The 115,343-nt window shown below is 74.0% G+C and carries 96 protein-coding genes, 2 tRNA genes and 1 pseudogene (1 of these 99 running past the window's edge); 57 read left to right on the forward strand and 42 right to left on the reverse strand.

All coding sequences use genetic code 11. The features are described from left to right. From MY520_RS00005 to MY520_RS00020, 4 genes are all read left to right on the forward strand, one after another. The coding region (locus tag MY520_RS00005) for a hypothetical protein (RefSeq protein ID WP_436688800.1) at positions 1-270 on the forward strand (270 nt) is incomplete at its 5' end. Positions 271-305: 35 nt separating this feature from the next. Then, a complete protein-coding gene (locus MY520_RS00010; RefSeq protein ID WP_436688802.1) occupies positions 306-1,196 on the forward strand; it encodes a 1,4-dihydroxy-2-naphthoyl-CoA synthase in 891 nt (296 codons plus the stop codon). A gap of 42 nt (positions 1,197-1,238) precedes the next feature. Beyond that, a complete protein-coding gene (locus tag MY520_RS00015; protein WP_436688804.1) occupies positions 1,239-1,571 on the forward strand; it encodes a hypothetical protein in 333 nt (110 codons plus the stop codon). Between the two features lie 167 nt (positions 1,572-1,738). Continuing rightward, complete coding sequence (locus tag MY520_RS00020) at positions 1,739-2,308, forward strand: TetR-like C-terminal domain-containing protein (protein WP_436688806.1); 570 nt, start codon at positions 1,739-1,741, stop codon at positions 2,306-2,308. Positions 2,309-2,317: 9 nt separating this feature from the next. Here the strand turns inward: MY520_RS00020 and MY520_RS00025 are convergent, their stop codons facing one another. From MY520_RS00025 to MY520_RS00050, 6 genes are all read right to left on the reverse strand, one after another. Next, positions 2,318-3,031: a TetR/AcrR family transcriptional regulator gene (locus MY520_RS00025; protein WP_436688808.1), complete on the reverse strand. Its 714-nt coding sequence runs from the start codon at positions 3,029-3,031 to the stop codon at positions 2,318-2,320. Positions 3,032-3,077: 46 nt separating this feature from the next. Then, positions 3,078-3,551: a DUF5946 family protein gene (locus tag MY520_RS00030; RefSeq protein WP_436688810.1), complete on the reverse strand. Its 474-nt coding sequence runs from the start codon at positions 3,549-3,551 to the stop codon at positions 3,078-3,080. Between the two features lie 67 nt (positions 3,552-3,618). Then, positions 3,619-4,608 (reverse strand): glucosyl-3-phosphoglycerate synthase, encoded by a 990-nt coding sequence (locus MY520_RS00035; protein WP_436688812.1) that lies wholly within the window; start codon positions 4,606-4,608, stop codon positions 3,619-3,621. An 85-nt stretch (positions 4,609-4,693) separates the two neighbouring features. Then, positions 4,694-6,847: a phage holin family protein gene (locus MY520_RS00040; RefSeq protein WP_436688814.1), complete on the reverse strand. Its 2,154-nt coding sequence runs from the start codon at positions 6,845-6,847 to the stop codon at positions 4,694-4,696. Next, positions 6,844-7,482: a DedA family protein gene (locus tag MY520_RS00045; RefSeq protein WP_436688816.1), complete on the reverse strand. Its 639-nt coding sequence runs from the start codon at positions 7,480-7,482 to the stop codon at positions 6,844-6,846. Before MY520_RS00045 ends, MY520_RS00040 begins: the two co-directional genes overlap by 4 nt. Further along, positions 7,479-8,288, reverse strand: a complete 810-nt coding sequence (locus MY520_RS00050; RefSeq protein ID WP_436688818.1) for an MBL fold metallo-hydrolase — start codon at positions 8,286-8,288, stop codon at positions 7,479-7,481. The genes MY520_RS00045 and MY520_RS00050 overlap by 4 nt, the downstream gene beginning before the upstream one ends. A 309-nt stretch (positions 8,289-8,597) precedes the next feature. On the opposite strand from MY520_RS00050, the gene MY520_RS00055 reads away from it, so the two are divergent. The 8 genes and pseudogenes from MY520_RS00055 to MY520_RS00090 all read left to right on the forward strand — a co-directional run bounded on the left by MY520_RS00055 (position 8,598) and on the right by MY520_RS00090 (position 22,750). After that, positions 8,598-9,467 carry a type IV toxin-antitoxin system AbiEi family antitoxin gene (locus tag MY520_RS00055; RefSeq protein WP_436688820.1) on the forward strand — a complete coding sequence of 290 codons (870 nt, stop codon included), beginning with the start codon at positions 8,598-8,600 and terminating at the stop codon, positions 9,465-9,467. Between the two features lie 178 nt (positions 9,468-9,645). Further along, a pseudogene (gene fdh / locus MY520_RS00060) lies at positions 9,646-12,936 on the forward strand (formate dehydrogenase). 10 nt (positions 12,937-12,946) lie between these two features. Beyond that, complete coding sequence (locus MY520_RS00065) at positions 12,947-14,014, forward strand: 4Fe-4S dicluster domain-containing protein (protein WP_436688822.1); 1,068 nt, start codon at positions 12,947-12,949, stop codon at positions 14,012-14,014. A gap of 40 nt (positions 14,015-14,054) precedes the next feature. Next, on the forward strand, positions 14,055-15,089 hold the full coding sequence (gene nrfD / locus MY520_RS00070; protein ID WP_436688824.1) for an NrfD/PsrC family molybdoenzyme membrane anchor subunit: 1,035 nt from the start codon (positions 14,055-14,057) through the stop codon (positions 15,087-15,089). Between the two features lie 40 nt (positions 15,090-15,129). Continuing rightward, positions 15,130-15,321: a hypothetical protein gene (locus tag MY520_RS00075; RefSeq protein ID WP_436688825.1), complete on the forward strand. Its 192-nt coding sequence runs from the start codon at positions 15,130-15,132 to the stop codon at positions 15,319-15,321. A 308-nt stretch (positions 15,322-15,629) separates the two neighbouring features. Further along, on the forward strand, positions 15,630-20,924 hold the full coding sequence (locus tag MY520_RS00080; protein WP_436688827.1) for a carboxypeptidase regulatory-like domain-containing protein: 5,295 nt from the start codon (positions 15,630-15,632) through the stop codon (positions 20,922-20,924). A 10-nt stretch (positions 20,925-20,934) separates the two neighbouring features. Further along, a complete protein-coding gene (locus MY520_RS00085) occupies positions 20,935-21,486 on the forward strand; it encodes a hypothetical protein (RefSeq protein WP_436688829.1) in 552 nt (183 codons plus the stop codon). After that, positions 21,476-22,750: a glycosyltransferase family 2 protein gene (locus MY520_RS00090; RefSeq protein ID WP_436688831.1), complete on the forward strand. Its 1,275-nt coding sequence runs from the start codon at positions 21,476-21,478 to the stop codon at positions 22,748-22,750. The genes MY520_RS00085 and MY520_RS00090 overlap by 11 nt, the downstream gene beginning before the upstream one ends. On the opposite strand, the gene wecB (MY520_RS00095) is transcribed toward MY520_RS00090, so the two are convergent. Both wecB (MY520_RS00095) and MY520_RS00100 read right to left on the reverse strand, forming a co-directional pair. Continuing rightward, a complete protein-coding gene (gene wecB, locus MY520_RS00095) occupies positions 22,743-23,906 on the reverse strand; it encodes a non-hydrolyzing UDP-N-acetylglucosamine 2-epimerase (protein WP_436688833.1) in 1,164 nt (387 codons plus the stop codon). The two genes, MY520_RS00090 and wecB (MY520_RS00095), sit on opposite strands and share 8 nt — an antisense overlap. A gap of 86 nt (positions 23,907-23,992) precedes the next feature. Next, positions 23,993-24,493 (reverse strand): hypothetical protein, encoded by a 501-nt coding sequence (locus tag MY520_RS00100; RefSeq protein ID WP_436688835.1) that lies wholly within the window; start codon positions 24,491-24,493, stop codon positions 23,993-23,995. A 191-nt stretch (positions 24,494-24,684) separates the two neighbouring features. Here MY520_RS00100 and MY520_RS00105 point away from each other — a divergent pair, with 191 nt between their 5' ends. The 4 genes from MY520_RS00105 to MY520_RS00120 all read left to right on the forward strand — a co-directional run bounded on the left by MY520_RS00105 (position 24,685) and on the right by MY520_RS00120 (position 28,474). Continuing rightward, a complete protein-coding gene (locus tag MY520_RS00105; protein ID WP_436688837.1) occupies positions 24,685-25,179 on the forward strand; it encodes a hypothetical protein in 495 nt (164 codons plus the stop codon). Positions 25,180-25,496: 317 nt separating this feature from the next. Continuing rightward, positions 25,497-26,642, forward strand: coding sequence for an acyl-CoA dehydrogenase family protein (locus tag MY520_RS00110; protein ID WP_436688839.1), 1,146 nt, complete (start codon positions 25,497-25,499; stop codon positions 26,640-26,642). After that, positions 26,639-28,180, forward strand: coding sequence for an amino acid adenylation domain-containing protein (locus MY520_RS00115; RefSeq protein ID WP_436688841.1), 1,542 nt, complete (start codon positions 26,639-26,641; stop codon positions 28,178-28,180). The genes MY520_RS00110 and MY520_RS00115 overlap by 4 nt, the downstream gene beginning before the upstream one ends. A gap of 36 nt (positions 28,181-28,216) precedes the next feature. Then, positions 28,217-28,474, forward strand: coding sequence for an acyl carrier protein (locus tag MY520_RS00120; RefSeq protein WP_436688843.1), 258 nt, complete (start codon positions 28,217-28,219; stop codon positions 28,472-28,474). A 10-nt stretch (positions 28,475-28,484) separates the two neighbouring features. On the opposite strand, the gene MY520_RS00125 is transcribed toward MY520_RS00120, so the two are convergent. Continuing rightward, entirely contained in the window at positions 28,485-29,198 is a 714-nt protein-coding gene (locus tag MY520_RS00125) for a hypothetical protein (protein ID WP_436688845.1), read from the reverse strand. A gap of 428 nt (positions 29,199-29,626) precedes the next feature. On the opposite strand from MY520_RS00125, the gene MY520_RS00130 reads away from it, so the two are divergent. From MY520_RS00130 to MY520_RS00170, 9 genes are all read left to right on the forward strand, one after another. Continuing rightward, the gene (locus MY520_RS00130) at positions 29,627-30,487 is read left to right on the forward strand and encodes a hypothetical protein (RefSeq protein ID WP_436688847.1); all 861 of its coding nucleotides are present in this window, start codon (positions 29,627-29,629) and stop codon (positions 30,485-30,487) included. 11 nt (positions 30,488-30,498) lie between these two features. Then, the gene (locus MY520_RS00135) at positions 30,499-31,185 is read left to right on the forward strand and encodes a hypothetical protein (protein WP_436688849.1); all 687 of its coding nucleotides are present in this window, start codon (positions 30,499-30,501) and stop codon (positions 31,183-31,185) included. Between the two features lie 326 nt (positions 31,186-31,511). Continuing rightward, positions 31,512-32,999: a polysaccharide biosynthesis tyrosine autokinase gene (locus tag MY520_RS00140; RefSeq protein WP_436688851.1), complete on the forward strand. Its 1,488-nt coding sequence runs from the start codon at positions 31,512-31,514 to the stop codon at positions 32,997-32,999. Next, complete coding sequence (locus tag MY520_RS00145; RefSeq protein WP_436688853.1) at positions 32,996-34,816, forward strand: polysaccharide biosynthesis protein; 1,821 nt, start codon at positions 32,996-32,998, stop codon at positions 34,814-34,816. The genes MY520_RS00140 and MY520_RS00145 overlap by 4 nt, the downstream gene beginning before the upstream one ends. Beyond that, positions 34,813-35,973: a DegT/DnrJ/EryC1/StrS family aminotransferase gene (locus tag MY520_RS00150; RefSeq protein WP_436688855.1), complete on the forward strand. Its 1,161-nt coding sequence runs from the start codon at positions 34,813-34,815 to the stop codon at positions 35,971-35,973. Before MY520_RS00145 ends, MY520_RS00150 begins: the two co-directional genes overlap by 4 nt. Before the next feature lie 3 nt (positions 35,974-35,976). After that, a complete protein-coding gene (locus MY520_RS00155; RefSeq protein ID WP_436688857.1) occupies positions 35,977-37,275 on the forward strand; it encodes a glycosyltransferase family 4 protein in 1,299 nt (432 codons plus the stop codon). Next, the gene (locus MY520_RS00160) at positions 37,272-38,297 is read left to right on the forward strand and encodes an SDR family NAD(P)-dependent oxidoreductase (RefSeq protein ID WP_436688859.1); all 1,026 of its coding nucleotides are present in this window, start codon (positions 37,272-37,274) and stop codon (positions 38,295-38,297) included. Before MY520_RS00155 ends, MY520_RS00160 begins: the two co-directional genes overlap by 4 nt. Before the next feature lie 2 nt (positions 38,298-38,299). After that, positions 38,300-39,403: a polysaccharide biosynthesis C-terminal domain-containing protein gene (locus MY520_RS00165; RefSeq protein WP_436688861.1), complete on the forward strand. Its 1,104-nt coding sequence runs from the start codon at positions 38,300-38,302 to the stop codon at positions 39,401-39,403. 89 nt (positions 39,404-39,492) lie between these two features. Further along, a complete protein-coding gene (locus MY520_RS00170; RefSeq protein WP_436688863.1) occupies positions 39,493-41,016 on the forward strand; it encodes a hypothetical protein in 1,524 nt (507 codons plus the stop codon). Here MY520_RS00170 and MY520_RS00175 read toward each other — a convergent pair. The 4 genes from MY520_RS00175 to wecB (MY520_RS00190) all read right to left on the reverse strand — a co-directional run bounded on the left by MY520_RS00175 (position 40,985) and on the right by wecB (MY520_RS00190) (position 45,709). Beyond that, a complete protein-coding gene (locus tag MY520_RS00175) occupies positions 40,985-42,241 on the reverse strand; it encodes an oligosaccharide flippase family protein (RefSeq protein ID WP_436688865.1) in 1,257 nt (418 codons plus the stop codon). The genes MY520_RS00170 and MY520_RS00175 overlap by 32 nt on opposite strands. Before the next feature lie 159 nt (positions 42,242-42,400). Further along, complete coding sequence (locus MY520_RS00180; RefSeq protein ID WP_436688867.1) at positions 42,401-43,348, reverse strand: glycosyltransferase; 948 nt, start codon at positions 43,346-43,348, stop codon at positions 42,401-42,403. Between the two features lie 37 nt (positions 43,349-43,385). Then, positions 43,386-44,573, reverse strand: a complete 1,188-nt coding sequence (locus MY520_RS00185; protein ID WP_436688869.1) for a glycosyltransferase family 4 protein — start codon at positions 44,571-44,573, stop codon at positions 43,386-43,388. 26 nt (positions 44,574-44,599) lie between these two features. Then, entirely contained in the window at positions 44,600-45,709 is a 1,110-nt protein-coding gene (wecB, locus tag MY520_RS00190) for a non-hydrolyzing UDP-N-acetylglucosamine 2-epimerase (RefSeq protein WP_436688871.1), read from the reverse strand. Between the two features lie 137 nt (positions 45,710-45,846). On the opposite strand from wecB (MY520_RS00190), the gene MY520_RS00195 reads away from it, so the two are divergent. The 3 genes from MY520_RS00195 (at position 45,847) to MY520_RS00205 (ending at position 49,527) form a co-directional block, all read left to right on the forward strand. Next, positions 45,847-46,620, forward strand: a complete 774-nt coding sequence (locus MY520_RS00195; RefSeq protein WP_436688873.1) for an FkbM family methyltransferase — start codon at positions 45,847-45,849, stop codon at positions 46,618-46,620. Then, a complete protein-coding gene (locus tag MY520_RS00200) occupies positions 46,620-47,816 on the forward strand; it encodes a glycosyltransferase family 4 protein (protein WP_436688875.1) in 1,197 nt (398 codons plus the stop codon). Before MY520_RS00195 ends, MY520_RS00200 begins: the two co-directional genes overlap by 1 nt. 436 nt (positions 47,817-48,252) lie before the next feature. Beyond that, a complete protein-coding gene (locus MY520_RS00205) occupies positions 48,253-49,527 on the forward strand; it encodes a glycosyl hydrolase family 28-related protein (RefSeq protein ID WP_436688877.1) in 1,275 nt (424 codons plus the stop codon). Positions 49,528-49,583: 56 nt separating this feature from the next. Here MY520_RS00205 and MY520_RS00210 read toward each other — a convergent pair whose 3' ends face one another. Next, complete coding sequence (locus tag MY520_RS00210; RefSeq protein ID WP_436688879.1) at positions 49,584-50,087, reverse strand: ElyC/SanA/YdcF family protein; 504 nt, start codon at positions 50,085-50,087, stop codon at positions 49,584-49,586. Positions 50,088-50,247: 160 nt separating this feature from the next. Between MY520_RS00210 and MY520_RS00215 the strand changes: the two genes are divergently transcribed. Next, positions 50,248-51,309: a GNAT family N-acetyltransferase gene (locus MY520_RS00215; RefSeq protein WP_436688881.1), complete on the forward strand. Its 1,062-nt coding sequence runs from the start codon at positions 50,248-50,250 to the stop codon at positions 51,307-51,309. Between the two features lies 1 nt (position 51,310). Continuing rightward, complete coding sequence (locus tag MY520_RS00220; protein WP_436688883.1) at positions 51,311-52,027, forward strand: sugar transferase; 717 nt, start codon at positions 51,311-51,313, stop codon at positions 52,025-52,027. A 514-nt stretch (positions 52,028-52,541) separates the two neighbouring features. On the opposite strand, the gene MY520_RS00225 is transcribed toward MY520_RS00220, so the two are convergent. The 4 genes from MY520_RS00225 to MY520_RS00240 all read right to left on the reverse strand — a co-directional run bounded on the left by MY520_RS00225 (position 52,542) and on the right by MY520_RS00240 (position 57,842). Further along, positions 52,542-53,513: a sugar transferase gene (locus MY520_RS00225; RefSeq protein ID WP_436688885.1), complete on the reverse strand. Its 972-nt coding sequence runs from the start codon at positions 53,511-53,513 to the stop codon at positions 52,542-52,544. 162 nt (positions 53,514-53,675) lie between these two features. After that, entirely contained in the window at positions 53,676-55,850 is a 2,175-nt protein-coding gene (locus MY520_RS00230; RefSeq protein WP_436688887.1) for a hypothetical protein, read from the reverse strand. A gap of 523 nt (positions 55,851-56,373) precedes the next feature. Further along, complete coding sequence (locus MY520_RS00235; protein ID WP_436688889.1) at positions 56,374-56,586, reverse strand: hypothetical protein; 213 nt, start codon at positions 56,584-56,586, stop codon at positions 56,374-56,376. A gap of 74 nt (positions 56,587-56,660) precedes the next feature. Continuing rightward, complete coding sequence (locus tag MY520_RS00240) at positions 56,661-57,842, reverse strand: glycoside hydrolase family 3 N-terminal domain-containing protein (protein ID WP_436688891.1); 1,182 nt, start codon at positions 57,840-57,842, stop codon at positions 56,661-56,663. A 144-nt stretch (positions 57,843-57,986) separates the two neighbouring features. Here MY520_RS00240 and MY520_RS00245 point away from each other — a divergent pair, with 144 nt between their 5' ends. From MY520_RS00245 to MY520_RS00275, 7 genes are all read left to right on the forward strand, one after another. Further along, a complete protein-coding gene (locus MY520_RS00245) occupies positions 57,987-58,703 on the forward strand; it encodes a PP2C family protein-serine/threonine phosphatase (protein ID WP_436688893.1) in 717 nt (238 codons plus the stop codon). Between the two features lie 154 nt (positions 58,704-58,857). Then, positions 58,858-59,634 carry a WecB/TagA/CpsF family glycosyltransferase gene (locus MY520_RS00250; RefSeq protein WP_436688895.1) on the forward strand — a complete coding sequence of 259 codons (777 nt, stop codon included), beginning with the start codon at positions 58,858-58,860 and terminating at the stop codon, positions 59,632-59,634. Positions 59,635-59,776: 142 nt separating this feature from the next. After that, on the forward strand, positions 59,777-62,071 hold the full coding sequence (locus MY520_RS00255) for a glycosyltransferase (RefSeq protein WP_436688897.1): 2,295 nt from the start codon (positions 59,777-59,779) through the stop codon (positions 62,069-62,071). Positions 62,072-62,244: 173 nt separating this feature from the next. Further along, the gene (locus MY520_RS00260; protein ID WP_436688899.1) at positions 62,245-63,411 is read left to right on the forward strand and encodes an acyltransferase family protein; all 1,167 of its coding nucleotides are present in this window, start codon (positions 62,245-62,247) and stop codon (positions 63,409-63,411) included. 106 nt (positions 63,412-63,517) lie between these two features. Next, the gene (locus MY520_RS00265) at positions 63,518-65,068 is read left to right on the forward strand and encodes a hypothetical protein (RefSeq protein ID WP_436688901.1); all 1,551 of its coding nucleotides are present in this window, start codon (positions 63,518-63,520) and stop codon (positions 65,066-65,068) included. Positions 65,069-65,133: 65 nt separating this feature from the next. Next, positions 65,134-66,366 (forward strand): O-antigen ligase family protein, encoded by a 1,233-nt coding sequence (locus MY520_RS00270; protein WP_436688903.1) that lies wholly within the window; start codon positions 65,134-65,136, stop codon positions 66,364-66,366. Beyond that, the gene (locus MY520_RS00275) at positions 66,363-67,667 is read left to right on the forward strand and encodes a lipopolysaccharide biosynthesis protein (protein ID WP_436688905.1); all 1,305 of its coding nucleotides are present in this window, start codon (positions 66,363-66,365) and stop codon (positions 67,665-67,667) included. The genes MY520_RS00270 and MY520_RS00275 overlap by 4 nt, the downstream gene beginning before the upstream one ends. 63 nt (positions 67,668-67,730) lie before the next feature. Here the strand turns inward: MY520_RS00275 and MY520_RS00280 are convergent, their stop codons facing one another. Next, positions 67,731-68,669: a glycoside hydrolase family 16 protein gene (locus MY520_RS00280; RefSeq protein ID WP_436688907.1), complete on the reverse strand. Its 939-nt coding sequence runs from the start codon at positions 68,667-68,669 to the stop codon at positions 67,731-67,733. Between the two features lie 670 nt (positions 68,670-69,339). On the opposite strand from MY520_RS00280, the gene MY520_RS00285 reads away from it, so the two are divergent. After that, positions 69,340-70,833, forward strand: a complete 1,494-nt coding sequence (locus tag MY520_RS00285; protein WP_436688909.1) for a sugar transferase — start codon at positions 69,340-69,342, stop codon at positions 70,831-70,833. A 109-nt stretch (positions 70,834-70,942) separates the two neighbouring features. On the opposite strand, the gene MY520_RS00290 is transcribed toward MY520_RS00285, so the two are convergent. After that, positions 70,943-72,016, reverse strand: a complete 1,074-nt coding sequence (locus tag MY520_RS00290; protein WP_436688911.1) for an LCP family protein — start codon at positions 72,014-72,016, stop codon at positions 70,943-70,945. Between the two features lie 96 nt (positions 72,017-72,112). Further along, positions 72,113-72,277: a hypothetical protein gene (locus MY520_RS00295; protein WP_436688913.1), complete on the reverse strand. Its 165-nt coding sequence runs from the start codon at positions 72,275-72,277 to the stop codon at positions 72,113-72,115. Between the two features lie 144 nt (positions 72,278-72,421). Here MY520_RS00295 and MY520_RS00300 point away from each other — a divergent pair, with 144 nt between their 5' ends. From MY520_RS00300 to galE, 7 genes are all read left to right on the forward strand, one after another. After that, the gene (locus MY520_RS00300) at positions 72,422-72,568 is read left to right on the forward strand and encodes a hypothetical protein (protein ID WP_436688915.1); all 147 of its coding nucleotides are present in this window, start codon (positions 72,422-72,424) and stop codon (positions 72,566-72,568) included. A gap of 113 nt (positions 72,569-72,681) precedes the next feature. Beyond that, complete coding sequence (locus tag MY520_RS00305) at positions 72,682-74,001, forward strand: UDP-glucose dehydrogenase family protein (protein ID WP_436688917.1); 1,320 nt, start codon at positions 72,682-72,684, stop codon at positions 73,999-74,001. A gap of 142 nt (positions 74,002-74,143) precedes the next feature. Next, positions 74,144-74,965 carry a hypothetical protein gene (locus MY520_RS00310; protein WP_436688919.1) on the forward strand — a complete coding sequence of 274 codons (822 nt, stop codon included), beginning with the start codon at positions 74,144-74,146 and terminating at the stop codon, positions 74,963-74,965. Positions 74,966-75,086: 121 nt separating this feature from the next. Next, positions 75,087-76,418, forward strand: a complete 1,332-nt coding sequence (locus MY520_RS00315; RefSeq protein ID WP_436688921.1) for a glycosyltransferase — start codon at positions 75,087-75,089, stop codon at positions 76,416-76,418. 375 nt (positions 76,419-76,793) lie between these two features. Continuing rightward, the gene (locus MY520_RS00320) at positions 76,794-78,116 is read left to right on the forward strand and encodes a hypothetical protein (RefSeq protein ID WP_436688923.1); all 1,323 of its coding nucleotides are present in this window, start codon (positions 76,794-76,796) and stop codon (positions 78,114-78,116) included. 160 nt (positions 78,117-78,276) lie between these two features. After that, on the forward strand, positions 78,277-79,185 hold the full coding sequence (locus MY520_RS00325; RefSeq protein ID WP_436688925.1) for a glycosyltransferase family 2 protein: 909 nt from the start codon (positions 78,277-78,279) through the stop codon (positions 79,183-79,185). Between the two features lie 101 nt (positions 79,186-79,286). Continuing rightward, positions 79,287-80,264, forward strand: coding sequence for a UDP-glucose 4-epimerase GalE (galE, locus tag MY520_RS00330; RefSeq protein WP_436688927.1), 978 nt, complete (start codon positions 79,287-79,289; stop codon positions 80,262-80,264). An 81-nt stretch (positions 80,265-80,345) separates the two neighbouring features. On the opposite strand, the gene MY520_RS00335 is transcribed toward galE, so the two are convergent. After that, positions 80,346-81,431, reverse strand: a complete 1,086-nt coding sequence (locus tag MY520_RS00335; RefSeq protein ID WP_436688929.1) for an acyltransferase family protein — start codon at positions 81,429-81,431, stop codon at positions 80,346-80,348. A gap of 221 nt (positions 81,432-81,652) precedes the next feature. Between MY520_RS00335 and MY520_RS00340 the strand changes: the two genes are divergently transcribed. Beyond that, the gene (locus MY520_RS00340; protein WP_436688931.1) at positions 81,653-83,635 is read left to right on the forward strand and encodes a non-ribosomal peptide synthetase; all 1,983 of its coding nucleotides are present in this window, start codon (positions 81,653-81,655) and stop codon (positions 83,633-83,635) included. Positions 83,636-83,734: 99 nt separating this feature from the next. Here the strand turns inward: MY520_RS00340 and MY520_RS00345 are convergent, their stop codons facing one another. The 5 genes from MY520_RS00345 to MY520_RS00365 all read right to left on the reverse strand — a co-directional run bounded on the left by MY520_RS00345 (position 83,735) and on the right by MY520_RS00365 (position 90,393). Continuing rightward, positions 83,735-85,111, reverse strand: coding sequence for a glycosyltransferase (locus MY520_RS00345; protein WP_436688933.1), 1,377 nt, complete (start codon positions 85,109-85,111; stop codon positions 83,735-83,737). 87 nt (positions 85,112-85,198) lie between these two features. Further along, on the reverse strand, positions 85,199-85,447 hold the full coding sequence (locus tag MY520_RS00350; protein ID WP_436688935.1) for a hypothetical protein: 249 nt from the start codon (positions 85,445-85,447) through the stop codon (positions 85,199-85,201). A gap of 2 nt (positions 85,448-85,449) precedes the next feature. Beyond that, a complete protein-coding gene (locus MY520_RS00355; RefSeq protein ID WP_436688937.1) occupies positions 85,450-87,663 on the reverse strand; it encodes a serine/threonine protein kinase in 2,214 nt (737 codons plus the stop codon). Between the two features lie 151 nt (positions 87,664-87,814). Continuing rightward, positions 87,815-89,116 carry a lipopolysaccharide biosynthesis protein gene (locus tag MY520_RS00360; protein ID WP_436688939.1) on the reverse strand — a complete coding sequence of 434 codons (1,302 nt, stop codon included), beginning with the start codon at positions 89,114-89,116 and terminating at the stop codon, positions 87,815-87,817. After that, on the reverse strand, positions 89,113-90,393 hold the full coding sequence (locus MY520_RS00365) for a hypothetical protein (protein WP_436688941.1): 1,281 nt from the start codon (positions 90,391-90,393) through the stop codon (positions 89,113-89,115). Before MY520_RS00365 ends, MY520_RS00360 begins: the two co-directional genes overlap by 4 nt. Before the next feature lie 386 nt (positions 90,394-90,779). On the opposite strand from MY520_RS00365, the gene MY520_RS00370 reads away from it, so the two are divergent. Beyond that, complete coding sequence (locus MY520_RS00370; RefSeq protein WP_436688943.1) at positions 90,780-91,613, forward strand: serine aminopeptidase domain-containing protein; 834 nt, start codon at positions 90,780-90,782, stop codon at positions 91,611-91,613. 31 nt (positions 91,614-91,644) lie between these two features. Here the strand turns inward: MY520_RS00370 and MY520_RS00375 are convergent, their stop codons facing one another. Together MY520_RS00375 and MY520_RS00380 are read right to left on the reverse strand one after the other, a co-directional pair. Continuing rightward, positions 91,645-92,478: a polysaccharide deacetylase family protein gene (locus tag MY520_RS00375; protein WP_436688945.1), complete on the reverse strand. Its 834-nt coding sequence runs from the start codon at positions 92,476-92,478 to the stop codon at positions 91,645-91,647. Between the two features lie 29 nt (positions 92,479-92,507). Next, positions 92,508-93,455, reverse strand: coding sequence for a glycosyltransferase family 2 protein (locus MY520_RS00380; protein WP_436688947.1), 948 nt, complete (start codon positions 93,453-93,455; stop codon positions 92,508-92,510). Positions 93,456-93,663: 208 nt separating this feature from the next. On the opposite strand from MY520_RS00380, the gene MY520_RS00385 reads away from it, so the two are divergent. After that, a complete protein-coding gene (locus tag MY520_RS00385; protein ID WP_436688949.1) occupies positions 93,664-93,876 on the forward strand; it encodes a hypothetical protein in 213 nt (70 codons plus the stop codon). A 40-nt stretch (positions 93,877-93,916) separates the two neighbouring features. On the opposite strand, the gene MY520_RS00390 is transcribed toward MY520_RS00385, so the two are convergent. From MY520_RS00390 to MY520_RS00430, 9 genes are all read right to left on the reverse strand, one after another. After that, positions 93,917-96,928, reverse strand: coding sequence for an acetoacetate--CoA ligase (locus MY520_RS00390; RefSeq protein WP_436688951.1), 3,012 nt, complete (start codon positions 96,926-96,928; stop codon positions 93,917-93,919). Continuing rightward, complete coding sequence (locus MY520_RS00395) at positions 96,925-97,629, reverse strand: 4'-phosphopantetheinyl transferase family protein (RefSeq protein ID WP_436688953.1); 705 nt, start codon at positions 97,627-97,629, stop codon at positions 96,925-96,927. The genes MY520_RS00390 and MY520_RS00395 overlap by 4 nt, the downstream gene beginning before the upstream one ends. 96 nt (positions 97,630-97,725) lie before the next feature. Beyond that, positions 97,726-98,574, reverse strand: a complete 849-nt coding sequence (locus MY520_RS00400; RefSeq protein ID WP_436688955.1) for a glycoside hydrolase family 16 protein — start codon at positions 98,572-98,574, stop codon at positions 97,726-97,728. Between the two features lie 11 nt (positions 98,575-98,585). Then, positions 98,586-99,233, reverse strand: a complete 648-nt coding sequence (locus tag MY520_RS00405; RefSeq protein WP_436688957.1) for a metal-dependent hydrolase — start codon at positions 99,231-99,233, stop codon at positions 98,586-98,588. After that, positions 99,230-100,093: a glycosyltransferase family 2 protein gene (locus tag MY520_RS00410; protein ID WP_436688959.1), complete on the reverse strand. Its 864-nt coding sequence runs from the start codon at positions 100,091-100,093 to the stop codon at positions 99,230-99,232. The genes MY520_RS00405 and MY520_RS00410 overlap by 4 nt, the downstream gene beginning before the upstream one ends. A gap of 612 nt (positions 100,094-100,705) precedes the next feature. After that, positions 100,706-101,758 carry a PHP domain-containing protein gene (locus MY520_RS00415; RefSeq protein WP_436689343.1) on the reverse strand — a complete coding sequence of 351 codons (1,053 nt, stop codon included), beginning with the start codon at positions 101,756-101,758 and terminating at the stop codon, positions 100,706-100,708. Next, positions 101,755-102,303: a DoxX family protein gene (locus tag MY520_RS00420; protein ID WP_436688961.1), complete on the reverse strand. Its 549-nt coding sequence runs from the start codon at positions 102,301-102,303 to the stop codon at positions 101,755-101,757. Before MY520_RS00420 ends, MY520_RS00415 begins: the two co-directional genes overlap by 4 nt. A 120-nt stretch (positions 102,304-102,423) precedes the next feature. After that, on the reverse strand, positions 102,424-103,863 hold the full coding sequence (locus tag MY520_RS00425; protein ID WP_436688963.1) for a bifunctional phosphatase PAP2/diacylglycerol kinase family protein: 1,440 nt from the start codon (positions 103,861-103,863) through the stop codon (positions 102,424-102,426). Positions 103,864-103,926: 63 nt separating this feature from the next. Further along, positions 103,927-104,460 (reverse strand): CGNR zinc finger domain-containing protein, encoded by a 534-nt coding sequence (locus MY520_RS00430; RefSeq protein ID WP_436688965.1) that lies wholly within the window; start codon positions 104,458-104,460, stop codon positions 103,927-103,929. Between the two features lie 144 nt (positions 104,461-104,604). Here MY520_RS00430 and MY520_RS00435 point away from each other — a divergent pair, with 144 nt between their 5' ends. The 3 genes from MY520_RS00435 to MY520_RS00445 all read left to right on the forward strand — a co-directional run bounded on the left by MY520_RS00435 (position 104,605) and on the right by MY520_RS00445 (position 106,067). Continuing rightward, positions 104,605-105,810, forward strand: coding sequence for an MFS transporter (locus MY520_RS00435; RefSeq protein ID WP_436688967.1), 1,206 nt, complete (start codon positions 104,605-104,607; stop codon positions 105,808-105,810). A gap of 75 nt (positions 105,811-105,885) precedes the next feature. Continuing rightward, positions 105,886-105,974: transfer RNA gene (locus MY520_RS00440), tRNA-Ser, on the forward strand. 20 nt (positions 105,975-105,994) lie between these two features. Next, positions 105,995-106,067 (forward strand) — tRNA-Arg (locus MY520_RS00445). A gap of 66 nt (positions 106,068-106,133) precedes the next feature. On the opposite strand, the gene MY520_RS00450 is transcribed toward MY520_RS00445, so the two are convergent. Both MY520_RS00450 and MY520_RS00455 read right to left on the reverse strand, forming a co-directional pair. Then, complete coding sequence (locus MY520_RS00450) at positions 106,134-106,934, reverse strand: alpha/beta fold hydrolase (protein WP_436688969.1); 801 nt, start codon at positions 106,932-106,934, stop codon at positions 106,134-106,136. 101 nt (positions 106,935-107,035) lie between these two features. Next, complete coding sequence (locus MY520_RS00455) at positions 107,036-107,581, reverse strand: DUF2269 family protein (protein ID WP_436688971.1); 546 nt, start codon at positions 107,579-107,581, stop codon at positions 107,036-107,038. 99 nt (positions 107,582-107,680) lie between these two features. On the opposite strand from MY520_RS00455, the gene MY520_RS00460 reads away from it, so the two are divergent. Beyond that, a complete protein-coding gene (locus MY520_RS00460) occupies positions 107,681-108,115 on the forward strand; it encodes a MarR family winged helix-turn-helix transcriptional regulator (RefSeq protein WP_436688973.1) in 435 nt (144 codons plus the stop codon). Between the two features lie 107 nt (positions 108,116-108,222). Here the strand turns inward: MY520_RS00460 and MY520_RS00465 are convergent, their stop codons facing one another. Together MY520_RS00465 and MY520_RS00470 are read right to left on the reverse strand one after the other, a co-directional pair. Continuing rightward, positions 108,223-109,626: a CHASE3 domain-containing protein gene (locus tag MY520_RS00465; RefSeq protein WP_436688975.1), complete on the reverse strand. Its 1,404-nt coding sequence runs from the start codon at positions 109,624-109,626 to the stop codon at positions 108,223-108,225. A 249-nt stretch (positions 109,627-109,875) separates the two neighbouring features. After that, positions 109,876-111,159: an alpha-hydroxy-acid oxidizing protein gene (locus MY520_RS00470; RefSeq protein WP_436688977.1), complete on the reverse strand. Its 1,284-nt coding sequence runs from the start codon at positions 111,157-111,159 to the stop codon at positions 109,876-109,878. A gap of 188 nt (positions 111,160-111,347) precedes the next feature. Between MY520_RS00470 and MY520_RS00475 the strand changes: the two genes are divergently transcribed. From MY520_RS00475 to MY520_RS00495, 5 genes are all read left to right on the forward strand, one after another. Further along, the gene (locus MY520_RS00475) at positions 111,348-112,049 is read left to right on the forward strand and encodes a hypothetical protein (RefSeq protein ID WP_436688979.1); all 702 of its coding nucleotides are present in this window, start codon (positions 111,348-111,350) and stop codon (positions 112,047-112,049) included. A 25-nt stretch (positions 112,050-112,074) separates the two neighbouring features. After that, positions 112,075-112,590: a MarR family winged helix-turn-helix transcriptional regulator gene (locus MY520_RS00480; RefSeq protein WP_436688981.1), complete on the forward strand. Its 516-nt coding sequence runs from the start codon at positions 112,075-112,077 to the stop codon at positions 112,588-112,590. A gap of 139 nt (positions 112,591-112,729) precedes the next feature. Continuing rightward, complete coding sequence (locus MY520_RS00485) at positions 112,730-114,229, forward strand: HAD-IIIA family hydrolase (RefSeq protein ID WP_436688983.1); 1,500 nt, start codon at positions 112,730-112,732, stop codon at positions 114,227-114,229. Next, positions 114,226-115,275, forward strand: coding sequence for a glycosyltransferase family 9 protein (locus MY520_RS00490; protein WP_436688988.1), 1,050 nt, complete (start codon positions 114,226-114,228; stop codon positions 115,273-115,275). The genes MY520_RS00485 and MY520_RS00490 overlap by 4 nt, the downstream gene beginning before the upstream one ends. Beyond that, on the forward strand, positions 115,272-115,343 hold the beginning of the coding sequence (locus MY520_RS00495; protein ID WP_436688991.1) for a glycosyltransferase. The gene runs 909 nt beyond the window's last position; only the first 72 of its 981 coding nucleotides appear in the window; the start codon lies at positions 115,272-115,274; its stop codon lies beyond the right edge, outside the window. The genes MY520_RS00490 and MY520_RS00495 overlap by 4 nt, the downstream gene beginning before the upstream one ends.

A 115,343-nucleotide genomic window follows, 5' to 3' on the forward strand; every position in this document is an offset into this window, starting at 1 on the left:
CACGACGCCACCCCCGCGCCCCGCCCCGCGTCGCCGCCCGCCCCCGCGCCCCGCCCGACTCCGGCACCCGCGCCTGCCCCTCCACCGACCCCGCCCCCTACGCCCACCCCGACCCCCACGCCCACCCCGGCCCCCGCGCCGGCCCCGGACGGCTCGGGCGGGGACGACTGCCTGTGCGGCCTCATCGAGGAGGTCACCGGCGGGCTGGGCGGCGTCGTCGACGGGGTCGCCGAGGGTGTCGCGGGTCCGGGAGGCGGGCTCGTCCCGTGACGGTCGCCCGCGCGGCGCGCACTAGGTTCGGGACCATGACCGCCCGCGACGACGTCTCCGAGATCTTCGACAGCGCGGCGTGGCAGCCGGTCGAGGGCTTCGACTTCGCCGACCTCACCTACCACCGCGCCGTGGACGCCGGCGTCGTCCGCATCGCGTTCGACCGGCCCGAGGTGCGCAACGCGTTTCGCCCGCAGACCGTCGACGAGCTGATCACCGCGCTGGAGCACGCGCGGCTGTCCACCGACGTCGGCTGCGTGCTCCTCACCGGCAACGGCCCGAGCCCCAGGGACGGCGGCTGGGCGTTCTGCTCCGGCGGCGACCAGCGGGTGCGCGGGAAGTACGGCTACGAGCACGACAAGGGCCGCAGCAGCGGCCGGCTGCACGTGCTGGAGGCGCAGCGGCTGATCCGGTTCATGCCCAAGGTCGTCATCTGCGTCGTCCCCGGGTGGGCCGCCGGCGGCGGGCACAGCCTGCACGTCGTCTCCGACCTCACCCTGGCCAGCGCCGAGCACGCCCGCTTCAAGCAGACCGACGCCGACGTCGGCAGCTTCGACGGCGGCTTCGGCTCGGCATACCTCGCCCGCCAGGTCGGCCAGAAGCTCGCCCGGGAGATCTTCTTCCTCGGCGACGAGTACACCGCCGACGACGCCCACCGCATGGGCATGGTGAACAGGGTCGTCCCGCACGCCGAGCTCGAGTCCACCGCGCTGGACTGGGGCCGTCGGATCGTGGCCAAGAGCCCGACCGCCCAGCGGATGCTCAAGTACTCGTTCAACCTCATCGACGACGGGCTGGTCGGCCAGCAGCTCTTCGCGGGGGAGACGACCCGGCTGGCCTACATGGCCGAGGAGGCCGTCGAGGGCCGGGACGCCTTCCTGGAGAAGCGGGATCCCGACTTCGGGCGCTTCCCCTGGCATGTCTGAGGGCAGAGATGGCCATGAGTGCCCCGAGGTGAGGAGGTCCGCGTGATCGTCGAGGTGGTGGGTGGCGCCGACGAGCTGCCCGAGGTGCGGGTCGTCGACGTCGACGACCTGAAGAGGCTGCACCTGGCGCTGGGTGCGGTGACCGACGAGGAGGCCGACCAGGTGCTGCGGGACGCCGGTCTGGGCCGCCTGCAGGACGCCGAGACCGGCTTCCTGGACGTCGAGGCGCTCCGGGCGGCGGCCGAACCGCAGGCCGGCGCCGGGGACTGGGCGCAGCAGTGGGACGGGATGCTCGAGTACGCCGGGAGCAAGGGCTGGCTGGTCGACGACGGCGCGAGTCTGCAGGTCCACGTGGAGAGCGCGGCCGGGGCCTGATCCCGCACACGTCTTGTCGCCGCCCGTCGCGGGAGGTTGAGGGTGTCAAGAAAAAGGCTGTGAGTTCCGGTCGGGGTCATTGTGGACATTGCAACCGGAGTCCACGATGTCGCGGTGACGTCCACCTCTGACCGGGCGACGGCGTGACGGGTACCCCGGGCCGCCCGTTGAGCGCCGAGCTCTCCGACCAGCTGCTCTCCGTCGCCGTCGACATCCTGGCCGAGGAGGGCTGGGGGAAGCTCAACAGCGACCGGGTCGCCGCCCGAGCCCGCGCGGGCAAGGCGGGGATCTACCGCCGCTGGCCGACGATGGCGGCCATGGCCCGCCAGGCCGTCGGCCGGTTCTCGCTCGTGCGGGTGCCACCCGACACCGGCTCACTGCGGGACGACCTCCGTGCCCTCGTCGACCGCTGGCGGCGGCCGCTGGACCGCGAGGAGCGCGCCACCGCGAGCCTCGTCGGCGCCGCGCGCCACGACGAGGACCTGCGCGCCGGGCTGGACGACGCGCTGGTCCGCCCGCTGGCCGAGGCCGTGACCGTGATCGGCTCGCGTGCGGCCGACCGCGGTCAGGAGCTGCCCGAGCCGCGGCTGGCCCTGCTCGGCTCGGTGCTCGAGGCCTTCTGGTGGCAGCGGTTCACCTCGGCCACCGGCGTGATGACCGGCGACCAGGTGCGACGCGTCGTCGACGAGGTGCTGCTGCCGATCCTCCAGCCGGTGCGCGAGGGCGCCAGCGTCTGACCGGCGCGGTCAGCCGGCCTGGCGGGCCTGCTCCGGCCAGCCGGTGACCGAGTGCGCGGGGGGTGCGGTCGGCAGCGCGCCGAAGCCGAGCTCGAGGTCGCCCAGCACCTGCTCGGCCAGGGACACGATCGTCGCCGCGGACCGGGCGGCGTCGGCGCGGTCGCCGAGGACCGGGCGCTGGCCGACGAGCAGGACGCGCGAGACGGCGACCCAGGTGGCCGCGGTCAGCGCCGCGGCGGTGGCCGGGTCCTCCGGCACCCGGGCGCCGGAGGTGTCGCCGTCCGCCCATGCCTCGACCAGGGCCTGGGCGGTGCGCCGCTCCGCCTCGTGGACCAGCTCGAGCTCGCGCAGGCGCAGCGCCGGGGAGGCCTCGATCGTCGCGATGTAGCGACGCCGCTCGCCGCACTCGTGCTGGCCCGCCAGACCGCCCAGCACCCCGACGAGGTACTCGCGCAGCGCGGCCAGCGGCGGCACCGACCGCGGCCGCGAGCGCACCGCCTCGGCGGCGCCCTCCACCCACGGCGTGCGGCCGTCGAAGAACAGGTCTTCCTTCGTCGAGAAGTGGTTGAAGACGGTCTGCACGGCCACGTCCGCGGCGCCGGCGATGTCGGCGATGGTGACCGACTCGAAGCCGCGCGCGGCGAAGAGCTCCTGCGCGGTCCGGCGGATCAGCGCTCGGGTCTGCGCCTTCTTCCGTGCCCGACGGTCGGTCAAGTCACTCACCGTTAAAGAGTAACTCCGAAGCGTAGGCAGCGCTCGACGTCGCGGCTCACACGTCGGCGACCGACAGCGACCAGTCCGCGAGCACGGCCCGGGCCCACGTCTCGACCAGCACGGACAGGTCGATGACGTCGAGATCCGCTGCCACGTCGGCGATCGTCGTCCGCCAGACCGTGGGCGACGTCACCCGGCCGGCGGCCGGCGCGGCGGGCTCGCCGAGCCGGGCGGCGAGCGTCTCGACGGTGCGCCGCACCTGCTCGGGATCGGTACGGGCGTGCTGGGCGGCGTAGGCGGCGTCGGCGAGCGCGAACACGGCGGCGGCCTGCGGGTCGGCAGCCGCGTCCTCGCGCACGCCGCGGACCGTCTCCTCGAACAGCCGGGTGCAGGCGGCCGGGACCCCGGACGGCGTCGGGTCGTCGCCCGGCGCCGGGGCGAGCACCGATCCGCAGCCCGGGCAGTGGACGGTGGGCACCCCCGCCGCCGTCTCGGGTCGCGGGCTGCCGGTGGTTCGGGGGAGGGGCACCCGCCGATCGTGCCGCAGCCCGGTCGGACGTGCGGGACGACGGGGGCGCGCCGAGGCAGTGGACAGCTCAGCCGACGACGTCGAGGAGGGCGCGGTACTCCGGGACGGTGATCATCGGCGGACGCTCGTCGACGGCGACCGGGGTGCTGTGCGGCACGAAGCCCAGCCCGTCGTGGCGGAACTGGGTGAGCAGCCCGCCGGCCTCCGAGCGCTGCGACGCCGTCCGGCCCCGCCCGGCCCGCGCCAGCACCGTCGAGACGACCTGGCCGGCCATCCGCCCGAGCGCCTCCTGGCCCTGCGACGTGTGCCGCCGCACGCCCAGGTCCACCTGCGCCAGCGCGCCCAGGCCGACCAGCTCCAGCAGGTCGACCAGGAGACCCACCTCGACGCCGTACCCGGAGACGAACGGCACCCTCTCGAGCACCGACCGCCGGCCGGCGTACTCCCCGCCGAGGGGCTGCACGAACCCGGCCAGCTCGGGCCACAGCGCGTTGAGCAGGGGGCGGGCGGTGAGCTCGGTGACCCGGCCGCCACCGGCGGACACGGTCGCGCCGTCCACCTGCAGGGGGCGGGTGTAGCAGCCCTTCACGTAGTCGACCTGCGGTTCGGTGAGCAGCGGGCCGAGCAGGCCGGGAACGTAGTGCGTCACGTCGCCGAGGAGGTCGGCGTCCAGGAAGACGACGAGGTCGCCGGTGGTCGCGGCCAGCGACTTCCACAGCGCCTCGCCCTTGCCGGGGCGGCTGCCGTGGCCGGGCAGGACGTCGGCCGCGGAGACGACGTCGGCCCCGGCGGCCCGCGCCACTCGCGCCGTCGCGTCGGTGGAGTCCGAGTCGACGACGAGCAGCTCGTCGACCAGCGGCACCCGCCGCACCCAGCGCTCGCGGAGGACGGCGACCAGCTCGCCGACGGTGCGCTCCTCGTCCCGCGCCGGCAGGACGACGCTGACCCGGTGCCCGCCCCGCCGCTTGGCGCGCAGCAGCGCGGCGAGGTCGATCCCGGCCAGCGAGGGCGCCGAGGTCGTGCGCTGCTCGAACCAGGCGCGCGCGTCGGGTCTCATCGCCCCACCTTCCGGGACCGGGCCGGGGCGTCGCCACGCGCCTCGACGGAGTTCATGCGTTCGTCACCCACTGTGCCGCGCCGGGTCACACCCCCACACCGGCACCCCGGAGTGCGGTCGCGCTGAGCGGGCCGACGGCCGCGCCGTCCCCGGTCGGCTCGGGGTGGCCGAGGTCGGTCAGCCACCCGCGGAACACCCGGTGCAGCTGCTCGGCGCCGACGATCTCCCCCGGCGGCCGGAAGGACCGCGGGTGCACGAGGAAGCCGTGCTGCTGCGGTCCGCCCAGGCCCCCGTGTGAGCCGACGTGCGGCTCGAAGGCGGAGGCCTCGTCGGTGTCGGGGTCGTAGCGGCTGTTGATCACCACGTCGGCGCAGTTGGGGAACGCCGAGGCCCGGGCGACCAGCCGTGCCGCGTGCGGGCCGTAGGGCGCGAGCGGGTCCTCGCCGAGCACCGCCCCCGACGCCAGCCGGTGCACCCCGTCGCGGCCGAGGACCACCGGCCCGAACTCCTCCGAGTGCACCAGCGTGAATCCGACGCCGTCGTGGTCGACCAGGCCGGGCAGCAGGCGGGGCCAGTGCCGCTCGATCTCCTCCAGCGACACGCGGCCCGGGATGTCGGCGAAGGACACCGTCGCGGTGTGGCCGGAGACGGTCACCACGACGCCCGGAGCCACCCGCGGCGCGCGGCCCTCGCGCTCCGTCCCGAGCTCGTGGTGGTGCGGCACCTCCTCGGCGCGCTCCACCCGTTCCCGCAGCCGGCGGGCGATCGGCCCGCCGCTCTCGGCCAGCGCCGCCCCCACCTGCCAGCCCTCGGTGAGACGGCGGCTGTCCCGCGGGCCGGTCAGGTGCCGCTCGGGCAGCTCCCGCTCCGCGCCGCAGAGCCGGCCGACCAGCTCCTCGACCGACTCCCCGAACCGGAGCACGAAGGCCTCGCCCTGGGTCTGCCCGTGGTCGGACAGACACACCAGGTGGTACTCCCGGGGGGCCAGCTGGGACGCCCGGTGCAGCCGGCCGATCTGCTGGTCGATGCTGCGCAGCACCGCCAGGCTGTCGGCCCGCTCCAGCCCGGCATGGTGGGCGGCCTCGTCGTAGCCGAGGAAGTCCGCGTACGCGACCGGCCGGCCGGCCATCATGTCCTCGAGCAGCGCGAAGACGACGACGTCCCGGGCGATGACCGTCGTCCCCGGGCGGGCGAGCGGGTAGATCCCGCCGCGCGACACCCGGGGCCGGACGTCGTCGCGGCGCTCCCGCGCCGCCGCGACCAGCTCGCGGTGGATGTCGACGGCGGAGACGGCGATGGTGCGCAACGCGTTCACCGGGTTGGCGAAGTAGGCGTAGTACCCCGAGCCGACGCGGTCGCGGGCCTGGCGGGTGCGCCGGCTGGACGCGGGGACGACGTGCGCCAGCGAGCTCATCGTGAGGCTGACGTGCGCGGCGTCGCCGGTGAACAGGTTGCCGCGGCTGGCGCCGCCGCCGGAGAGCAGCCCCCGGCCGTCGGAGTGCGCGCGCTCGAGCGCGGAGGCGTCGTGGGGGGAGGAGACGCGGACGATCCGGTCCCGCTCCTTGTCGTACCAGCGGAAACCGGGGATGTCCCAGTTGGAGCCGTGCAGGATGCCGCACACCGCCGCGCCGGTCTGCGAGCTCCAGTCGGTGTGCCAGGAGGTCAGCGTGTGGGTGCCGGCGCGCAGCCAGGCGGCCAGGTTCGGCATCGAGCCGTCGCGGACGGCGCGGCGGGCGATGTCGAAGGACAGCGCGTCGATCTGCAGGAACAGGACGCCGGGTGGTCGCGGCGCGGCGTCCGCCGTGGCCCGGGCCCGGCGGCGGGCGCGGCGGAAGAACAGCTCGTCCTCGTCGATGGCCAGCACGCTGCTGACCACGCCGGAGACGGCGGCCATCCCGACGCCGACGGTGACCGCGGTGGACAGGTTCTCGATGACCACCCCCGGGACCAGGAAGGACAGCCCCAGCACCGCCGCGCCCAGCAGCAGGAAGCTGCCCAGGCCGAGGGTGAAGAAGGCCAGCGGCAGGGCGACCCGCATGACCAGGGGCCACACCACCGCGGTCAGCAGCCCGAGCAGGAGAGCGATGACCGGCGGCTGCCACCAGGAGTCCATGGTGAACTCGGCGAGCCAGGAGTCGAGCGCGGCGAGCGCCGCGGTGGTGGCGGCCCAGGTGAGCAGCACGCGGGCCGGTGCCCGGCCGCGTTGGAGGACCCGGCCGGAGGCGGTTCCCCCGCTCATGCCGGTCCGCAGGGGGAGGGGTCCGGCTCGGCCGGCTCCTCGGCCGCCGGCACGCGCTTGCGGTGCGCGCTCACCACGTTGAGCACCGCGCCGACGACGAGCACGAGCACAGTGGCGAGCAGGACGGCGGTGAGCGGGGAGTCGAAGATCCCGCCGCTGACCACGCCGAGCAGCGAGTACGCCACCGCCCACAGGAACGCGGCCAGCAGCGAGGCCGGAAGCAGCCGCCGCCACGGGTAGGCCAGAGCGCCGGCCGCGAGCAGCACCGGGATCCGGCCCGCGGGCAGCAGCCGGCCGACGACGATGATCTGCCACCCGTGCCGGCGGAACTGCTCGCGGACCTCGTCGATCCGCTCGGCGTGCTGCCCGCGAGCCACCCAGCGCACCGCCGACGGGCCGCCGAACCGGCAGATCGCGAAGGTGACGACGTCCCCGGACCAGGCGGCCAGCGTGGCCACCACCAGCACGAGCGGGAGGTTGAGCCCGGAGGCGGTCATGGCGAACGCCGCGCCGGCGCCCACCACCGCCCCCGTCGGGACCACCGGCACGATCGAGCCGAGCAGCACGCCCCCAAACACGACCGGGTACCCGATCGCGGAGCCGTCGGTCCACGCCGCCAGCGCGCCGGAGCTCATGCCGTCCCCGTCGGGCTGGGCACGACCACCGGCCGCCCGGGCTCGGTGATCGCGACGAGCGTGTCCAGCCCGCGCGCGGCGACCGCGGCCGCGAAGGCACGGGGCGGCTCGACGAGGAGGCGGCGCATCTTCGCGCCGAGCCCCGGCAGCAGGGTGCTCCCGCGCACGGCGAGGGTGCCCCAGTGCACCGGGACGGCGATCCGCGGGCGCAGCCGCTCGACCGCCTCGGCCGCGCCCTCCGGGTCGAGGTGACCCGGGCCGAGCGACGGGCCCCATCCCCACACCGGCAGCAGGGCGACGTCGACACCCCGCCTGCCGAGCAGGTGCATCTCGTCGAACAGGTCGGTGTCGCCGCTGACGTACACCGTCCGCCCGGAGCCCTCGACCAGGTAGCCGATCGCCTGCGTGTCCGGCCCGTGGGTGAGCCGCGGACCCCACCGGTGGCCGGTGTGGTCGGCGGGGACGGCGGTGACGTGCAGCGAGCCGTGCGGGAAGCCCTCGCCGGGCATGACCTCGACGACGTGCCGGAAGCCACGGGAGCGCAGCCACTCACCGGCGCCGCGCGGGACGACGACCCGCACGTCGGGACCGAGCAGCTGCAGGGACGGCAGGTGCAGGTGGTCGCCGTGCAGGTGGCTGATCAGCACCAGGTCGACGCCGGCGTGCGTCTCGGGTGCGGGCGGGGGAACCACCCGGCGCAGCGGCCCGACGCGGGGGGTGAGGAGGGGGTCGGTCAGCACGACGTGCCCCGCCAGCTCGATGCGCACCGTCGAGTGGCCGAGGAAGTGCAGGGCCGGGTCGCTCACCGGGCCAGTATCGACCTCACCTGTGACGTTCCGGGACCGGTGGAACCCCTCCGGGTAAACCCTGATCGAACGGTGACCCCCGGCCGCGCGCCCGCCAGACCCCCGCACCCCTCCCGCGTTGATCCCTCCCGCGCCCCCTCCCGCGTTGATCATGGGCTTCCTGCGCGGAACACGCGACGACCCGCCGCTGCGGCCGGCAACGAACCCATGATCATCGGGGCGGGGGAGGGGTGTCCACAGGGCGCGGGGCTGTCCACAGATCTCCCGTGACCGGCCCGGACCGGCCGGGCGGTCCGCACCGTCGCCGGCATGACGGAGATCGAGCTCGGCACGGCGTACACCTGGGCGGACGCGCGGGCCCGCGGAGCGACGCGGGGACAGATCGCGCAGGACGGCGTCCGCCTGGGGCGCGGCGTGTACCTCTCCTCGTCCGTCGAGCCGGAGCTGGCGACGCGGTGCCGGGCGTGGGCGCTGGTCCTGCCGGGGGACGCCGCCTTCGGCCTCGGGACGGCGGCCCAGCTGTACGGGGCACCGGTCACGTCCCCGCCGACCGTGCACGTCGTCATCCCGTCCCGCCGGCAGCTGCCCCGGCGGGCGGGCCTGACCGTGCACGAGCGGCTGCTGGAGGACGAGGACGTCGCGGCGCGTGGAGGGCTGCGCCTCACCTCGGGCGCCCAGACCTTCCTCGACCTGGCGGCCGGGCTGCCTTCTGCGGAGCTCGTCGCGGTGGGCGATGCCCTGCTGCGCGCCGGTCACCTCGACCCAGCAACCCTCGGGCGACGGCTCGAGCGCGCCGACCGTGTCCGAGGCGTGGTGCGGGCCCGGACCTGTGCCCCGCTGCTGCGCCGGGAGGCGGCCTCCCGCCCGGAGAGCCTGATCCGCTACTGGCTGGTGACCAGCGACCTGCCCGATCCCGACCTGCAGGTCCCGATCCACGACCGGTGGGGGCACGAGGTGGCACACGCCGACCTGGGCTATCCCGAGTGGAGGATCGCCCTGGAGTACGAGGGCCGGCAGCACGCCGACGCCGACCAGTTCGGCCGCGACGTCGACCGCTACTCGCTGATGGCGGCCGACGGCTGGCTCACCCTCCGCTTCGCCGCGCGTCACCTCACCGGTCCCGGGGTGGTGGTGGAACGAACGCGCGGCGCGCTGCGCAGCCGGGGCCGGCGCCCGTGACGGCGCGCCCATCTCGGAGTTGATCATGGGATCGTTGCAGGAGACACGCGACGACTCGCCGCGGCGCCCGGCAACGACCCCATGATCAACGCGGAGAAGGCTGCGGCTGCGATCTGACCAGCGCAGGAGCCGCCGCCCCGATGCGCCGGATCGCCCGGGAAGTGGCAGAGTCGACCGGGTGAAGACCTGGCTCGACGCGTGGCCGGTGTTCCGGCAGCTGACCGGCCCCGACCCGCTCGGACGCGGCAGGGCCGCGCGCAGCAAGGCGACGGAGAACGTGGTGAGCCGCACGGCCACCGCCGACCGCGTCGTGCAGAGCGTGTGCCCGTACTGCGCCGTCGGCTGCGGGCAGCGGATCTACGTGAAGGACGAGCGGATCGTCCAGATCGAGGGCGACCCGGACTCGCCGATCAGCCGCGGCCGGCTGTGCCCCAAGGGCAGCGCGAGCAAGCAGCTGGTCACGAGCCCGACGCGGGTGACCACGGTCAAGTACCGCCGTCCGTACGGGACGGAGTGGGAGGACCTCGAGCTCGACACGGCGATGGAGATGATCGCCGACCGCGTCCTGGAGGCCCGCCGCAAGGGCTGGCAGGACGAGCACGACGGCAGGCGCGTCAACCGGACCATGGGAGTAGCGAGCCTCGGAGGGGCGACCCTCGACAACGAGGAGAACTACCTCATGAAGAAGCTGTACAGCGCCCTCGGCGCGATCCAGATCGAGAACCAGGCCCGCATATAGCACTCCGCGACGGTCCCCGGTCTGGGGACCTCGTTCGGTCGTGGCGGTGCCACGAACACCCTCGAGGACCTGGCGAACGCCGACTGCATCGTCATCGAGGGCTCGAACATGGCCGAGTGCCACCCGGTGGGCTTCCAGTGGGTGTCGGAGGCCAAGGCGCGCGGGGCGAAGGTCGTCCACATCGACCCGAGGTTCACGCGCACCAGTGCGATCGCCGACCTGCACGTGCCGCTGCGCATCGGCACCGACATCGCGTTCCTCGGCGGGCTGATCCGGTACGTGCTCGACAACGAGCTGTACTTCAAGGAGTACGTGGCCGCCTACACGAACGCGTCGGCGCTGGTCGGGGAGGAGTTCGTCGATTCCGAGGACCTCGACGGGATCTTCTCGGGGTTCGACCCGGAGCACCGCACGTACGACGAGGCCAGCTGGCAGTACGAGCCGGAGGAGCCGCCGCACGCGTCGTCGGACGACCCGGCCGGGGCCGCCGAGCAGGACCGCGCCGAGCAGCACCCCGACGTCAAGTCCGCCGACCGCGCCCAGGCGGCCGGCAGCGGCGGCCCGCCGATCCCGGCCAAGCCGAAGCGGGACGAGACGCTGCAGCACCCGCGCTGCGTGTTCCAGGTGCTCAAGCGGCACTTCGACCGCTACACGCCGGAGATGGTCTCCGAGGTCTGCGGCGTCGAGCCGGAGGTGTTCCTGCAGGTCGCCCGGTGGGTGACGGAGAACAGCGGCCGCGAGCGGACGACGGCGTGGGTGTACTCGGTGGGCTGGACGCAGCACAGCGTCGGCGCGCAGTACATCCGGACGGCGTCGATCCTGCAGACGCTGCTGGGCAACATCGGCCGGCCCGGCGGCGGGATCATGGCCCTGCGCGGGCACGCCAGCATCCAGGGGTCGACCGACGTCCCCACGCTGTACAACCTGCTGCCCGGGTACCTGCCGATGCCGCACTCCGTCCAGCACCACACGCTGGACGACTACTGCGCCGACGCGGCCGGCAAGGGCGGCTTCTGGGGCAACAAGCGGTCCTACACGGTCAGCCTGCTCAAGGCGTGGTTCGGCGACGCCGCGCAGCCGGAGAACGACTTCTGCTTCGGCCACCTGCCCAGGATCAGCGGCGACCACAGCTCGTACCAGACGATCGCCGCCATGATCCGGGGCGAGGTCTCCGGCTACTTCCTCGTGGGGGAGAACCCGGTGGTCGGCCACCCCAACAGCCGGATGAACCGGTTCGGGCTGGCCAACCTCGACTGGCTGGTGGTCCGCGACCTGCAGATGATCGAGTCGGCGACCTTCTGGAAGGAGGCGCCGGAGATCGAGACCGGCGAGCTGGCGCCGGAGACGATCGCGACCGAGGTGTTCTTCGTGCCCGCGGCCACGCACGCGGAGAAGGAGGGCACCTTCACCCAGACCCAGCGGGTGCTGCAGTGGCGGCACAGGGCGGTCGAGCCGCCGGGCGACGCCCGCAGCGACCTGTGGTTCTACTACCACCTGGGCCGGATCCTGCGGGAACGGCTGGCGGACTCCACCGACCCGCGGGACCGCCCGCTGCTCGACCTCACCTGGGACTACCCGCTGGAGGGCGAGACGAGGGACCCGAGCGCCGAGGCGGTGCTGCGCGAGATCAACGGCACCGGCCCCGACGGGCGGGCGCTGTCGTCCTACCTGCAGATGACCGACGACGGCTCGACGACGGGCGGCTGCTGGATCTACTGCGGCGTCTACGCCGACGAGGTCAACCAGTCCGCCCGCCGCAAGCCCGGCCGCGAGCAGGGCGACGTCGCCTCCGAGTGGGGATGGGCGTGGCCGCTGAACCGCCGCGTCCTCTACAACCGCGCCTCGGCCGACCCCTCGGGACGGCCCTGGAGCGAGCGGAAGAAGTACGTCTGGTGGGACGAGGAGGCCGGTCGCTGGACCGGGCTCGACGTCCCCGACTTCGAGGCGCAGAAGCGGCCGGACTACGTGCCGCCGGACGGCGCGAGGGCGCAGGACGCGATCGCCGGCACCGACCCCTTCGTGATGCAGGGCGACGGCAAGGCCTGGCTGTTCGCGCCCGCGGGCCTGGTCGACGGCCCGCTGCCGACGCACTACGAGCCGGCGGAGTCGGTGGTCGAGAACGCGCTCTACAAGCAGCAGGCCAACCCCACGCTGGAGCGGATCGAGGGGCCGTGGAACCGGACCAACCCGGCCCGCAGCGACGTCTATCCCTTCCAGGTCACGACCTACCGGCTGACCGAGCACCACACGGCCGGCGCGATGAGCCGCACGCTGCCCTACCTCGCCGAGCTGCAGCCGGAGTTCTTCGTCGAGGTGAGCCCTGAGCTGGCGGCGATCCGCGGGCTGGCCAACGGCGAGTACGCCACGCTGGTCAGCGCCCGGACGGCGGTCGAGGCCAAGGTGCTGGTGACCGAGCGGGTCCGGCCGATCCGGCTGCGCGACGGCACCGTGGTGCACCAGATCGGCGTGCCGTACCACTGGTCCTACGCCGGCATCTCCACGGGGGATGCCGCCAACGACCTGCTGGGCATCGTGCTGGACCCCAACACCCACATCCAGGAGTCCAAGGCCAGCACCTGCGACATCCGGCCCGGACGCCGGCCCCGCGGGAAGGAGCTGCTGGAGTTCGTGGAGTCCTACCGGCGGCGCGCGGGCGTGCGGTCGGGGCGGGTCGGGGTGAACGGCCGGGATCCGGTCGAGGCCGACGCCGGCGAGGGATCGACGTTGTGAGGGGAGCGGAGTGACCTCCATCAGCTCGGCGAGCCCGGCCTTCACCGGGAAGGACCCGGACCACCGGCTCTTCGGTCCGCTGCCCGACGTGCAGGGCGAGGCCGGCTACGACGGCGACCACCCGGCGCGGGTGGGCTTCTTCACCGACACCTCGGTGTGCATCGGCTGCAAGGCCTGCGAGGTGGCGTGCAAGGAGTGGAACCTGCTGCCGATGGACGACTCGCACGGCACGCGGGACGTCATCGGCCTGTCCGGCATGTCCTACGACAACACCGGGCAGCTGGGGGCCAACTCCTGGCGGCACGTGGCGTTCATCGAGCAGAGCCGTGCGGTGGACCTGCCGATGCCGACGTTCGGCCGGCCGGGCGACGACCGGCGCGACAGTGGCCCCTCGCCGGCCGACGGGCCGCGCGACACCCTCGCCGAGGCGCAGCAGTCCAGCGTGCTCAACGCCGAGGCGCTGAGCGAGTTCGACCCGCAGACCGGGCAGAGCGGCGCGGACAAGCAGATCCGCTGGCTGATGAGCTCGGACGTCTGCAAGCACTGCACGCACGCCGGGTGCCTGGACGTCTGCCCGACCGGCGCGCTGTTCCGCACCGAGTTCGGCACGGTCGTCGTCCAGGGCGACATCTGCAACGGCTGTGGCTACTGCGTGCCCTCGTGCCCGTACGGCGTCATCAACCAGCGCAAGGACGACGGCCGGGTGTTCAAGTGCACCCTCTGCTACGACCGGCTGACCGACGGGCTGCAGCCGGCCTGCGCGACCGCCTGCCCCACCCAGTCGATCCAGTTCGGCAACCTCGACGAGCTGCAGGCCCGCGCCGACGCGCGGCTGGCGACGCTCAAGGAGCAGGGCGTGGAGACCGCCCGGCTCTACGGGCGCGACGAGGACGACGGCGTCGGCGGCGCGGGCGCGTTCTTCCTGCTGCTCGACGAGCCGGAGGTGTACGGCCTGCCACCGGACCCGATCGTCACGACCCGCGACCTCCCGGCCATGTGGCGGGCGGCCGCGGCCAGTGCGGCGATGATCGTCGGGGTGGCGCTGTCCGCCGTCCTCGGCTCACGGAGGTCTCGCTGATGGGGCAGAAATGGCCATTTCTGCCCAGGGAGGGGAACGCGTGACCGAGGGGATCGCGACGCCGGGTGCGGGCTGGCGCCGGGCCGGGGGCTCGGACGTCACGACGAACGGCCGGCGGCGTCGCCGGCGGGGCGGTGGCCGCTCCGGCGGCGAGGTGGCGATGGTCGACGAGGTGGAGTTCACCTCGTACTACGGCCGGCCGATCATCAAGTCGCCGGTGTGGAAGACGCCGGACGTGCCGCTCTACCTCTTCCTCGGTGGCGCCGCGGGGTCGTCGTCGATCCTCGGCGCGATGGCCGACCTGAGCGGCCGGCCGGGCCTGACGCGGGTGGCGCGGTTCGTCGCCGGTGGCGGCGCGATGGCCTCGGTGGGGTTCCTCATCCACGACCTCGGCCGGCCGGAGCGGTTCCTGCACATGCTGCGGGTGATCAAGGTGACATCGCCGCTGTCGGTCGGCACCTACATCCTGTCGCCGTTCAGCGCGGCGACCGCGGCGACGGCGGCCGTGGAGCTGCTCGGCTGGTTCCCGCGGCTCAAGCGCTTCGGCGGGCTGGTGGCGGCGGTCTTCGGCGGGCCGATGGCGACCTACACCGCGGTGCTGCTGGCCAACACCGCCGTCCCGTCCTGGCACGCCTTCCACACGCGGCTGCCGTTCGTCTTCGGCGGCTCGGCGATGGCCGCAGGCGGCGGGCTCTGCATGGCGCTCGCGCCGCTGGCGGAGTCCGAGCCGGCCCGGAAGATGGCGATCATCGGCGCGGGCATCGAGCTGGTCGCGGTCCACGGGGTGGAGAACGACGAGAGCATCGTCGCCGAGCCGTACCACGAGGGCCGGGCCGGGACGTTCATGCGTGCGGCGAAGGCCTGCAGCGCCACCGGTCTCGGGCTGGCCGTCCTGGTCGGGCGCACCAGGGCCGGCGCCGTCGTCTCCGGCGCCCTCCTGGCGGCCGGGTCGCTGCTGACCCGATTCGGGGTGTTCGACGCCGGCATGGCCAGCGCCAAGGACCCGAAGTACACCGTCGTCCCGCAGCGGGAGCGGATCAGGGCCCGGGAGGACGCCGGCTCGATCGTGCGCTGAGGGGCGCGTCCAGCGGGGCCGGACGCGGTGAAGGACGGGTGTGTTCGTCCTCGTCGTCGCCGTCCCCGCGCTGCTGGTCGTCGTCCTGGGCTACGCCGTCGGCCACGCGCTGTGGTCGGCGGCGGGCGGCCCGGCGCCCGAGCTGGTCGGCTGGGTCACCGGGCTGCTGCTGCTCGGGCTCGTCGTGCGGGTCCTGCTGACGGCGCGCCGGCGCGCCCGCGACCGTCGCTGAACCCCTGCCGCCCCGGTCGCTGAACTCCCCGGCGACGAGCCCCGGACGTCGTCCTTGGTGCGGTTGTGACGGGTGTGACCGCCTTCCGCTGCTGGTAGCAACTTCCGCCCAATCACCGCCCTGAGAATGAGCAGTTCCGGAAGTCACGGGCCCCTGTACGCACAGTTAGCGACCCAGTACGTTCCGTTTCACGCGCGAATGATCGCGAACGGGGAGGGCGCGCCGGTCGGCGCGTCGTGAGCGTGGGGTGGCTGGTCTCGTTGGTCAACCGTCATCGGAGGTCGGCGGCACACCGCGGCCGACACCGTGTGGTTCTCGTCCTGCTCGGCGCGTTGTTGCTGGTCCTCCCGGTGGTGGCGTTCGCGCTCACCGGCTCCACGGACCTCGCGACGCAGCGGCAACTGTCCGAACAGGCGCTGCTCGAGTTGAGCCAGCAGGTGGAGGACGGTGCCGCCCTGCCGGCCGCCGCCACCCAGCAGGCGCCGCCCGCCCCGGCCACCGAGGACGTCGCCCCGACCCCGGCGCTGCCGAACGGTCTGACCGACGATCAGGGGCAGCGGCTGGCCGCCGGCGTCGCGCCGGAGTTCCTGGCGGCACAGGAGGCCGCCGGGCTCGTCGCCGACGCGCCGGCCGTCAGCCCGGCCACGTCCGGTCCCGGCAGCCTGTCCGGCCGGGTGACCGACCCCGAGGGCCAGCCCGTCGAGTCCGCCTGTGTCTCGGTCTGGACCTACGACGGCATGGACGAGGACGCCGACGCGACGGACTGCACGGCGGCGGACGGCACCTACTCGATCTCCGACCTGTCGCTCGACACCTACTACGTCGAGGTCCTCGACGCGGTGCACCTGCACCAGGCGGCGTACGACGAGGTCGTCGTCGACGGTGCCGTCACCGGGGCCGACTTCCAGCTCCTGCCCGGCGGCGCCGTGGCCGGGGACGTCACCGGCACCGACGGCGCCCCGCTCGAGGGCATCTGCGTGATGGCCTACGCGCAGGGGGCCGACGACTACGCCTCCGCGCGGGGGTGCACCGACAGTGCAGGTCACTTCCAGACGAGTGGCCTGCCCGCCGGCACCTACCACCTCGACTACTGGGACGCGAACGACGGAGGCCGGTTCATCGGCCTCCAGGCAGACGCGGTCGCCGTCGTGGTCGGACAGGTCACCACGGCCGGGACCGTCGAGCTGGTGAGCGGCGGCCGCGTCGTGGGCGCGGTGACCGACGCCGACAGCGGTGTCCCCGTGGAGGGCATGTGCATCGGGGTCAGTGCTGTGGGCGACAACGCCGGCGCCACCGGGTGCACCGACGAGACCGGCCGGTACGTCACCACCGGGCTGGACGCGGGCGAGTACACCGTCACCTGGTACAGCAACGGGCGGTACCTGCGCCCCGTGGTCACCGAGAACGTCACGGTCACCCTCGGCGAGGACGTCATCCTCGACGTCACGGCGGAGCTCGGCGCCAGCATCAGCGGCCGCGTCACCGCACAGGACACCGGCGACGGCCTCCAGGGGGTGACCGTCAGTGCCAGCCCCGTCTCGCCCGGCCCGGGGTCCCCCGCCGGCGGCACCGCCCGGACCGCCCCGGACGGCAGCTACGAGATCGTCGGCCTGGCGCACGCGCCCGGCACCGCCTTCCGGGTCGACTTCCGGCCCTCTGCGGACACCCCCTACCTCCAGCAGTGGTACGCCGGGGCGAGCAGCTACCAGACCGCTGCTTCCGTCACGGTGGAATCCGTCGCGGGGGCGTCCGGGATCGACGCAGCACTCACCCGCGGTGCCACGATCTCGGGCACGGTGACCTCCGCCGGGGGTTCGCCGCTGGAGGGAGTCTCCGTCTCGGTCACGGCACAGGGCAGCTCGAACATCCCGGCCGGGTGGACGACGACCGGCGCCGCCGGCCGCTACACGACCCCGGGTCTGCCCGCCGGCAGCTACGTGGTCCGCTTCACCGACTCGGCACACGGCTCCATGGAGCAGTTCTGGAACGGCGCCGACACCGTGCAGGCCGCCACCCCCGTCGTCCTCACGGCGGGCAGTGACCGCACCGGCATCGACGCCGCGCTGCGCGAGGGCCTCACGATCAGCGGCACGGTGACCCGGCCCTCCGGCTCCGCCGGCTGGGTGCGCGTGGAGGCCAAGGTCGCGGGCTCGACCTCGCCGGTCCCCGCCGCCTCCACCCAGGCCGGTCCCGACGGCGCGTACACCCTCCGCGGGCTGGCGCCGGGGAGCTACGTCGTCTCCTTCACCGACGGCTCGTACCCGAGCGTGCTCCGTCCCCAGTGGTACGACGGCGCCGACTCCGCCGCGCAGGCGGATCGCGTCGTGCTGACCGACGCCCCCGTCACCGGCATCGACGCCGACCTGCGCGAGGGTGCGTCCGTCGCCGGCACCATCACCGACGCCGAGGGCCGCCCGCTGCCCGGCGCGTGTGCGGAGCTCTACCGGGCCGAGAGCACGGCGATGAGCGTGAACCAGGCCTGCGCCGACGGTTCCGGCGTCTACCGGCTGCGCGGTGTCGCCGCCGGCAACTACCTGATCGAGTTCTCCCACGCCTCCGGCGGGTACGCGGCCCGCTGGTACGGCGGGTCGGCCACCGTGGAGGAGGCGGCCGTCCTGTCCGTCGTCGACGGGGTCGCCACCGAGGACGTCGACGTCCACCTGGACCTCGGCGGCCGGATCACCGGGACGCTCACCTGGGCCGGCGGCGGCTACCCGTGCGTCCGGGTGTTCCCGGTCGGGGCCCCCTACGGGCAGCCGGTCTCCGTGACCTGCCGGTCGACCACCGCGACCACCTCCCCGTGGGCGTCGGACCCGCTGCCCTCCGGCGAGTACCTCGTGCAGTACAGCGCGTCCAGCGCGGGTGGCGGCTACGTCTACCGCTACTTCGACGACGCCACCTCCGTCAGTGACGCCACCCCGGTCGAGGTGACCGCTCCGCAGGACACCACCGCGGTCGACGGCGTGCTGCCGAGCGCGGTCACCGTCACCGGCCGGCTCACCGACGCCACCACCTCGGCGCCGCTGACCGAGGGCTGCGTCACCGCCACGCCCGCGACCATGAGCGGGTCCGGCTACGGCTACACCTGTTCGCTGGCGAACGGGTCGTGGACCCTGGCCCTCGAGCCGGGCGAGTACACGCTCGGGTTCACCAGCCCGGGCCACCGCCCGCAGTGGTGGAACGCCGCGACCGAGCTGACCGCGGCGACGCCGGTCACCATCAGCGCCGGAACGCCGGCCGGACCGTTCGACGCCGCCCTGCTCGGCGGTGCGGCGACGGTGACCGGGCACCTGGTGGACGCCGCGACACAGCAGCCGGTCGAGGGCGTCTGCGTCCGGCTCAGCAGCGCGATGTCGGTCCAGGACTGCACGGACGCGACCGGCGCCTACAGCCTGTCGCTGACCCCGGACAGCTACTGGTCCTCGGAGGGCTGGTCGCCGCTGCGCGTCGAGGACCCGGACGACGTGTACGCCGCTCGGTACCTGCCGCTGCCGACCGACGAGAACGGCACCACCGTGCTCACCGACGGTCAGACGCTCGCCGGCGTGGACGCCGAGGTGCGGGTCGGCGGCCGGCTCACCGGCACGGTGACCGCGGACAACAACGGGACGGGGCTGTCCCAGGTGTGCCTGTACCTGCAGCCGTCGACGGCCGCCCCGTTCTCCACCTGTTCCTCCCCGGACGGGACCTTCCGCACCTCGGCTCTCCAGCCGGGGGACTACACGGTGCAGTTCCTCAACCAGGGGGGGCGCTACGCCGGGGAGTACTTCGACGACGCCGTCTCGGCCGACGACGCCACCACGGTGACCGTCACGTCGGGCCAGGCCACCTCGGTCGACGCCGGGCTGAGCCTCGGCGGCGGCCTCAGCGGCCGGCTCACCTTGCCGGACGGCGCGCCCGCCACCGGGGCCTGCGTCTCGCTGACCCCGCTCGACCCGGCCAACGGCGATCCGCTCACGAGCTGCGCCGACTCCACCGGCAGGTGGACCTCCCCGGGCCTGCGCGCCGGTGACTGGGTCGTCGGCGCGGCGGCACAGGGCTGGGCGAGCACCTGGTACCCGCAGGCCGGCTCGGCCGACGACGCGGAGCCGGTCGCGGTGACCGCGGGCAACACGACCACCGGCATCGACATCCAGCTGGCCAAGCCGCAGCCGCGGATCAACGGCACCGTCACCGACGCCCAGGGCGAGCCGGTCGCGGGCGTCTGCGCCTACCTCTACAGGGGGTGGGGCGTGAACACCGGGCTGGCCTGGTGCACCGGCGCGGACGGGCAGTACTCCTTCCTCGTCGACGCCGACGAGCAGTACACCGTCGCCGTCTTCGACCCGCAGGCTCGCTTCCGGACCACGTGGTACGGCGACGTGACCGACGGGCAGCAGGCGGTGCCGATCCAGGCCTCGGGTGACGGCACGCCCGCCACCGCGGACATCACCGTCGCGGTGCCCACCGTCGTGACGGCGTCCTTCGAGCGCAACGGCCTGCCGGTGAGCGGCATCTGCGGGTACCTGTACCCGGCGTCGGACGCCCAGGCCGGCGCCGTGGCCGGAGCCTGCAGCGGCCCGGACGGCCGGGTGTCCTTCCACGACGTCGTGGACGGCGACTACGTGCTCGGCGCCTCGGACTCCCGTGGCCGGTACGCCACGGTCTGGAGCGGGAACGCGGCCGGCCGGGACGACGCACAGGTGCTCGCCGTGGGCGACACCGCGGAGCTCGCGCTCGACCCGCTGACCCTGGCGCCGGCCGCGCCGGACCGCGGTCTGCTGACCGGGCGGATCACCGACGCCGCGACCGGCCTCCCGGTGGAGGGCGTCTGCGGCTACGTGCTGACCACCGGCCTGACGCCGGCCGGTTCCGCCACCTGCTCCGTGGCCGACGGCAGCTACGCGGTCGAGGTGCCCACGGGCTCCTACCGCATGGTGTTCTCCGACCCGCAGGCCAGGTTCGAGACGCAGACCCTCGGCGACACCTTCGCCGTGACCGAGGGCGAGGCGACCGAGGCGCCGGTGGTCATGGCGCCGGTCCGCCGGATCGAGGGTCGCATCGTCGACCGGGACGGCACGCCGCTCTCCGGGGTGTGCGTGTACGCCTACGACGGCGGCGGAGCCACGGCCGGGGCCTTCTGCACCGGCGCCGACGGGCGGTGGAGCATCTCCGGCCTGCCGGTCGGGGACTACCGCATCGGTGCCCTGGACACCACGGGGACGCACCAGACCGTCTGGCGCGGCGGCACGTCGCTCGCCGACGCCACGCCGGTGGCCCTGTCCAACGGCACGCCCGTCGGTGCGGTCGGCGACCTGGTCGCCACCGGGCTGGGTGCGGCCGAGGGGGTCGTCGTCGACGCCCAGGGCGCCCCGATGGCCGGCGTGTGCGTCTACGTCAACCGTGCCGACGGGACCTACGCCGGTGTCGGCACCTGCACCGGTGCCGACGGGCGCTACTGGCTGGGTCCGCTGCCGGAGGGCGAGTACGTCATCGCGTACTACCCGCCGGGGACCTCCGCGCCGACGCCGTACTGGTACGACGGCGCGTCCAGTGAGCAGGCGGCTGAGCGCATCGCCGTCACCACCGGCCAGACCACCGATCTCAACGACCAGAGCTTCTGAGGAGCCGACCGTGTACAACAAGGTCGCGGGGATCTGCCTCGCCACCGCGCTGTTCATCTGCGGCGTCGCGGGATTCCCCACGCCGCCGTCCGCCCTGCCGGCCAGCACCGGCACCCTGGTGATGACCGAGGGCGGGCACGCCTCGGCGGTGCACTTCGCGCCGGGCGCCGAGATCGCGCTGCGCGGCGGAGGCTTCGCCGCCGGCGCGGCGGTCACCGTCGCGGTCTACTCGAGGCCGCAGGCGCTGCTGACGACCAAGGCCGACGGGTCCGGGGTCATCGACGTCAGCGTCGAGCTCCCGGCCGACCTCGCTCCCGGCCGGCACACCCTCGTCGCACTGGGGCTCGGGCCGGACGGCACCGCGATCTCGCTGCAGTCGCCGATCACCGTGGTCGCGGCCAACCCGGCCGCGCAGCTGGCCTACACCGGCTTCAACGTGCTGACCTACCTGGTGGCCGGCCTGGCGCTCATCGTGGTGGGCCTGGTCCTGCTCCGGACCGGGCTGATGCGCCGCCGGCTCGTGCCGGCGAGCACGGGCGGGGAGCGTGTCCGTGTCCAGTGACCTCGTGCAGGTCGTCGCCCAGGACCTGGCCACCGCGGTGGCCGTCCTGGTGCTCGGCTACCTGGTCCTCACGGTGGTCCTCGCCCGGCGTCCGCGCCCGGTGCCGACGGCCGGCCGCCGTCCGGCGCACTGGGTGCTGGTGATCCCGGCGCGCGACGAGGAGGCCGTCATCCGCAGCACGGTCATCAGTGCGCTGGACTCCGTCGGTCCGCACGGGTGGGTGGTCGTCGTCGACGACGCCTCGCAGGACCGCACGGCCGAGCTGGTGCGCGCCGTCGGCGACCCGCGCCTCTGGCTGCTCGAGCGCCGGCTGCCCGACGCCGCCGTCGGCAAGGGCGAGGCCCTCAACCACGCGTACGCGGCGATCAGCCGCCGGGTGGCGGAGGAGGGCCTCGACCCGGACGACGTGGTGCTCGGCATCGTCGACGCCGACGGCCACCTGGCACCCGGCTGCCTGGACACGGTCGCCGACTACTTCCGCGCGCCCGAGGTCGGTGCGGTGCAGATCAGGGTGCGGATCCGCAACCGGCACCGGTGGCTGGGACTGTTCCAGGACTACGAGTTCCTGGTCTTCTCCTCGATCACCCAGACCGCGCGGGAGCGGCTGGGCAGTGTGGGCCTGGGCGGAAACGGCCAGTTCGCGCGGCTGTCGGCCCTGGACTCCGTCGGCCCGCGGCCGTGGTCGGACTGCCTGACCGAGGACCTCGACCTCGGCATCCGGCTGGTCGTCGAGGGCTGGCAGAACCGGTACAGCGACGCCACCTGGGTCGACCAGCAGGGCGTCGAGACGGTGCGCGGGCTGCTCCGCCAGCGCACCCGGTGGATGCAGGGCCACTTCCAGTGCTGGCGGCTCATCCCGCGGCTGTTCGTGTCCCAGGCGCCGACCACGACCGTGCTGGACCTGAGCTACTACCTGATGAGCCCGGTGCTCGTGCTCATCGCGTCGATGGTCTTCACCGTGCCGCTGCTGTTCGCCCTCGTGGCGGTCGCCCTGCACCCGGGGTTCTTCCTCACCGGGTTCGGGCTGGTGTACCTCGCCGTCCTCTACGTCCTGACCTTCGGGCCGAGCCTGGCGCTGTGCCTGGTGTACCGGCGGCGCAGCGGGGAGATCGGCGTGGGCCGGGCGATCACCCTGGCGCACGCCCTGAGCCTCTACAACTACGTCTGGTACATCGCCGAGTGGCGGGCCCTGGGCCGCATGATCACCCGGCGGAGCGGGTGGACCAAGACCCCGCGGGTGGCGGAGCCGGTCTCCGTCACCTGACCCAGCGCGGTTCGCGGAAGTCGGGCAGCCGGGTGCCGATCCCGAGCAGCTCGGCCACCGCGGCGGCCGTCCGGAGCCCTGCGCGCCCGTCCCCGTAGGGGCTGGGCCGCAGGGCTTCGTGCGTCAGGCGTGGGGGCACCGGGTGGGCCAGTGCGGCCTCGGCCTCGGCCAGGACCCGTTCCTCGTCCGTGCCGACCAGCCGGGCCAGGCCGCGCTCCACGCCCTCCGGCCGCTCGGTGGTCTGCCGGAGGACGAGGACGGGCCGGCCGAGGCTCGGCGCCTCCTCCTGGGCGCCGCCGGAGTCGGTCATCACCAGCGAGCTGCGGGCGAGGACCCGGCAGAAGTCCGCGTAGCCGAGGGGCTCGCACAGCTGCACGTTCGGCACACCGGCGAGTGCCGGCAGCAGTGCCTCCCGGACCAGCGGGTTGAGGTGCATGGGCAGGACGACGTGCACGTCCGGACGCCGCTCGGCCAGCCGGCGGACGGCGCCGGCGATGGCGCGCATCGGCCCGCCCCACGACTCCCGCCGGTGGGTGGTCACCAGGACCACCGGGGTCCGGTGCTCGTCCAGGTGCGCGAGCTCGGGGGAGTCGTAGCCGTCGGAGCCGTCGACGGTCTCCTGCAGCGCGTCGATCACGGAGTTCCCGGTGACGACGACGTCGCCGGCGGCCACCCCCTCGCGCAGCAGGGCCGCCCGGGCCCGCGCGGTGGGCGCGAGGTGCAGGTCGGCCAGGCGCGTCGTCAGCCGCCGGTTGACCTCCTCGGGGAAGGGGTCCCACCGGTCGTCCGTGCGCAGCCCGGCCTCGACGTGGGCCACCGGTACGCGGGCGTAGAAGGCGGCCAGCGCTGCGGCGGTGGAGGTCGTGGTGTCGCCCTGGACCACGACGGCGTCCGCCGGGTCGGCGGCCAGGACGCGCTCGAGCCCCCGCAGCGTGCGCACGGTGACGTCGGTGAGGGTCTGTCCCGGACTGGAGATGTCCAGGTCGTGGTCGGGGACGATGCCGAACAGGCGGTTCACCTGGTCGAGCATGGCCCGGTGCTGGCCGGTCACGGCGACCGAGACCCGCACCCCGGGGGTCTGCCGGAGCGCGGCGATCACCGGCGCCATCTTCACCGCTTCGGGCCGCGTTCCGTACACCACCAGCACAGTCGACACGGGCGACCATGATGCGGTACCGGACGGTTCACGTCGGTTCGCCTCGCCGCGTGCGGCGGATGGGCGTGCGCGGGTCGATCGCGGGGTCAGCTGACGCAGACCGCCCCGGTGCCGGCGGCCGTCGCCGCGGTGAGCCCCGCGCGGGCGCTGCGCAGCACGTCGTGGGGCGGGACGCCGGCCGGGAGGACGGTGACCCCGGCGCAGACACCGAGGCCGGGGACGCCCAGGGCGCTGAGGGCGGAGACCACGCGGGCGGCGGCGGTCACCGCGCCGCCGACGTCCCCGCTGAGCAGTAGGGCGAACTCGTCGCGGCCGGACCGGCCGAGCCAGTCGTCGCCGCGCACCGAGCGGGCGATGATCGACGTGGCGGCGGCCAGGGAGCTCTGCGCGGTGGGGCCGTCGTCGTCGGGCCGGTGCAGCCCGAGGAGGACCAGGCAGGCGGGCACGTCGCCGGCCGCGCCGAGCCGCTCGGCCAGGTGCGCCAGCACCGAGTTCGGGCCGGGCAGGAGGCTCGTGACGTCGTCCTCCGGCGGCAGCACGGAGCTGACCGGGGGGTAGGCGGCCGTCGGGTCGCACGCGGGGCTCATACCGAGGGAGATCGGCACCACAGCCGCCCGGGTTGAGTCCTGGCGGGAACCGCCACCCGGACGGGTGTATCACGACTCGCTCACGCTTCGAACGGAACGGCCGCGTTCCACGGTCCGCAGGACCTACCCTCCGCGCGGGGGCGGACGGCGGCGTTCCGAGGAGCGCCGGCACGGGGGCTGACGGGGGCACGGTGGCAGTGCAGGACGACGTCGCGGCGGTGGCGTTCGCCGTGGAGACGGAGCTCGGGCCGGCGCAGATCCGCGCGGCGGGCAGGCGGGCCGCGGAGGCCGGCCGCCGGTACATGCGGACGACGATCAGCGAGAGCCACGCGACCCGCTCGGGGGTGCGCTACCTGGCGTACGGGCCAGGGGGGTTCGTGCGGCAGATGGCCCTGCGGGTGAGCTGGGAGGAGGCCGGCGCGGGCCGGCGGCGGGTGTGGCTGTCGGTCGGGGACCACCTCGTGGAGCGCGCCCGGCTGCTGGGCATCCCGCTGGGCCGGGCGACGGTGCCGGCGCTGTGGTCGGCGCGCCGGTTCGCAGCCGCGCTGCGGTCGGAGCTCACCGGTGCGCCGCGGCCGGAACGGGGCTCGGACGGGCCGGCCGCGCCGACCTCCTGGCCCCCGGACGGTGCACAGCTGCGCAGGCTCACCGCATCGACAGCCCGCTCGGGCCGTAGCAGCCTGTGAGGGCGCGCGGGAGGCGCCGTGGAACCGGTCGTTTCCGCTCTGGACGGCACATTGCGTCGTACACGAATGTGATGCGCCTTCGCCGTCGGACCTGGTTCTCCGGTATTCGACCCGGATCCCGTGGACGGCGCAGAGAGACATCGGAAACGTCCTCGGAGAGGTGCTCGGGCACACGCGCCGCGAGTACGGGAGTGGAGACGGTGGAATTCTCGTCGGACCCTCCGACGATGTGCGGCGGCAGAGGGGGTGGCGGAACTCCCACCATCGACTTCTGCCGGTCCTGAGATCGGGCGAACCGAGGAAACGGGGTGCCGAGCGTGGATTTCGATTGGAGCGACGAGCAGCTCAAGCTCAGGCAGGAGGCGCTCTCCTTCGGTGCCGCCGCGCTGGCCGAGCACGTCGAGCGGGACGACCGCGACGGCCGCTTCCCGAGGGAGAAGTGGGACGCCCTCGGGTCCTGGGGACTGTTCGGCCTCACGGTGCCGGAGGAGCACGGCGGATCGGGCCTGGACCCGATGACCGCGCTCGCGGTCACGGAAGGGCTCGCCGAGGGGTGCCCGGACAGCGGTCTGGTGTTCTCCGCGATCGTCCAGACCTGGGTGCTGGTGCCCACGTTCATGCGGTTCGCCACTGACGAGCAGCGGAACCGGTACCTGCCCGGGCTGGTGAGCGGGTCCCTCATCGGGGCGCTCGCCGTCACCGAACCGGACTCGGGTTCGGACGCCTTCGCGATGAAGACCCGGGCGGACCCCGTCGACGGCGGCTGGCGCCTGCGCGGGTCGAAGACCTACATCACCAACGCGCCCGTGGCCGACCTCGTCATCTGCTTCGCGCGGACGGGCGAGGGCGGCGCCATGGGCGGCGTGAGCGCCTTCCTCCTCGAGACCGGTGCACGAGGGGTCACCCTCGGCCCTCCCCTGGAGACCCAGGGCCTGCGGACCGCGCCGCTCGGGGAGATCGGTCTCGACGACGTCCTCCTCTCCGACGAGAGCGTCCTCGGCAGACCCGGTTTCGGGTTGGCCGTCTTCAACGAGGCCATGGAGTGGGAGCGCTCGTTCGTCATGAGCCTCTACGTGGGCGTCCTCGAACGGCAGCTCAAGACCGCCTGCGCGTACGCCCGGCGACGGCAGGCGTTCGGCGGCGCCATCTCCAAGCAGCAGTCGGTCGCCGACACGCTCGTCGACATGCGGGTACGGCTGGAGACCTCGCGCCTGCTGCTGTACCGGGCCTGCTGGCTCAAGGCCCAGGGCCGGTCGGTCCTGGAGCACTCGTCCATGGCCAAGCTCTGGGTCGCCGAGTGCGCCGTGGCCAACAGCCTGGACGCCATCCAGGTCCACGGTGCCCTGGGGTACGCCACCGAGGCCGGGATCGAACGGGACCTGCGGGACGCCGTCGGGGCACGCATCCACTCGGGTACCTCGCAGCTCCAGAAGGTCATGATCGCCCGGAGCATGCAGCTGTGAGCCATCACCTCATCGACGGGCTCCTGGCCGACGCGGGCCAGCGGTGGCCGGACGCGACGGCGGTCCGGGCCGAGAGCGCCTCGCTCACCTACGCCGAGCTGGACACCGCCGCCGACCGGGTCGCCGGCGCGCTGGCCGACATGGGCGTCGCTCGCGGCGACCGGGTCGCGCTGCACGTGAGCAAGAGCGTCGAGGCCCTCGCCGCCCTCTACGGCATCATGCGGGCCGGGGCGGCCTACGTCCCGATCGACCCGGGCACACCCCCGGCCCGGGGCGCGCTGATCGCCCGCGACTGCGAGATCGCGGCCCTGGTCACCGACGACGCGGCAGGGGTGGCGGCGCTCGGCCGGCACGACCCTGACATCGCGGTCCGCGGCATCGTGCGCACCGGGGACGCGCCGCCCGGCTTCGCGACCTGGGACAGCGTCCAGTCGGGCGCGCAGGAGGTTCCCCGGCGCAGGGTCATCGACACCGACCTCGCGTACATCCTCTACACGTCGGGCTCCACCGGACGCCCGAAGGGCGTGATGATCTCCCACCGGAACGGCCTGACGTTCGTCGACTGGGCGCACCGCACCCTCGGCCTCCGGCCGGACGACGTCCTGTCCAACCACGCGCCGTTCCACTTCGACCTCTCCACGTTCGACCTGTTCGGCGCGGCGAGCGCAGGGGCGACCGTGACGATGGTGCCGGCCGTCACCGCGATCTTCCCCGTCGAGCTGGCCCGCTGGATCCGCGCCCAGGAGGTGACGGTCTGGTACTCCGCGCCGTCCGCGCTCATGCTGCTGGTCCGGTCCGGCGACCTGGAGAACCACCCCATCGACACGGTGCGGCTGCTGCTCTTCGCCGGCGAGGTGTTCCCCACCAAGTACCTGGGCCGGCTGATGCGCCTGGCGCCGCGGGCCCGCTACGTCAACATGTACGGCCCGACCGAGACCAACGTCTGCACCTTCCACGAGGTGGTCGAGCCGCCCGAGCCCGAGGACCCGCCCGTCCCGATCGGGAGGGCGTGCGACAACACGCGCTGCGAGCTCGTGGACCCCCGCGGCGCGGTCATCGAGGACCTCGACGTCGAGGGCGAGCTGGTGGTCCGCGGGTCCATCGTGGCCCAGGGCTACTGGGGGGACCCGGTGAAGACCGCGGCGGGGTTCACCGAGCCGTACACGTACCGCACCGGGGACATCGCGTACTGGTCGGGACCGGCCGAGGACCCGGTCCTGCGGTTCGTCGGTCGCCGTGACCACATGGTCAAGATCCGCGGCTTCCGCGTGGAGCTGGGCGAGATCGAGGCGGTGCTCAACGCGCACCCCGCCGTCGAGGAGGCCGCCGCCGTCGCCGTCCCGGACGACGCGCTCGGCAGCCGGATCGTCGCCTTCTGCGTGGTCCACGAGGCCGACGTGGTGACCGACGTCCTGCGGCTGTGCAGGGACAGGTTGCCGATCTACATGGTCCCGCAGCGCATCGTGCCCGTGGACGTCCTCCCGCGGACGTCGAACGGCAAGGTCGACCGACCCCGGCTCGCCACCAACGTCGGGTGAGCGCACCAGCAGCCCCGTACCCCTCCTGGAGGTCCCATGTCCGAGTCCCCCGACGTCGCCACCGTGCGGGCGACGGTGCTCCAGGCCGTCGGTCCGGACGCCCTGGACGGGGCCGGTGACGACGAGCCGTTGTTCGAGCAGCGGCTGCTGGACTCCCTGGCGCTGGTCTCGATCGTCACCGCCATCGAGGACCGGTTCGGGATCTCCGTCGCGCCGGAGGACCTCGTGCCGGCGAACTTCCGCTCCATCACCGACATGGCGAGGTTCGTCTCGGGAAAGCGAGCCACCCGGTAGGGCCGTGCGCTCAGTCCGACGCTCTCCTGCCCAGGGCGGTCAGCGGCGCCCGCAGCGCTGACCGGGACGCTCGGGTGCCCGAGCACGGCGGACCCGAGGGGGTGGCGCTCCGGGGAACCTGCAGCCCGACGAGGTCGAGCAGGCGTACGGAACGCACCGTCTGCGCCACCCGGAAGCCGAAGAGGACCGTGGTGAGCAGCAGGTTCGCCGGGTTCGGACGGTCGATGTAGCCGTATACCACGGGCGCGGAGCCGTGGCCCTCGGACCGGTCGTCGATCATCGACTGCCGGTACAGGCTCTCGAGCGCGCCGCTCATCACGAAGCGCGCACTGCCGAGGTGGCGGTACTCCGGCACCGCCCAGAAGTGGTAGATGTACGCGTCTCCCGGTGCCAGGCGGAAGCGCAGGCCGCTGGACCTGTCCCGGACGAGGGGGCGCCGACTCATCCAGATCCACGAGGCGACCTCCCCGTCGAGGGTCGCCAGGTGGCAGACCTCCCCACGGGAGAAGCGGCCGGCGATCTGACGGGGCCAGCGGGCCCGGCGGAGCGGGTTGAGCACCTTGAGGGACAGGCGCACGTCGTCCGCGCGGCCGAGGCACAGGGCCGGAGCCTGCGCGGCCACGTCCGCCATCGACCTGAGGCAGTGCAACACCAGGCCGGTGTCCTGGGGCGGTGCCGGCGGCGGGTCGTCGATCCGCCGGGCGACGACGTCACTCGTGTGCACCCGGGGGAGCGACCGGGCCGCGACGCGGAGCAGGTGTCGGGCCCCGGCACTGCGGGGAGGCTCGTCCCTCCCCCCGGTCGTCGGCACCTCCGCCCGCACGTGCCGGCGGGAACGGAGCGAACTGGGGACACCGACCACGGGAAGCCTCCTCGAGGTAGGCGTCCCGGAGTCCGCGACTCACTGACGCCTTCCTGGAATGGTGCGGCCGCATGGTAGTGGCGGAACACGGGCGAAGGGCCTCCGCGCCGCCGCGGCACCCGGCCCCCTGACCAGCCGCCCATGACCGTCCTCGTGCTGGTCGGTTCGCGTCGTCGCACGTGGTGATGACGCGCGGCGGTCCGGCCGGAGGTCATCGGGGACGGACTGGACGGTCCTCAGGGCCGTGCAGGAGTGTGGGGCCCCTTTGCTGGCCGAGAGGGCGGTGCCCCGTGACGTGCGACCAGGTGCGCGACGTCGACGCGGCATCCGTCCCGGTCGTCGGGGAGGCGGAGATGGCCGAACACCTCCACCGGGCCGGCCGCCGCGTCGTCCTGCACCGGGGCCGCCACTGGGAGCAGCTGCTGCCGGGGTTCTTCCGGCCCGTCCACCTCCTGGCCAGGCTGACCCGGCAGCAGGCGACCCGTCCGGCCCGGGCCTGCTGGGGTTTCCAGGCGTGCCTCGTCGACGGCGATGCCTCCGAGGCGAACGCCGGGATCCCCGTCCACCTCATCTCCGACCTGGGCGCCTTCGACGAGGACACGTTGCCGCAGAGCCGGCGGTACCGGTTGCGGAAGGCCCGCAAACGCGCGCGGTTCGTGGAGCTGACCGGCCCTGCGCTGCTGCGCGAGCAGGGCTTCGAGGTGCTCCGATCGTCGCAGGAACGGACGGGCTACGGGTCCCTGCCGTCGAGGGACGGGTACGACGCGGCCCTGAGCGCAGTGGGCCGGCCGGCCCAGGGCGTGGTGCTGGCCGGTCTCGTCGACGGGCGGCTCGGCGGCTACCTCACCGGCCACGCGGTGGACGGCACGGCCTACCTCCGCGAGATCGTGGTCGCGACCGAGGCGCTGGGCACCGACATGAGCACCGCTCTGACGTACGAGTTCATCTATGCGTGCGGGCGCTCCGAGGGCATCCGGGAGGTGGTCCACGGTCTGCACGCCCGGGAGGACGACGGCCTCTGCCGGCACAAAGAACTCCTGGGCATCCCGCTCCAACGCGTGCCGGCGAAGGTGGTGATGCTGCCCGGAGCCGCGGCACTCATCCGGCGACGCAACCCGCACAAGTACTACCGCCTGACCGGTCGCGGCTGAGGAGCCGGGCCGTGTCCGGGGCAGCCGAGGGGCGCCGCCGCCTGCGGAGGGCGGCGGCCCGGCCGGTCAACGCAGTCGCGGAATGGGCCTTCGACCGCTGGATGGGCGTGCGGACGCGCATGCCCCTGCGGCAGGGGACAGATCCCGCCCCGGTGTCCGTGGGTGGCGATCCGCAGCACTACGAACCGGCCCCCCTGCTGCTGTGGCCGAGCGTGCACTGGGCCGTTCCGCTCGAGCGCGGTGCGACCACGTTCGTGGACCTGGGGGCTGGCCTGGGGCGCGCCGTCATCCTGGCCGCGGAGCTGGGGTTCCGGCGCGTCGTCGGCGTCGAGCTGGACGAGCGACTCGCTCGGGAGGGTCAGGAGAACGTCCGCCGGTGGCGCGCGCACCGGCCGTCGGCGTCCCGTCCCGGGCAGGAGGTCGTCATCGTCCACGGGGACGCAGCCTGCTACCGGCTGCCCGACGGCCCCACCCTGATCTGGATGTTCAACGCCTTCGGCCCGAGCACGCTGCGGCACGTCCTGGGCCAGGTGTGCTCGCGGACGCGGGCGGCCAGGGACGAGCTGGCGATCGTCTACTGCAACCCGGTGCACGAGTGGGTGTTCGACGAGTTCCCCCGGCTGACCCTGCACCGCCGGGCGAAGCGCTGGGCGGTCTACCGGCTGGACCCCGCGCCGCCCGACACCCGGCGGGCCTGAGCGCCGGACCGCCACCTCGGTCGGCCGCCCAGGCCTTGGTCGTAGGCCATTACGCCTATAGGTTTGGTGGACCTAAGAAATTGACGCAGCCCCGGGCGTGTCGCGCCACAATTCGTAGCAGTGCGATGACGCTTGAGAGAACTGCGACGGCGTGTCGTGACGGCGACGGAGAATTGTCCGGGAGTGGCCGGAGAGCTTGCGGCGGAGGGTTAGTCCGACCGTTCCGGTCCTGTAGCGTTCGGCGCCTTCGGGGGGCCGAGTCGCCGCTTGCAGTGGCCGCGGCCTTGCGCTGAGAAACGGTGCTCGGACGAGGGGAATAGCTCGTTGTGAACAACCTGCTACGCGCAGCGCGTTCTCAATGGTGGCTGCTGCTGATCGCGGTCGCGGCCGGCCTCGGCCTCGCGGGGGCCCTGAGCTGGCTCGCGACCCCCCTGTACACCTCGTCGACCCAGTTGTTCGTGTCTGCTGCCAGTCCCCTCAACATCTCCGACGCCTACTCGGGCAACCTCTTCTCCGAGAAACGGGTGAACTCGTACGCCCGGCTCCTCACCAGCGAGCAGATGGCCGGCCTGGTCATCGAGGACCTCGGGCTGGACACGACGCCGGCGCAGCTGGCCGGGCAGGTGGCGGCGCGGCCGGTGCCCAACACCGTCATCCTCGAGGCCACCGTCACCGACACGTCGCCCGAGCGGGCCCAGCGCATCGCGGCGTCCCTGGGGGCCCGGTTCACCGAGCGGGTGACCGAGCTCGAGGCACCCGACGACGCCGACACCTTGACGGTCAGGGTGACGACCGTCGAGCCGGCGGACTTCAATCCCGAGCCGATCAGTCCGCGGCCCCGTCGCAACCTGGCTGTCGGCGCACTGCTCGGCCTGCTGGCGGGTCTGGGGTTGGCGCTGTTCCGTCTGCGGCTCCACGACGCGCGGCTCGACGAGACCGTGACGAGCAGGGACGACATCCGGGAGCTCACAGGGGTGGGGTTGATGGGCACGGTGCTGGACGACCCCCGGCTGACGGAGAAGCACCTCGTCACCGACTTCGACGAGCCCTCGGTGACCGCCGAGGCCTTCCGTGCCATCCGCACGAACCTGCAGTTCGTCGGTGACGAGCACCCGCCGCGGGCCATCGTGGTGACCAGTGCGGTCCCCGGCGAGGGGAAGTCGACCGTCGCCGTGAACCTGGCCACGGCCCTCGCGCAGTCGGGCAGCCGGGTGGCCCTCGTCGAGGCCGACCTCCGTCGTCCCCGCGTCCCCGGGTACATGGGGGTGTCCGGAGCGGTGGGGCTCACCGACGTGGTGGCCGGCACCGCCGACCTCGACGAGGTGGCCCAGCCTTGGGGGGACGGGAACCTCACCGTCCTGGGCTCCGGTTCCCCGGTGCCCAACCCCAGCGAGCTCCTCGGCTCGGCCCCCGTCCGGTCCCTGCTGCAGCGGCTTCGGGACACGCAGGACTACGTCGTCATCGACGCGCCACCCCTGCTTCCGGTCACGGACGCGGCGGTGCTCAGCGTGCTGGCCGACGGCTGCGTGATCACGACCCGGTTCGGCCACACGCGACGCGAGCAGCTCGCCGAGGCGGCCGAGACGCTGGCCCGGGTCGACGCCACCCTGCTGGGTGTCGTGCTCAACCGGGTGCCCAGGTCCCGGGCCGTCGCCTCCGACGCCGCCTACGGGTACGAGCCCGGCACCGACCCGAAGGCGACGTACCCCGCCGGCGCGGCCGGCCGTCCCGTCGCTGGGAGGCGCCGTCGGCGCTTCGGGCTGCGCGGCCGTGGACCGCTCGCCGGGTCGCGACTCGGAGGTGAGCTCACATGAGGGAGCGCCCCCGCTGGCACTGGCGGGTCGCCGGGTACGCCGTCCTCGCGGCCGACGTCCTCTCCCTGCAGGCCGGGCTGACCCTGGCCGTCGCCGGGCGCTACGACGGCCACCTCGAGCGGATCAACGTCGGTGGTCTCCTCACCTGCTTCGCGGTGGCCGCGTCGACCTTCGCCGTCGTCGCCGCGGCGCTGAAGCTGCACCAGGGGCGCTACGCCGTGGGGAGCGCCGACGAGGTGAAGGGGCTGTGCCTCGCCGTGGCGGTCGCCGCGACGGCGTCGTTCGGCGTCGACCTGGCCGTGTACGTGTCCTACGGCGCCCCGCGCATGCTGCCGTTGTCGGTGCCGATCCTCGGTGCGGTCATCGCGTTCGTCCTCATGCTGGGCTTCCGGCTGGTGCTCCGCAGCCAGCGCGAGGGGGCCATCCGGCCGAGATCCGGGCGGCGCACGCTCGTGTTCGGTGCCGGCGAGGCGGCGCACCAGCTCATCCGGTCGATGCTCGGCGATCCGACGAGCCCCTACCTGCCCGTCGGCCTGCTGGACGACGACCCGGCGAAGCGCCACGTGCGCATCCGCGGCGTGCGCACGATCGGTGACCGGAGCCGCATCGAGGCGGCCGTCGCGGCGACGGGCGCCGAGGTCCTCGTGATCGCGATGCCGTCGGCCGAGGCGCCCCTCGTTCGGGACGTCTCGCAGCGGGCCCGGGCGGCGGGGCTGACCGTGAAGGTGCTGCCCAAGCTCTCCGAGCTCCTCAGCGGCCGGGTGGGCATCCGCGACGTGCGGGACATCCACATCGCCGACCTGCTCGGCCGACGCCAGATCGACACGAACGTCTGCGAGATCGCCGGCTACCTGACGGGCAAACGCGTGCTCGTCACCGGCGCGGGCGGTTCGATCGGGTCGGAGCTGTGCCGGCAGATCGCCGGCTTCCAGCCGGCCGAGCTGATGATGCTGGACCGGGACGAGTCGGCCCTGCACGCCGTCTCGCTCAGCATCCACGGGGAGGCGCGGCTGGACCTCCCCGAGGCGATCCTGGCCGACATCCGCGACGGCGAGGCCCTGCGCGAGACGTTCCTGGAGCGCCGGCCGGACGTGGTGTTCCACGCCGCCGCGCTCAAGCACGTCAACATGCTCGAGCAGTACCCGGCCGAGGGATGGAAGACCAACGTCCTCGGGACGAGGAACGTCCTGGCGGCGGCCACCAGCGTGGGCGTCACCCACTTCATCAACATCTCGACCGACAAGGCCGCCGACCCGGTCAACGTCCTCGGTCGGACCAAGCGTCTGGCCGAGCAGCTCACCGCGGCCTTCGCCCTGCGCAACGAGGGCCGGTTCCTGTCGGTCCGGTTCGGCAACGTGCTCGGCAGCCGCGGCTCGGTCCTGGAGACCTTCGCCGCGCAGATCGCCCGGGGCGGGCCGGTCACCGTGACCCACCCGGACGTCACGCGCTACTTCATGACGATCCCCGAGGCCGTCGAGCTGGTCATCCAGGCCGGCGCGATCGGCGGCGGTGGGGAGGCACTCGTCCTGGACATGGGGCAGCCGGTGCGCATCGCCGACGTCGCGCGTCAGTTGATCGACATGGAGGAGCGGCCGATCGCCATCGTGTTCACGGGGTTGCGGCCGGGGGAGAAGATGCGCGAGAAGCTCTTCGGCGGCGGTGAGGTCGACCAGCGCCCCGTCCACCCGCTGATCAGCCACGTGCCGGTGCCCCCGCTCGACCGGGACGTCCTCTGGCGCCTGGGTCCGTCGGGCCTCCTCGATGCCCCGGCGGTCTCCGGCCTCCGCGCACCGGCGAAGGACATGGTCTCGTGGTGACGCCGACCGGCCTCCGCGGGCGGATCCGGCTCTCCGCCCCGGATGTCGGACGGCGGGAGGAGCAACTGGTCGTGGAGGCCGTCCGCTCCGGTTACGTCGCGCCCCTCGGGCCCATGGTCGATGCCTTCGAGGCCGAGGTCGCCGCCCGCTGCCACCGCCGCCACGCCGTCGCGCTGTCCTCCGGGACGGCCGCGCTGCACCTGGCCCTGCTGGAGATCGGCGCGGGCCCCGGGACGGTCGTCATCGTCCCCACGCTCACCTTCGTGGCCACCGCCAACGCGGTGGTCTACGTCGGGGCCGAGCCCTTCTTCGTCGACTGCGACCGGGAGTCGGGCAACCTGGACCCCGAGTTGCTGGAGCGGTGCCTGGCGGAGCTCGAGGCGGAGGGCGCCGTGGTGGCGGCGGTCGTGCCGGTCGACCTCTTCGGGCGCTGCGCGGACTACACGCGCCTCGTGCCGATCTGCGAGAGCCACGGCGTCCCGCTGATCTCGGACGCCGCCGAGGCCCTCGGCTCCGCCCACGCCGGGCGTCCGGCCGGCTCCTTCGGTCGCATGGCGACCCTCTCGTTCAACGGCAACAAGATCATGACGACCAGCGGCGGGGGGATGCTCCTCACCGACGACGAGGTCGTCGCCGAGCGGGCCCGCTACCTCAGCACGCAGGCACGCCAACCGACGGTGCACTACGAGCACACCGAGATCGGCTACAACTACCGGCTGAGCAACCTCCTGGCCGCACTGGGCCTGGCCCAGCTGGAACGCCTCGACGAGATGATCGGCCGGCGGCGCGCCATCCGGCAGCGGTACGCCCGCCTGTTCGACGGTCGCGCGGGCGTGCGCGTCTTCCAGAGCCCGGCGGACGACGGCGACAACTGCTGGCTCTCCGCGATCGTGGTAGACCCGGCCGAAGCAGGCTGGTCCTCCGACGAGCTCCGGCTGGTGCTGGACGCCCACGACATCGAGTCCCGGCCGATGTGGAAGCCGATGCACCGGCAGCCGGTCTACGCGCGCGCCCGGTCGCTCGAGAACGGCGCCGCCGAGCGCCTGTTCGCCGACGGGCTGGTCCTGCCCAGTGGTTCGGCCCTCACCGACGACCAGATCGCAGCGGTGTCGACGACCGTCGACGAGTTCCTCGATGAGCGGAGAGGGATGGGGTAGGACATGCGGACTGCCTTCTTCACGCAGTTGTGGGTGCCCGAGGTCCCCCGTCAGCTGTCCGACATCGTCGAGGAGCTCGTCGCTCGTGGCCACGACGTCTCCGTGGTCACGGGCTTCCCGAACTACCCGACGGGGAGGATCTACGAGGGCTGGCGCCAGCGCCCCTGGGCCAACTACTCGACCGATGGCTACCACCTGAAGCGGGTCGCCCACTTCCCGAGCCACGACTCCTCCGCCGTTCGACGGGCCGCGAGCTATCTGAGCTTCGGGCTGGCCACAGCGGTCTTCGGGTGGCGGGAGCTCAGGGCCGCGGACGTCGTCTACGTCTACCACCCGCCGCTGACCACGGCCCTCGGCCCCTGGGTCAACCGCGTGCTCGGGGGTGCACCGTTCGTCCTGCACGTGCAGGACCTGTGGCCCGAGTCGGTGGTGGCTGCCGACATGATCGACCGCCGGGTCGTCGGCCGCGTATCCGCGGTGCTGGCGCGCCTGTGCGCGGCCGTCTACCGGAGGGCCGGTGCCGTCATCTGCATCGCGCCCACCATGGCCCGGCTGCTCCACGAGCGTGGCGTGCCCGCGTCGAAGGTGGAGGTGGTGGACAACTGGGCGGACGAGACCATCTACTTCCCGACCGAGAGACGGCCGGAGCTCCTCCGGTCGCTCGGCCTCGACGGCTGCACCACGGTGATGTTCGCCGGCAACATGGGCGTGGTCCAGGGACTGGACACGGTGATCGAGGCCGCGGCCCGGGTCCGCGAACTCGATGACTTCCGCCTGGTCCTCGTCGGCGACGGGGTCGAGCGGGAGTCGCTGCAGCAGCTCGCCGGCGAACTCGGCGCCGGCAACGTCGTCTTCCTCGGCTCCCGGCCGCGCGCGGAGATGAACGACCTGATCGCGGCGGCCGATGCCCAGGTGGTGAGCCTCCGCGACCTCCCGCACCTCCGCGGCACGATCCCCAGCAAGCTCGGCACCGTGATGGCCTGTGGCCGCCCGGTCATCTGCTCCGTCGCCGGCGACGCCAGAGCGATGGTCGAGCGCGCCGGGGCGGGGTGGACCTGCGACAGCGACGACGCCGACGCCCTCGCGCAGGCCTTCCGGGCCGTCCACGCCGCGTCACCTGCCGAGCGCGAGAAGCGCGGTGCCGCGGCCCGGACCTTCTACGAGGCGACCATGGCGAAGTCGATCAGCGTGCCGCGGATCGAGCAGATCCTCAGTCGGACGGCCGCCGCGGAGGCGGCCCCTGACCGGCGCCGCAGGCCGGTGGGCCTGCGGGCTCCACGGTTGAGGAGGGAATCGGCATGACCACGTCCATGGCGGGGGCCGTCGTCCTGATCACCGGGGGGACCGGTTCCTTCGGGTCCACGATGGCGCGGGCGCTGCTCGCCGAGGACGTCGCCCAGATCCGCATCCTCAGCCGCGACGAGGCCAAGCAGGACGACCTCCGGCGACGGTTGCGCGACGAGCGCATGCGGTTCTACGTGGGTGACGTGCGGGATCCCGCCAGCGTCGAGGACGCCGTCCGCGGGGTGCACCACGTCTTCCACGCTGCCGCCCTGAAGCAGGTCCCCTCGTGCGAGTTCTTCCCGTCCCAGGCTGTGCTCACCAACGTGACGGGCAGCCACCACGTCGTGGAGGCAGCGCACCGCCACGGAGTCCGGTCTGTGGTCCTGCTGAGCACGGACAAGGCGGTCTACCCGATCAACGCCATGGGGATGACCAAGGCGCTGATGGAGAAGACGGCCCTGGCGTTCGCCCGCAACAACCCGGAGACCGACACGGTCGTGTCGGTGGTGCGGTACGGGAACGTCCTCCACTCCCGGGGCTCCGTCGTCCCCCTCTTCCTGGAGCAGGTCGCCGCCCGCCAGCCCATGACCCTGACCGATCCGGACATGACCCGGTTCCTCATGTCCCTGGACCAGTCGGTCGACCTCGTCCGGTACGCGCTGCTGCACGCGCGGCCCGGTGATCTCTTCGTCCGCAAGGCGCCGGCGGCGACGGTCCGCACCCTGGCCGAGGCGGTGGCCGAGCTCATGGGTGTGCCACCGGACACGAAGGTCATCGGGACCCGCCACGGTGAGAAGGTCTTCGAGACCCTGCTCTCGCGCGAGGAGGTGCTCCGCGCCGAGGACAGCGGGGCCTACTTCCGCGTCCCGCTCGATGCCCGGTCGCTCAACTACGGCCTCTACTTCGAGCAGGGGGAGCGGGCCAAGGCGGCCATCGACGACTACACCTCCCACAGCACCGAGCGGCTGGAGGTCGACGGCGTCGTCAAGCTGCTGCAGTCCGTGCCCGAGATCATGGCGGCCGTGGGCGCCCTGGTATGAGGGTGGCGGTCACGGGGGCCGGGGGCTTCCTCGGATGGCACCTGCAGTGCGCCCTGCTGGCCGACGGGCGGCACGACGTCCTCCCGCTGGGCCGCGCGGAGACGGCCGATCCGGGTCGGCTCGCCGCGCTGCTCCGGGACTGCGACGCGGTGGTGCACCTGGCCGGGGTGAACCGGGGCAGCGACGAGGCGGTCGACCGCGGCAACCGGGAGCTCGCCACGACGCTGGCCGAGGCGCTGGCCGGGAGCGACGTGCGCACGGTCGTGCACGCCAACTCGATCCACGCGGGCACGCCGTCGGCGTTCGGGCAGAGCAAGGCGTTCGCCGCGGAGGAGCTGGCCCGCGGCGCGTCGAAGATCGGGGCCGAGTTCACCGACGTGGTGCTGCCGAACGTCTTCGGAGCGGGTGGGCGCCCGCACTACAACTCCGTGGTCGCCACCTTCTGTCACGAACTCGTGGCCGGACGACGACCGACCGTGCTGCAGGACAGGGAGCTGCCGCTGCTGCACGCCCAGGACGCCGTCGACGTCGTGATCGCGGCGCTGGGCGCCGGGGCGGGCTCCGTGATCCGCCCGGAGGGCCACGCCGTCACCGTCTCCGAGCTGCTCGCGCACCTGGAGGACCTGAGCGGTTACGCGTGCACGGGCGCGCTCCCCGACCTGTCCACGCCCTTCCGGGTCGCTCTCTTCGCCACCTTCCAGGCGTTCTGCTTCCCCGGGTCGTTCCCCGTCGACCTCGTTGCCCACGAGGACGCACGGGGCACGCTGTTCGAGGCCGTGCAGGCCCGCCGCACGGACACGCTGTCCTTCGTGTCGACCACGGTGCCGGGAGCGGTGCGCGGCCAGCACTTCCACCGCCGGAAGATCGAACGGTTCGTCGTGGTGGACGGGGAGGCCGAGATCCGGCTCCGCCGGCTGGTCACCGGTGAGGAGGAGCGCTTCGAGGTCTCCGGGCGCCGGCCCCAGGCGGTCGACATGCCGCCGCTGTGGGCCCACTCCCTGAAGAACACCGGCCCCGGGCTGCTGACGACGGTCTTCTGGGCCAACGAGCTGCTCGATCCGCAGCAGCCCGACACCTACCCCTCCCCGGTCCACGCCTCGTCATGAACCGGGACGGGGCGCACGGCGGCACCGGGTCGTCCGACTCGTCCGGAGCGGTGGCTGCCGGGAGGCGCTCAGCCGCAGCCGGTCCGACGGTGGCGCTGGCGGTGTGGCTGGCTGCGGCGGGCGGTCTGCTCCTCGTGGACGGGACCGTCCCGGTCGGGGAGACCCAGCGGTTCGTGGCGACGTCCCTGATGCTCTCCGCGTTCGGGGTCGTCCTGGGCGCCCTCATCGCCAGGCCCTCGGGGCTGCGACGGAGCCTCGTCCGGCTGCAACTGGGCCCGTGGGTGTGCGTCAGCTTCGCCGTGGTCTACGGGCTGGCGTCCCTCATCTGGCTGGTCCCGGCGTCGATCCCGGGGGACGAACAGCGTGCGGCGGTGGACCCCGCCTACCTCGTCCCCGCGCTGCTCGTGGTGGCGGCCGGGCTGTCGTGCTTCTGCCTCGGGTACCGGGCCGCGCCGCGAGCGCTGCGCCGGACGGCCGCCGCGGCGGACGCCGCCCTGTCCGGGGCACCGGGCCGGGAGGTCGGGGCCCGCTCCGTCCTCGCGCTCTGGGGGATCGCCGTGCTCGCGCAGGCGGGCTCCATCAGGACCGGCTCCTTCGGCTACCTGGCGGACCCGCAGGCGGCACTGGCGGCCACGTCCTCGGTCCCGGCGGTGCTGGCCCTCTTCGGGAACCTGGGGCTGCTCGCGAGCCTCCTGGCCGGGTGGCGCCACGCCGTCTCCCGGACCCCGTCCTCGCTGGTGCTGCTGCTCTTCGTGCTCCTCTCCCAGCTGGCGCTCGGGCTGTTCTCCGGGATGAAGGAGCAGGTGATCATCCAGGTGTTCGCCGCCGCCTTCGGTTACGGGCTGCGGCGACGCGTCCGGCTGGCCCCGATCCTGGTCGCGGGCGCCGTGTTCGTCGTCTTCGTCGTCCCGTTCGTGACCCAGTACCGCGTCGCCGTGCTGGCCGGATCGGGACGCCTGGCCCCGTCGGACGTCGTGGCGGTCGTGGGCCTGGAGGACCTCCTGTCCGCCTCCGAGGAGACGTCGGTCGCCGCCTCCGCCGAGCAGCTGGCCGACCGGCTGGCCCGGGTCGGGGACGTCGCGGTCGTCCTGCAGAAGACGCCGGCCGTCGTCCCCTACCGGTCGCCCGTGGACCTGGCGTCGAGTCCCTTCCTGGGGATGGTCCCGCGTTCCCTCTGGCCCGGGAAACCGGTGCTCGACGCGGGGTACGTCATGAGCACGGAGTACTACGGCCTCCCCGCGGACGTCTACACGTCGAGCGCCATGACCCCGTACGGCGACCTGTGGCGCCACGGCGGGATCTGGGTGCTGGTTCTCGGCATGGCCGGCCTCGGCATGCTCGTGCGGAGCGTCGACGACCGTCCGGGGGACCCGGCCACGGACCCCCGGTTGTTGTTCCTCCCCATGCTGCTGTTCACGCCGCTGGTCAAGCAGGAGATCGACTACCTCAACCTCATGGCCTCCCTGGTGACCACCGTCGTCGCCACCACCGTCGCCTCGCGGGTGGTGGCCGCCACGTCGGGCGGCCCGGGACGACGGCGCGGCGACCGCGACGTCGGGTCCGGCCTGCGGGTACCACGGGCTACGCCGCCTGCGGCGGTTCCGTCCCGCTGACACGTCCCGGCGACCGGACCGCCCGGAGCGCGGACCACAGCAGGAGGAAGACCGCGATGTACGTGACCGACGAGGTCACGGCGGCGCCCATCGTCCCCAGGCGGGGGACGAGGACGACGAGCCCGACGACGGTGACCAGCACCCCGGCGCACTCGCTCCGGGCGACGAGACCGGGTCTCCCCAGGCCACGCAGGAGGTCGCCCAGCACCTGGTTCACGACGAAGAAGGCGGCTCCCGGAGCGAGGGCGAGCAGCAGGAGCGGAACGCCGCCGAAGCCGGGCCCGAACAGGAGCGGGACGACCACCGGGGCGCAGACGACGACGACCGCGACACCCGCCAGTGCGACGGCGAAGGCCCCCCGCACGGCCTGGCGCACGGTGGCATCGGAGCCGCCGCGCCGGGCGATCTGGGGGAACGCGACGTTGCCGAACGACACGACGAGCGGCATCACGAGCAGGCTGAGCGAGACGGCCACCGCGTACTGACCCAGGGCACTGGGAGCCACCAGGAGGGCGAGGACCACCTGGTCGATGCGGCCGTTCACGCCGTTCGGCACGGTCGAGGCCATGTTGGACAGGCCGTACCTCGTCAAGGGCCCGGCACGGGCTCGCGTGAACCGGCCGCGGGGGAGACCGAGGGATCGGTAGAGCCACCACGCCAGGCACGCCTGGAGGAGGAGGGACACTCCCAGGCTCGCCATGACCCCCGGGACGTCGAGCCCGGGGACCATCATCGCCGCCGCGAGGACCGCGGCGAACAGCAGGGGCTGGCTCAGCCGCACGACGTTCCACCGCCGGATGTGCAGAGCCTGCAGGGCGCAGACAGCCGGTGCGGCCAGGAAGGCCACGACGACGCAGCCGATCGTGACGAGGAGCCCGGCCCGGCGATCCTCCGACCCGTCCATGAACGTGACGGCGGCGAGGGCGACGAAGCCCGCCCCCGCCAGGCTCAACGGCAGCAGCATCACCAGGGCTGTGCGTACGTGCGTGTCGGCCGCCCGCTCGTCCCGGGCGGCGAAGAACACCACGGCGGCGGACAGCCCCAGATCGAAGACGACGAGCACCAGCCCGAACAGGGAGGTGATCGCGGCGTAGTCACCGCGGCCGGCGGGTCCGAGCAGCCGGGCGAGGAGCACCCCGACGGCGGCGGCGAGCATCGTGGTCAGGACGTTGTAGACCGCCGTGCGACGGACCGTGGCCAGGTAGCCGGGACCAGATCGCTCCACGGCCCGCCTTCCGACTGCCCCCGGTGGCCATGCGCACGCCGCGTGGGGTCGCTCGCCCGCTCCACGTCGACGCGCTTCGCGCCGGGCCGGATCGTATCGAGACAGGGGCGTACGGGGCGGGGTCGTCCCGCCGGTCGTCGCCTCGGCCCAGGCGGGCCGCTACCCCAGGAGCCAGTCGAAGTAGGCCCGCGGGTCGAAGGGTGCCGGGTCCGGGGGGACCTCGGCGGCCAACGCGCCGGCCAGCGCGTCGGCCAGGGAGCGTGCGTCGCCGCTGCGGAAGCCGAACAGGGCCGCACCGGCGACCTCCCGGTTGTGCGCGGTGTCCTGCGCGAGCACGGGCAGACCGGCCGCCCGGGCCTCGGCCAACGGATAGCCGAACGACTCGATGCTGGTCGGGAAGTACACGGCCGCCGCCTCCGCGTACCTCGACTCGAGGGAGGGCTGGTCCAGCATGCCGAGGAAGGAGAAGCGGTCGTCGGCCCGGAGAGCCGGTGTCGCGTCGGCCGGGCCGATGGTGCAGACCACCCGCACGCGGCGGTCTCCCAGGGCGGCCTGGAGCAGCTCCAGGTGGGCGGCCAGGTTCTTGTAGGGGGAGTGGACGATCGGGCAGAGGACCGTGCCGGAGCTGGCCTCCGCGTCCCGGGGCCGGTCGGGTACCCGCAGCGGCTGCAGCCGGACGACGATCCGCTCGGCCAGATCCGGCAGCGCGGTCGACACCCGGTCGGCCATGCTGGAGCTCGGCACGACCAGGACCTCCGACCGGCGTGCGGCCAGCCGGACGACCGCCACCTGGGCGGCGAACGCTCGGCCCAGGTGCCCGACGGACCGCGCCCACTCCGTGCGGGAGAGGAACTGGTTGGCGTTGTGCAGCAGCGTCCACCGGGAGGCGCCGGCCATCGCGAAGCTGACGTTGTTGGTCGCCACGACCTTGGTGGCCCCGCGCGCGTGCACCTCCCGGCGCAGCAGCCACGGCGCGGTCACGTGCTCGCGCAGTCCGATGCAGGTGGCCTCGACGGCACCGTCCTCGGCGGCGTAGGCGAGGTACTGGGCGCGGAACCGCCCGGCCCCGCCGATGGCACCGCCCGCGAGGTCGACGACGACGGCCACTGCCTTCCTCCCGGTCCTCAGGACGTGAGACGGCTGCTCACGAGGCGGAGACCACCTCGTCGTACGTGCGGGTGAAGCGCGCCAGGGTGGCCCGGGCGTCGAACGACGACTCGGCCCGCTCCCGCGCCCGCCGGCTCATCTCGGGTCCGGACGCGCGGAGCACGTCCAGGACCCGGTCGGCCAACGCCCGGGGCACGTCGTCGCTCGGCTGCTGCGGCACCAGCCAGCCCGTCCGGCCGTCCAGCACGGTCACCCGCGTGCCCGCCGTCCCGGTGGTGACGACCGGGAGCCCACTCGCCATCGCCTCCACGACGGAGAGGCCGAAGCCCTCCTCGAACGAGGCCTGGAGGAACACCGACGCGTCGCGGTACAGCCCGGGGAGCTCGTCGGCCGTCACGTCGGAGCGGACGCGTACGCGGGAGGTCAGACCCAGGTGCGCGACCAGGTCCGACTCGGGGAGCGGCAGCCGACCGCGGCCGGCGAGGACGAGGTCGGGGACCGCCGGCTCGGCGTCGACCAGCAGCGCGTAGGCACGGATGAGCCGGTCCAGGCCCTTGCGCGGGTCCGACAGCCGGCACACCGAGAGGAGGGGGCCGCGTCGTCGCCAGCCGTCTGGGTGGGGACGGAAGCGATCGACGTCCACCCCCGGCGCAGCGATCCCGAGGCGGCCCCGGCAGTGCGGGCGCACCGCCTGGAGCATGTCCTCGTTCCACACCAGGACGGCGTCGACGGAGCGGAGGGCGCGGCGCTCCACCCGGTCCACGAGACGGGTCATCGCGGCGCGCCAGACCGTGAGCGGACCGGAGGCGGCCGCCAGTTGCGACTGGCGCTCCCAGCGCACCCTCGTGGCCGCCTGGAGGACGACGGGCACCCCCGCCCCGCGAGCCGCGTTCGCCAGCGCCGGCGCCCCGGACACGACCTGGATGACGTCGAACGCGCGCAGGGCGCGGGTGAGCTCGCTGCGCCGGCAGTAGCGCATGGGCTCCAGCTCGACGGCGTTCGCCCCCCAGTGCCGGTCGGTCCCGGAGCTCCCGAGCGGCTGGCCGATCGACCTGCGGAGCCAGGTCGCGGGAGCGGTCAGGCGGCGGCTGGCCGCGTCCCGGCTGGACGTGGCCAGGTCGTGGACGACGACGTCGTAGCCGGAGTCGATGAGGCCGTCCCGCAGCCACCGGGCCACGGTCGGGACGCCGCCCCCGGCCGTCCAGCCCTGCGTGAGCAGGGCCACGCGGTGCACCCGTCGTCGGTCGTCGTTCACCGGAGCCCGGCCCACGCGGCGTGCTGCCTGGTCGTGGACAGGATGAAGTTGCGGACGCGGATGCTGCAGTCGGTGACCTCGTAGTCCCGCGGGGCGACGGTCGTCCCGGAATCGGCCACGGCGGCACGGATGCCGGCCACCAGGGTGGCGGTGTCCAGGTCGACGGTGATGATCGAGCCGGTGTCGAGGGCCTCCGGCCGCTCGATGGACGAGCGCAGCGTGACTGCCGGGAACCCGAGGATCGAGGACTCCTCGCTGATGGTCCCGCTGTCGGACAGCACGCAGCGGGCGTGCAGCTGCAGGTGGTTGTAGTCGTGGAAACCGAACGGCTCGTGGAACCGGATGCCGCTCAGGGCGGCGACACCGTCCAGCTGCCCCAGCCTGCGCCTGGTCCGGGGGTGCGTGGAGACGACGAGCGGCAGGTCGAAGGTGTCCCGCACGGTCACGAGGCACTCGAGGAGGGCCCGCAGCCGCTCCGGTGGGTCGACGTTCTCCTCGCGGTGCGCGCTGACGAGGAAGTAGCCGGCGTGCTCGAGTTCCAGGCGCTCGAGCACGTCCGAGGCGTCGATGGCGGGTCGGTAGTGGTCGAGGACCTCCCGCATCGGGGACCCGGTGTGCATGATGCGCCGCGGCTCGATCCCCTCGGCGAGGAGATTGCGCCGCGCGTGCTCCGAGTACACCAGGTTGAAGTCGGCCACGTGGTCGACGAGCCGTCGATTGGTCTCCTCGGGGACGTTCTCGTCGAAGCAGCGGTTGCCCGCTTCCATGTGGAAGGTGGGGATGCGCATCCGTTTCGCCATCACCGCGGAGATGGCGCTGTTCGTGTCTCCCAGGACGAGAAAGGCGTCGGGCATCTCCTTCCTCAGCACCGATTCGGTCCCTCTGAGGGTGTCCCCGAGAACCGATCCCAGACTCGACGTGTCGACGTCCAGGACGTGGTCCGGCGGGCGCAGCCCGAGCTCGTCGAAGAAGACGCCGTTGAGCTGGTGGTCCCAGTTCTGTCCCGTGTGCACGAGAACGTGCTCGAAGGCCTCGTCGAGCCGCGCGATGACCCGTGAGAGGCGGATGATCTCCGGTCGCGTGCCCACGACGGTGACGACCTTCACGGGGGGACCCTAGCGCCGGGAACGGCCTGTTCGGGCCGGTCGCGACCGCCGGGGCGGTGCGGGGTGGAGAACGACCTGCCCCTGGCTCCGCGAGCGGTAGGTTCACGACCCCATGGGCCGAGGATCGGTGATGCGGTGTGACCAGTCCGATCGTTGCGCTGAAGGTCCGCGTCGCACGTTCGCTGTGCTCGGACTGGATCGGCAAGGTGGTTGCGACGACCTTCCGCGACAACGTGCCACACCGCGGTGCGCGTGTTCTGACCGGCCATTCCGAGGTCCAGCTGAAGACGAAGGCGTCGCTGTTCTGGGGGTTCTACGAGAGCGCGGAGGTGCGCTTCGTCAAGAAGTACCTCCGCCCGGATCGCGATGTGATCGAACTGGGAGCCAGCATCGGCGCGGTCTCCCGCCATGCCGCCAAGGTCCTCCACCGGGGGAGGCAGTACGTCGCCGTCGAGGCCAACCCGAGGCTGCTCGGTCTCCTCGCCGCCAACCTGAGGGCGAGCGGTGCGGACTTCGAGCTGGTCCACGCCGCGATCGTCGGGCCCGGACAACCACCCAGGGCGACGCTGTCGCTCGGTGAGACGACCGATGGTTCTCGCATCGCGGAGCCCGTGGACGCCCCCCACGGTATCGAGGTGCCGGCCACGACCCTCGGGCGTCTCCTCGACGAGCGCGGCATGCAGGACGTCTCGGTGATCAGCGACATCGAGGGGGCGGAGGCCTCCTTCCTCCTCCACGACGAGGAGTGCCGGCGCATCGGACAGCTGATCATCGAGCTGCACGACACTCAGGTCGACGGACGACCCGTCCCGGTCCGCCGACTCGTCGAGCTGGCAGGCGCCCGCGGGCTCCGGCTGGTGGACAGGCGGGGCCCGGTGTGCGTCTTCGACCGAGCCGGGACCGCCGCCTGATGGGCCCGGACGTCCGTCCGTCGCCTCGTCCCCGGGTCGCCGTCGTCGCTTCGCACCCGATCCAGCACTTCTGTCCCCTCTACCGCGCCCTGACGGCGGACGGCCGGCTGGACCTGAAGGTGTTCTTCGCCTCCGACGCCGGCAAACGGGTGTACTACGACCCGGCCTTCGGTCGCGAGATCACGTGGGGTTCGGACGTCACCGAGGGCTTCGAGCACGAGTTCCTGCCCGGCGCGGACACCCGCGACGTCACCGAGAACGCAGCCAGCCCCCGCCTCGGAGAGCGACTGGAGGCCTTCTCGCCCGACGTCGTCCAGGTGTACGGCTACAGCCGCGTCGTGTCGCGCCAGGCGCTGTACTGGGCGCGACGACGGAGGGTCCGCTCGCTGATGGTGGCCGACAGCGAGTTGCTCACCCCCCGGAGCGCCGCGCAGCGGGCCGTGAAGGCGGTGTACGTCCGGGCGCTGCTGCGCCTGCCCACCGGGTTCCTCACCATCGGTGACGAGAACGAGCGCTACTACCGCCACTACGGCGTCTCCCAGCGCCGACTGCACCGCAGCCCGATCCCGATCGACAGCGAGTTGATGAATCGGGTCCTGGCGGAGCGGGAGCAGGTGCGGCAGGGCGTCAGGAACTCCTGGGAGGTCGGCGAGGGCGATGTCGTCTCGCTGACGGTCGGCAAGTCGGTGCCTCACAAGGCCCACCCGCACGTCGTGCGCGCCGTGGGCCTGCTGCCGGCGCCCTGTCGCGACCGGACGGTGGCCGTCTTCGCCGGCGGAGGCCCGGACACCCCCCTCATCCGAGCGGAGGCCGAGCGCCTGGGGGTGCGCGTCGTGACCCCTGGATTCCTGTCGGTCACCGAGCTCATGGCGGCCTACGTGGGCGCTGACCTCGTCGTCCACCCCTCCTCGACCGATCCGCACCCGCTGGCGGTGGCCGAGGCCGTCTACGCCGGGCTGCCCGTGCTCGTCTCCGATCGGATCGGCAGCTGGGGCCCCTCCGACGACGTGCGGCCGGGGCGCAACGGGCTCCGCTATCCCTTCGGGGACGTGGCCGCCCTCGCCGAGGCCCTGACCGCGCTGGTACAGGACCCCGACCACCGCGCGCGGCTGGGGGCCGCCTCGCGGGACATCGGTCGGCACCGCACGCTGTCCGCGTCCGTGGACACCTACGTCCAGGCCGTCCTGTCCTCGTGACCGGCCGGTCCAGGACAGGTGACGTCGACGGCGCCGGCCGTCGCTCCGGACACCGCCCTCCGGGATCGGCCGCCTCGGGGGACTCCGGCGTTTCCGTCCGTCGGGGTGGACGATCCGCCCCCTGGGCCGTGGAACCCAGCTACGATTCGCGGCCCGTCGAGCTGAGCACCACTCCCACGCTCCTCGTGAGCGCCACGGGACTGCCGGGGCGTCCCCCGTGTCTAGGAGATCGGGCATGGCAGAGCTGTCCCGTCGCCAGCTCCTCGGCTGGTCCGGTGTGGTGGGGGTGGGGCTGCTCGGTCTCGCCGTCGTCGGGAGGGATCCCGAACCGGTCCGGCCGAACCCGCCCCCGGCGGACTGGCGGGCTGCCGCCCCGTGGCGCGGCTCGGACACGTGGCCCGGTCCACATTCCTGAGCGCTCGTGAGAGGACCCGACATGGCCTGGCCGCCGATCACCCATCAGGACGTCGAGGACGAGATCGCCGCGCTCCGGTCCGGCGTCTTCAACGCCTCCGCGTACGGGGCGGTCGGTGACGGCGTCACCGACGACACGGCAGCACTGCAGGCGGCCATCGACGCGGCCTGCGGTGGTCCGGCAGGCTTGGAGCCGTCACCCATCCGAGACGCGCTGGGGCCCGTCTACATCGGGCCCGGGACGTACCTGACCACCTCGGCACTGGTGGTCAAGGCCGTCCTCGGGCTGCAGATCATCGGCGCGGGGCCGCGCATGACGAGGATCCGCGTCTCCGGTACCCGGACGGAGGGCATCAACGTGACCGGCTGCCCCTCCATCGTCATCAGGGACATCGGCCTCACCGGGGACGGGACCGCCGGGACGGCGACGATCACGGGGAGTGCCCTGGCCCTCGACTGGATGCCGTCGCGGGCGACCGCCTGGGGTTCGCACGCCGTGCTCGAGCGGATCTTCGTGGAGGACCTCCGGTTCAAGTACGGGATCACGCTCGGCCTGAACTCGGCGAACTTCGACCTGTCAGACGTCCGCGTCGTCGACTGTGCGGTCGCCGGGGCCTGGAGCCTCGGATCGGACGACGCCAGCCTCTACCAGGCCGCGTTCCTGAGTGGCAGTGGCAGGGCGGGGAACGTCCTCAACCACCAGTACGAACACTGCACGGGTGTGGCGGTGCGCCGCCTCTTCCACGTCAACAACGTCAACCGGGTCTCGATCAACGGGGGTAACGGCTCCGGTGCCGACGTCGCTCTCTACTACGAGGGCACCGGGGTGATCGCCTACCGGGATGCCCGGGTGGAGACCTCGCGGCGGCTCGCGAACTGCCAGGGAGGGAACGGGGCGAACCCCGCCAACCTGGTGGTCGAGAACATCGTCTGGTCTCCGGGGACGGCCGCCGCCGCGGACAACACGGTCATCCGGTGGTGGGCTCCCGGCACCGTGCGCCTGAGCAACCTGGTCCTGGAGGAGCAGGCCGACGGCGCCGTGGACTGGCTGCTGGAGTTCGGCACGGCAGGGACCACGGTTGCCCAGGTCGTCGTCCTCGTCGACGGTGTCATCACGACGAACGCGACGGTCGAGAGCCTGCTCGCCGTCGTCCCAGGGACGAAGTGCTACGCCGAGGTGCGGGGCTTCATGCCCTTCAGGAACGCGAGCGGGTTGACGGGCACGGGTGTCGGGCGGGTGGCCATCGCCTACAACGGCGCCTCCGCGGACACCGGGAGCCTCACTCGCACGACCTGAGCTCGCCGTGGACCTCGCCGACCTCGGGCTCGACGACGAGACGCCCAGGAGAGAGGTCAGCAGCTCCGGTGGAGGGTCGCCTCGACGAAGCCGGCCATCTCGTGGAGGAGCTGACGCGCCCAGGTGCCGACCGGGATGGACGGCTCGGCCTCGGCCATCACCACCTCCGCGTCGGTGCACCGCCGGACGAGCAGGCCGGCCCGCGCCAGGTGGTACGTGCTCGTCACCACCGTGATGCGGGACCACCCGTGCTCCTCGACCAGGCGACCGATGGCGCGGGCCTCCCCGCGGGTGTCCGGGGGAGAGGGCCGGAAGCAGTACACCTCGAGGTCCCCGGGGTCGCGGCACAGCGCTCGCGCGGGCGCGTTGGCAGCCCCGCCGGCGGCCGACACGACGAGCACGCCGCCACCCTGCTCCGCCAGCCGGAGAGCCCTCGGCAGGCGATCGGTCGGGGACCCGGCGAGCAGGGCGACCGCCTCGGACGAGGCTGCGTCGTCCGCGACCGGGGGGAACAGGATGGCGTGGGTGAGCACGACGGCGGCCAGTGTCAGCGCGAGCACGGCACCGAGGACCCAGCGTAGGAGACGGTGAGCCGGTCGACGGCGCCTGGTGGTCGCGGGAGCCGGCACGGGGACCAGACTCCTCGTGCCGGCGCGGGAGCGCACGATCCAGCGGCACGAACCGGTCCGGTCCAGGGTCCCGGTGGATAGCCTCCACGGGGTGGACGTCATCGAGGGAGCCGGCCCAGGACCCGTCCCCGCCGTGTCGGCGGCCGGCGTGCGGGTCGTCCCCGAGGCCGACTGGGACGAGCTGGTCCGCCGGCTGGGCGGTCTCGACAGCTACACGCGGCTGGCCCACCACCGTGTGTCCGCGCTGCTGGAGCCCGCCGGCACCCGACCGGTCCTCCTCCACCAGGTCCACCCCGACGGCGAGGTGGCGCTCCCCCTGCTGCTGCGGCCCCTCCCGGAGGGCGGGGGATGGGACGCGACCAGTGCCTACGGCTACGGCGGCCCGGTGGCGACCTCTCCGCAGGCGGCGGCCGCGTTCGGCGCGGCCCTCGACGCGTGGGCGCGCGAGAACGAGGTCGTGACGACGTTCCTGCGCCTGCACCCGCTGCTCGGCAACGCCTCCCTCGTCCCTCGGGGCGGTGACCTCGAGCAACGGGGGTGCACCGTCTCGTGGGACGTCAGACCCGGACGGGACCTCCTGTCGGCCATGCACCCGCACCACCGGCGTGCGGTGCGCAAGGCCGACCGTGCCGGCCTGGAGGTCGTCGTCCGCCGGCCGTCACGGCTCGACGAGTTCCGCGCGCTGTACGACGTCACCATGCGGCGCCAGCGGGCCGAGGCGTACTACTTCTTCCCGGACGCCTACTGGGAGGCGCTCCTCACCGACGCCGAGCGGCTCGGCGTCGTGCTGGTCGAGGGGCGGCTCGACGGGAAGCTCGTCGCGGCGCTGCTCTGCTGCTCCGAGGGGGCGTGGTTGCACTACCACCTGGGTGCCTCCGCCGATGCCGCCCGCGCCATCGGCGCCTCCAACCGGTGCTTCCTCGCGGCTGCCGAGTGGGCCCAGGCCCGGGGCACGACCCGCTTCCACCTCGGCGGTGGCGTGGGCGGCGACTCCGCGTCCTCGCTGTTCGTGTTCAAGCACCGCTTCGACCCGAGCACCCCGGCGCTGCCCTTCCACGTCGCCAAGCTGGTGCACGACCCGGATCGGTACCGGGAACTCGCGGGAACCGGGTCGACCAGCGGGTTCTTCCCGCCGTGGCGGCGAGGCCGGTGAGGTGAGGGGGATCGGGAGGAGCGCGCCGCGACCGCCGCGCCGCCGTCGGCGCGCGGGTCAGCGAGCGGTCAAGTGGCTGGCCGACCGGGTTCTCGCCGCCGTCCTCCTGGTCGTGCTCTCGCCGGTGCTCGCGGGCCTGTCCCTCTGGATCCTGGTGGACGCCGGACCGCCGGTCCTCTTCGTGCAGCCGCGCGTCGGGAAGGGCGGCCGCGAGTTCCCGATGCTCAAGTTCCGCACGATGGTCGACGACGCCGTCCGGGTCGGAGCTGAGCTCGGCGTGACCGAGGACCCGTACGGAGTCGTCAAGGACGACCCGCGGATCACGCGGAGCGGCCGCTTCCTGCGCCGTACCGGCCTCGACGAGCTGCCGCAGCTGGTCAACGTGCTCGTCGGCCAGATGAGCCTGGTGGGGCCGCGTCCCGACATCCCCGTGCAGGCCCGGCACTACACCGACCACGAGCGGCGCCGTCTCGAGGTGCTCCCCGGGATCACCGGGTACTCCCAGGTCAACGGGCGCGACGACATCCCGTGGCCCGAGCGCATCGAGCAGGACATCCACTACATCGACACGTGGACGCTGGCCCTGGACGTGCGGATCGCGCTGCAGACCGTGGGGCAGGTGGTCCGGGGCGAGCCGGATCCCCTCCTGGACACCCACAACATCGCCCGGCTGTCCGAGGCGCCCGGTGGGCAGCTCCCGGAGGGACAGGGCGGCTGACGGATCGACCGCCTGGGGACTATCTGTCGTGCGCCGACGGCCGGCGGGTGCCCCTCGGCGCCCGTCCAGCTCGTCGTCTGCCGCGCCGCGTCGGGCGCTCGCTGCTCGGGGCCTGCGCTTCGGCGTCCCCGCCGCCGACGAGGCCGTCGGTCTGCAGGTCCCCGGACGGGCGAGACGAGGTGGTCCTGAGGCGTCGGCACCAGCGTTGCGCGGACCGGGTCGGGGCCCCGGCGCGTTCTCCGGGCGACCGGACGCCGGGGTCGTCCGGGGGGCTCAGCTGCGACAGGCGGTCCTCCGCGTCGTCCATCCGCCGGACGAGGTAGCCGGTCAGCAGGGCGACCGGGAGGGCGAGGGCGCACCAGGCGATGGCGACGATCCACCACCAGCTCATGAGCCCTACCCCCAAGGGTTCTGGTCAGCGCCTCGTGTGTGACACCCGAGGTGTCGGCTCCTGACTGAGCGGCCGGGCGGAGGCGACTGAGGAGGCAGCTGTACGAGCCCCAGCGTCATCGTACTAGCTGGACGTTGGGTGGCGATTCCATAACGATCCGGGGTTGCCGACGGTGCCCCCGGTCCGACGGGGGAGGAGTCGCACCTCCCCTCTCACGACGTCGAGCAGGCGGGGCAGGTCGTCGAGCGCGAGCCGGTGGAGGAGTCGTCCCGCGGGCGTGAGGCGCACGTCGACCGACGCGTCACCCCTCGCCAGCGGCGCGCTCACCGTCGTCCGGAACCTCAGCACCGGGTGGCGGCGGCCGTCGTGGTCGGTCAGCGGTTCCCGGACGAAGACCGGACCCCCGCCGCTCGCCCGCACCGCGATCGCGGCGACCACGAGTACGGGCAGGGCCAGCAGGATGATCAGGGCCGCCAGCAGTCGATCCTCGAAGGGTGCCCGGCTGACGTGCGGGTGCCGCTCGGCGGCCCGGCGGCTCCGGGCCCGGCGTCGCCACGCGCGGCGGTACAGCAGCGTGAGCACGGCGGCCATGGGCGGGACCACCGCCACGGTCACCGCGCTCGTCGGCCCCGGCGCGAGGCCGCACAGGACCGCGACGAGGCCCAGGAACACGGTGCCGGCGACGGCCACCGGCCTGACGGCCACGCGTTCCCGCCGCAACCTGCGCCGTCGGTAGCCGCCGGTGGCTGCCAGGGTGAGGACCCACACCGACGGGAGGGTGAGGGCCGCCCAGGGCCAGCAGAACGGTGCGCCGGGGTCCGGCGGGGTCGGGTCGAGCAGCCGTGAGGCCGCGGTGGGGCCCAGGGCGCACAGCCAGTCGCCGGCGACGGGGCGGCCGGCCTGCGCCGCTCGCCACGGCCGGTCGGGAGCCGGGCGGGGATCCGCGCCGGCCGGGTGACCGTTCGTGTGCCGGACGTCGGCGGACCGCCGTCCGGTCCGGTGGTCGCCTGCCGCGATCGGGCCGGAGGGGTGCCCGGTGGGTTGTCCTCCGCGTGGATGGGTGGGGGTACGGGGGCGGACGCGGGGATGCCTCATCTGACGATCCCTTGGGGAAGAGTGCGCGCGTGGCGCGTCGAGCGAGAGGTGCCGAGGACGTCGGCGCCCCGAGATCAGCGGGCCGTGTGCGTGGCCGTGCTCAGAGCGCTGCGGAGAGTCGCGAGACCTGGTTCACCGGGGCCGAGGTGACGGGCACCTGCCTCAGCCAGGCCGCGCCCCCGGCGCGGCGGGGCTGCCGAGCACGCGTGCGGAGAGGTCGGCGGTCATCCGCATCCACGTCCGGGCCAGGGCCGCCATCTGCGGGACGTCGACGACCGCGTACTCCTGCGACCGGTCCCGGGTCTGAACGGTGCTGTAGACGGTGGCGCCACCGGACGTGGCCGAGGTCGGCGTGGGAGCGGGCGGTGGCGGGGGTGCGATGGGCTGGCCGACGGGTCGGGCCGGCTGGGCCGGCGCGAGCGGGCTCGTGCCCGTGTCGCTGGACGCGGCCAGCCTGGCGTGGCTCGTGGTCGAGGCAAGCGATCCCGCCGCCGTGCCGCGGAGTGTGCCGTCCGGTCTGCCGTCCTGCTCCCGGAGGTCGAGGACGTCGCCGGCCGCGACCGTCGTGACGCAGGTGAGAGCGGTGACCGTGAGGACCGGCCCGGGGAGTCCCGCGAGGTGGTCGCCCTGGCCGGCGGTGAGCGCGACCGCGAGGAGTGTGGGATCGGAGAGCGGTGCGGCGCCCGGCGCCGGCTCGGAGGCGGCGGTGCCGGCTCCGTCGGCGGGGGCGGGCGGCGGGGCCGCGGTGGACGTCTCCGCGACGTCCGCGGTCTCGGCGGGCTCAGTGGGCTCAGTGAGCTGGGCGGTGGGCTGGGCGGTGGGCTGGGCGACGACGGCCGGCGGCTGTCCCGCCGGCTCGGTGGGCAGGACGACGGGTGGGGTGGTCGAGGCGTCGGCGGTGGCCCACTGGGCGGGGGCGTCCGTCACGGGGGCAGCGGCCTGGACCGCGGGGCCTTCGAGGTCCCGGGCGGCCACGGGCTGCGGCGCCGGGAGCGGTGGCGGTGGGGCCGGCTCGAGCGGGGTGGGCGCCTCCGGCGGGTCCGGCGCGACGTCGGAGACGTCGTCCACGGCGGACGGCGGGAGTGCTGGAGGCGGTGGTTGCTGGACCGGGTCCGGGGGTGGGGCGGCCGGCGGGAGGACCGGTTCGACCGGCTCTGGGACGGTGCCCGGTTCGGCCGTATCGGTCGCGGGGGGATCGCCCGGGGGATCCCGGGGGAGAGGGGGCGGCGCGGGTTGCTCCCCCGCGGTCGCGTCGGGGGCGGGTGGCGCGGGCAGGACCGGCGTGCCCGTCGCCCCGGTGCTCGGCTCCGGCGTGCTGGCGTCCGGCGTGCTGGCGTCCGGCGTGCTGGCGTCCGGGGTGCTCGGCCCTGGGGTGCTCGGGTCCGGGGTGCTCGGGTCCGGGGAGCCGGCCTCCGGTGCCGTGACGGGTGGGGGTTCGCCGACCGGGTCCGGATCCGGAGCGGGGGCGGCCGGCGGGAGATCCGGTCCCTGCTGCTCCTCCGCGGTGCCGTCCGAGTCGGTGGGGCCGGACCCGGAGGTGTCGCCGGGGGGCAGGACCGGGGTGCCGGGGGCGGGTGGTGCCGGCGGGACCGTGGCGTCCGGGTCGGTGCGGCTCGGCTCGGTGGGGTCCGGCTCCGTGGTGCCCGGGTCGGTGGTGCTCGGGTCGGTGGTGCCCGGGTCGGTGGTGCCCGGGTCGGTGGTGCCCGGGTTCGAGGTCTCGGCCTCGGACTCGGGCGGCGTGACCGGTGCGGGTTCCTCGACCGGTTCCTCGTCGGGGGCGACCGGCGGGAGGCCCGGCTCCACGGGGTCCTCCGGCGCGCCGCCGGGGTCGGCGGGGCCGGCCGCCGGGGTGTTGCCTGGGAGGGGATCGGGCGCCGACGGCTCCTCGGCGGTGCCAGGATCCGGCTCCGTCGGTTCGGTGTCACCGGCCGGCGGTCCGGGGACCTCGGGCTGGGTGGGCCGGTCGTCCGCGGGCGGAGTCGTCTCGGCGCCGGGGTCCCCGGACGACGAGGGCTCGGACGTGCTCTCGGGGGCCGGCGTCGGCGAGGACTCCTCGTCCGAGGGCGCCGACGGCTCGGCCTCCTGCCGGTCCTCGTGGGCTGCATCGGAGGTCGTGGGCGACGGCCCGTCAGGAGCGGCCTGCGCGGAGCCGGACAGGAAGGCGAGCCCGGCCCACAGCGCCGCGACGAATGCGAGGACGACCAGCACCCGGGTGCGCCAGGCCCGGTCGCGTGCCGACGCACGGGCGGCGGCGTCCCGTCCGCCGGGTCGCTGCTGTGGCGGGTGCTGCGCGCACGGAACGCCCGACGAAACGGCGGCGTTCCGGCTGGCGGCCACGGGTGGACCTTCCGACCGGTCGGCCGTGAGGGCAAGGGACCTGCTACCCCCTATCGGAAGCCACCTGGCCGTGTCTCACCCTGCGTGACCAATGACGACCGGTCGAGTATCGAAACTCGGGCGAGGATGACGGCGCTGGTGACGGCACGCGACGGCGGGTGTCTGATTTCCAGAACCGATACGTCCGCCGCGTCGCCCGCATTGACCAGGCAGTACGCTGCGCCTACGGTCACGGCGTCCACGGACGCCCCCGGGTGACGATGTGTGAGAGGGCCCCTGCGGTGCATGCTCCGGGTGAGGAACCGAGGCCAGAAGCGGCCACGGCGGTCCCGGCTGCCCGGCTCCGCCCGGTCGGTGAGCCGGTGAGTCCGGCCCCCGCTACGGGACCGCCCTGCGGCGGTTGTGGCCACGGGAAGATGGCGCACGAGCACTACCGCCGCGGCACGGACTGCGCGCTGTGCACCTGTGCCAGGTACCGCCGGTCGCGGTCGATCCTGGATCGTGTGCGCGGCCGCTGAGGTCATCAGCGCTTCCCGGTCGTGACCAGGAGCCCGATCTCCGAGAGCAGGGCGGCCGCCCAGCCGCACAGGACGAAGATGTCGCCCTGGTGCATCCCGTGGTCCTCGGTCAGCCGGAACAGCACCCGCCCCTCGTTGAGGTAGTCGCCGGTGATCAGCAGGAAGGCGAACGCCGACACGATGCCGGCCACGACGAGGGCGAACAGCCAGCGGAGCACCGGGCGACGGTAGCGGTACTGCCGGGGATCGGTGCCGCCGTGCTCGCTCGTCCGCCGTCGGGGCGGCCGACCCGTCAGGCCGGCGGGAGGAGGCCGGCGGTCGCCTTGGCGGTGAGCGAGGTCCGGACGGCGGCGTCCACCTGGTCGGCGAACGACGGATCGCTCGCGTCCCGCGCGAGGACGGCGTCGACCATCTCCGGCACCGTGCCGGCGTCCACGGTGAGGATCAGCGTGCCCCCCGCGGCGAGGAAGCGGACGGCCCGTTCCCCCACCGGGACGTCCTGCACGGCCACGGCGGCGCCGAGGTCGTCGGAGATCACGACCCCGTCGAAGCCCAGCTGTTCGCGGAGGACGTCGGTGACGACGACGGGGGAGAAGGCGCCGGGTGCGGCCGGGTCGATCAGCGTGTAGACCGCCGAGGACGTCATCACGAACGGCTCGGCCGGCGAGCCGGCCAGCGTGCCGAAGGCGGCGACCTGCTCGTCGTCCCGCGTGGTGACGGTGTCCGTGACGGCGGCGACGTCGGTGTTCTCCGTCACCCGGCCGAGCCCGGGGAAGTGCTTGAGCGTGGCGGTGACGCCGTGCGCGTCCTGGCCGTCGACCACGGCGCCGGCGGCGCGGACGACGTCGGCCGCGGTGCTGCCGTACTGGCGCTCGTGGGCGCCGATCGGTGCGTTGTCGGACTCGGTGCCCGCGGGGACCACGTCCACCACCGGCGCCAGGTTGACCGTGATGCCGGCGGCGGCCAGCGACGTGCCGAGCCCGTCGGCCAGGGCGGCGAGGTCGGGCGGAGGGAGCCGACCCTGGTCGACGGCCGACGGCAGCTCGGGGAAGCCCGGGCCGCTCAGGGCCTGGACGGCGCCGCCCTCCTGGTCGACGGCGACCCACGGCCGCGGGGCGCTGCCGGCCGCCTCCGTCCACCGCGCCGTGGTGGCGGCCAACTCGCCGGCGGGGACGGTGCTGCGGCCCGCCAGGAAGATCCCGCCGGCCCCGAGGTCGCGGACGAGGGCGTCAGCGGGGGACAGGTCGCTCAGCGGGACACCGGCGACGATCAGCTGGGCCACCTGACGTCGGCGGTCCAGGCCCGCGAGTGCGGCGTCCACCTGCTGGTGCAGAGGGTCTGGTGTCGGGCTGGGCTCGGCGGTCGTGGGGCTGGCCGAGGCGGTGCTCGCGCTCTCCGGTCCGCTGCTGGAGCAGGCGCCGACCAGGCTCAGGAGGATCCCGGCGGCGAAGGATCGGGAACGGAGGCGCTGCATCGACGTCCATTGTGGGCGCCCGCCGGCGCGACGCGTCCCCGCGCTGTTCACACGTGTCCTGCCGGTTGGCCTGAGACCTTCTAGGCTCGTCGCGCCTGCCTTCCCGCGGGTCGCCCTGTCGTCGATGCGTGTTGTGGAGTGTGGATGGCGCCGGTCGAGCTGACGTGGGGCGCGGCGACCGCGACAGGTCAACGCGAGGACAACCAGGACAGGTACCTCGTCAGCCCGCCGATCTTCGCCGTCGCCGACGGCATGGGTGGTCATGCCGGCGGAGCGGCCGCGGCGGCCGCCGTCATCGAGGCACTGCAGGCCCTGACCGGTGCCGAGACCACCACGGTGGAGCGGATCCGCCTGGCCCTCCAGCGGGCCGACGGTGAGATCCGCGCTTTCAAGGGACCGGCGACCGGCGGCGCCGGGACGACGGTGGCCGGCGTCGCCCTCGTCGACGGGGGAGACGGGCCGCAGTGGGCGGTGTTCCACGTCGGCGACTCGCGGGTGTACCGCTGGCACGACGGACAGTTGGAGCAGCTCAGCACCGACCACTCGGTGGTGCAGGAGCTGATCGACGCCGGTCACATCTCCGACGAGACCGCCGCCACGCACCCGCAGCGGCACATCATCACCCGCGCTCTCGGGGTCGGTGGGCGAAGCGAGCCCGACATCGCGCTGACCCCGATCGTGCCCGGCCACCTGTTCGTGGCCTGCTCCGACGGGCTGACCGGAGAGTTGGACGACGAGAGCATCGCCCGGGTCGTGTCGTCCGGCGGCTCCCCGGGCGCCGTGGCGGACGCCCTGACCGTGGAGGCCGAGAAGCTCGGAGCCCGCGACAACGTCACGGTGGTCACCGTCCAGGTCTCCTGACGCGTGTCATCTACGGTTGGTCGGCCTCCGGTGGGCGCTTCCGCGCGCAGCCGCATCGGAGTTGTCGTGAGCCCGTGCAGATGCGGGGGACCTCGCGTCGTCACAGGGCAGCGTGATCGCCTCACGTCGCGGGATGAACGGGAATGAGGACTGTGTGAGCAAGCCGTCGACCGCACGCGGGCACGGAGAGCTCGAGTGGGCGGCGCGGCTCGCGCAGGAGCTCGGCGAATGCCTGCGAACCGGCCGAGGGGCAGCGGTCACCTGGTACAACCACTGGTCCATCGGTCGGTCCATCGACGACGGCGTCGGCGTGGAGCGGTTCACCCACGTCGGGATCGACGGGATGTTCCTGCGTCGCCTCGTTGACCCCACAGTGCCTCGGACCAGCGCCGATCTGGTGCTCCCGCTGCTGTTGGAGTCAGCGGGGGCCGGCTGCCGTGTTGCCCTCATCGGCTCCACGAGGACCAACGTCGAGGCGGCCAGAGCAGCGATCGAGGCCATGCCCTCGGCTCCCGCGGTGGTGCTCACCCGGGACGGCTTCGAGGAACTCGTGTCGCCCGAGGCGATGGCCCAGGACGTGCTCGACGCCGGGGCCCACGTCGTGATCGTGGGGCTCGGGGCGCCTCTCCAGGACCACTACGTTCTCGGCCTCCGGGCGTCTGGCCTGACCAGTCAGGTGCTGGTCACCTGCGGTGGGTGGATCGACCAGTCGTCGAACGTCGGCTATTACCCGCGATTCGCCTACACGTTGAAGATCAACTGGCTCATTCGCGTGCTCCGTGAGCCCCGGAGGCTCTGGCGGCGGTACACGGTCGAAGCGCTCGGGGCCGTACGTCGGCGCCGTGAGATGCGGCGCTTCCTCCTCGAGCAGGGAAGCGAACCCTTGGGCACGATGCGGCGAGCGTGCTCGGCGGGCGCAGAAGTGGGTTGACCGCGGGGGCACCGAGCCGGCCCAGCGACGACAGCGACCTCCCGCGCCCCGGTCCGGCCGCTGCGCGGGGTCGCCCGCTCGGCCTGCACCACCGGATTGGGCTGCGCGTGTGACGTGCTGCGAGCCACAGAGAGAAGAGGCCATGGTCGTCATCGAGACCGACGCCGCCGATGCGGACGTCGTCGTGGGGATCATCACGTACAAGAGACCCGAGCACCTCCGGGCGCTCCTGGACCGGTTGACTGTCCAGGAGTTCACCGGACCCGTTCCGCCGCGGGTCGTCGTCCTGGTGGTGGACAACTCCCCGGGTCTGGAGGCCCGACCGGTCGTCGACCAGTGGGCCGCTGCTGCCCCGTTCCGGATCGAGTACGTGGCTCACGGCGCGGGGAACATCGCGAGTGGCCGCAACGCACTCCTCGACGAGTCCGAGGGCAGGGCTCCGATCCTGGCGTGCATCGACGACGACGAGCTACCGGATCCGACCTGGCTCCAGCAGCTCGTCGACGCTCTTCGCCGCACGGGCGCCGACATCGTGGTGGGGCCGGTGCTGGCGCACTACCCCGCGGAGGCACCGGGGTGGCTCGACCGGCCCGTGTTCCACTCGGTCCCCGGGGACTGGGATGCAGGGTGGGTCTCCGAGGCGTGGACGGGGAACTACGCCATGGCGACGGACAGCAGCTGCCTCCATGGGTTGCGGTTCGACGAGGCTCTCGGGGCGTCCGGGGGCGAGGACCAACTGTTCTTCCGGCAGGCTCGTGACGGCGGGGGGCGCATCTTCTACGAGCCGGGCGCAGTCGCTCGCGAACCGGTGCCTCGGGACCGACTGGCCGTTCGGTACCTCCTGCGGCGGGAGTACCGCAAGGGCAGCACGCTCGGCCTGCTCGACCGGTCGCGCCCAGGCTGGCCGTCCGGCCGTCCTGGCCAGCGCCTCCTGCGAGCGGGCTACTGGTTCGCATCGGGGTGCCTCGGGGCGCTCGCCGGAGTGGTGGTGCGCGACCGTGCCGCCATGGTCGAGGGCCTGATGCGGACCTCCAGGAGCCTGGGGATGGTCAGCGGCCTCCTGGGCCGCACCATCGTCCTGTACGGCGAGACAGTCGGCGATCGGGCAACCTCCGCTGCCACGATCGCCTTCGTGGCGGGTGAGGGGCCTCGGTTCCAGAACGCCGGCCACTCGCGGTACCTGGACGCCTTCGTGTCGCACTATCGAGCGCAGGGCTTCCGGATCGCCGTGGTCGTCACGAGTCGTCGGACCGGTTTCCTCCTCCAGAGACGCTCCGCGGACGCGGTGTACTACGCGCCGGCCTTGCGGAACGCTCTGGGCTGGCAGTTCTTCGTCCATCCGGCCGTGATCGCGTCCCACGTCGCGTGGGCCTCGTTCCGACGACTTCCCCATGCACTGCAGAACCAGGTCGACCGGGTCCGGACGCGGAGGCGCGCAGCTGCGGGGGTCGACCACGTCCTGGGGACGTGGCCCTCCGTGGGGACGTCACGGTGGACGATGCAGACACTGGAAGAACTCCAGCCGGACGTCGTCTTCTACAACACCATCTTCAGCGTGCCGCAGCCCGCGAGCCGGCCGGCCTCGGTGAAGGTCCAGGGGCTGATCTCTCACGACGTGGTCAGTCAGAGAGCTGACAGCTTCCGTGCGGCCGGCCACGCGATCCAGCCCTCCGACTTCAGTGCGAGCCAAGAGGCTGCACACCTGGATGCCTTCGACACCATCGTGGCGATCCAGTGGGACGACGCCCGGACTCTGCGCTCGATGGCTCCTCGTGCCCACGTGGTCGTGACCCCGGTGGCGATGCCGCTCGAGCTCACCCGTCGGAATGAGGTCGCTGCAGAGCGGTGCCTCTTCGTGGGGAGCGGGTCCCTGCACAACGTGGAAGCGGTCACGTGGTTCCTCGAGAACTGCTGGCCGGCCGTTGTGCGACGCCGCCCGACGACCGCGCTCCATGTCATAGGCACGGTCTGCGCGCGCCTCGGAGACGTCCCCGCCAACGTGGTGCTCCGCGGAGAGGTGGCCGACCTCGCGGCTGAGTACGCCTCCTCGAGCGTCGTCGTGGCACCACTCCGCTCCGGCAGCGGGCTGAAGGTCAAGGTCGTGGAGGCGATGTGCCACGGCGTGGCCACCGTCACCACGACCGTCGGTGCGCAGGGGCTCGGTGCGGTGTCACCGCGTCCATATCTGCTGGCCGACGACGCGGACGCCTTTGCGGCGGGGGTCGTCCACCTACTGGAGGACCCTGCCGCTCGCGCCGGTCTGGAGGCGGCCGCGAGTGCGGCCGCTCACCTGTTCAGCCCTGAGCAGGCATATGCGGAGCTCGACGGCCACCTCGCGGCGATGGGGGTCGGGCCCCGGCGATCTCGAGTTCCGTCCGGTGACGTCGGTGTGGGCGCGTGGGGTGCTGAACCGACTCCGCCGTCGGCTTCGCGGTGACCTCTGCGGCGGAGGGCAGCCTGCCGACGGGCCGGGGGCGCACTGAGGTGACGACGGACACCCCGCTGGGAGCTTTCGCAGGGCTGGCCCCGGATGCGACCCTCGCGTCAATGCATACGGGGGCAGTGCTCGGGGGCGACCCTATCTCGTCGTCGTGGACCGGCGGGACGGGGGTGCAGCAGGCGGCGGTCCGGCCGCGGCTCGATTCCCTGACGGGACTTCGGTTCTTCGCTGCCTTCGCCGTGTTCGCTCTCCATGCGCTGAGCTTCGGTCAGCACAGCTGGGGCGTCGACGTCTTCACGGCGGGGACGACGGGGGTCTCGTTCTTCTTCGTCGTCAGCGGCTTCGTCATGAGCTGGACCGCCAGGAGCGACGACACCTCGTGGGCCTTCTACCGGCGCAGGTTCGCGCGCATCTATCCCGCATACGTCGTCACCTGGCTCCTCTCGGTCGCGATGATGGTGCTGGACGGACGTCGACCGTCGCTGATGGATCTGCTGCCGCTGACGCTCCTGCAGTCGTGGGCACCGTCCGAGGTCGTCTTCTGGGCGACGAACGCCGTGTTCTGGACCCTTTCCTGCGAGGCGTTCTTCTACCTCGCGTTCCCGGTGCTGCATCGCTGCGTGCGTGGTTGGACGGTCCGATCGGCGCTCATCGGCATCGCGGTGCTCGTGGTCGTCATCGAGGTCGCGGCGAGTGTGTCGGTGGCGGTCGGCGGCGGGCCGACCGCGCACTGGCTGGTGACGGTGTTCCCGGTGACGCGCCTGCTCGAGTTCGTGATCGGCATGCTGCTCGGGGTCATGGCCGTCCGGGGGGCTCGACGGAGTCCTCCCATGTGGCTCGCCGTCGCGCTCACCGTGGGTGGCTTCCTGGCCGCCAATCACGTGCCGGCGGGTTTCCGCGACGTCGCAGTCACCATCGTCCCGTTCACCGTCCTCGTCTGGGCAGCTGCTCAGGGGGACATCCACGGGCGGCCCTCGGTTCTCCGGAGACGGTTGCTCGTCAATCTGGGCGCGTGGTCCTTTGCGTTCTATCTCGTGCACACCCTCGTGATGCGGGCCGGCTTCGAGACCCTGGACCGGCTGGGGTGGGAGAAGGCGACTCTGGCCGGCGCTCCGCTGTTCCTGGCGACGTCGGGAGTCCTGCTGGCGGCCATCGTCGCGGCCTGGCTGCTCCACACGGTGGTCGAGGTTCCGCTGGAGCGCCGCCTGCGTCCGCGTCGTGCTGACCGCGGGACGTCGAAGGCGAGCCCGGCTGACGGGGCCGGTGCCGGCCAGGACGCCGTCGCGCCGGGCCAGGAGACGGGTCCGCAGGCCCACCGCGAGGGACCTGCCGCCTAGTTCCCGCGGCCTCGGCGGGCAGGGGGCGTCGCTCTCCCCCGCGAGGGGTAGGTGAATCGGCGTCATCGGGGGCTGCGTCACCTCGATGACTAGCATGTGGACGTTTGTGCGTGGTCGGACGAAAACCGATCGACCATTGATCTACGAAGGGCCTCCGGTGGAATTGCAACTCCTTGCGCATGCAATTCGGAGGTCCGCGGTCGCCGTCATCGCCGCCGGATTGGCAGGCGCCCTGCTGGGAGCGGCCGGCTGGTATCTCCTGCTCCCGGCCGGCTACCAGGCCACCGCGGTACTCGTGATGGACAGCACGGCGGTCCTGGTTCCGGGGCAGGAGCCGTTCAGCGGTGATCCGGAGCGGTACGTCACCAGCGAGATGGAACTGCTGCGGAGCCACGCGATCGCGACCGAGGCGGCCGCCATCCTGGAACCGCCGCACCCTGCCTCCGACGTGCGCGAGGCCATCGGGTTGTCGCACGTGACCGGAACGGACGTCGTCGAGATCACCGCGCGGGCGGAGACCCCGGCTCGAGCGCGGGACATGGCGAATGCTGTCGCGTCGACGTACGTGACGAGACGGCAGGAGGGGGCTCAGGCCGGACTCGCGGCGCAACGAGAGGCGTTGGAGGCGCGAGTTCGTGAACTCGAGGGCCGCCTGGGCGATGAGGACCTGTCGACGCCGTTGGCCAGCGCGCTGGGGCTCCAGCTGGCCGCGGTCACCGACGACCTCGCCCAGCTGTCCGGGCCAGGAGTCCTGAGAGACGCCACCCGCGTCGTCGACGAGGCTCGAGAGGTCACATCAGCGCGCTCCCTCGGACTGCCGCAGGCGGTGCTCGGCGGGCTCTTGGTGGGGCTCCTGCTCGGGGTGCTCGGTGCCGCCTCCCGGGAGTACCGGCGCCCCCACGTCGTGAGCAGGGACCAGGTCGAGTCCGTGACCGGTGCCCCGGTTGCCGCGGTGTTCCCCCACCTCCGCCAGTCCGAGAGCCGTGGCGGCAAGGCATTCCTCAAGCACGTGGAGGAGCCGACCCGGCGGCTGCTCACCCTGGCGTCGGTGGACAACTCGATCAGGCCCACGGTGATCACGGTGTGCAGCGCGGCACCCCTGGCAGGGTGTTCCACCATCTGGTCGGTCCTGGCCCTGACGCTCGCCCGAGACGGCCAGCGGGTCCTGGCCGTGACGACCGGAGATCTCGGCGGGGCATCGCCGCTGCTGCTGGGCGGAGCGGGGCTCTCGCGCAGCCGGTCCCAGACGGGCGCTCGGTCCAGGTTCGACGCGCGCCCCAGGCACTCACGCGAGGGCGCGGCAGTCGTGTCGGACATCGAGGTCGAGCCGCCGGACCTCGATGAGCACGCCGGGTGGCGGTGGCACGAGGGCGCGGTCCCGGGACTCATCGTGAGTCAGCACCCCGACAATCCGCGCCTCGTGGCGGCGGACATCCTCGGGGCCCAACCTCACGACCTGTCCGAGTTCGACGCCGTGGTGATCGACGCGTCGTCGCTCGTGATGTCACCGTCGGCCCGTTCCGCCATCCGCGCCGCGGACCAGATCGTGATGGTGGTTCCGTTGCCAGGGCAGTCCGACGCCGACCTCAAGGTGGCCTGGGACATGCTCGAGAACGAGGCGAAGGCGGATGTGCACGTGGTCCTCAACCACCCGTGACAGCGGTCGTGCAGGCGGACGTCGTGGGCCGTGATCGAGGCGGTCCAGGACTCTCCGCGGCAGCAGTGCTGCTGGCTGCGGCGTTCCTGCTCTCCCAGTGGTCCGACGTCACGCTGACCCGGTGGCTGCTCCGCGTGCTGCCCGTGGCCGCGCTCCTGCTGGTGCTCTCCATGCCGCATCACGAGCGTGGCCGACTGAGGTTGTCGATCCCTCTGGCGCTCTTCGGGTGTTGGTGCACGGCCTCGATGCTGTGGACCGCCGACCCGGCCAACACGGTTCGCCGCTTGGTCGATCTCGTCGCGGTCCTCGTCGTCGGTTGGGTGGCGGGTCAGGCGCTGGGCTTGCCGGCTGCGCGGCGTGTGATCGGCCGGACAGTGCGCTTCGTGCTCGTCGCCTCGGTGCTCGCGTTGATCGCCTTCCCCGGTTGGTCGACAATGCCGGGGGCCGACGGGGCTCCCGGCTGGCATGGGTTCTTCCCCCACAAGAACGGCTTCGGGTTCTTCTGCGCCATCGCGATCGTCACCCTCTGGTCGGACATGGAGAAGGGGTGGCGGCGACGATCGTGGATCGGTCTGACGGTCGCCCTCCTCATCGGAAGCCAATCGGCCAGTGCCCTCGCCGCCACGATCGCCGGCTTGGTGGTCATGGGATGGCACGCCGTCCGGGCCGAGCGGGCTTCCCTCCGCCGGCGAATGGTCACAGACGTGGTGGCGGCGGGGGTGATCGCCATGGGGACTGCGGTGATCGTCTGGCGGCCCGATCTCGCGTTGGAACTCCTCGGGCGGGACAGCTCGCTGACCGGCCGCCGTGAGGTGTGGACAGCCGTCGCGCGGCAGATCGGCGAGCGGCCGCTGCAGGGCCATGGGTTCGGCGGCGTCTGGGACCCGGCGTCACCCGTGACGTTGGACATCTGGCGAGAGGCGCGCTTCAACGCCTTCTACGCGCACAGCGGGTACCTGGACCTGCCCCTCCAGGTCGGGCTCGTCGGTCTGTCTCTCTTCGTGATCCTCGTGCTGTCGCTCGTTCGACAGGCACTCAGGCGGCATTCCGACGCAGACGGCGCCTGGCCGCTCGGGGTGCTCGCCGTCCTCCTCGTCACGGCACTCACGGAGAGCTCTCCGTTCACGGGCAGCGGGTTGCTCCTGTTCTCGCTGCTGTCCGGCGTGCTGCTGCGCGGTCGACCGAACCTCGATGCGCCTCGTCGTTCCATCCGCCGGCGCGGCATGGTTCGAGGGGGTCCATCGCTGATCGCTGCGACCGGTCCCGTTCCGGGTCCGACCGCGGACCGACGCTCGTGAGCGGCATCGTCGGCCGCTCACTGTCGGCGTGGTGGCGACGCAGTGCGAGGCGCCTGGCAGGGGACGCCGTCTGGGCGTCCGCCCTCGAGGCCGTGACGATGATCTCGGGACTCGTCGTCATGTACGTCATCAGCACGGGTCTCGGACCCGGGGCGTACGGGTACTTCGTGGGGGCGCAGGCACTGATCGCCACCCTGGGCATGGTGTCCTGTGCCTCCGTCGCCCAGCTCGTGATGCAGGGGATCGTCCGCGATCGCCGCCCTCGGCACGGAGTCTTCGGCCGGTCCCTGGCGCTCATGCTCGGGGCCACGTGCGTCTCCCTCGTGGTCGGGCTGCTGCTACGACCTGTGCTGTTCCCGGGCCTGACGACGCGCGTCTTCGCGCTGCTGGCGGTCGCAGAACTGGTGGGCATGGGCATCGTCGCCCTCGGCGCCGCATATCTGCAGGCCCTCGACGCCTACCGTCAGTCGGTCGTCGCCCGGTTGTTCCTGCTGCTCCTCAGAACCTCGTCTGTCGTGCTCCTCGCCGTCCTGGCCGAGCTGTCGCTCGAATGGGTTGCCTGGTCCTACTGCGTCCTGGGGCTGCTGGTTGCAGCTGGCGTCCTGGCCCACCTGCGCCTGTGGGACGGCGTTCGACTGTGGCCTCGACTGCCCTCGTCCCGCGAGGTGCGTGACGCCGGGTCTTTCGCGGCGTCACTGCTGGCCTTCTCCGTGCACGAGGACGCGGACAAGGTCCTCATGGTGCGGTTGGCCGACCCGGCCACGGCAGGTCTGTACGCAGCCGCGTACAGAGCGGTGCAAGTCGCTGCCTCGCCGATCAAGGCGCTGGTGACAGCCTCACACCGGCGGTTCCTCCTGCACGACCCGACCGTCAGGGGTGAACACACCCGACGGTCCTGGAGCTACACGGCGGTGGGGGCGGGATACGGGGTCGTTGCTGCCGGTGTCGTCGTGGCCGCAGCGCCACTGCTGCCCGCGGTCCTCGGCGACGCATATGCGGGCTCCGTGCCCATGGTGCAGGTGCTCGCTGTCCTCGTGGTGCTCCGTGGACTGGGTGCCTTCAGCTACAACGGGCTGATGGGTCTTGGTGCCCACGGCCATCGCGTGGCCGTGATCGCGGCGGCCGCGGTGGTAGCCGCCCTGCTCAACGTCGTCCTCATCCCGATGTTCTCGTGGTGGGGTGCTGCCGTCGCCACGCTCACCGCCGAGCTGCTCTTCGTCGTCCTCGCATGGTGGGCACTGCTCCGTCGACAGCGCCGCCACGATGCGTCGGTGGATGGCCTGGCGGTCGCTGCGCGCTGACCTGGCGGCCGGTCCAGGGGCGGGCCCTGCTGCTCGAGACGTGCTGCCTCGGGATGTCCTGGATCAGGCTGCCGGGCGCCCGTCCCACCTGCGGACGTAGTCGACGTCCATGGTGAGCGCGTCCGGAGTCGTGGCATCGCTGCGCTGAGCGGGCGGGAACCACGAGCCGTCCATCGCGTAGTTGAGGCGTAGCGACATCTGGGCGTCCCGGAAGAAGGCGGCGTCGGCCCCGGTCACCTCCGCCATGAGCACGTCGTCCTGGTAGAAGCGGATGCTGTCCTCCTGCCAGTCCATGCCGTAGGTGTGCCATCCGGATGTGTCGGTGGAGAGCTCTGCCACGTTCACCTGACCGGTGGGTGTGGACGCCCCCGCGGCGGGGACGATCTGCCCATCGGCCTTCGCCGCTTCGTGGAGGGTGATGAACCACGGGCGACCCGAGGCATGACCGAAGATCTCCAGCAGGTCGATCTCGGCCTGCTCTCTCCCGGGGTTCTGACCGTCGGCGGCGAAGAACCACAGTGCCGGCCATCCGCCACTGCCGGGTGTGCCGAAGCGCGCCCTGACTTCGTAGTAGCCATGACTGAAGCGGCCGTCGGGGCGGCTCGTGTTCGACACGAGGATCCCCCCGGACCACGCCGGCGCGTGGCCTGGGGTGGTCCGATTGGCCTGCGCCATGTCGTCGGTCCACTCGGCCGGGGTCCTTCGGGCGGTGATCGAGAGGACTCCGTCCGCCACGGTGAAGGGAGATCTCGGCGCGCCACCGAGCTCCTGAGCCGGGTTCAGGAACCACGTCGCAGGATGCGTCCCGTCGAAGCCGGCGTACCCCTCGTCGATCGGTTGCCAGATGTCGTTCGCGCGCCAGAAGCCCTGGGGGTTGGCGCTGCTGGCGAGATCGAGGGAGTCGAACTCCTCCGCCCATGTGGGGCCGGTGGGTGATGCGGTCCCGGGAGGAGCAGGCACTGCCGAGGCGCTGCCCTCGGGAACGGTCTGCTCCCCCGGCACCGGAGCGGGGGCCTCGGTGGTCCTCGGTGCTGACGTGCGTGTCGCACCCCTGCTGGCAGTCGGAGCCTTCCGCGCCGTCTCCTCGAGCTGGACCGTCGCGCCCGCGGCCGTCCTGTCGGAATCGCGGGTCTGGCACGCGACGGAACCCGTCAGGAGGAGCAGAGCGAGCGCACCCGTCGTGGTCTTCGCGGCGGTCGTGGACAGTGGCATGGTCTCGGTCTTCGGGCTCTCTCGTTCGATCGAGCGGCTGACCGCCCCAGGGGTGGGTCGATTCGGAGGGTGCCGAATCCGGATCCAGCTCAGGGTCCGACACAGGCCCCGGAGAACCAAGTCGGACGAGACACACGGTGTCCGTGAGACGCAATCGGTCATCAGAGCACGATGGGCAGCAGGTCAGCGGGGTCGTGGTGGTGACCAAGAGCACAGATCGTCAGGAGGATCGAGCTAACTCGATTGAGCGGCGAGTCGTAGCTGTCGGTTGTCGGAGCTTCCGTTCCGTGACAGGCCGGCGGGACCAGTGGCTTGCACCTCCCCGAGCGCACCTTCCCCGTCCCGGCGGCACCAGGTAGTTTCGTTGTGTCGATTGAACATTGAACCGTCAGTGTGATCGGCTGCCCGCCGAGGGACCTCGGCACTTTTCCACGGGGGTTCTGCGATTTCTCTGCTCGACGTGCGTGACGAGACCGTCCGTCACGCTCTGCGTTCATCCAGTCGCTATGCGCATGGATTCACCGCCCGTCTCCGGGGCGAGGGAACGGTCGCGCGTCGCGCCTGGCGGGGGGCATACGTTCGTTCCATCTTCGCGGGCGACATCGCGAGCGCCTTGACTGCCGCCATGACCGGTTACGTGGTCCGGTTCGGCCCGGCGGGCGCCCCGGAGGCGCGGGTCTCGCTGTGGGTCGCTCTCGTCCTGCCGCTCGTGTGGGTCGCGGCGATGCTCGTTGCCCGTACGTACGAGCAGCGCTTCCTCTGGCTCGGGGCGGAGGAGTTCCGGCGTGTCTTCTTCGCCGCCGCTCTCCTCCTGGCGGCCGTCGGAACGGTGTCATGGGCGTTCAAGCTCGAAGTGGCCCGTGGGTTCGTCATCCTCGCCGTGCCGGTCGCGACGCTGCTCACCTTGGCGCAGCGATACGTGCGGCGCCGCTCGCTGCACCGCCAGCGTGCGCACGGACGCTTCCAGCAGACAACGCTGCTGGTGGGCCACCGGGCCGGCGTCCAGGCGCTGCACGAGCAGGTGGACCGCGAGGCCTACCACGGCTACCGCGTCGTCGGCTGCGCCATCCCCGGCGGGCGTGACGCAGCCGCGGAGTTCGACGGGCTCCCCGTGCTCGGCGACCTGGACGAGGTCATCGACATCGTCAGGGGCTTCGAGGTCGACACCGTCGCTGTTCTCCCGTCACCCGAGCTGGACGGTGCTGCGCTCCGGAGGCTGGGCTGGAAGCTCGAGGACACCCGCGCAGAGTTGCTCCTCGCGCCGGCGGTGAGCGAGGTGGCCGGACCTCGGGTGAGCATCCGTCCAGTCGCCGGGCTCCCGCTGCTCCACATGGAGCGTCCCGAGCTGCGCGGTGCCCGCCGGTTCACCAAGGAGGCGTTCGACCGCACGAGTGCTGCGCTCGGGCTCCTGTTCCTGGCTCCTGTACTGCTGGGGATCACGCTGGCGGTCACGATGACGAGCGACGGGCCGGTCTTCTTCAGACAGGAGAGGGTCGGCCGCGACGGTCGGAAGTTCCCCATGCTCAAGTTCCGCAGCATGGTCGCCGGCGCAGACCGCATGGTCGACGACCTGGCAGACGAGAGTGACGGCAACGGCGTGCTCTTCAAGAAGAAGGACGACCCGCGGGTCACCTCGGTCGGCAAGATCCTGCGCCGTTACTCGCTCGATGAGCTGCCGCAGCTGATCAACGTGGTCAGGGGTGAGATGTCCCTGGTCGGTCCGCGCCCGCCGCTGCAGACCGAGGTGGAGCGCTACGGCTACGACATGCACCGTCGCTTCCTCGTGAAGCCCGGCCTGACCGGCCTCTGGCAGGTCAGCGGCCGCTCGGACCTCTCCTGGGACGACTCGGTGCGCATCGACGTCCGCTACGTCGAGAACTGGTCCCTGATGTTCGACTTCATGATCCTCTGGAAGACCGCCGGGGCGGTCCTGCGAGGCTCAGGCGCCTACTGACGGCAGGCGCCACAGGCGTTGATCGGCACCCGCCGGCCCCATCGCGGCGTCAGGACCGCAATCGCCGGTCGAGTCGCACGAGGGCTGCGACGAGCAGGGAGTGCTCCGGTCAGCGGGGGACGGCGGGCAGGGCCTCGTCGTCGAACTCCGCGGCGTTCTGCGACAGCGAGTCGCTGGCCAGGTACGCCCACATCCGGTCGGCGGTGACGTCGTCGAGGTAGACGACGCTGGCCCGGCCCTCCGTGCCCGTACCCAGGACCGGCGCGGTGAAGAAGTCGACGCTGTCCGGCGTCAGACCGCGCAGCGAGTAGGCCAGCGCCAGCAGGTCGCCGTTGCCGAGGGCGTCGTCCACCGCGACGGCGTTGGTCACCGCCAGCAGCGCGGAGTCCAGGCGCCCGGCGTCGGTGAACGTGTCGGTGCTGAAGAGCTTGGCGAACAGCGCCTGCAGGTACTGCTGCTGCCGCCGCACCCGGTCGAAGTCGCCGCCGAGCAGGCCGTACCGCTGGCCGAGGTACCAGCGGGCCTGGTCGCCGTCGAGGTGGTTGACGCCGGCGGGGAAGGTGTAGGGCCCGTTGCTGGTGGTCTCCGCGACGACGACGTCGACGCCGCCGAGGTCGTCGGTGACCTGGATGGTCCCCTGGAAGTCGATGGCGACGTAGTGGTCGATGCGCACGTCGGTGAGCTGCTCGACGGTCTGGATGAGCAGCGGAGGGCCGCCGAACGCGTACGCGGCGTTGATCTTGTTGCGGCCGTGGCCGGGGATGTCCACCCACGAGTCGCGGGGGATCGAGACGATCTGGGCGTGCTGCCGGTCGGCCGAGAACCGGGCCAGCATGATCGCGTCGGAGCGTCCGCCCGCGGCCACGCCGGTCCCGGCCGTGGCCCGGGTGTCGGAGCCGACCAGCAGGAACGTGACCGGCTCGGCGCCGACTGCCTGGGCCGGCGTCGCCGGCGCCGGGCGGGCGCTCTCCTCGAGGCCCTCGAAGACGTCGGAGACGCGGGCGATGTTGCCGGCGTACCGCTCGGTGAGGAACCACATCCCGCCGCCGACGACCAGGGCGAGGACCACCCCCAGGACGCCGAGGCTGACGAGCACCTGCCGCAGCGCGCGTCGGCGCGAGGGTGACGGCAGGCGCCCCTCGTCCGTGTACTGCTCCGGCACCGTGGTCGCAGCAGCGCTCATGAGTCCCCCGTCCGGCCGGCTGTAGGGCCGAAGCTATGGAGGGGGAACCGCGTGGGACAGCCCCTGCCACCCGCACGGGTGAGGCGAACGGCGAGGTCAGCCGGGTGGTCGCGGCGCGGGCAGGCCGGCGGCGGGCGGCGGGGCCACGGGGACGTCCAGCGACGCCTGCCGGTCGGCGAGGTGGATGGACCGGCCGACGACGACGGCCGCGACGAGGGCCACCGCCACCCAGGTCAGCGCCACGGCCACGACCCACACCACGTGCGTGATTACACCGGCGCACCCTGTGAGAAAGCTGCCCCCAACGTGGGGGACCACCCGTCCGTGACGGCGACACGCGGTGATCTGTGACGGAGGGGTACCCACCCATTCCCCTGCGTGGTGGGCCACGGCACACTGGTGGGCGTGATCCTGCCGTTCCGCAACCCGCGCACGCCCGGACGCAGCCTCGTGACCGGGCACTGGCACCGCTTCCGCTGGTCCGGGGAGGACGCCTTCAGCGGATCGAGTCTCTACACCTGCCGCTGCGGCGTCGTCCGGCCCGCTCCCTGAGGCCTCACTCCGCCTGGGGATCCCTCCCATTTGTGGGATGGCCTGCGCCTACGGGCCCCCGTAGCGTTCTCCTCCCGGCAGGGACGCCGGAACTGTCCCGGGGGTGGGAGTCAATGAGGATCTCGGTCATCGGCTGCGGCTACCTCGGCGCCGTCCATGCGGCGTCGATGGTGGAGCTGGGCCACGAGGTCGTCGGCATCGACGTCGACGGCGCCAAGGTGGCGGCGCTGTGCAACGCGACCACGCCCTTCTACGAGCCCGGCTTCGACGAGCTGCTGGCCCGCACGCTGGCCACCGGACGGCTGCGCTTCAGCACCGACATCGCCGACGCCGCCGGTTCCACCGTCCACTTCCTCTGCGTGGGCACGCCGCAGAAGCACGGCGAGTACGCCGCCGACCTGCGCTTCGTCGACGCCGCCGCGGAGTCGCTGCTCCAGGTGCTCGAGCCGGGCGACCTCGTCGCCGGCAAGTCCACCGTGCCGGTCGGCACCGCGTCCCGCCTGGCGGAGATGGTGGGGGAGAAGGTCCCCGGAGCGCTGCTGGCCTGGAACCCCGAGTTCCTCCGCGAGGGCTTCGCCGTCCACGACACCCTGCACCCCGACCGCCTGGTCTACGGCCTGCCCGAGGGCCCGGACGGCGAGACCGTCGAGCGGGTGCTCGACGAGGTGTACGCCCCGATCGTCGCCCGCGGGACGCCGAAGGTGACCACCGACTACGCCACCGCGGAGATGGTGAAGACGGCGGCCAACTCGTTCCTCGCCACGAAGATCAGCTTCATCAACGCCATGGCCGAGCTGTGCGAGTCGACCGGTGCCGACGTCAAGCTGCTCGCCGACGCGATCGGCTACGACGACCGGATCGGCCGCAAGTTCCTCAACGCCGGTCTCGGCTTCGGCGGCGGCTGCCTGCCCAAGGACATCCGCGCCTTCATGGCCCGCGCCGGCGAGCTCGGTGCCGACCAGGCGCTGACCTTCCTGCGCGAGGTCGACAACATCAACATGCGCCGGCGGATCCGCATGGTCGAGCTGGCCCGCGAGGTCTGCGACGGCTCGCTGCTCGGCAAGCGGGTCGCCGTCCTGGGTGCGGCCTTCAAGCCCGACTCCGACGACATCCGCGACAGCCCGGCGCTCAACGTCGCCGCCCAGCTGCAGCTGCAGGGCGCCGTCGTGCGGGTCACGGACCCGGCGGCGATCGCCAACTCCGCGCGGGAGTGGCCGCACCTGGACTTCTCCGCGACGCCGGAGGAGGCCGCCGAGCGCGCCGACCTGGTGCTCCTGCTCACCGAGTGGCGGCAGTACTGCGAGCTCGACCCGGTCGCCTTCGGCAAGGTCGTCGCCCAGAAGCGCGTCCTCGACGGCCGCAACGCGCTGGACCGCGAGGCCTGGACGGCGGCCGGCTGGAGCTACCGGGCTCTCGGGCGCCGCGCCGGCTGACGTCACGTCACCCTCGCCCGGCGGTGGCGGCGGGCAGCCCTCCTGCCGATGAGTGGGGTCGCGGGGTACCGCACGACCCCTGAGCCACCCGCTCGGGTGACAGGGGGTCACGCCCGGCCGCCGGCCGGCCGATGACTCCCGTGTGTGGTTCTGGGTCCTCGGGGGACTGATCGTCTGGGTGCTGGTCGCCCTGGCCGTCGGCGTGGTCGTCGGTCGCGGCATCCGGCTGGCCGACTCACAGGCCGGGCTCGCCCCCGCCCGGAGCCCGCGCGTCGCGCGCCGCCGCATCCCCCTCCCGCCGGTCGGTGTCGGCCTGGCCGCCACCGCCGTGCTGCTCGAGGCCGTCGGCTTCGTCAGCCGGCTCACGGGCACGACCGGCACGGCCGCCCGCGCGTTCTCCATGGACGCCCCCTACTCCCTGCCCCGCATGTTCGTCGCGGCCCTCTTCACGGCTGCCGCGCTCGCCGCCCTCGCCGGCGCGTCCCGCATCCCCGGCCGCCGGGCCTGGTGGACCGCCGTCGGGCTGGTGGCGGCCGCCGTCGCCATGGTCAAGGCCGGCAGCACCGTGCACGCCGACGGCATGGCCCGCCTCGCCGACGCGGTCGGCTCCACCGGCGCGACGGCGTTCAGCGTCGCGCTCGCCACCGGCGTGCTCGCCGTCCTCGCGTTCGTCAGCCGCGCCGAGCGCCGCGACCGGCGCCGCGTGCTCGGCTGCCTCGCCGCCTACGCCGTCGCCTCCGTGGGCCTCTCCGCGGTCTCCGTCGCCGCGAGCGAGCGGTGGATGGCCACCGCGACCTTCCTCGAGGAGTCGGGGGAGGCCCTCGCCGGCGTCGCCCTGCTCGTCGCCGTCCTCGTCGGCGTCGCGCCGCGCGTGGCGCTCCCCGCCTCGTGGGCGCTGCGGCGGGAGTCCGACGCGGCCACCCTCGAGGTCGCCGAGCGGCTGCCCCGCACCGCCCGCGGCTGATCCGGCACCGGGCTGTGATCTCGGCGACGACCAGCTGATCTGCAGGTTCCTCACAGGAACGGGTCCTACCGTTGCCTCGAGCAACGACGCTCTTCCCGCCGTCGGACAAGGGAGGGCCCCCGTGCGCCTGTTCGGAACCACCCGCACCGGCACCCCCGCCCCCGCCGGCCGGGGGACGTGGTGCTGCGAGTTCGAGCTCTCCGGCGACGCCGTCCCCCGGGCGGTCACCGAGCCGGCCGGCCAGGAGCAGGCGCGGGTGCTCGTCCGGCTGCACGGCGAGCCGCTGGGGTACCTGGGCGTGCCCCTTCCCCCCACCGGGCTGGACGTCGACGACCTGGTGCGCCTCGCTCACGCGACGTTCGCCCGCGGCATCGCCGCGCACCTCGCCGAGGAGGGCGTCCACGACGAACGTCTCCCGGGGCGGCCGGCGGCGGCCGGGGGGCGCTGCCCGAACCGGGTGGTCGCCGATGACCTCGTCACGGTCGTCGTCTGCACCCGGGACCGCAGCGCGGTCCTCGCCTCCTGCCTGGAGCGGCTGCGCCGGCTCACCCACGGTGCCGTCGAGGTCCTGGTGGTCGACAACGCGCCGTCCGACGACGGCACCCGGCGCCTCGTCGAGTCGGTGGCCCGCGAGGACCCGCGGTTCCGCTACACCGTGGAGCCGCGTCCGGGGCTGTCGTTCGCACGCAACCGGGGCCTGGCGGAGGCGGCCGGGCGCTTCGTCCTGTTCACCGACGACGACGTGTCCGTCGACCCGGACTGGGTGCAGGGGGCGCTGCGCGGCTTCCGGCGGCGGGACGACGTGGCCTGCGTGACCGGGCTGGTGTGCACGGCCGACATCACCAGCGCCGCCGAGGCGTACTTCGACGCCCGGGCCAGCTCCTGGTCCTCCCGCACCGAGGCGCGGCTGTTCGACCTGGCCGGGGACCGCGACGCGTCGGCGCTCTACCCCTACGCCCCGGGCATCTTCGGCACGGGGGCGAACTTCGGCTTCGACCGCGACCACCTCCGCGCCCTCGGCGGCTTCGACGAGGCCCTCGGGGCCGGCACGCGGACCCGGGGTGGTGAGGACCTCGACGTCTTCGTCCGCGTCCTGCGCAGCGGCCGTGCCATCGCCTACGAGCCGGCCGCGGTGGTCTGGCACCACCACCGGGCCGACGACGCCGCGCTGCTCAGGCAGCTGTACGGCTACGGCACCGGTCTGTCCGCCTTCGTGGTCAAGTGCCTGATGTCGGCGGGGACGCGCGGCGAGGTGCTGCGCCGGCTGATCGTCGGTGCGCGGCGGCTGGCCGCGATGCCCGGCGACGCCGGCGACCGGCTGGACGGCCGGTCGGCCCGGCCGGACGGGGCGCTGCGGCGCGAGCTGCTCGGCGTCGCCGTCGGCCCGCTGCTGTACCTGCTCGCGCTGGCCGACCTCCGTCGCCGGCCCCACGGAGTTCCCTCGGCTCCCTGACCCTCCCGGGCGACACCGCCACCGGCCCTCGCCCGGTGGCGGTCACTCGGCGTGCCCGCGATCCCGCCGCGCGCCTCGCCGACCTGACCTGCGGCTCCTCCGCCCGGAACGCCTCCGGCGTCCAGAAACCGCTGCTCAGCTGGCGCGTCCGACTACCCAGAGTCAGACACGCCGGGGTGTCGACCGAGTCACTCTCGAATCGGTTGCCTCACTCGTTCGGTGCACGGAGGGTCGCACGGGGTGACGTGGGGCCAGATGCCCGCTCACCAGCCACATCGCCGTCCGTGCGGGTGTGGAGCGGGGGGCCAGGACGTGCGGATCAGCGGCAGTGCGGGGGGAGCGGTCGGCGTCGCCGACGCGCCGGCCTCCTCTGCCGTGCCCGCTCGGCGCCGCACCCGCTCCCTCCTGCTCGGCCTGCTCTTCACGGCCGGGCTGTGGGCCCTGCTCGTCGTCGTGGCCGGTGCCGCCCACGCCTCCGGGCCCGAGTCGCCCGTCGGCGACCAGGGCTCGGTCTCGGGCCCCGGGCCGGCGGGCGCGGGCTCCGCGCCCGGGTTCGACGCCGGACCCGAGATCTGCCCGGACGGCGAGGTGCCGGTCGACGACGAGAACGGCGTCCGCCCGTTCGTGTGCGTCCCCGTGAGCGGCTCCGAGGACGCCGGTGCGCCGGACCAGGGTCCCTCCGAGGACCCCGGCACGCCGGGCACCGGGGGTACCCCGCCCGTCGAGCCGCCCGCCCCCACCGCTCCCGCCGGCACCCCGCCCGTCGAGCCGCCCGCCCCCACCGCTCCCGCCGGCACCCCGCCGGCGACACCGGCCACCGACACCCCTGGGACCGCCACGCCTCCGGCCGACGGCGCGACCGACCAGGCGGCCGCGGATCAGGCGGCGGCCGAGAAGGCGGCCGCGGATCAGGCGGCCGCGGATCAGGCGGCGGCAGAGAAGGCGGCGGCCGAGAAGGCCGCCGCGGAGAAGAAAGCCGCGGAGAAGAAGGCTGCGCAGGAGAAGGCGGCCGCGGACAAGGCCGCCGCGGAGAAGGCTGCGCAGGACAAGGCGGCCGCGGAGAAGGCCGCCGCGGAGAAGGCGGCGGCCGAGCAACTGGCGTCCGAGAAGGCGAAGGCGGCGGCCCAGAAGGTGGCTGCGGAGGCGGCCACCGCGACCGCGGCCACGACCGATCCGCCGGCTCCGGTCACCCGCGAGGACGTGCCCACGGTCGTCGTCGAGACCTGCGTCGCGCTGCCCGCCCCGGCCCTCTCCGCGCCCGAGACCCCGGCCGCGGCCGCCCCGAGTGACCCGGTGGGCTCCGACGGGACACCCGTCCCGGACCAGCCGGACAGCTCGCGCAGTGCCGTGCCCGCCTCCGCGGCGGTCGCCGCGCCGGCGCAGAGCGCCGACACCGGCCCGCCGCCGGCCGCGGTCGCCGCGAGCCAGGACGCGCCGCCGAGCGCTCCGCTGCCGGCCGCTCCCGTGTCGCCGCCTCCCGCACCCCCGGCCACGCCACCGGCGCCGTGCTCGACCACGGCCGCCTCCGGCAGCTACGCGTCCGGCTCCGGCCAGCAGCACGGCCTCTCCGGCCTGCCCCTGGCAGTCCTCGGCACCGAGATCTCGGCGCCGGCTCCCACCGCCGTCGCCCTCCACTCGGTCGACGTCCCCGGCGAGGTCGTCGGCGGCGGCGACGACCCGGGCTCCCGCCCCGACTGACCCCTCCTCACTCCGGCCGACCGCCGGTGCCCTGCGGCACCCGCGTGCGCCCGCCGGGGTCTCCGCGCGCCGGGCCACGGGGCCGACGCGCTGACAGGTCGTCATCGGCGTCCACGGACGCCGTCATCAATGGCATTGCCACGAGCCAGAGGGCTGAGGAATGAGAGAAGCGAAGATCGTCGTCGACGTCCGGCCGCCCGCCGAGGTCGTCCCCCACCCCCGCGCGTACACCGGTCCGCTCCGGACCGCCGTGCCGCGGGTCAGCGTGGTCATCCCCACCTACAACGAGGCCAAGAACCTCCCGCACGTGTTCTCCCGTCTCCCGGAGGACGTGCACGAGGTGATCGTCGTCGACGGCCGCAGCGTCGACGACACGATCGAGGTGGCGCGCTCGCTGCGTCCCGACGTGCGGGTCGTGCTGCAGAACCGCCGCGGCAAGGGCAACGCCATGGCGTGCGGTTTCGAGCACGCCACCGGCGACGTCGTGGTCATGCTCGATGCCGACGGGTCGGCCGACCCGCAGGAGATCCCGCGGTTCGTGGCAGCGCTCACCGACGGCGCCGACTTCGCCAAGGGCACCCGGTTCGCCAACGGCGGCGGCAGCGCCGACATCACGCGCACCCGCGCCTGGGGCAACCGGTGGCTGAACCGGATCGCCAACACGCTGTTCGGCACCCGCTACACCGACCTCTGCTACGGCTACAACGCCTTCTGGACGCGCTGCCTGCCGGCGCTGGAGCTCGACGCCAGCGACCGGGGCCGGGAGGACAAGCTGTGGGGTGACGGGTTCGAGATCGAGACGATCATCAACACCCGCATGGCCAAGGCCGGGCTGCGGATCACCGAGGTGCCGAGCTACGAGTTCGAGCGCATCCACGGCGAGAGCAACCTGAACACCTGGCGCGACGGCGTCCGCGTGCTGCGCGCTCTCGTCGTCGAGCGGGTCAACCGCAAGGGCCGGCGCTCGCACCGGCGCCTGGTCGACGACGAGATCCAGGCGGCGGACAACGTGCGGCGGATGCCGCCCAACTTCGTCGTCGAGCCGGAGGACGAGGCGCGGTGGGGGTGAGCCGGGTGTGGCCGGCGTCCTGAGGCCGGCGTCCACCCGTACGAGGGGGACGTCGGGCCGAAGGGGGCTGGCCACGCCCGGGGCTGGTTACGCTGCGTTCCGTGACATGGCTGGTGACCGGGGGAGCCGGGTACATCGGGGCGCACGTCGTCTCGGCGATGCGCGAGGGTGGCCAGGAGGTGGTCGTCCTCGACGACCTCTCCAGCGGCGACCCGGCGCGGATCCCGGGCACGACGCTCGTGCAGGGCAGCGTCCTCGACGCCGGACGGGTCGCGCAGGTCCTCCGCGACCACGACGTCCGGGGCGTCGTGCACGTCGCGGCCAAGAAGCAGGTCGAGGAGTCGGTCAACCGGCCGCTGTACTACTACCGCGAGAACGTCGAGGGTCTGCGGGTGCTCCTCGAGGCGGCCACCGACGCCGGGGTCGGGTCGTTCATCTTCTCGTCGAGCGCCGCCGTCTACGGCTCGCCGGACGTCGACGTGGTCGACGAGGACACCCCGTGCCTGCCGGTCAACCCGTACGGGACGACGAAGCTCGTCGGTGAGCGCATGGTGGAGGAGGTCTCCGCCGCCACCGGGCTGCGCTACGTCAACCTGCGCTACTTCAACGTCGCCGGCGCCGGCACGCCCGCGCTGACCGACCGCGGGGTCTCCAACCTCGTGCCCATGGTCTTCCAGCGCCTCGCCCAGCAGCAGGCTCCGCGCATCTTCGGCGACGACTACGACACCCCCGACGGCACCTGCATCCGCGACTTCATCCACGTCGCCGACGTGGCCTCCGCCCACGTCGCTGCGGCCGCGGCGCTCGCCGACGGGCGGGTGGACGCCCTGACGGCCAACATCGGCCGGGGCGAGGGCGTCTCCGTGCAGGAGATGATCCAGACGATCCGCCGGGTCACCGGCACCGTCGACCAGGACTGGTCGCGGCCGGCCGTCGAGCCGCGCCGGGCCGGCGACCCCGCCCGCGTGGTGGCCTCCGCCGACCGCATCCGCGAGGCGCTGGGCTGGAAGGCCCGCTACGGCGTCGAGGAGATGGTGGCGTCGGCCTGGGCCGGCTGGACGGCGCGCGCGGCGGGCTGAGCCGGCACCGCCGAGGCATAGGAGGCTATGCCCACGTCCGGCGCCTCAGGACGTAGGCAAAGCTTCCTATGCCTGCCGGGGTCAGACCCGGTCGCCCTCGCGCGCGTGCGGGTCGCCCGCGCCGGTGAGCTCGGCGTCGTCGTCGTGGGTGAGCTCCTCGGGCGGGGCCAGGGCCACCGACCGCGACCGGCCGCGCAGCAGCTTGTTGAACGGCCGCTCGACCACCAGGTGCAGGACGACGGCGCAGACGCAGGCGGTGGCCGCGATGATCAGCGCCATCACCCACTGCGGCCCGATCTCCCAGAGGTGGGGCGCCAGGTTGATGATGACCAGCTCGTGCACCAGGTACAGCGCGAAGGACGCCTCGCCGGCGAAGATCAGCGCCCGGCTGCGCAGCCAGCCGCCCCGGCCGTCGAGGTCCCGGGCCGCCGCGGAGAGCAGCACCAGCAGGAACGGCACCGGCATGATCACGTTGGGCAGCGGGAACGGCGCCCGGTAGCAGATCGCCAGGCCGGCGACGACGGCGACCGCGGCCACCAGCGGGTGCACCCGGGGCCGCCACCCCTCGCGCAGCGCCAGCCCGGCGACGACGCCGAGCAGGAACTCGCTGAACCGCAGCACCGGCAGGTGCTCGCCCAGCCCGGCGTCCTGCAGGCCGACGTACCCGGCCACGACCAGGGCGACCAGGGGCAGCGCCCACTGGACGACGCCCGGCACCCGCCGCAACACGTAGACGGTCAGCGGGAACATCGCGTAGAAGAACAGCTCGCAGCTCAGCGACCAGGCCACGCCGTTCATCCCGAAGACCACCTCGGGATCGGTCCACCAGCTCTGCACGAGGAAGAGGTTGGGGACGGCGATCTCCCAGCTCCGCGCCACCGCGACGACCGGCACCAGCGCGGCGACCCCGACCATCACCGCGTGGCTGGGCCACACCCGGGCGAAGCGGTGCCGGTAGAACCGGCGCGCGGGCAGCGCGGGGTCGGTCCCCCAGGCCAGCACGAAGCCGGAGAGGACGAAGAAGAACGAGACCCCGATGAAGCCCAGCGTCGACAGCGACGCGGGCAGCGACGCGATCCCCCACTGGTCGAGGTGGAAGACGACGACGACCGCCGCGGCGAAGAGGCGGAGGGACGTCAGCCGCGGCAGCGCGGTTCCCCGTGACATTCGCGGCAATCTACCCACGGGATCCCGGGTTCGGCACGGCTGCGGCCTGTCGGCGGGGTCCCCGGCGAACGGCCACCCGAACGGGTGGCGACCCGTGTCACCCCCGAGTGGTAGCCGGGCCGGCTGACCTGGCGGTGGTTGTGGAACGGGCCGCGGCTGCCCCAAGGTGGCAGGCGCGAGCCGGCGCCGACGGGCGTCCGGGGATGGGAGAGCACACCACCATGAGCGCAGCGACCACGAGCGGGGAGCTGCCCCTGCTGCAGTTGCCGGGGCACTACACGTCGGTGGCCGAGCGCCTCCGCGAGGTCTCCACGCACCGCGCCGACCGGCCGGCCCTGGTGGCCGCGGACGGCGATCTCACCTACGCCGAGCTGCAGCAGCGGGTGGACGCGGTGGCCCGGGCACTGGCGGGCCTGCCCACCGTGGCCGAGGACGGCACCCGCCGGCCGGTCGGGCTCCTCGCGGAGCAGGGCTCGGCGAGCGTCGCGGCGATGCTCGGCGTGATGGCCGCCGGCCACCCGTGCGTGCTGCTCGACGTGCTGCTGCCGCCCGCGCGGATGGCGACCATCGCCGAGCGGGCCGGGGTGTCCGTCGTCCTGGCAGACGACGAGCGCCGCGACGTCGCCGCCGGGCTGCCCGGCGTGCAGGCCGTGGCCGGCCTCGTGCCCAACGGCCTCGTGCCCGACGGCCCCGGTGACGGCGGCCCCGCAGCGGCCGTCACGCTCGACGACCCCGCGTCGCTGGTCTTCACCTCGGGCAGCACCGGCCTGCCCAAGGGCGTCGTGTGGACCCACCGCACCGTCCTCGCCTGTGGCTACACCAGCCGGGCCACGCTGCGCGCCACGACCGAGGACCGCATGGCCCTCGTCGTGCCCCAGGCCTTCGCCGTCGGCCAGCTGATGATCCTCGCGGCCCTCCTGAACGGGGCCACGCTGTGCATCCGCGACCCCCGGGTCAACGGCATCCGCGACCTCACCGAGTGGCTCGAGGCCACCCGCGTCACGGTGCTGTCCTGCACGCCGTCCCTGCTGCGCGCCGTCCACGGGGCGCTGCCGGAGGGGAGGGTCCTCGACTCGGTCCGCATCGTGACCACCGCCGGCGAGAAGCTCTACGGCAGCGACGTCACCGACTTCCGGAGCCACCTGACCGCCGAGGCGAGCTTCGTCAACTGGATGGGGTCGTCGGAGACCGAGGCGCTCACCGCCTACGAGATGCGGTCGACGGACCCGGTGCCCGCCGGCGCGGTGCCCATCGGGCGGGCCGTGCCGCTGCGCGACCTCGCCATCCTGGGCCCCGACGAGGAGCCGGTGCCCGCCGGCGAGGTCGGCGTGCTGCACGCGACCTCGGCCTACTTCTCGGCCGGCTACTGGAACGCCCCGACGGCGACGGCGGAGCGCTTCCGCACCGAACCGGACGGCCGCACCCGCTACTGCACCGGCGACCGCGCCCGGATGGACGCCGACGGCCTCGTCGAGATCCTCGGCCGGGCCGACGACTCGGTGAAGATCCGCGGCTACCTGGTCGAGCCGGGGGAGGTGGAGGTCGCGCTGCGGGCGCTGCCCACCGTCCTCGACGCCGTCGTCCGGGGGGTCGGCGTCGACGACTCGACCCGGCTGGTGGCCTGGGTCGTCCCCGACCCGCACCAGCCCGCGCCCACCGAGGCCGCGCTGCGCAGCGACGTCGGCCGCGCCCTGCCGGACTGGATGGTGCCCCGGGACGTCGTCTTCCTGCCCGAGCTGCCCCGCAACGAGCGCGGCAAGGTCGACGTCGGGGCGCTGCCCCCCGTGCCGGAGCGGCGCGAGGTCACCGCGCCCGGGACCGAGACCGAGACCGCCCTCGCCGGCATCTGGGAGCCCATCCTCAAGGTCGACGGCGTCGGCCGGGAGGACAGCTTCACCGCGCTCGGCGGGGAGTCCCTGGCGATCGAGGAGATGCTCGCCGCGGTCGAGGAGCGCTACAAGGCGCGGCTGACCGCCGACGACCTCATCGACCACCCGACGCTGGCCGAGTTCGCGGCGTTCGTGGACAGCCGGCGCGCCGGCGGGCTGGCCGGACGGCTGTCGGCGGTCGCCCCACGGCTGGAGGCGGCGGGCAAGGCCGTCGCCCCGCGGCTCGAGGCGGCAGGCAAGGCGGTGGCCCCGCACCTCGAGGCGGCCGGCAAGGCCGTCAGCGGGCTGCTGAGGGGCCGCAAGCGCCGTCCCTGATCGCCGCCCGACGATGCCGAGGCCCGGTTCCGACACCGGAACCGGGCCTCGGCGCGTTCGACCACAGGGCAGAGATGGCCATTTCTGCCCTACCGGAGGTCAGCCGGCCAGGCGCTGCGCCGTCCGGCGCCGGCTGCGCAAGTAGGCCACCGGTCCGACGAGGACGCCCAGCAGCTCCAGGGCGGTGAGCACCCGCGGGAACTCCGCGGACTTGCCCTTGTTCTTCGCCGAGCCCGGCCGGGCCACGTGCGCCACGCCCCGCGGGATCCGCCGCAGCACGTCGACGGCGGTCTTCCGGTCCTCGAACACCCACTTGGTGACCGTGGCCGAGAGCCCGACGCCGTAGCGGTACATCTGCTTGCGCAGCGCCTCCATCGACCGGCGGTGGTAGTGCCACATCAGCGCGGCGGGTTCGTAGACGACGGTGTGCCCGGCGCTGATCGTCCGGCGCAGGACGTCGAGGTCCTCCCCGCCCCAGGCCACCGTGCCGGCGCCGAGGTCGATCGCGAACCCGCCCAGGTCGCGCAGCACCTGGGTGCGGAACGCCATGTTGGCGCCGGACCCGAACTGCCCGGAGTCGTACGGGTAGAGCGGGGATTCGCGGCGGTGGTCGGTCAGGTTGAAGACCTGCCGCGCGAAGCCCTTGTGGAAGCCGCCGTACTCCTCGAGGAAGACCTGGGCCACCGTCTCCTGCTCGGCCGGCAGGATCGCGCCGGTCACGCAGGCGACGCCCTCGGCGGCGCCGAAGCCGGCGACCAGCCGCTCCACCCAGCGGTGGTCGACCAGGACGTCGTCGTCGGTGAAGACGACGATCTCGCCGCGCGCGGCCTCGAGCCCCTTGTTGCGGGCGAAGGACAGGCCCCGGCGCGGCTCGTGCACCCAGCGCACCCGGTCGTCGCCGGCGAACGCGGCGTCCATGGCGGTGCGCAGCGGCTCGCCGTCGTCGTCGTTGTCCACGACGACGACCTCCAGCGGCTCCCACGAGCTGGTCAGGACCCGGCGGACGCAGGCGATGGTCGGCTCGACGTTGCGCAGGCTGGCGATGGTCACCGTGACCAGCGGCCGGTCGGCGGGCAGCCCGGGCGCGGCCGGCACGCCGGGGCGCGGGACCAGCAGGTCCTCGGCCGACGTCGGGGCCGGGACGCCGAGCCGCTCGGCGGCCGCGGTCAGCTCCGCGCGGGCGGTCGCCCAGGCGGCGTCGGCGGCGGCGCGCACGACCTCGTCGTCGGGCGCCGTCACCTGGACGACGTCGATCTGCTCGCCGAGCCACCGGACGAGCACCCGGGCGTCGGGGTGGTCGGGGCGGCGCTCGGGGTCCGGGTACTCGATCGCGCCGGACTCCAGGTCGACGGCGAGGACGCGCCGGGGCCGGAACGCCCGCGCTCCGGTGGGCTCGTCCGCCTGCGGCGGGGCCACCCGCAGGGGCGCGGGGGCCGGCGAGGCGGCCGGCTGCTCGGCGACGCGTTCGGGGTTCATCTTCTCCTGCTGTCGGGACGGCGGGACCGGGCGGTCCCGGAGTCAGCGGGCCGCCTGCGGGCGGCTCCGGTGGATGCGGGGCGGGCCTCAGAACGCCAGGGTCGCCAGGCGGACGACGGTCGCGGCCAGGCAGCCGGCGACCAGCACGGCGAGCAGCAGCTGCAGCACCCGACCGGCCCCACGGGAGCGCCGGGCGACGACGCGGCTGTCGCCGTCCGTGCGCGCGACGGTGCCGTCGGCGGAGGTGCGCTCGTCGCGCACCTCGAGCGCGAGCGCGACCACCACGGTCAGGCCGATGAGGGTCATCCCCAGCCAGCCGGTCAGAGCGTCGACCACGGTCAGCCTCCCTGCGCCACGAGCCGGAGGACCTGCGCGTCCGGCCCGCTGTAGATCCGTTCGTACAGGCCGCGGGCGACGAGCTCGTCGGCCAGCGCCGTGCTCGCGCCCGGCGGGTCACCGGCCGCCAGCTCCCGCTGCGCGTCCTGCGCTCGGCTGGCCACGATGAAGTCCGGCTGGCGGTCGAGCGCGCACTCCAGCGCGCCGGTGCCGCAGAACTCCTCGTCCATGACCAGCGGCTCGTACTCGCCCACCCGGTCGGCCCCGTAGGCGCCGGCGGTGGCGAGGAAGCCGACGGTGTCCCCGGGGTCCAGTTCGTCCCACAGCACCTGCGCGGCGGCGACGTCGTCGGCGGTGACCCGCTCGAAGGACACGTTCACGCCGCGGACGGCGGTACCCACCATCACCCATGCGGTGAGGACCACCGCGAGCACCACGGCCGGGACCAGCGCCCGCCGCGTCGCCAGCCTCTTCAGCGCGAGCGCGCTCAGCGGCGCGAGGATCGGGGCGGCGAAGAGGAAGGTCCGCAGCATGACCTCGCCGCCGTAGCTCTGCATGGCGACCAGGGCGCCGGCGCCCACCAGCAGGAGCCCGGTCAGCAGGGCGTCGGGACGGCGGCGGATCGTCCAGAGCCCGACCAGGGCCAGGAGGCCGTAGAGCAGTGACCAGCCGATCCGCAGGTTCTGCATGAGCTGGTAGGTCTCGTCGCCGGCCACGACGCGCGAGGAGACCGCGCTGTCCAGGTTGCCGAACAGCTGGCCGACGTCGCCGAGGACGTTGTCGAGGTGGCCCACCCAGTAGTCGCTGGCCGCGTAGCTGAACCAGCCGAGGAACAGCAGCGCGGCGACCAGCCACAGCCGGCGGTGCCGCGTGTAGCCGGTCAGCGCGAAGAGGAACGCGGTGATCACCAGGCTGATCGGCGTCAGCTGGTGCCCGACGACCAGCGCCGCGGCGATGAACACCAGGGCGGCCAGCCGCGCCAGCGACTGGCCCGGCGTCGTCCCGGCGGGCAGGCCCGGACGGCGCTTCCAGACCTGCAGCGCCTTCGACCACAGCCCACCGGTCAGCGGCGCCACCGGCGCCGCGGTGGCCTCCCAGAGCAGGGTGGCGAGCACCGCCAGGTACAGCACGAAGGCGGTGGCCTGCGGGGCGAAGTAGTCCTGCTGCACCCAGTTGGCGCCCAGGTAGAGGAACACCGCCAGCCAGGCCAGCCGGCCCGACCGGGTCACGCAGCGGGCCACGACCAGGATCGCCGGGATCGCCAGCACGTTGTAGACGAACGGCGCGAAGGCGAGGAACGCGCTCGCGTCGGCCACCCCGCCGAGCTGCACCAGCTGCGCGGCGACGGTGAAGAACGCCGGCCAGCTGGCGCGCGCGTCCAGGCCGTCGAAGGACTGCTGGTTCTCGGCGATGTAGTCGGCGAACCCGACGTGCAGCCACCCGGTGGGCACGCCGGCCACGCCGTCGGTGACGTTGACGAACGCGTACACGATCAGCGCCAGGACGACGGCGGCGGCTCCGAGGACCACCGGGTCCGGCCGGCGGCTGGACAGGTGGAGGGCGGCGACCGCGGCCACGAGGACGACGGCGGCCACGTACGGCCAGGCGACGACGCCGACGACGCCGGTGGCGCCCGCATCGTCGAGGTCGGTCCACCGGGTGGCCAGCCACCACAGCGCGACGGCGGCGGCCAGCACGGCCAGCGCCACGGGGCGGCCGCGCAGCCCGCGGGCCGCCGGTGCGGACGTTCCGCGCGGCGCGTCGTCCCCGGGTTCCGGGAGGGGCAGCCGCGTGAGTGCCCATGCCGTGGCCACGAGGCCGACGGCGGAGCTGACCGCCGCCCAGCCCAGCGGGCTCCACCAGCCGGTGCCGAGGCCGGCGGTGGCCAGCAGCAGCGCGGTGGCGATGCTGAGCGCGACGGCCAGCGCGGCGGGCAGCAGCTTCCCGGGCAGCCGCAGCAGCGCGGCCAGCGGCACCCCGGGCACGGTCAGCACGAACAGGACGGCGAGCACCGGGCGGCCGGGGACGTCGACGTCCAGCGCGGCGACGACCGGGGTGGCCACGGCCACCAGCGCGGCGGCCAGCAGGACGGCGCGCTCGCGGGCGGGGTGCCGGCGCGGGGCGACGTCGCGGGTCGAGGGCTCCTGGCCCGGGGGCGGGACCGCCTCCGCGATCCTCGAGGCGCCGTCTCCGGCGGCCGTGCCGGTCGCGGACATCAGTGGACTCCTCCAGACGACGTGCGCGGCCGTGCGGGCAGCGCGCTGCTCGGGTGATGATGGCCGGTCGAGCCGGGTGTCAGGGCAGCTCGCGGCCCCCGCTCACCCGGACGGGGGCTGGAGGCCATCCGACCGTGGTGCCGGGGCCCGGTCACCGGTCCGCACCGGGCACGGCCGGCACCGCGTCCGGTCGCGGCGCCGCGGCCGGCCTCCGGTGCCGCAGGCTGCGGATCAGCGGGACGAGCAGCACCAGCCCGACGCCGCCCTCGGCGATCAGGTAGGCCAGGCCGGCCCCGGTCACGCCCATCGACGGGATCAGCAGCACGGTCAGGGACACGATCGCGACCGCGATGGTGCCCTGCACGATGACCACCCGGCCGGCCTGCCTCCGGATCCGCAGGACCCCGGAGTACACGGTGGTGATGATGACGAACGGCTCGGCCAGTGCCATGAGCCGCAGCAGGTCGACGCCCTCGGCCGCGTACTGCCCGCCGAAGAGCCACAGGACCAGCGGGGCGAAGAGCAGCAGGGTCAGCGCGCCACTGCCGCCGACCAGCAGGCCCAGGCGCAGCGACCGCCGGGTGAGGGCCTGCGTCTGCTCCTCGTCGGCGGAGGCCTCCACCACGAAGTTGGTGGCGATGTTCCACGCCAGCATGTTGAGGGCGGCGTTGATCGTCCACGGGATGGCGAAGTACGCGTTCTGCTCGGCACCCAGCTCGTGCAGGATGATCAGCGGCAGGACCATCGGGATGACCTGCGACATCACCCCGATGGCGAACTCCGCCGACGCGTAGCCGACCAGCCCGCGCACCGGGGGGAGCCGGTGGCCCTCGTCGGCCTCCGCCATCCGCCGCGGCAGCAGCCGGCGGTGGACCAGGACCTGGATCACCGCCACCGCCACGACCGCCGGGACGACCCAGGCGACGACCAGCCCGCCCTGCGGCAGGACCGCGGCCAGCGCGACGAGCAGCACGAGCTTGACGACGGAGAAGGCCAGGTTCTTCATCGGGATCCACGACGCGCCGCGCAGCCCGAGCAGGACGAAGTCCTGCACGGTGAAGACGGCGAGGACGGCGACCGCGAGCGGGAAGAACGCCGCCTCGGCCGTCGAGGCGAACAGCACCTCGCTGGGCCACAGCAGCACGAAGCCCGTGCCCACCAGCACGCCCACGGCGCCGATCAGCACGAGGCCGCGGTGGACCAGGTAGCGGGTCTGCTGCCCGGCGGCGGGGAGGAACCGGGCGTAGACCTGGCCCAGGTTGAGGTGGGACAGGCTGCCCAGGAACGCGGCGGTGGAGATCACCGCCGCCGCGCGGCCGACCTCGGCGGTCTCGTAGAACCGCGCCGCGGCGACCCAGAACACCATGCCGACGCCGGCCGTGAGCACCGTGCCGGCCATGAGGTAGAGGGCGTTGCGCTCCAGGTGCCGACCGCCTCGGGCGGCCGCGTTCACCCGTGCCCCCGGGCGCTCGGCAGGAACGCGGCCGGGTCGGTGAGGACCCGGTCCAGCGCCCGCGTCACCGCGGCGCGGGGCACCCGGCGGCTGTCGAACGAGACGCTGAGCAGCAGCCGGTCGCGCCACTCGCTGATGCACGCGGTCATGCTCACCGCGGGGCTGGGGGCCGGCGCCTGGATGACCTTCTGCTCGGCGTCCGGCGCCCGCCACGGCAGGTCGCGGACCTCACCCAGCGCGCCGAGGTGGGTCAGCACGACCGACCCGCTCCCGGTGCCGTGGGAGGGCCGTACGCGGGACAGCGTGTGCTGGACCATCGCGACCAGCATCGACACCAGGGGCAGCCCCAGGGCGGCGTCCCGGCGCATCTGGCGGGCCATCAGCCGCGGGTCGGCGGCGTTCTCCGGTGCCAGCCGGAGGGCGCCGCTGAAGTTGCCGGCGACGTGCGTGCCGGGCGGCAGGTACCGACGGCCGTCGAAGAGCACCACCGTGTCGGTCTCCGGCGCGAACGCGCCCTCAGCCTCCAGCGCGGAGCGGACCGCGGACATGGTCGCGACGGCGACCGACGTGTCGGCGGCGTGCGCGTCCCGCCAGTGCCGCACCGACTCGCGGACGCCGGGCGCGCTCATCCGGCTCACGACCGACAGCGAGACCTGCCGGTCGGCCGGGTCGCCGGCCGGTACCGACGCCGAGGGGGCCGACCGCAGCCGGTCGAGGGCCTCGCGCCAGGTGGCCGCCTGCGGGCGCCGCAGGAGGGTCCGCCACACGGCCCTGGCCAGCAGCCGCGGGCGATCGGGCCCGCGGACCAGCCCGGTGGGCACCTCGCCGGTCGCGGCGCAGCGGACCAGCTCGGCGACGACGTGCCGGTTGGCGTAGATGCCGTCACCCAGCACGTGGCTCAGCTGCCAGGCGTGGTGGTCGTCGTGGACGTACAGGCGGAAGGGGACCATCGGGTCGGCCTCGCGCAGCAGCCGCTCCACGGCCTCCTCGGCGTCCTCCTTGCCGCTGCCGCGGACGTCGACGACGAGCTCCTCGAGCCGCGCGTCGATCTCCTCCGGCGGCACCGGGACCCAGCGCAGCGGCCGGCCGGCGACCCGGCACAGGATCGGCGCGGTCGGGTCGACGTCGTAGAGCCGGCGCAGCGTGGCGCGCAGGGCCGCCGGGTCGACGGCCGGGTCCAGGCCGGCCAGCAGCGTGACGCTCGAGAGCTCCAGCCACTGGGCGTTGTGGGCCTGGATCCGGAGCGCCCGGGCAGCCGTCCGCGGGCCCGCGGTCACGCGCTCCTCCGCGAGGCGGACGGCACGAGGACGCCGGGGGCGGTGCGCCGGGCGGCGCAGCCGCGGGACGGACCGCAGATCATCGACTCTCCGGGAGACAGGGGGCAGGAGGTGTGCGCGTCGCCCACATCGCCGTGGTGCGACCGCCCGGTGCGAGCAGGGGCCCAGGCGGGAGGGACCTCGACGCGAACCGTTCGACGGTACGTCGAGAAGGGGCTCCCCGGGCCACGACGAGCCATCTTGCCACCCGTCCGGATGACCGGTCACCGAGTGTGATGCCGCTCGCAGCAGCCCGGTCGGGGGAACGTCGGCCGGGTGGTGGCACGTCGAGGGGACCGGTGGACGAAGATGACCAGCACAACCCCGATCCCTGGAGGCGTTCCCCCATGCCCGGACAGCTGTTCCCCGTCGGCATGGGAGACCGCCCGTCGAGGGGCGCCCGGCGGCGGGTGGCCGCCCTCGCCACGACCGCGCTGCTGGCCGGCTGCGGCGGCGGTGCCGCCGAGTCGCCGGAGGTCCCCGAGGTCGAGCCGGAGGTCACCGAGCTCACCGTCGACGCCCAGGACGCGGTGGCCATCGCGCCGGGGGAGGGCGACCCCCGGGGACTGGTGGTCTTCCTGCACGGCCTCGACGACGACGCCGGAGCGCTGTCCGAGGAGCAGAAGCGGATCGACATGGTCGACCGGCTGGTGGCCGCGGGCTACGTGGTGGCGGGCAGCGACGGCCACCTCAACGCCTTCGGCAACGAGGCGTCCCAGGCCGGCTACGTCGCCCTCGCCGCCGAGCTCGCCGAGCGGTACGGCACCACCGACACCTACCTGATCGCCGAGTCGATGGGTGCCGTCGCCGGGCTGCAGCTGCTGGCCGACGAGCGCATCCCGGACGTGCGCGGCATGGCCCTCATCTCGCCGCTGGTCGACCTGGACGTCGTCCTGGGCACCCAGCAGGAGCCGCAGGTGCTGCAGGCCTACGACGGGACGTTCCCCACGGGGGAGCAGAACCCCGCGGCTCGGCCCGCCGAGGACTGGGCGGGCACGAGCATGCGGTTCTACCTCGCCACCGAGGACGAGGTGGTCATCAACGCGGACAACGCCGAGCCGTTCGTCGCGCGCGTCGAGGACGCCGCCGACATCAGCGTGGTCGAGTGCGAGGGCGAGCACGTCGCGCCGTCCTGCTTCCAGGGCGAGGACCTCGCGGAGTGGTTCGCCGACCTCCCCTGACCGCGACGCCCCGGCCTGGCCCTGGGGTCGGTCAGGCGTAGACCGAGCCCGGCCGGCGGCGGACCACCGCGCGGGCGCGCCGGTAGGCCCGCCAGCCGCGGGTCGGCCAGGCCTCGCGGTCGACCGGCGTGCACTCGACGTCCTGCAGCCAGCGGGAGAGCTGGTCCAGGGTCGTGGTGCGGCGCAGCATGAGCCGGGAGATGGCGAAGACGTCCTCCCCGGCGCAGTGCAGCGCGTTGCGCACCCCGCAGGCGTTGTCGTAGCCGGCGGCCCGGGTGGCCCGGCGCACACGCGGGCCGTTGTAGCCGTGCGGGTAGGCGAAGGTGGTCACCGGCCGGCCCAGGACGTCCTCGAGCAGCTCCCGGGGCCGGACGAGCTCCTCGCGCAGCTGCGCGGCGCGGAGCGTGTCCATCTGCGGGTGGCTGTGGCTGTGCGCCCCCAGCTCGACGCCCTCGGCCAGCAGGCCGGGGAGCTCGGCGAAGGACAGCATCCGGTCGCTCGGCCCCGGCCGCCGCTCCGGGCCGCCCTCGAGCCAGCCCGTGGTCACGTACAGGGTCGAGACCAGCGACCGGTCGCGCAGCGCGGGCAGGGCCGCCGTGGCGAAGTCGGCGAACCCGTCGTCGAAGGTGATGACGGCGACCCTCCCGCCGTCGGAGCCCGGGGGCCGGCCGGCGACCTCGGCCGCGACCAGCTCACCGAAGGTGATGCAGCGGTAGCCGGCGTCCACCAGGACGTCGAGCTGCTGGGCGAATGCCCGGGGCGAGACCGCGAACGGGGCGATGTGCTCGCCGGGGGTCTCGGTGATGGCGTGGTAGAGCAGGATCGGCACCGGCGTGCGGGTGCGGGGCGCGCTCCGCTCGTCCATGACTCGGAACATATCCGTTCTGCAAACCCTCAGGTAACGGGCGCGGCGCCGCCGCGGGCCTGCTTCACCCGTGCGAGTGCGTAGCTGCCGGCGGTGAGCGCCGTCCCCTCGACGATGGCCCACGCCTGCGCGCCGCCGGCGCGGTCGCCACGGACCAGCCGGCCCAGGCCGCGGAGCACGCCGCGGGGCAGCGTGCGCCGCACGTAGGTGCGCTCGGTCTCCAGGGCCGACTCCGCGCCGGCGAGCCGGCTGACCAGGGCCTTGGAGCGCCCCTCCGCCCGGCAGCGACGCCGGAAGTACGTGCGGGTCACCCGGTCCGGCGAGACGCCGTGCCGGCAGCGCGCCGACGGCTCGAGCACCACCCGGGTCTCGGGAAGGGCGCGCCGGGCACGGATGGCGAACTCGGTCTCCTCGCAGCCGGCCGCGTCGGCGCCCATCCGGCCCATGTCGGAGTCGAAGCCGCCGGCCTTGGTGAACGCGTCGCGCCGGAACGCCATGTTGGCGCCGATCGGGTTGCGGATCTCCGCCCGCGTCGTGGGCAGGCCGGTGTAGCTGCAGCCCACCACCCAGAGGAACTCATCGGGGAACCAGGCCGGGCGCGGTGCTCGCCAGTCCGGCTCCACCCAGCCGCCGACGCCGATCACGTCGTCCCCGGCGGCGAAGGCCTCGAGCAGCTGCGCCGTCCAGAGCGGATCGGCCGCGGCGTCGTCGTCCAGGAAGGCCACCACGTCGCCGGTGGCCGCCTCCACGCCGGTGTTGCGGGCGCCGGACAGCCCGCGGGGGCCGGCGTTGGGCAGCACGGTGACGTCGGGGAAGGCGGTCCGGGCGCGCTCGAGCAGCTCGGGGTTGTGGTCGGCGACGAGCACGACCTGGTCCGGGCGGCGCTCCTGCCGCTGGAGGCTCGCGACCGCGGCCTCGATGTCGCCCCACCGGTCGAGGGTGTACGCGCAGATGACGACCGAGAGCGAATGGTGCACGGACCGAGGGTAACGGGGCGTGGTCGTGCACCGATTCCCCCGACCGGGTTCATCTCAAGCTGCGGGACGAGGGGTGTGACGGAAGACGCCGGCAGGAGAAGGTGGTGTCGTGACGCGCAGACCCCGGGCAGTGACAGTTAGTGTCTGCTCCGTTACTGCTGCGCGCCGGTACGGGCCGCGGCTCCACGTGAACGTGAAGGACGCGGCTGTGCACCCACTGGGCTCCGACCCGCTCCCCGCTCCCCGGGTGAACCGGACGGCGGCGCTGCGCGTCGCCGCCGCCGCCGTCTCCATCGAGGGCCGGTCGTGCACCTGCGGGCACGGCAAGCAGGCACACGAGCACTACCGCCGGGGCACCGACTGCGCCCTGTGCGCCTGCGGCCGCTACCGCCGCCCGCTGCTGCGCCTCTTCGCTCGCTGAGCGGCGCCGTCCTCCGGGACGGCGCCGCCGCGGGCGGGAGTCAGGACCGGCGCGACCGGGCCGCCGTCCGGATCGCCAACGACATCTGCACGGCCAGCGCGACCACGTGCCGGCCGGCCAGCAGGTCGTGGTGCGGGCCCGGGACCGACACGACGTCCAGCCGCGGCGCGGCCGCCCGCCAGGCCGACAGGAAGTGCCCGGTGACCGGGATCCGCCGCCGCGCCCGGAAGTAGGTCGCCGGACCGTCGTAGCGCCGCAGCCGGTGCCGGGCGTAGACCCCACCCGATTCGTCCAGCGCCTGCTGGTCGACCGGCCGGCTCTCCGGCCGGAACCGGTGCCGCAGGACGTCGCCGAGCCGCCGGGACCCGAGCCCGGGGATCAGCGCGCCGACCTGGCCGGTCAGCCGGTGCAGCTGCCGGCGCACCGGCGACAGGCTGTCCTCCGGCGGCAGCGGGTCGAGCAGGCCGAGGAACTCGACCTCCCGCCCGGCGTCGCGCAGCCGGCGCGCGGTCTCGAAGGCGACGAGCCCGCCGAAGGAGAAGCCGGCCAGCCGCAGCGGGCCCTCCGGCCGGGCGGTGGCCAGCGTCGTGGCGTGCTCGTCGGCCAGGTCGTCGATCGACTTGCGCCGGCCGTCGACGCCCACCAGCTCCGCCCGGACGCCGTACACCGGCCCCGCGCCGACCAGCAGCTCGGCCAGCGTCCGGTAGACCTCGACCTCGCCCCAGGCGTCGTTCAGCAGGAACAGCGGCGTCCCGGCCGGGTCGCCGGCGGCCAGCAGCGGAACGGCCGAGGCTCCCGAGGTGGTCAGCACCGCCGCGGTCAGGCCGGCGACGGTCGGGTCGGCGAGGAACTGCTCCATGGAGACGTCGGCGCCGAGCTCCAGCTTGACCCGACGCAGCAGCGTCATCGACTGCCGGGAGGTGCCGCCGAGGTCGAAGAAGTCCTCGATCCCGGCGTGCGGCGTCACCCCCAGCTCGCGCCAGATGCCGGCGATCGCCGACGTGACGGGCGCCGCGTCCCCCGCGTCCGGCGCGACGCGGGGCACGGGCACGGTGGGCACCGGCTCGGCGGACGGCGCCGGCACCGCCTGCCCGGTCGCCGCGCGCAGGGCGGCGGTGATGGTCGCCAGGGAACCAGGGTTGCGCAGCGCGTCGACGTTGACCACGCGGTCGCCGTTGACGGTGTCGCGGGTGGCCTTCTCCGAGACCTTGCCGCTGTGCGTCAGGGGCACCTCGGGGACGGCCAGAACGAGGGCCGGCACGTGCGCGGCGGTGGCCTCGCGGCGCAGGGTCGTCCGGATCCGGCGCTCGAGCTCACCGTCGAGGACGGCGCCCCCGTGCAGCTGCACGAGCAGCACCAGCCGGGTCGCCCCGGGCGTGGTGGGGTGCCGCTGCTCGACCGCCACGGCCTGGGCGATCTCCGGCAGTCCCTTGAGGATGCGGTAGATCTCGGCGGGCCCGATGCGGATGCCGTCGATGTTCAGCACGCCGTCGGAGCGCCCGTGCACCCGCGCCGTGCCGTCCGGCGCGATGTCCACGACGTCGCCGTGCGTCCAGACGCCCGGGTGGTCCGAGTAGTAGGCCTGGTGCAGCCGCGCGCCGTCGGGGTCTCGCAGGAAGCGGACCGGCCGGGAGGGGAACGGACGGCGGCAGACCAGCTCGCCCTGCCGGTCCAGGACGGGGGAGCCCGCTGCGTCGAGCGCGGCGACGTCGAGCCCGAGGCTCAGCGCCTGGCTGCGGCCGCGGACCACCGGCAGCTCGGGGTGGCCGAGCATGAAGCAGCCGATGATGTCGGTGCCGCCGCTGATCGACTGCAGCGGCTGGGCGCCGACCGCGCCGGCGAACCAGTCGAACTGCCAGTCGTGCAGCACCGAGCCGGTGGACATGACGGCCCGCAGCGCACCGAGGTCGAACGCCTCGGCCGGGCGCAGCCCGGTGTCCTGCGAGAGCTGGAGGTGGGCCGGGCTGGTGCCGAACACCGTCACCCGCTCCTCGGCGGCCAGCCGCCACAGCGTCTCCGGGCCGAGGACGGGGCCGTCGTAGAGGACGACGGAGGCACCCACCGCCAGCGCGGACAGCTGCCAGTTCCACATCATCCAGGCGGTGGTGGTCTGGAAGTACAGCGTGTCCCGGGCGTCGAGGTCGCCGTGCAGCCGGTGCTCCTTGAGGTGCTCCAGCAGCGTTCCGCCGATGCCGTGCACCATCGCCTTGGGCGGGCCGGTGGTGCCCGAGGAGAACATCACGAACAGCGGGTCGTTGAACGGCATCCGCGGCCACGGCGCGCGCGGGGTCCCCGGGCCGACGTCGGCGAGCAGGTCGGCCAGCCGCACCACCCGCACGCCGGGCAGTGCCGGCAGCGGGAGCGCGTCGAGGACGACGACGGTGCCGACGGTGGGCAGGCCGGTCACCACCTGGTCCAGGAGGTCGCCGTCGGCGCCGTCCCAGCCGGGTGCCCCGGTGCGGTCCAGCGCCAGGAGCGCCGGCTCGACCTGGGTGAAGCGGCCGAGCAGCGCTGCCGGGCCCATGTCGGGCATGCCCGAGGACAGCGTGGCACCGAGCGCGGCGGTGGCCAGCGCGGCGACGACGGCCCGGCCGTTGTTGGCCGCGACCACCACCACGCGGTCCCCGGCGCCGACCCCCTGGCCGGCCAGGGCGGTCGCCGTCCGGTCGACCTCCTCGCGCAGGTCCCGGCGGGTCCAGCGGTCCCGGCTGCCGTCGCCGTGCACCGCGGTCAGGCAGACCGCGTCGTCGTCGACGTCCGGCAGGGGGCGGAGCAGGTTCTCGGCGTAGTTGAGCCGCACCTCCGGGAAGAAGACCGCCGTCTCGACGTCGTCGCCGGTGCAGACCGGATCGGCCGAGCCCTCCGTGACCGGCTCCGCCCAGTCCAGGAACAGCCGCCAGAACTCGCGGAACTCCTGCACCGACCACTCGTGCATCGCGACTGCGTCGCCGAGGTCACGGCCGGCGGCGGCCTCCGCGCGGTCGCGGAAGTCGGCCAGCTGCGGGCGGCGGGTCAGGGCGCTGGAGGCGGCGGCCTCGCGACTGCTGGTCATGGGGTTCCCGTGGGGTCGGCCGCGTGGGCGGCGGGGTCGATCGGGCGGAGGGCGAGGCTGCCCACCCAGCCCTCGGGGACCTCGACGGAACGGACCTCCCAGTCGCCGATGCGACCGGGAGCCCGCCCGGCGGAGGGGGTGACGACGGTGTGGGGGGCGGTGCGCAGGCCGACGCCGAGGCCCTTGAGCACCGCCTCCTTCTGGGTCCAGCAGCGGGTGAGGACGACGGCGCGCTCCCCGGCGGGGAAGCCGGCGATCGCGGCGCGCTCGGCGGCGCCCAGCCAGCCCTCCGCGGCGGCGTCCTCGAGGCGCACGGCACGGACCCGCTCGACGTCGACGCCCACCCGGGCGCCGGAGGCGACGGCGAGGACGCCGAGGCCGGCGCTCGCGGAGCAGCTCACGTCCAGTCCGGAGGCGGCCGCGACACCGGTGAGCCGGGGGCGGCCCGGAGGCGCGGTGAGCGGGACGTCGGACGGGTCCAGGCCGAGGAGATCCGCGAGGGTCTGCCGGAGCGCGCCACGCAGCAGCAGCCGGCGGACGGCGACGTCCGGGGTGCCGCGGTCGGCGTGCGCGCGCTCGGCGGCGGTGAGGCAGGTGCGGGCGGCGGCCGTCGAGGCGGCGTCGGCGGCGAGGTCGACCAGCCGGACGAGCACGTTCCCGGAGACGGGCAGCAGCGGCGCGGGGGCTGCACTGCTGATCACGGCCCCGAGGGTAGGGAGACGCCGCGGGTGCTGGGGCCTAATTCAGCGCGGGCACCCCCCATCGTGGGGCCGTCCAGCCGCCGGATGTGGCGCAGCTCACTCCGCGCGCCAGGCGGCGACCCAGTCGATCTCCACGTGGCCCTCGGCGTCGGCCGGCGGCGCCTCCGCGGACAGCTCGGTCTCGATCTGGAGCACCCAGCGCATCGGGTCGACGGGGATGGCCTCCGGGTCCGTCGTCGTCCACGACCGGTCGTCGAGGAGGAAGGTGACCCGGCCGGGCGCCCACTCGATGGTCGCGGTGTGCCAGTCCTCCATCGTGACGTCGGTGCCGATGGAGAACCTGTTGACGGACGGGTTGCCGGTGACGTCGTGCGCGTTGCCGACGATCTCCTGGCCGAGCGAACCCTCGGGGAAGTCCAGTTCGCCCTCGGACCAGTCGTCGCTGGAGGGCCACAGCAGCCAGGCGATCTTGTAGCCGGGGACCTCGTCGGCGCGGAACCGGACCGAGTAGCGACCGTGCAGCTGGTCGTTGGCCCACTGCTCGTTCGGCGGCGGCGTGAGCGCCATGACCTGCGGGGTGCCGTCGTCGGTGTGTACCCGGACGTCGACCACGCCGTCCTGGACGGTGGTCGTCACATAGCTGTTGTAGACGCCCTGGTGCGACTCGCGGCGGCCGAGGTCGCGGGAGGTGTCGCGGGCGCCGTCGTACTCCGCCCAGCCGGGGTAGACGTCGACGAACTCCCCGAGCGCGGCGTCGGCGTCGAAGTCCTCGGCCAGCACGAGGTCCCAGCCCGGGAGGTCGTAGGCCGGCGCGGTCGACGGGTGCCGGGCGGTCACCACCTCGTCGTCGCGCAGGACGACGAAGCCCGTGGCGGCGAGCGCGACAGCACCCGCGGCTGCCGCCAGCAGCGGCCCGCGCCTGCGCCTGTGGCTCTCCCGGAACACGACTGGCCAGTCTACCTGGGCAGACGCCACACCGGCCGCCCGACGACGGAGTGCCCTCCGGAGGGGTGACCTCCGGTGCGCAGAGCCCGGGCGGTCGCCGCCAGCGTCGCCGCGACGAGCACGCCGGCGTAGAGCGCGTAGGGGAGCTGCGCCGCCCCGGGCCACGGCCACAGGAGCGGGACGCCGGGGCCGGTGGCCAGGTCGCGCAGCAGGTGCAGGGCGACCCCGCAGGCCAGCCCGGCCAGCGGCAGGCGGTACCGCCGGACCGCGGCCGCCGCGGCCAGGAGGAGCAGCACGAACGCCAGCGAGTGGGTGACCGGCCGGCCGCCGTCCCCGGCCACCGCGTCGCCGACCAGGTAGAGCGGCACGTGGTCGACGTCGATGGCCACCGACCCGACCAGCGCGGCGAGCAGGAACGGCCGGGCCGCGGCCGGTGCCACGGCAGCCAGCACCAGCCCGGCGGTGATCAGGTGAGCGGGCTCGTCCAGCAGGCCCGCCACCGGCACGGGCCACCACCGCGACTCCGCGACCAGGTCGAGCGCGGCGAGCACGGCCAGGGCCGCCCACGGCAGGACGGCCCGGCCCCACGACCGGCGGGCGCGCCCCGAGGGGCGCGGCACGCGGGGGTCGCCGGGGACCGGGCCGTCCGCCGGGGTCACGCGGTCCGGGCGGAGGTCTCCGCGCCGTCGCGGTCGTCGGCCAGCGAGCGGACCGGGACGACGTCGGCCCGCGGCGCGCGGCCCTTGCGGTTCGCCCGCTCGACGACGAGGGCCCGGAGCACGCGCAGCCCGTCGCGCCAGGTGTTGAGGTTGCTCTCGCCGTGGATGCGCTCGAACTCGTAGCTCGGCACCTCGACGATGTGCATCCCGGCCTTGGCCATGCGGGTGTTGATGATCGTCTCGATCTCGAACCCGTCGCCCCAGAGCTTGGCGTCGCTGCCGCGGTCGCCGGCGTCGAGCTCGAGCGCCGGCAGGCAGTCGGACCAGAAGGCGTTGTAGCCGTAGCAGAGGTCGGTGTACCGGGTGCCGAACAGGACGTTGGCGATCCGGTTGAGCCACCGGTTGCCCCAGGCGCGGGTCCGGGTGATGTCGGAACTGCCGCCGCCGTTGGCGAACCGGGTGCCCTTGGCGAAGTCGGCGCCGGCGGTGAGGACGCCGACGAACGCCGGGATCTCCCGGGGGTCGGCCGACCCGTCGGCGTCCAGCATCACGACGATGTCCCCGGTGACCGCGGCGAACCCGCAGGCCATGGCGTTGCCCTTCCCGCGGCGGTTCTGCAGCACGATCCGGACGTCGGGACGCAGCGAGCGCGCCACCTCGATCGTGTCGTCGACGCTGCGGCCGTCGACCACGATCACCTCGTGCACGTCGTCGGGGATGAGCGCGAAGACGTGCGGGAGGTTCTTGGCCTCGTTGAAGGTGGGGACCACGACGCTCACGCGCGGCGAGCCGATCCTCGTCACGGTGGGGTGGTGGGGCAGCGAGTGCGGGCGCAGCTCGATGACCTGTCGCGAACGCATGAGGCGGGTGTCCTCTCTAGGACGGGCCCGGTTTCGCCTCTGCTCCCCGCCGGGCTATGGCGACCAGGTGCGCCCGGCGGATCATCACTACCCGTTGGTGGTGCTGACCGATGTCGTGTACTGGCCACGGCGGTGGTGCCGCGACCGCCCGGGAACCAGCGATCGCGCTCACCCATCCACACCGGTGAACGGTGACTCTCCGTGGCCCCCGAGGTCTGGTCCATTACTACCGGGTGGGCTTCCGAACGTGCAAGCGACCTCGGCGCGGCCGGGCGGGTCGGTCGCCCCGCGGACGGGCCCACCCGGCGTGACATCGGTCACACACGTGCCCGCTCAGCGAGCGTGTCGCTGCGCCTGGTACCCCATGACTGTGGCCTGCGCAATGGTCCGTGGTCCCCTCGGTAGCTCTTCGGGGGGCGTCGCGGGGGCGTCGGGCGGCTCCTCGAGGCGGTCACCCGAACGTGCGCGTTATCACCCGGGTGGGTGGACGACCAGCCCTCCCCGGGCGCGCCCGCACCCACCGTCACCGCCGCGGGTGGACCGGCGGGCCCTGGGACGGCCGTGCGGGCGGGTCCGGCGGTGCGGCGGCCGCCGTCACGTAGCGTCGCGGGGTCAGCCCGCCGTCCACTCGAGCAGCCGGTCGGCCGGCCAGGTGTTGACCACGGCCTCCACCGGCACGCCGCACTCCACGGCCCGCTCGCAGCCGTTGCCCTGCCAGTCCAGCTGACCGGGCGCGTGCGCGTCGGTGTCGACGGCGAACTCGCAGCCGAGGTCGACCGCGAGGTTCAGCAGCCGCATCGGCGGGTCGAGCCGCTCGGGACGGGAGTTGATCTCCACGGCGGTGCCGTGCTCGACGCACGCGGTGAAGACCGCCTCGGCGTCGAAGGTGCTCTCCGGCCGCGGGCGCTGGCGCCGTCCCTCGCGCTGCTCCCGGGGGATGAGCAGCCGGCCGGTGCAGTGCCCGAGGACGTCGGTGTGCGGGTCGGCCACGGCGGCGAGCATCCGGGCGGTCATCGCGGCGCTCTCGGCCCGCAGGTCGGAGTGGACGCTGGCGACGACGACGTCGAGCCGGCCGAGCAGCTCGTCGGTCTGGTCGAGGCTGCCGTCGACGTTGATGTCGCACTCGATGCCGGTGAGGATGCGGAACGGCGCGAGCTCCTCGTTCAGCGCGGCGACGACGTCCAGCTGCCGCTCCAGCCGCTCCGGCGAGAGCCCGTTGGCGACGGTCAGCCGGGGGGAGTGGTCGGTGAGGGCCATGTACTCGTGGCCCAGCCCGATCGCCGCCTCGGCCATCTCGCGGATCGGGCTGCCGCCGTCGGACCAGTCCGAGTGCACGTGCAGGTCACCGCGCAGCGCGGCGCGGAACTCGGCGACGTCGTCGGCCAGCGGCACCAGCTCGCCGTAGGTCTCCTCGAGCCGGGCCAGGTACTCGGGGATCTCGCCGGCGTGCGCCTGCACGATCGCCGCACCCGTCTTGGGACCGATGCCCCGCAGGTCGGTGAGCGTCTTCGTCCGGATCCGCCGGTCCAGCTCGTCGGGGCCGAGGGTGTCGACGACAGCGGCGGCGGTGCGGAACGCCGCCACGCGGTGCGTGGGCTCGCGGGCGCGCTCCAGGAGGAAGGCGATCCTCCGGAGCGCGTCCGCGGGGCGCAGCGGGTCGCTCAGCGGGAGGCCCGCTTCGCCTTGCGCTCGGCCTTCTTGTGCGCCTTGGCCGCGCGCTTCTGGGCCTTCTCGTAGTTCTTCTCGGTGGTGTCGGCGGCCTTGCGTGCCGCGCGGCGGGCCCGGTAGCCGACCGACGGCTTGCCCTCGGTGTCGACGGCGGCGATCAGCAGCCCGCCGAGCAGGCCGAGGTTCTTCAGGAAGTGGATGGTCTGCCCGGCCTTCTGCTGCGGGTCGTCGTACTCCCAGAAGCGGTGCCCGGCCAGCGTCGTCGGGACGGTGCTGACGGCCAGGGCCAACGCCGACAGCCGCGGCAGCTTGCCGAGCGCGAACAGCACCCCGGCGCCGACCTTGACCGCCGCGTCGATCTTGACCCACTGCTCGACGTCGCGCGGCACCTGCACCGGCAGCTGCTTGTCGGCCTGCTCGGTGATCGTGTCGACGACCGGCTTGGCGCCCGCGACCCGCGACTGCGGGTGGCGGAGGGTGTCGACGCCGCCGAAGACGAACGTGGCGGCGAGCATCGGCCGGGCGATCCGGCGGACCAACATGGTGGGGACCTCTTTCCGTCGCGGTGCGTGTCAGGCCTGCGGTGCCCCGGGTCGCGCCGGGACAACCCCTGCTCGGGACCGTAGTGAGGTGGCCGCCACTCCGCCGGTCGACGGCGGCCGTCAGTCCGTCCGCGAGCAGTAGACGGTGAGCGTCGACCGCTTGCGGAAGTCGAACTCGGTCGCCCGCTCCCCGGCCTCGCCGTCGTAGGCCACCTGCAGCGGCCCCGACCGGGAGACCACCTGCACCCGCTGCGCCTGGCACTCCGCGTAGCCGGAGCTGTGGTCGCTGACGCCCAGCAGCGAGCCCAGCACGGCGCGGGTCCGGCTGAACCGCACGTCGGCCCGCAGGTACTGGACGTCGAGCAGCCCGTCCTCCAGCCGCGGGCGCCAAGCCGGCGCCAGCCCGCGCGGGGTGTAGCGGCCGTTGCCGACGAAGAGGATCCAGACGAGCACCGGGCGGTCGTCGAGGAGCAGCGACACCGGCGTCCCGTGGTGGAGGGTCCGGGCGGCGGCGACCGCCATCGCCGCCCACTTGCCCATGCGGCCGGCCAGCGCGTCGCGCCGGCGCACCATCTCCGGGTAGCTGCCGATGCTGGCTGTGTTGAGGAACGGCGTCCCGTTGACCTCGGCGACGTCCACCTCCACCGCCGCACCCGCGGCGACCGCCTCGGCGGCGTGCTCGACGGTGTGCACGCCCACGTCGCGGGCGAAGTGGTTGAGCGTGCCGGCCGGGAGGACCGCCAGCGGCAGCCCGTGCTCGAGCGCGACGGCGGCGGCCGCGGCCACGCTGCCGTCCCCGCCGGCCACCCCCAGCGCCCGCGCCCGCCCCGACGCGGCGGCCTCGGCGAGCAGCTCGCCGACCGTGGTGTCCTCCCGCAGTTCGAGGACCTCGGCGCGGGGGAGCAGTCGGCCGACGTCCTCGGCGGGGTCGTAGTCGTCGGGCCCCGACCGCGGGTTGACCGCGATCACCAGCCCCTCGCCGTCCGGCAGCGCCGGCGCGCTGCCCGCCGTCCGCACCCGGGCCGGCGTCGTCGGCCGGACCCGCCACCAGATCCGGGTCCCCATCGCGACCGCCGCGCCGACGGCCAGGCCGGCGACGACGTCGCCGGGGTAGTGCACGCCCACGTGCACCCGGGAGTACCCCACGGCCAGCCCGACCGGTGCCAGCGCCGCGCCCGCGACCGGGGCCTCGAGCGCGACGCCGGTGACGAAGGCGGCGGCCGACGCGGAGTGGCCGCTGGGGAAGGAGTGGGTGGTCAGCGACCGGTGCAGCAGCCGCTGGACCGGGTGCGAGCCGAGGTCGGGGCGCCGGCGGCCGAACACCCGCTTGAGGACGGCGTTGACCAGGCTGCTCGACATCGCCAGCGACCCGAGCCCGCGGATCGCGCCGCGCCGCAGGGACCCGCGGCGGGTGAGGAGGAGCGCGGCGACGACGAACCACAGCTTCCCGTGGTCGGCGGTCGTGGTGAGCCGGCGCAGCCAGGTGTCGGCGGCGCGGGAGGTGGGCAGGCCGCCCACGAGGGAGTGCAGGCGGGCGTCCCAGTGCCGGGCGCTCCGCATGGCAGGGAACGCTAGCCGGTGCGGAGTCGTTCGGTGACGGTTTCCGCGCTCGAGCGACTCCGCTCAGGCCTTGCGGCGGGCGCGATAGGCGGCGACCGTCGAGCGGCTGGCGCAGGTGTTGGAGCAGTACCGGCGGCTGGCGTTGCGCGAGGTGTCGACGTAGACGTCGTCGCAGCCCTCGGCCGAGCAGATGCCGATGCGCTGCCACCCGTGCTGGACGACGACGTGCGACAGGCCCATGGCGACCGTCGTCGTCAGCTGTTCGAGGACGGGGGCGTCGGCGCGGGCGTAGTGCAGGTGCAGCTCGCCGTCGTGGTCGGTGGCGTAGGGCTTCGGGTGCGCCAGCTCGAGCAGGTCGTTGAGCCGCTCGATCACCTCGGCCTGCGACGCGGCGACCGCGACCGCGCGCACCAGGTCGGCGGTCGCGGCGGCGCGCGCCGCCGCGGCCGGGTCGAGGTCGAGCGCCGTGCCGGGCTCGAACCACTCGTCGTGGGCGCGCAGGAAGGCCCCGGCCCACTCCGGCCCGGCGTCCCGCTCCGCGTTGGCGAGGTCTATCGCCAGCTCGACGGCGGAGGACCCGTAGGTGTCGTAGTCCATGGCACTCCCTACCGTCTCGCGGACGCGTCGGCACTGTAGGCGTCGTCACTCATTTGACTCCCTACCTCTGCGTCCCTAGCCTGTAGGTGGTCAACGAGTCTTGACCCCCTACCCTTCCCGTGCGTCCCCTGAAGCGAGTTCGTCGTGCGTGCCTATCTGAGCGTCTGGCGGCTGCCGTCCGCCCCGGTGCTGCTCGTGGCCGGCTTCGCCGGTCGCCTCCCCTCGGCGATGGTGCCGCTGGCGCTGCTGCTCATGGTGCAGCAGCAGACCGGTTCCTATGCCGTGGCCGGGCTCGCGGCGGCGACCTACGGCATCGCGATGGCCTGCATGGCCCCGGTGCTGGGCCGGCTGGCCGACCGCCGGACCCCGCGGCCGGTGCTGCTGGCCCAGGCCGGCGTGTACCCGCTGCTGCTGACCGCGCTCGTCGCGGCCGTGCTCGGGGGTGCGCCCACCCCCGTCGTCGTCGGCGCCTCCGCGGCGGCCGGCGCCGCGACGCCGCTGGTCTCCGGTGCGGTGCGGGCACTGTGGTCGCGGGTCGACCCCGCGGTGCGCCCGACCGCCTTCGCCCTCGACGCCACCGCGACCGAGCTGGTCTTCGTGGCCGGCCCCACCGCGGTCGCGGCGCTGACCGTGCTCGCCGGCCCCGCGTGGGCCGTGGGGATCGCCGGGGTGCTGGCGGTCGCCGGCTCCCTGGGCATCGCGACGTCGCGGGCGATCCGCGACTGGGTGCCGACACCGGCCGCGGAGCGGACCAGCCCGTTCACCACGGTGCTCGCCCCCGGCATGCCGCGGGTGCTGGTCAGCGGCTCGGCGCTGATGCTCGGGTTCGGCGCGCTCGAGGTGGCGGTCCCCGCGTTCGCCGACGCCGCGGGCTCGCCCGGGATGTCCGGCGTCCTGCTGGCCCTGTGGTCGCTCGGGTCGGTGGCCGGCGGGCTGTGGTTCGGCGCCCGCGTGGTGAGCGCCTCCCTGCCGCGGCAGTACCGCTGGCTGCTGCTGGGCGTGACGATCGGGCTCGCGCCGCTCACCGCGGCGTCCAGCCCGTGGGTGCTCGGCGCGCTGCTCTTCCTCGGCGGGACGGCGATCGCCCCGACGCTGACCGTGCAGAACTCGCTGGTCGGTGCGCTGGCGCCGGCGCACGCCACCACCGAGGCGTTCACCTGGCTGTCGACGATGGCCACCGGCGCCTCGGCGGTCGGGGCGGCCCTCGGCGGCGCGCTCATCGAGGGCCCGTCCGGGGTCAGCGGCAGCCTGCTGCTGGCCGTCGCCGGGGCCGCGCTGGCGGTCACGGTGACGCTCGTGCCCGGCCGTCGCGGGGTGCGCCGTCCGGCGGGGGAACTGGCCGCGGTCTGACGCCCCCCGCTGCCGGGGCCTCCCGCGGCGCTGGTAGTCTCTCTCCTCGGTGGTTCCGAGGGGACTCGGACCCCGGGAGGCTTCGCCTAGTCCGGTCTATGGCGCCGCACTGCTAATGCGGTTTGGGTTAATCCCCATCCCGGGTTCAAATCCCGGAGCCTCCGCGCACGACAACTGAACACCGGCACCCGTAGCTCAACGGATAGAGCATCTGACTACGGATCAGAAGGTTAGGGGTTCGAATCCCTTCGGGTGCACGTCTGGTTGAGACAGCACCGCGGCCCCGCCCTCCTCGGAGGTCGGGGCCGCGATGTTCTGTGCGGTCAGCCGACCTCGCGCCAGAAGGCGTCGACCCGGCGGTTGAACTCCTCGGGCACCTCCTGGAAGGGCTGGTGCGCCTCGCCGTCGAGCAGTTCGAACCGGGCCCCCGGGATCGCGTCGGCGACGGCACGGCCGTAGGGCGGCGGGACGATGATGTCGGCACTCCCGGCCAGGACCAGCGTCGGGACGGCGATCTGCGGCAGCCGGTCGGCGGTCGTGTGCTCCCAGAACGCATCGGCGAACCGCTGGAAGGACTCGGGCGACTGCGGGTACGGGAAGGCCAGCGCCTCGTCGACCAGCTTGTCCACGGTGCCGTCCTCGTGCGCCCGGCGGGTGTAGACCCAGCGGAAGAACGCCTCGAGGAACGCGCGCTCGCTGGGTGCATGCCCGGCCATCCACAGCCACGAGCCGACCAGGTGGTGCCAGAACACGTCGGGGCGCCCCCAGGTGCTGACCAGGACGAGGCTCCGGACCGCCTCGGGGTGGCGGAGTGCCAGCTCCTGCGCGATGAGGGCACCGCCCGAGTAGCCGGCGACGTGGGCGGCGCCGATGCCCAGGGCCCGCAGCACCCCGGCCGCGTCGTCGGCCAGGTCGCCGACGGTGTAGCCGGTCTCGGGGCGCACCGACCGGCCCACGTCGCGGTTGTCGAAGGCGGTCAACCGGTAGTCGCCGGCCAGGCCGTCGAGCTGGGCCTGCCAGGCCTCGAGGGGGTCGCCGCCGCCGTTGACCAGGAGGACGTCGGGCCCCGCGCCGCTCTGCTCCACCCAGATGTCGTTGCCGTCCACCTGTACCGCTCGGCCCATCTGCCGGCCCTCCGGAAAGGGGCCGGAACCCGCCCGGCCCGGCCTGTGGGAGGCGACCAGCGTCCAGCGCAGCGGCGCGCGGGTGCCAGGGTCGCCGGTCCCTACGACCGGGAACCGGCCGGCGGACGGCGCCGCGTCGGCCCCCACGGCTTCCAGATGGCCAGCACGGCGGCGACCACCAGCGCGGTGCCCGAGACGAACCCAGGGAAGAGCAGGTCGACGGGGATGCGGCCGAGCCGCTCGGACAGGTCGGCGTCCACCTGGCGGGCCAGCCGGGCGGCCTCGGCGACCTGCGGCTGAAGCAGCACCGGGACCAGGGCGACCAGGACGACGTTGATCACCAGCTTTCCCAGCACCCACCGGGTCCGGACGACGCCCCAGCGGCTGGCCAGCCCGAGCAGCAGCCCGGTGCCGAGACTGCCCAGGCCCACGGTGAGCAGCACCGGCACGGCGAAGGTGTGCAGTGCCGTGTAGGCGGACGCCACGAGGAACGGGTCGTCGGCCGTGGCGGCGGTGACCGCCAGCACCGCGACGACGACGTCGACGCCCAGCCAGCCCATCGAGCAGGCGAGGTGCACCAGCAGCACCCCGCGCCGGGTCGAGGGGCCCAGGCGCAGGCGGATCGCGGGGGCTCGGGTCGAGGTCATCGCGGTGTCCTCGGGGAGGGGGCGGGACGCCGTCGACGGTACGACGGATCGTGAGGTACCGAAAGGTAAGGTACCGAACGGATGCGGTAGTCTGCCCCCGTGCCGCGCCCTCCCGGCGGTCCGCCGATCGGGCTGCTCCTGCACCGCGTCGCCCGGGAGGTGAGCCGCGCCTTCGACGCCCGCCTCGCCGCTGCGGGCGGGTCGCGGACCACCTGGCTGGTGCTGCTCGCCCTGCGCTCCGGTCCGGTGGCGACCCAGCGGGAGCTCGCCGACGCGCTGGGCGTGCGCGCGGCCACGCTGACCCAGCAGCTCGACGCCATGGAGGCGGCCGGCCTGGTGGCCCGCGCCGCCGACCCCGGCAACCGGCGGGTGCGCCGGGTGGAGCTGACGCCAGCGGGCCGGCAGCTGTTCGACCGGCTGCGGGACGCCGCCCGTGAGCACGACGAGCAGCTGCGCGCCGGCCTGGACCCCGAGGACCTCGCCCGCGTGGCCGCCGTCCTGGAGAGGATGCGCCGCAACGTCTCCGGCAGCTGACCGACCGACCCCGCGCCGAGTCCTGCGATCTCGTGGTGATCAGCGGCTGACGGCCACGAGTTCGCAGGTCTGGGTGGCCAGCGGAACCGGCGCCGTCCGGCCGGCGGTCAGGCGCTCTGGAGCGGGACCTCCCACTCGACGACCGTCCCGGTCCCCTGCGGACCGGGACGGACGTCCGCGGTGCCACCGAGCCGCTGCGCGCGGGCCTGCAGGTTGGCCAGGCCGTTCCCCCGTGTGGACTCCGGGCGGAGGCCGACCCCGTTGTCGGTCACGGTCAGCCACAGCCTGCCGTCCTGTGCCGCGAGGCAGACCTCGGCCTGGGTCGCGCCGGCGTGCCGGGCGGTGTTGCTCAGGGCCTCGCGCAGCGCGGCGAGGACCTCCGCGCCGGCCGCGTCCGAGGCGAGGGTGTCGACGGCGCCGGAGAACTCCAGCGAGGGCGTGAACCCCAGGACCCGGGCGCTCTCCTCCGCGACGTCGATGACCCGGCCGCGGAGGGTGTCGGCGACCTCGGACCGACCGAGGTCGAAGATCACCGTGCGGAGCTCGCGGATGATGCGGTCGGTCTCCTCGATCAGCGGCAGGACGGCGGGCGCCAGCTGGGCGTGCCGCCGGGAGAGGGACGACAGCCCGAGGCCGAGCCCGAACACCCGCTGGATCGTCAGGTCGTGCAGGTCGGCCGCCATCCGCTCGTGCTCCTGCCGGAGGGTGAGCTCGCGCTGGGCGGCCGCCCGCTGGGTGGAGTGCGCCACGACGCTGGCGCGCATCCGGTCGACGGAGTCGGCGATGGTGGCGAACTCGCGGGGGCCGCTGGCGGCGATGGGCCGTCCGTGGTCGCCGGCGGCGACCGCCTGCACGTCGTCGAGCAACCGGTCCAGCGGGCCGGTGATCAGTCGCCGCCCCAGCGGGACGACGGCGACGGCGACGGCGAGGCCCAGGACCGCCGCGCCGATGGCCACGACGTTCGCCACCGTCTGGGCGGTGCCGATGGCGCTCAGCTGGTCCGCGGTCCGCTGGACGGCGTGCGCCTGCAGTGCGGCGAGCGCCGCCCGCAGCGTGTCGAACGCGGTCTTGCCGTCCATGGTCAGTGCCTCGAGCCGGCCGGCGGACAGCGGGCCCTGCCGCCGGGCGTCGATCCCGGGCTCGGACGTCCCGATGTGCCACTCCGCTCCCGCCGCGCGGACCGCGCCCAGGAGCTCCGTGCCGTCGAGGTCGTCGGCCAGCAGGTCCGCCAGCCGGCCCTCCAGCCGCTCGGCGTCCGTGCGGCCGCGCTCCTGGGGCTCGAGGAACTGCGCGTCGCCGGTCAGCAGGTAGCCGCGCAGGCCGGTCTCCTGGTCGACGTAGGCGGTGGCGAGGTCGGTCGCGGCCTGCCGGGCCGGCAGCACGCGCTCGCCGAGCTCGCTCTGCGCGGAGGCGACCGCGGCACGTGCCAGCCCGGTCGCGGTCGCGCTCGCCACCACGAGGACCACGAACACGCCGACGAGCCACCCGACGGCGCCCCGCAACGTGCGCATGCGGAGGATTGTGCTGGTCAGCCGCCGTGCCGCCAGCCCAGCCGACGAGGCGTGACCGCCGGTCACCGAACGAGGACGCGCGGTCTCGGAACCGGCCGGGGGTTGAGGGGCGGGGGGCCGGTCCTGACGGTCTGGCCGCGTTGGTCGGTCCACCCAGCAGTGGGTGGCCACTCGTTGCCGGCTACCCCCGCCCACGCACACTGTGACCCCGGCCACACGACGGGGTCAAGGGCGACCCGGCGTGTCGTCTCAGGGCACGCGGCGCAGCGCCTCCGGGCCCAGCTGACCGACCGACGCGTGCCCGGTGAGACCCAGCGAGAGGTCGAACTCGGCGAGCACGTCGGCGACCACCTGCCGCACGCCGGCCTCCCCGGCGAGCCCGAGACCCCAGGCGAACGGCCGGCCCAGCAGCACCGCCCGCGCACCCAGCGCCACCGCGGTGAGGACGTCCGCGCCGCTGCGCACCCCGCTGTCCAGCAGCACCGGCGCGCTGTCCCCGACCGCCGCCACCACGTCGGGCAGCGCGTCGAGCGCGGCGATCGACCGGTCCACCTGGCGCCCGCCGTGCGTGCTGACGACGACGCCGTCCACCCCCTCGTCGAGCGCGCGGCGGGCGTCGTCGGGGTGCAGCACACCCTTGAGCAGGATCGGCAGCCGGGTGCGCTCCCGCAGCCAGGTGAGGTCGGCCCAGGTGATCGACGGCCGCGAGTAGATGGCCAGGAAGGTCTCGACGGCCGCGCGCGGGAGGGGTGAGCGCAGGTTGTCCAGGAGCGGTCCGGGCCAGGCGCGGGCCATCCCGACCAGCGCGCGCACCGCTGCCGCCGTCGGTCGCGGCTGCCGGTCGCGGGCCGCCGGGGCGCTCGCCCGCTGCTCGACCAGCCGCCGGAAGACCGGGTCGGAGGTGTACTGGGCGATGCCCTTGCCGAGCGCGAACGGCAGGTGGCCGAGGTCGAGGTCGCGCGGGCGCCAGCCGAGCATCGTGGTGTCGAGGGTCACGACCAGCGCGTCGCAGCCGCAGGCCTCCGCGCGGGCGACCAGGCTCGCCACCAGCTCGTCCGACGTCGACCAGTAGAGCTGGAACCACCGCGGCGCATCCCCCATCTCGGCGGCGCACCGCTCCATCGACACCGAGGCCTGGTTGGAGAACACCATCGGCACGCCGAGCCCGGCGGCGGCCCGCGCCACGGCGAGGTCGGCCTCCGGGTGCACCAGCTCGAGCGCCCCGACCGGGGCGAGCAGCAGCGGCGCGGGCAGGCGCCGCCCGAACAGCTCCACCGACGTGTCCCGGACGCTCGCGTCCCGCAGCACGCGGGGGACGACGGCCCAGCGGTCGAACGCGGCCCGGTTGGCCCGCTGCGTCGCTTCGCCCCCGGCCCCGCCGGCCACGTACGCGTAGGCGCGGTTGGTGAGGTGCGCCTTCGCGCGGCGCTGCAGGGCCCGGGCCGCCGTCGGCACCCGCGGCCGGCGGCCGTAGACCCCGGCCCGGTACACCTCGTCCTGCCGGCGGCGCCCGGTCCCAGCAGCAGAGTCCATCGGCTGACCGTAGTGAGCCCTCCGTCACACCCCGCCGCGGACCTCGGTCGACAATTCTCCCGACACGCCGTGCAGACACGCGCGACTGACCGGTAACCCGGCGTCAGGGAGGCGTCACGCACGTCATCATGGGTGGCGTACCGGCACAGCGCAGCTGCGCCGGGCGGGGATCCAGGGGGACAGTGCACGTGCCGGTCGCAAGCAGAGCCGTCCGGGGCGCCGCCACCGTCGCGGGCCTGTGCGTGGGCCTCGCGGGTGCCGGCCTCATCGGCGCCGCCCCGGCGCTCGCCGTCGACGACCCCGACCGCCCCGGTGCCCGCGTCACGCACGGCCCCAGCTGCCGGCCCGGTGGCGTCGTCGTCGAGATCACCGGCGGCGTCGTCGCCTACGAGGTCACGCTGGCCACCAGTCGCGCGTCCGCGGGTGAGGACGCCGCGGTGGTGCAGCCGGGCGAGGTCGTGGTGCTGCGCACCGGCGACGTCGACTGGGGCGAGACGATCGACCCCGACCTCCGGTACACGTCGATCGACGGCACCGACGCCTACGCCGACGAGCTGCAGGGCTACAGCTTCACCCGCCCGGCCGCCGAGGACTGCGCGGCGATCACCCCGCCGACCGGCGCCGCGCAGGTGCCCCCGATCGGGACCCCGCCGGTGTTGGCGGCGCCCGTGGACGAGGTCGAGCCGGTCCCGGGCCGCGCCGGGGCCGGGGTCGAGTCGCCGGTGGTCCCGGCCGCCGCGGCCACCGACCTGCCGGTTCCGGACGGCGGCACCTCGTGGCCGCTGCTGGTCACCGGATCGGCGCTGCTCGCCACCTCCATCGGGCTGGCCCGCGCGGCCGGCCGGCGGCGGGCGCAGCCGCCGGGCCCCGTTCCTCCCGGGAGCGCCTGAGCGCGACGTCAGGAACGATGGAGGGGTGCACCTCCCGGAGGACGCCCTCGCGCCGGACGTCTCGCCCGCCGACGTCCCGCGGGACGCCGCCGCCCTCCCCGGGGTCGCCCCTGGCCCGGCCGAGACCTGGCTGCGGATCGTCCAGGTGCACGACCGGATCACCCGGCGCGTCGACTCGGCGCTGCACCGCAAGCACGACCTGTCCCTCACCGGGTTCGAGGCCCTGCGGCGGATCGCCGACGCCCCCGGTGAGCGCGCCACGATGGGCGAGGTCGCCGAGGCGCTCGGGCTGTCCCGGGCGGGGGTGACCAGCACGGTCACCCGGCTGGTCGCCCAGGGCCTGGTCACGCGGGAGCGGACGGCGGGGGACCGGCGGCTCCTGCACGCCCGGCTGACGCCGGCCGGCCGGGCGAAGGTGGCCGAGGCCACGCCCACGCACGACGACCTGGTCGCCCACCTGCTCAGCCTCCTGGGGGACGACGCCGCCACCGTCACGAACGCCCTCGCTCGTGTCTCGGCCGCGGCCCGGACCCGCCGCTGACGAACGGCCCCTCGTGGCCCCGTCCAGGGCAGCGCCCCGGGCGTGCGAGGGGTGGGGAGGACGGGGTCCTCCTCTTCGTGCGGACAACACTTCAAGCCCGTAGTGTTTCCGGTCCGCGCGGACCGGGCAGGACGCGAACATGCAGGTGGGGATCCAGTCGTGCGCCGTCGTCGTCCCGACGGTCGGCCGGCCCTCGCTCGACGTCCTGCTCGACGCCCTCGCCCAGGCCCCCGGTCCCCGCCCGGCCGAGCTCGTGCTGGTCGACGACCGGCGGGCCGGGCCGCCGCTGCGGCCCGACCGCCCGGGCCTCCCGCCGGTGCGGGTCGTCCGCTCCGGCGGCGGTGGTCCGGCCCGCGCCCGCAACCTCGGCTGGCGCACCGCGCGCGCGGAGTGGATCGCCTTCCTCGACGACGACGTCGTCCCCGACCCCGACTGGTACCGGCAGCTCGCCGACGACCTCGCCGATCTGCCGGCCGACGTCGCGGGCAGCCAGGGCAGGGTGCGGGTGCCGCTGCCGGAGGGCCGCCGCCCCACCGACTGGGAGCGCGGCACGGCCGGCCTGGCCACCAGCTCCTGGATCACCGCCGACCTCGCCTACCGCCGGTCCGTGCTCGCTGCGGTCGGTGGCTTCGACGAGCGGTTCCCCCGCGCCTTCCGGGAGGACTCCGACCTCGCGCTGCGGGTCATGGACACCGGTTCGCGGCTGGTCCGCGGGCAGCGGTCGATCACCCACCCGGTGCGCCCGGTCGACCGGTGGGTCAGCGCGCGCGTGCAGGCGGGCAACGCCGACGACGTCCTCATGCGGCGGCTGCACGGCCGCGGCTGGCGGGAGCGCGCCGACGCCCCGCTGGGGCGCCGTCCGCAGCACCTCGCCGTCACCGCCGCCGCGGTGGCCGCGGTCGGCCTGACCGCCGCACGCCGGCCGCGGGCGGCGCTGGCCGCCGCGCTGGGCTGGGCCGCCGGCACCGCCGAGTTCGCCCGGGCCCGGATCGCCCCCGGCCCCCGCGACCGGGCCGAGGTCGCCACCATGCTCGCCACGAGCGCCGCCATCCCGCCACTGGCCACCTGGCACTGGCTGCGCGGAGTGGTCACGCACCGGCGGGTGCGGCCGTGGCGCGGGCTGCCCGACCTGGTGCTCTTCGACCGGGACGGCACGCTCGTGCGCGACTACCCGTACAACGGCGACCCCGCGCTGGTGACCCCCGTCCCGGGCGCCGCGGAGGCGGTCGACGCGCTGCGGGCCCGCGGGGTGCTGGTCGGCGTGGTGAGCAACCAGTCCGGCGTGGCCCGCGGCCTCATCACCCGCGCGCAGGTCGACGCCTGCATGGCCCGGCTCGACGAGCTGCTCGGGCCGTTCGACACCGTCCAGGTCTGCCCGCACGGTCCCGACGACGGCTGCGCCTGCCGCAAGCCCGCCCCGGGCATGGTCAAGGCCGCCTGCGCCGAGCTCGACGTCGATCCCGCCCGGTGCGTGGTCATCGGCGACATCGGGGCCGACGTCGAGGCCGCGGCCGCCGCGGGCGCGACGGGGATCCTCGTGCCGACCCCGGTCACCCGGAAGGCCGAGGTCGCCGCGGCTCCGCGCCGGGCGGTCACGCTGCGCGAGGCGGTCGACGCGGTCCTGGCGGGGGCGTGGTGAGCCGCACGGTGCTGGTCGCCCGGCTGGACTCCGCCGGCGACGTGCTCGTGCAGGGGCCGATGGTCCGGGCGGTCGCCGCGGGCGCCGACCGGGTGGTGTTCCTCGCCGGACCCGCCGGTGCCGAGGCCGCGGCGCTGCTGCCCGGGGTCGACGAGGTCTGGACCTGGCGCTGCCCGTGGATCGTCGCCGACCCGCCGCCGGTGGATGCGGACGACCTCGCCGCCCTCACCGAGCGGATCCGCGCGCTGGCACCCGACGAGGCCGTCGTCTCGACGTCCTTCCACCAGTCGCCCCTGCCCCTGGCGCTGGTGCTCCGGGCGGCCGGCGTGCCGCGGATCTCCGCGACGAGCGTCGACTACCCCGGTGCGCTGCTCGACGTGCGCCACCGGGTGGACGACCTGCCCGAGCCCGAGCGTGCCCTGTCCCTCGCCCGCGCCGCGGGCTTCGAGCTGCCGGCCGGGGACGACGGCCGGCTCGCCGTGCGCCGGCCCCTGCCCCCGGTCGCGCACGAACCCGGCCACGTCGCCCCCGGCGGTCTCCAGCCCGGCTACATCGTCCTGCACCCCGGCGCATCGGTGCCGGCCCGCGCCTGGCCGGCGCACCGCTGCGCCGAGGCGGTCGAGGCGCTGGCCGACGCGGGGCACCGGGTGCTGGTCACCGGCGGGCCGGGGGAGCGGGAGCTGACCGCGGCCGTGGCGGGCGCCCGCGGCGTCGACCTCGGCGGGGACACCTCGCTCGCCCAGATGGCGGCGCTGCTCGACGGGGCCGCCGCCGTCGTCGTCGGCAACACCGGCCCCGCGCACCTGGCCGCGGCGGTCGGGACGCCGGTCGTCTCGCTGTTCTCCCCGGTGGTGCCGGCCGTCCGCTGGGCGCCCTACGGCGTTCCGACCGTGCTCCTGGGGGACCAGGACGCCCCCTGCCGGGACAGCCGGGCCCGCGAGTGCCCGGTGCCGGGGCACCCGTGCCTCACGTCCGTGACCGCGGCCGACGTCGTCGCGGCCGTCGAGAAGGTGGTCCCGACGGTGGAGAGGGTGGGCACAGCGTGAGGGTGCTGCTCTGGCACGTGCACGGGTCGTGGACGACGGCGTTCGTCCAGGGCCGGCACGAGTACCTG

Origin of the sequence: Geodermatophilus sp. CPCC 205506, from assembly GCF_051383635.1 — a bacterium.
Lineage (GTDB): Bacteria > Actinomycetota > Actinomycetes > Mycobacteriales > Geodermatophilaceae > Geodermatophilus.

Coding starts and splice junctions, on each gene's coding strand:
- MY520_RS00010 (WP_436688802.1), top strand. CDS start 306: ATGACCGCCCGCGACGACGTCTCCGAGATCTTCGACAGCGCGGCGTGG.
- MY520_RS00035 (WP_436688812.1), bottom strand. CDS start 4,608: ATGAGACCCGACGCGCGCGCCTGGTTCGAGCAGCGCACGACCTCGGCG.
- MY520_RS00040 (WP_436688814.1), bottom strand. CDS start 6,847: ATGAGCGGGGGAACCGCCTCCGGCCGGGTCCTCCAACGCGGCCGGGCA.
- MY520_RS00045 (WP_436688816.1), bottom strand. CDS start 7,482: ATGAGCTCCGGCGCGCTGGCGGCGTGGACCGACGGCTCCGCGATCGGG.
- MY520_RS00055 (WP_436688820.1), top strand. CDS start 8,598: ATGACGGAGATCGAGCTCGGCACGGCGTACACCTGGGCGGACGCGCGG.
- MY520_RS00100 (WP_436688835.1), bottom strand. CDS start 24,493: ATGAGCCCCGCGTGCGACCCGACGGCCGCCTACCCCCCGGTCAGCTCC.
- MY520_RS00120 (WP_436688843.1), top strand. CDS start 28,217: ATGTCCGAGTCCCCCGACGTCGCCACCGTGCGGGCGACGGTGCTCCAG.
- MY520_RS00145 (WP_436688853.1), top strand. CDS start 32,996: ATGAGGGAGCGCCCCCGCTGGCACTGGCGGGTCGCCGGGTACGCCGTC.
- MY520_RS00155 (WP_436688857.1), top strand. CDS start 35,977: ATGCGGACTGCCTTCTTCACGCAGTTGTGGGTGCCCGAGGTCCCCCGT.
- MY520_RS00160 (WP_436688859.1), top strand. CDS start 37,272: ATGACCACGTCCATGGCGGGGGCCGTCGTCCTGATCACCGGGGGGACC.
- MY520_RS00200 (WP_436688875.1), top strand. CDS start 46,620: ATGGGCCCGGACGTCCGTCCGTCGCCTCGTCCCCGGGTCGCCGTCGTC.
- MY520_RS00205 (WP_436688877.1), top strand. CDS start 48,253: ATGGCCTGGCCGCCGATCACCCATCAGGACGTCGAGGACGAGATCGCC.
- MY520_RS00225 (WP_436688885.1), bottom strand. CDS start 53,513: ATGAGGCATCCCCGCGTCCGCCCCCGTACCCCCACCCATCCACGCGGA.
- MY520_RS00240 (WP_436688891.1), bottom strand. CDS start 57,842: ATGCAGCGCCTCCGTTCCCGATCCTTCGCCGCCGGGATCCTCCTGAGC.
- MY520_RS00245 (WP_436688893.1), top strand. CDS start 57,987: ATGGCGCCGGTCGAGCTGACGTGGGGCGCGGCGACCGCGACAGGTCAA.
- MY520_RS00255 (WP_436688897.1), top strand. CDS start 59,777: ATGGTCGTCATCGAGACCGACGCCGCCGATGCGGACGTCGTCGTGGGG.
- MY520_RS00290 (WP_436688911.1), bottom strand. CDS start 72,016: ATGAGCGCTGCTGCGACCACGGTGCCGGAGCAGTACACGGACGAGGGG.
- MY520_RS00305 (WP_436688917.1), top strand. CDS start 72,682: ATGAGGATCTCGGTCATCGGCTGCGGCTACCTCGGCGCCGTCCATGCG.
- MY520_RS00325 (WP_436688925.1), top strand. CDS start 78,277: ATGAGAGAAGCGAAGATCGTCGTCGACGTCCGGCCGCCCGCCGAGGTC.
- MY520_RS00335 (WP_436688929.1), bottom strand. CDS start 81,431: ATGTCACGGGGAACCGCGCTGCCGCGGCTGACGTCCCTCCGCCTCTTC.
- MY520_RS00340 (WP_436688931.1), top strand. CDS start 81,653: ATGAGCGCAGCGACCACGAGCGGGGAGCTGCCCCTGCTGCAGTTGCCG.
- MY520_RS00345 (WP_436688933.1), bottom strand. CDS start 85,111: ATGAACCCCGAACGCGTCGCCGAGCAGCCGGCCGCCTCGCCGGCCCCC.
- MY520_RS00355 (WP_436688937.1), bottom strand. CDS start 87,663: ATGTCCGCGACCGGCACGGCCGCCGGAGACGGCGCCTCGAGGATCGCG.
- MY520_RS00370 (WP_436688943.1), top strand. CDS start 90,780: ATGCCCGGACAGCTGTTCCCCGTCGGCATGGGAGACCGCCCGTCGAGG.
- MY520_RS00375 (WP_436688945.1), bottom strand. CDS start 92,478: ATGGACGAGCGGAGCGCGCCCCGCACCCGCACGCCGGTGCCGATCCTG.
- MY520_RS00390 (WP_436688951.1), bottom strand. CDS start 96,928: ATGACCAGCAGTCGCGAGGCCGCCGCCTCCAGCGCCCTGACCCGCCGC.
- MY520_RS00410 (WP_436688959.1), bottom strand. CDS start 100,093: ATGCGTTCGCGACAGGTCATCGAGCTGCGCCCGCACTCGCTGCCCCAC.
- MY520_RS00420 (WP_436688961.1), bottom strand. CDS start 102,303: ATGTTGGTCCGCCGGATCGCCCGGCCGATGCTCGCCGCCACGTTCGTC.
- MY520_RS00425 (WP_436688963.1), bottom strand. CDS start 103,863: ATGCGGAGCGCCCGGCACTGGGACGCCCGCCTGCACTCCCTCGTGGGC.
- MY520_RS00430 (WP_436688965.1), bottom strand. CDS start 104,460: ATGGACTACGACACCTACGGGTCCTCCGCCGTCGAGCTGGCGATAGAC.
- MY520_RS00450 (WP_436688969.1), bottom strand. CDS start 106,934: ATGGGCCGAGCGGTACAGGTGGACGGCAACGACATCTGGGTGGAGCAG.
- MY520_RS00455 (WP_436688971.1), bottom strand. CDS start 107,581: ATGACCTCGACCCGAGCCCCCGCGATCCGCCTGCGCCTGGGCCCCTCG.
- MY520_RS00465 (WP_436688975.1), bottom strand. CDS start 109,626: ATGCGCACGTTGCGGGGCGCCGTCGGGTGGCTCGTCGGCGTGTTCGTG.
- MY520_RS00470 (WP_436688977.1), bottom strand. CDS start 111,159: ATGGACTCTGCTGCTGGGACCGGGCGCCGCCGGCAGGACGAGGTGTAC.
- MY520_RS00485 (WP_436688983.1), top strand. CDS start 112,730: ATGCAGGTGGGGATCCAGTCGTGCGCCGTCGTCGTCCCGACGGTCGGC.